Genomic DNA, 115343 nt, shown 5'->3' on the forward strand with positions numbered 1-115343 from the left:
CTTCACCATGACATTTCTTACAAGGCGACTTGATGATATTCCCTTGGCCATGACAAGTCGGACAGGTGCGATTGACCGCAAAAAAGCCCTGCTGCATGCGCACTTGCCCGGCACCATGACAGGTTGGGCAGGTCTCCACATCCGAGCCGGGTTCGGCACCCGTACCATCACAAGCTTCACAGACATCTTTGGTCGGGATACGAATATCCACCGTGGTGCCGGCTACCGCATCTTCCAAAGAAACTTCCAACTCATACTGCAAATCGTTTCCAGGCTGGGGGCCACGTTGTCCACCAAAGCCGCCACCGAACATTTCGCTGAAGATATCACCGAAGGCATCACCAAAACCGCCTCCGCCGAAGCCGCCGCCATGACCGCCCTGACCATCCAGGCCGGCGTGGCCAAACTGGTCATAGGTCGCACGTTTCTGAGAGTCGGATAAAACCTCATAAGCCTCGGAAGCTTCCTTGAAATTATCTTCGGCGCTTTTGTCGTCCGGATTTCGGTCAGGGTGATATTTCATCGCCAATTTGCGATAAGCTTTTTTGATCTCACCTTCGGATGCGGTCTTAGCGACCCCCAGAACTTCGTAATAATCTCTTTTGCTCATAGTATCTTCGTGTTTATACAACTTAAATTGAAATTAACATTCAAAAAGCGCTTCTTGAAAACCGACAGGCCTGCTGATTTTGTCGTGAGGCCACAACGTCTTTTTGAATGTTAACTTGGTTAAAAAAATCTCGCCCAGTTTCAGGCGGCGAATAGAAAAACGGGCCACTCAAGTGAGTCGCCCGCCTATTAATCACGACGCATTATAACGAGATACGTCGTTTAATGATTACTTTTTAGAATCATCCACTTCTTCAAACTCGGCATCAACGATGTCGTCATCAGTGTCCTTTGCAGACCCCTGCTGTTCCGCTTCGGCACCACCGGCTTGTTGCTGAGCTTGCGCTTTCTGAGCGATGGATTGACTCGCTTCCATCAATTTCTGAGTTTTCTCTTCGATAACCGCTTTGTCATCGCCTTTGATCGCTTCTTCAAGCTCGGTAATGGCCGCTTCAACCGCTTCTTTTTCAGCCGCGTCCACAGAATCACCTGCATCCGTTACCATCTTGCGAGTGGCATGAACCATCGCATCCGCCTGGTTGCGTGCTTCAACCAACTCTTTCATTTTGGCATCTTCCGCCGCATGCGCTTCGGCATCCTTGATCATCGCTTCCACTTCATCTTCTGAAAGACCAGAAGAGGCTTGAATAGTGATGTGCTGTTCTTTACCAGAGTTCTTGTCTTTTGCAGACACATTCAAGATACCGTTGGCATCGATGTCGAAGGTCACTTCGATCTGAGGCATGCCGCGAGGAGCCGGTGGAATCTCATCCAGGTTGAACTGACCTAGAGACTTGTTGCCAGAAGACATTTCTCGCTCACCTTGAAGCACGTGAATGGTCACCGCAGACTGGTTGTCTTCAGCCGTTGAGAACACCTGAGACTTACGAGTCGGAATCGTGGTGTTTTTCTCAATCAACTTGGTCATCACGCCACCCATGGTCTCGATCCCTAGAGACAGAGGAGTCACGTCAAGAAGCAATACATCGTTTACATCACCAGACAAGACACCACCTTGAATCGCCGCACCCATCGCAACCGCTTCATCCGGGTTGACGTCTTTACGAGGTTCTTTACCGAAAAACTCTTTAACCGCAGCCTGAACCATCGGCACACGCGTTGAACCACCGACCAAAATCACATCGTCGATTTCAGAAGCGGAAAGACCCGCATCTTTAAGCGCTGTTTTACATGGATCGATTGAACGCTTAACCAAGGCTTCGATCAATGATTCAAACTTGGCGCGGGTAATTTTCATATTCAAGTGCTTAGGACCGGTTGCATCTGCCGTGACATATGGCAAATTGATATCGGTCTGTTCACGAGAAGACAGTTCAATTTTGGCTTTTTCAGCCGCTTCACGCACACGCTGTAAAGCCAACTTGTCCAATTTAAGATCCACGTTCTGATCTTTTTTGAACTCTTCCGCGATATAGTCGACGATGACGTTATCGAAGTCTTCACCACCCAGGAAGGTGTCACCATTGGTTGAAAGCACTTCAACCTGCTTCTCACCGTCCAGGTCGGCCACTTCGATGATCGAGATATCAAATGTACCCCCACCCAAGTCATAGACCGCGATTTTGCTGTCTGCAGTAACTTTATCCATGCCGTAAGCCAAGGCGGCCGCAGTCGGTTCATTGATGATACGCTTCACTTCAAGCCCGGCGATCTTACCGGCATCTTTGGTCGCCTGACGCTGTGCATCATTGAAGTAAGCCGGAACGGTGATGACCGCTTCCGTCACTTCATGACCCAGATAATCTTCCGCCGTCTTTTTCATTTTCATCAAAGTGCGTGCCGATACTTCCTGAGGGGACAATTTCTTATCACCTACCTGAACCCAAGCGTCACCGTTATCCGCTGCGACGATTTCATAAGGCACCATACCTTTGTCTTTGGCCACAACCGCATCATCGGCACGACGACCGATCAAACGTTTGATTGCGAACAAGGTGTTGGTCGGATTGGTCACCGCCTGGCGTTTGGCCGAATCCCCAACCAAAACTTCTCCATCAGCCGTGTAAGCTACGATTGAAGGGGTCGTACGTGCACCTTCCGCATTAGGAATGACCTTGACTTCTTTGCCTTCCATGACCGCCACACAAGAGTTGGTGGTTCCTAAATCAATACCGATAATTTTTGCCATTTGCATTTTCTCCAGAATATTTCTTTAAAACTTTTTAACCGTTGTTTCGTTTATGGGGCTGGGGTTTTGCTTTTCAAGCCTAATCGTAATTTTTTTAGACGAACTTGAGTTTATGAGCAATAACCCGTTTCCATTGAATACTTACTGAGCGACAATCACGCGCGCCGGACGCACCAAACGTTCATTCAAGGTGTAACCCTTCTGAATCACGTCCATCACCGTATTCGACTCATGATCCGGTGACGGCACCATGGTCATTGCCTCGTGCAGCTGTGGATCGAATTTTTCATTGATGGGATCGACACGCTCCACATTGAACGACTGCAAAATATCCAGCATCTGCTTGAAGGTCACTTCCACGCCCTCACGGATACTTTCAACCGTCGCTTCCTCTTTCATCGACGCATCCATTCCCAGCTCCATGGAATCAATCGCCGGAATCAAGGCATTGACGAATTTTTCCAACGCATACTTGTGCGCACTCTCAACATCCAAACGCGTACGTCGACGCAAGTTTTCCATATCCGCCTGCAGACGCAGCGCCAGCTCCTTATGCGTAGCCGCTTCTTGACGCGCTTCTTCCAACAAGGCCTCAATATCGTCTTGCACCGCCTCTTGAACGTCCTCAAGGGTTTCTTCGGCATTGTTCTCGTCTACAGTAGGGATTTGCTCTTCTTGCTGATTTTCCGTTGCTTTATTTTCTGCCACGTCACTTTTCCTATTAGATGAATCTTTAAATGAATTTTTAGTAAAACCGCAACTGGTGCGTCACTGATTAATTAGGTTGAATTCCCATTACCTAAGAACGCCAAGCTACTTTTTCAAGAGCGAGCTCAAAATTTTTGCGGTTACATCGACTTTCGGCACTACTTTTTCATAATGCATACGACTGGGACCGACCACGCCCAGCACGCCCAATACCTCGCCTTCCACTTCATAAGGTGTGGTGACGATGCTGCAATCCTGATAGATCTGACTGCCACACTCGTTTCCGATGAACACCTGAACCCCTTTCGCTTTCAGACTTTTGTCCAACAGACTGAGCATGTCCGAATGTTTCTCAAACGAGTCGAACAAGGCGCGCAACTTGTCGGAATTGGCCAGCTCCTGATAATTCAACAAATTGGTCTTACCCGACACCAAATACGGCAGCTTCTGATCGAGCTGCTGAGTCAACACTGAATCGGTCGCCTCGACCACCGACATCATCAAGTTGTTCATATTCTGACGGATCGACTGCATGCGTTCGACCAATAACGACTTGGCTTCCGCCAAATTCCTGCCGACAAACTGCTCGTTGAGAAAATTAGCGGTCTGTTGCAATTCCGAGGCCGTTACCGGCTCTTCCAGCTCGATAATACGGTTCTGCACGTCTTGGTCGTTGAACAGCAACACCACCAGCACACGCTTATTGCTCAGGCTCACAAAGTCTATATGCTTGAGAATTTCGCGTTCTTTGTTCGGCATCAGCACCATGCTGGTCATTCCGGTAATGCCCGACAGCACCTTCGAGGCATGCGTCAACAACTCATCCTGACTAAAAGCCGGCGACAGCTGCTGCTGAATGGTGGCGATATTCTTTTTTGAAATGGGCTGATAGGTTACCATCGAATCGACAAAAAACCGGTAGCCCATTTCCGTCGGCACCCTTCCGGCCGAGGTATGTGGCGCCTGGATCAGGCCCATGCCTTCAAGCTCTGCTAGCACATGTCTGACCGTGGCCGAACTTAATCCGATCTCGGGCAGCTTCGCGAGCGTGGTAGAACCTACCGGTTTACCTTCATTCAGGTATAATCCCATTAAGTTTTTAAACAAAAGTTGTGAACGGTCGTTTAACATTCCAGCACTCTCATGGTTAGAGTGCTAAATTATAGGATGCCAAACAGGTTATTCAAGGCCTGCTTGGTTTTTTATAAGTTTTTTATAGGTTTTTAGCGGCTTTTTTCAGCTCTTTCTGCAAAGGACAATCGAAACAATGTTCCAGAAAATCGGTATTTTTGGCAAATACGCGGGGGAGCAATGCTGGGAGAATATTGAAACCCTGCTTCAATACCTGCAATCCAAATCCAAATCCGTATATTTAGACGACACCTCGTGCCACTGCTTTCCCGCCGAACGCTACCAAATCGAAATCGTCGCTCGTGACCAGCTATCCAAGAGAATCGATTTGGCAATCGTAGTGGGCGGCGACGGAACGTTTTTAGATGTGGCACGCGCCATCGTCGATGACGATGTCCCCATTCTGGGTATCAACCTCGGACGTCTCGGCTTTTTGACCGACATTTCTCCGGACGACATGATCACCACGCTCGAGGAGGTGTTTTCCGGCGTCTACGAAGAAGAACAGCGAAACCTGCTTAAAGTCAGCATTTACGAAGGCGAAAACAAAGTCTTTGAGCAGCGTGCCTTCAACGACGTAGTCATCCACAAAACCGATTCGCCGCGCATGATCGAATTTGAAACCTTTGTGGACGGCCGCTTTCTCAACAGCCAGCGTTCCGACGGAATGATCATTGCAACCCCGACCGGCTCAACCGCTTATGCCCTGTCCGCCGGCGGCCCGATTCTGGACCCTAACCTGGATGCAATTTCACTGGTTTCGATCAACCCACATACCATGAGCACCCGTCCGTACGTAATCTCCGGCGAAAGTGAGGTGGAATTGCGCCCGCACGAAAACTGTGACGGTGTGGCGCAAATCATTTGTGACGGCCAATTGACCCACAACATTGCAGCCCAGCACCGGACTTTTGTAACCCGAAATCCAAAATTCATTAAAATGCTGCATCCCAAGGGACATGATCATTTTGAGTTGCTCCGCGCCAAGCTGCGCTGGGGCGACAAATTATAGGAAGCGACACTCGACTATGCTGCAAGAACTCTCTATTCAGAATTTAGCCCTGATTGAAAACCTGACCCTGAACTTCAAAAACGGCTTCAGCACCCTGACGGGCGAAACCGGAGCGGGGAAATCCATTTTGCTGGACGCTTTGGGACTGGCTTTAGGTGAACGCGCCGACAGTGCCTTGGTACGTCACAACACCGCAAGAGCGGATGTCAGCGCCCTGTTCGACTTGGAACAACTGCCTCACGTGCAGGACTGGCTGATAGAGCAGGAACTTGACGACGACCGGCAGTGCTATCTGCGCCGCACCGTCACCTCCGAAGGTCGCTCCAAAGCTTATATCAACGGCCGACCGATTCCGGCCAGCCAGTTGAAAAGCATCGGTAACCTGTTGATTGACATTCACGGCCAACATGAACATCAATCACTGCTTAGCGGTCATCAACAGCTCACCCTGCTGGACGCCTACGCCAACCACCCGAAATTGCTCGATTCGAGCAAAAACTATTTTAAGCACTGGCAAGGTCTAAAACACAAGCTGGATCACTTACTGAGCGATCAGGCCGACTTTCATAGTAAATTGGAACTTCTGCAGTTCCAGCACAATGAATTTGAAGAGACCGCCCCGCTGCCAGGGGAGTTTGCAGAACTCTCGGAAGAACAGAGCAAACTGTCCCACGCCAGCGAAATCAAGCAGGCCTGTCAGAATGCCTATGAGGCTATTGAAGGCGAACGAGGCGCATCCGACCAACTTAATCAGGCGATTCACGAACTGGAAAGTATCATCGACTTTAGTCCTGCACTGGAAAGCAGCCTGAAACAACTCAACAGCGCCCTGATCGAAGCGCAGGAAGCCGCCAGCGAAATCCAAAGCCAGGCCGAATCGGTCGAGATCGATCCGCTTTATCTGCAAACCATCGATGAGCGCCTTACCCAACTGTTCGGACTGGCCAAAAAATACCACATCGATCCGGAAGAGCTGATCGAAAAACAGCAACAAATCGAACAGTCGTTACAAGAACTGGAGGCCTCAGATCAATCGGTGGATGAACTCAAAACGGAAATCGAGCAGGCCTGGTCGGATTACCAGACAGCCGCCAAGGCGTTGAGCCAATCGCGTCACAAAGCAGCCAAAAAACTCGCCAAAATCGTCACCGACGGCATGCAGCAATTGGGCATGCCCAACGGCCAATTTGAAGTGCGATTGGACGAGAGTGCTACAGCCAGTGCAACAGGCCTAGACAAGGTCGAATTCCGGGTCACCGCCAACAAAGGTCAGCCTTTACAAGCGCTCGCCAAGGTCGCCTCCGGCGGAGAACTGTCGCGCATCAGCCTGGCGATTCAGGTCGCAACCGCCGAGGTGGCCAGCTTGCCGACGCTGATTTTCGACGAGGTCGATGTCGGCATCGGCGGCGGCATTGCCGAAGTGGTCGGACAGAAAATGCGCCAGCTGGGTCAGCACAAACAGATTCTATCCATCACCCACTTGGCTCAGGTGGCCTCCCACGGGCATTGTCATCTGCATATCAGCAAACAGACCGAAGCAGATCAAACCTTTACTCATGTCATGGAACTGGATGAAAACGGACGCATTGAAGAATTGGCGCGCATGATGGGCGGGTTGAAAATCACCGAGCAAACCCGCAACCATGCCCAGGAGATGCTCAAGGTCGCGCAACAGAAAACGACTTGAGACTTATTTAAATTTACATAACGGCTAAAGGCGACTCAAAACCGTTGAATGAAACTGAACAGGCCTGTTCAGTTTCAAAAGCCGATAACCGGTTTAGCAATCTGTTTAGAACAAACCGGTAATCACGCCCTCATCGGAAATGTCGATTTTCTCGGCCGTCGGTACTTTGGGCAGGCCTGGCATGGTCATCATATTGCCGGCAATTGCCACGATAAAGCCCGCTCCATTTTCCAATTTAATGTCGCTGATTTCAACCGTATGACCGCTCGGCGCGCCTTTGGCGTTCGGATCGGTGGAGAATGACATCTGTGTTTTGGCCATGCAGACCGGCAGATCACCATACTTCTGCTGCAAACGCTCAATTTCATTGCGTACCTTCACGCTGGCGACGATCTCTCTGGCGCCATAGAGTTTGGTGGCAATGGTCTCGATCTTCTCCCAGATCGGCAGCGCATCTTCATACAGATATTCAAAACCAGGCTCGCGATTGTCGACGATCTGAATCACTTCACGAGCCAACTCTTCGGCTCCGGCGCCACCTTGCGCCCAATGCTTGGAGACCACACACTTCACCCCAAGCGCTTCACATTTCTGAATCAACAGATCGGTCTCGGCGTCGGAATCGTAAGTGAAATGGTTGATGCACACCACTGCGGGCAAGCCATAATTAACGGTCACATTATGCAAGTGGCGTTCCAAATTGGCAAAACCGACCTCCAAAGCCGGCAGATTCTCCTGGTTCAGATGATCTTTTTCCACCCCGCCGTGATATTTTAGGGCACGAACGGTCGCCACCAACACCACGGCGGAAGGCTTCAACTTGGCAGAACGACACTTGATGTTAAGGAACTTCTCCGCTCCCAAATCGGCGCCAAATCCAGCTTCAGTCACCGCATAATCGGCCAATTTCAAGGCCGTCTGGGTAGCAGTAACGGAGTTGCATCCGTGCGCGATATTGGCAAAGGGGCCGCCGTGCACAATTGCCAGATTGTTTTCCAAAGTCTGCACCAAGTTGGGTTTAATGGCATCTTTCAAGAGCGCGGCCATGGCCCCGTCGGCCTTCAAATCGCTGGCGTAAACTGGCGTGCTGCCATCACTTTTATAGGCCACTACAATGCGCCCCAAGCGTTCTTTAAGATCGGCACGATTGGTAGCCAGGCACAGAATCGCCATGACCTCGGAAGCCACCACAATATCAAAGCCATCTTCGCGCAGGTAGCCGTTGGCCGGGCCGCCCTGACCAACGGTAATGTCACGCAAGGCGCGGTCGTTCATGTCCACCACACGTTTCCATTTGACGCGTCGCGCGTCGATGCCCAGCGCATTGCCGTGATGGATATGATTGTCGATCATCGCCGCCAACAGGTTATGCGCCACGCCGATTGCGTGGAAATCACCGGTAAAGTGAAGGTTGATGTCCTCCATCGGCACCACCTGCGCATAACCGCCGCCGGCCGCGCCCCCTTTCATACCAAAGCATGGCCCTAAAGAGGGTTCGCGCAGGCACATAATGGTCTTTTTGCCGATGCGATTCAAAGCGTCACCCAGCCCCACCGTCGTGGTCGTTTTACCTTCACCGGCCGGTGTGGGGCTGATGGCGGTCACCAAAATCAGCTTGCCCTCTTCTTTGCGGTGTGACAAATTGTCCACATAATCCAAAGAAAGTTTGGCTTTGTAATGCCCATAAGGATCCAAATGCTCGGCAGGAATTCCAAACGCCTCTTCGGCCAACTCGATAATGGGTTTCATTTTGGCATTTTGTGCAATTTCAATATCCGACATTACGTTTTCCTTTGTAGTCTATGCGTTGTGCCTCAGCCCCCCGATGACCGAGTTGTGTTTTAATTTCTGTCACAGGTTGAAAAATCAGAGCTTACCAAACTCCGAACAGATTTTTCAGCTGCCAACGGAAATCCCTTATAAAAGTTCTATCCAGTGTTTGACCGGTGTCTTAGTGCCGTTTTGCAGATGCATCAGACAACCGATATTGGCGGTGACAATCACCTCCGGTTCATCCTTTAGCAGGTTCTTCAATTTGTTGTCACGCAATTGATGGGACAATGTTTTCTGAAAAATCGAATAGGTTCCGGCCGATCCGCAACACAGGTGCGCGTCGGCCACTGGGTTCAGTCTAAACCCGAGATCGACCAAGGTTTTTTCAACCAGGCCTGCCAGTTTCTGGCCATGCTGCAAGGTGCAAGGAGACTGGAATACCACATTCTGATTGGTCTCACGCTTGAAGGCGCTAAGGTCTTGCTGTAGCAGATATTCGGAAATATCCATGGTGTGTTCGACGATGCGTTGCGCTTTTGGAGCATATTCACGATCTTCTTTGAGCAGGTGGGCGTAATCCTTAATCATCACCCCGCAGCCGCTGGCATTGGAAATGATCGCTTCGGCTCCATGATCCAATTCGGACAACCAGGCATCGATATTGCGTTTGACCTTAACCAAGGCATCCTCGGATCCTGACAGATGGTGATCCACCGCTCCGCAGCATTGCTGTTGCGGGGTTTCAATCACCCCAACTCCCAACTTGTGCAGGACATTGCGTGTCGCCAGATTGATATTGGGGGCCAATGACGGCTGCACACAACCTGAAATCAACAGTACCTGTTTCGGGAAAGGTTGAGTCTGCGCGGCCTCAACCAGTTTTTTGAGTTTGGAGTCGGCCCTGGAATGACGCGCAAACGGCCACAAGGTGGTTAATAAATTAAACAAACCGGGAGAGGTCAAGGTTTTACGCACACTCCAGCGCATCACTCTCTGAGGCAAGGGCCTTGGACTTTTTTGTTCGATAAACTCGCGTCCGATGTCCAGCAAGTGTCCATATTCTACCCCCGAAGGACAGGTGGTTTCACAGGAACGGCAAGTAAGACAGCGATCCAAATGCACCAAAGAGCCGTCACTTACCTCTTTACCCTCCAGAGCATTTTTGATCAGATAGATGCGCCCACGTGGAGAATCCAGCTCGTCGCCCAGCAGTCCGTAAGTCGGACAGGCCGACAGACAGAAGCCGCAATGCACGCACGAGCGCAGAATCTTATCGGCTGTTTTGCCGGTTTCGGTTTTTAATAGGTCAACGGGGATTTGAGTTTGCATAAAATGGACGGATTATAGATTCTTAAACACATTATGAGGATCAAACACCTGCTTCAATCCCGTTTTGATGTTAGAGATTGGATCGGTGTCATTATGACGCGGGGCAAAGTAGCTCTGCCACAAAGTCGAATAGGGAGCCGGCGCTTCGTCACTGAGCACCCAACGGCGCTGCCCGCACATTCCGACGGCCAGGGTATTGGGAATCGACGGAGCCGGGCCTTCGGTATCGACACGCCACAATTTCTGATTTGGCTGCAGCTTGGGTTGAAACGGATTCAAGGTCAGCCAAACGTCATTACTGCAAGGAGTAGCATCCTGTTTGGGATGCTCGCCAAACACACGATAATAAAAACGCCCTTCATAATAAGCACAACCGGATAAAGGCAAAGTCGTGCCGGCCATCTGGTTCATCAGCACAATCGCTTCGGCTTCCGGCATGGCTCGGCAATAGGTCACCTCCTCCACCAATGGCATGACTTTAAGACTCAATTCGGTAATCACCGCCATCGACCCTTTGGAACCGGCCATCATTCTGGAGACATCGTAACCGGCGACGTTCTTGATCATCTGCCCACCAAAAGTCAGCGACTGGCCTCGGCCATCCATCATTTTGGTACCCAGTACAAAATCGCGCAATACCCCACGAAAAGGTCGAGACGGCCCGGTCAACGCGCAGGCATAGGTACCACCAATGGTGGAATCGCCATAATCCGGCGGCTCAAATGCCAGCATCTGTTTGCGTTCCGCCAACGCCGCACTCAAGTCGGTCAACTTGGTGCCGGATTTGACCGTCACCACTAATTCAGAGGGCTCATAAGAGACAATCCCGCTGTTTTTAGACAACTCGACCGTTTCGACACCCTCGGAAAGCGGCACCTTACTGTTATTGCCGACCACCTGCAAGGTGCGTTTTTCGGACACCGCCTGCTGGATTTGTTCAGACAACTGTTGGGTAAACACATCGGCCATTAAAAACGCTCCAATTCTGGAAAAGGCAACTGATTGTTGTGCACATGCATCTGCCCGACCTCGGCACAGCGGTGCAAGGTCGGCACCGCTTTCCCGGGATTGAGCAGGCCTGTGTCGTCAAACACCTGTTTGATTGCATGGAAAATCTCCAACTCGGCCGTATCGAACTGATGACACATCGAATCCAATTTTTCCACGCCAACACCGTGTTCGCCGGTAATGGTGCCGCCCACGTCCAAGCACAACTTCAAGATTTCGGCGCCAAATTTTTCGGTCTGTTCCAGCTGACCGGGTTGGTTTGCATCATACAGAATCAACGGGTGCAAGTTGCCGTCTCCGGCGTGAAACACATTGGCGACTTCCAGCTGATATTTCTGCGAGAGTTTCTCGATCTCCTGCAAAACATAAGCCAAGCGTTTGCGCGGAATGGTGCCGTCCATACAGTAATAGTCCGGCGAGAAACGCCCCACCGCCGGAAAGGCGTTTTTACGGCCTTGCCACAAGGCGATGCGTTCGGCTTCGTTTTGCGAAACGGTAATGGTGGTAGCACCACTTTGAGTAAGGATGTCGGCAATGCGTCGGGTATCGACCTTGACCTGGTCGAAACTGCCGTCCACTTCACACAACAGCAAAGCCTCGGCTTCCAAAGGATAACCGACCTTGGCGTACTCCTCGGCCGCCATAATCGAGAATTTATCCATCATCTCCAGCCCTGCCGGAATAATCCCCTGTTCCAGCACCGTAGTGACGGCATCGGCGCAGGCGCCGACCGAATCGAATCCGGCCATCACCAATTGCGCCGTATCCGGCTTGGGAAGCAATTTGACCTTAACCTCGACAATCACGCCCAGCAAGCCTTCGGAACCGTTCAAAAGCGCCAGCAGATCGACACCGTCGTCCTTTTCGTCCAACACCAAAATGTCGCCATTCATATTGATGACGGTGATCGACAACACATTATGCACGGTCAAACCGTATTTCAGACAGTGAACTCCGCCGGAATTCTCGGCGACGTTGCCGCCAATCGAACAGGCAACTTGCGAGGAAGGATCGGGCGCATAGTACAGCCCATAAGGTTCCACAGCCTGGGTCACGGAGATATTGCGAACGCCCGGCTGGAGCACGGCGGTGCGAGCCAGCGGATCGACATGCAGAATCTGGTTCATTTTCGACAACCCAAGCACGATGCCGTCCGCCAACGGCAAAGCGCCTCCTGCCAAACCGGTTCCGGAGCCACGGGTAATCACCGGAACCTGATGTTCCTTGCAGATCCTCAATGCGGTCTTCACCTCTTCCACATTGGCGGGCAGTACTACCGCCATCGGCTTTTCCCGATAAGCGGAAAGGCCATCACATTCATAAGGAGAACACTGCTCTGTGTCGAAGATCACCCGGTCCTGCGGCAGGGCTTTGATCAATTGTTGTATAACGCTCATGATTACGATTATAATTGATTTAAATCAAGTTTCATCCAGTTTTTTTATAACCCTACTGAAAAAGTAGGAACCTTAAGTAAGGGAAGTTGAACGCTATGCAATCATTCAATCCACCAATCCGTACTTTGATGGGCCCCGGCCCTTCAGATGTTCATCCACGAATCCTGTCGGCGATGGCACGTCCGACCATCGGCCACTTGGACCCTGAGTTTGTCCGCATGATGGATGAATTGAAGCAGCTTTTAAAATACGCGTTCCAGACCGAAAATGAAATGACCATGCCGGTATCCGCTCCTGGATCGGCGGGCATGGAAACCTGTTTCGCCAACTTGGTCGAGCCGGGCGACAAAGTCATTGTCTGCATCAACGGCGTGTTTGGCATGCGCATGAAAGAGAATGTTGAACGCACCGGCGGAATCTGTGTGGAAGTGCATGACGACTGGGGAAGCGCCGTTTCTCCTGCAAAAGTTGAGTCTGCATTGAAAGAACACAGCGACGCGAAAATCGTCGCTTTCGTGCATGCCGAAACTTCGACCGGTGCCTGTTCCGATGTGAAAGCCATCTGTGACATTGCCCACCAACATGACTGCTTGACCATTGTCGATGCGGTGACCTCGCTGGGCGGCGTGGAACTTAAGGTTGACGAATGGGGCGTGGACGCCATCTACTCCGGAACCCAGAAGTGTCTGTCGTGTACTCCTGGGCTTTCTCCGGTCAGCTTCAATGAAGCGGCTTTGCAAAAAGTTCGTAACCGCAAGACTAAAGTTCAGAGCTGGTTCCTGGACTTGAACCTGGTCATGGGTTATTGGGGACAAGGGGCCAAACGCGCCTACCATCATACCGCACCGGTGAACGCACTCTATGCCCTGCATGAATCCTTGGTGATGCTTAAAAATGAAGGCCTGGAAAACTCTTGGGCTCGCCACGCTGCCATGCACGAAAAATTAAAGGCCGGACTGGAAGAGATGGGCATCACATTCGTAGTGGAAGAATCGGTACGTCTGCCTCAGCTGAACTCGGTATGGATTCCGGAAGGTTTTGATGATGCGACTGTGCGTTCGGAACTGCTGAACACCTACAACCTGGAAATCGGTGCCGGACTGGGTGACTTTGCCGGCAAGGTATGGCGTATCGGCCTAATGGGCTTCTCCGCCAAAGAAGAGAACGTTTTGTTCTGTCTGGCCGCACTTAAAAAGGTTTTAGGCAAGTAATTCGCCCAGCCTAAAACGAATCGGCATGACACCAATAAACCAGGCCTGCTTAAAATGAGCAGGCCTGGTTTTTTTATGCTCATACTTTACGGGCATCTATCTTTTTGACTTGATTTTAAAGGCGGGTCAGGAAAACCAGACAAAATTAGAATAAAAAAGCCACCTAACGGACGTTCCGTTAGGTGGCTTTCAATCAGTTCTTATGTGGTGCGTTTCAATCCCGACTAACTTACGTTAGACAGGTTATGAAACGCTCAAGGGCTTATTCACTGGTCTTTCAAGGTGCCGTAAATCACCAGATTATGACCGGAAAGCTCATAACCGTTTTCTTTGGCGATTTCCTGAATGCGCTCTTCGATAACCGGGTCAACAAACTCGCGTACTTTACTGCTTTTCAAACACACCAAATGGTCATGGTTATCGCCCGTGTCCAGCTCGAAAATAGAGATATTATTCTCAAAGTTCAAACGGCGTACAATGCCGGCCTGCTCAAACTGGGTCAACACTCGATAAACGGTCGCCAGCCCGACTTCTTCGCCCTGCTCTAATAAAATTTTATAAACGTCTTCCGCTGTTAAATGGTGATCTTCCCCTGCGCTTTCAAGAATCTCCAAAATCTTCAATCTTGGCAAGGTAACTTTCAAGCCTTTCTTCTTCAGTTCTGCACCGCTCATTTGAACCTCAATTTTTTATGTAGATCTTTGCAGCCATTAAGCAAACTTAATCAGCCGACTCCCGTCGACACGTGTCATAGCCGAATGGATGCAAAGGTCTCTTTTATACGTTATTATTGTAGTTGTGACGCATAGACATCGTTGAATACGGTGTATAATAAACCATTTTCAGCCCAACTAGAATATTAATAGAAATGATTCCAATCTTTAACTCGGTTTTTAATGCAATTTCCAACCCTCTCCGCAAATGCGTCAAGCCACTGCTTGTGGCTGGCTTAACAACCAGCTTGCTGAGTGGCTGTTCCTTTTTGGAACCTTATAAACCGACTTTGACCCAGGGCACGGTGATCTCTCATGAAGCGGTCAGTTTGCTACAGGAAGGTTTGACCAAAGACCAGACCCGTCAATTATGCGGCCCGCCTTTAGGGGAAAGCCCGTTCAATCCAAACCATTGGGAATATGCTTTCTACACCACCGATGACAGCTTTCATCCCGACGCCATCAAGCGTTTGACGGTCGAGTTTGACGCCGATGGCATGATCAAGACTTGGAAAACGTCTGAAGAACCGATTGAGCTCAAACTGGACTAATACACCCCGCGGAAGACCGTTTCTGACCTGAAACACGCACGAAATCAAGCTTTGGGCTGGCGGCGTTCATCCTCGACTTGCTGGCGTCTGCGCTCACGAGGATCAACCTTCAATGGGCGATAAACTTCGATACGATCGCCTTCACGCAATGGCGTATCCACCGGCATCAAACGCCCGAAGATTCCAACCTTGTCGATATTCAGATCCGGAAACTCTTCTAACAGTTTCGACGTCTTCAAAGCCTGCTCAATAGTGCAGCCCTCTTCTACTTCTTGCTCAAACAAAAACTGCTCATCCGGCAATGCATAAGCGACTTCAATGCGCATAATGTCTCCCCATCCCTGACATATTCATACCCCTGTATTTTTAATCACTTGTAGACCTGTTTGGCGCGTTCGCAAAAGGCGTCCACCAAGGTATTGGATATCTGCTCAAAAATGGGGCCAATCGCGGCATTCAACAAACCGCTGCTGACCTCGAATTCGACCTCAAACTGGATTTTACAGGCATTCACATCCAGCACCTTAAACTCCCACTCACCGCGCAAGGCTTTAAAAGGCCCGTCAATCAAATGCATCTCGATACGCTCGCCGGGCACCAAATGATTGCGCGTCTCAAACGTCTGGCGAATCCCAGCTTTAGAGATGGTAACCTGGGCCTGCATCTCCAGCGGAGTTTGTGACAAGACTTGCGCCCCACCACACCAGGGTAAAAAATCCGGGTAAGAAGCCACGTCATTGACTAAATCATACACTTGCCGTGCAGAGTAAGGCAGCAAGGCGGTTCGGGTAATTTTCTTCATAAACTCTCTGAGTATTCAATATTTGTGAAAAGGTACATCCATTTACACGTCACCAATCTGGCATTAACGCTTTTCAAAGCCGCCAAAAAAACAGGCAGAGGCGATCATTCGAAACGTTTGACAAACGGACCGATACTATTCGTTGGCGAATTATACCAAAGCTCAAGCCCGGGCTTCAGCGGAGTCCGAGAAATCTCTTGAAAATGCGTTATAATCGAACTCCTGGTGTCATAAAAACGGAGTCCAAACCGATGAAAAATCTGGCTAAAATCGGCTTAATGAGCCTGAGTTTTGCGGCAACCGCCGGCGACTATCAAGTGATCGAAAACCCACCTGCCAACGGGCTGGTCAAAGACAGTTTTGTGGTGACCTACAGCGCCAATGACTTCACTGATAAGATTGATGAGGCCAAGATATTATTCATTCCGGAGAACTTCCGTACCCAGCCGGCTTTCCTGCTTCGCTGCCGCCCTTACTACACCAATTTTAGTGTGCAATTTCTGGAGACCGAAAAAAACCTCCAGGATTCGGACGGCACTCTCACCAACGAAGCCGCCTCCTTTGCCAAACACGGCTATATCTACAATGCCGATCATGACCTGACAATTAGTGTCGGTGATCAAGACGAAAGCATGGATATTCTGGTGGGCGGCCAGAACAAGCATCTGACCCAGCTGTTTAAAACCGACCTCCCTAAACCAGCAGGCCTGTTAGGCATGAGTTTCTACTTTACCTTTAACTATAAAGAGATGCCCAGCTTTCGTAACGCTAAAAACAATTCCGACACCCGCGATGCCTACCGCCTGCTGAAAACCGCCGTACAAAATCAACAACCGCTTATTCTGGAACTGGATGGCCGCAATGCACCGGACCGCCGTTTTACACTGGATAGCAAACGCCTGAATCAAGCCGTGCCACCGGAAGTGATTGAATTCTGCCTGACCGGCCGCGAGTTGATCGACTGAAGAAATGATTCCACTTGAAAACCACGCATTCATCCTTATGATTCCAGCATTAATCGCCGACCACACACATTGGTGAAGTCCGGCGAGGCTGGTATAATGGCTCACTTATTTACGATCAGACCACGGTATTGCATTTCCAATGGCGAAAAAAACAGCAAAGAAAAAGGACGCCTCGCGTCAGATTGCGCAGAACAAAAAAGCGCGCCATGACTATTTCATTGAAGAGACCTTCGAAGCCGGGCTCTCTTTGGAAGGCTGGGAGATCAAAAGCATTCGCGCCGGAAAGGTCAACATCAAGGAAAGCTATGTGTTACTTAAAAACAACGAAGCTTACCTGTTTGGCGCTCAGATCACGCCACTGATTACCGCCTCCAGTCACAGCGTGCACGACCCGCTTCGCCTACGCAAGTTATTGATGCACCGTCGTGAACTCGACCGTCTGATGGGACAGGTTGACCGCGGTGGTTATACGGTCGTGCCGCTGGACATGCACTGGAGCAAAAACGGCAAGGTCAAATGTGAAATCGGATTGGCTAAAGGTAAGAAACTGCACGATAAACGCGCCACGGAAAAAGAGCGCGAATGGAACCGCGACAAGCAAAGAATCATGAAAATGACACGCTGAAACTTGAAAACCGCACCATCAAACCCTATATAATACCCGAACCGGCAAAAAGGCCTTTAACAAAGCCCTTAGCCGATTCACGTTCTTTTACAATTAGGAAACCTAAAACAGGTTTCTCTTTTTCAGAACCGCCTGGCGAAAATTGGCTGATCAAAACATCAACCCATCTGCTGACAAATCAGCAGGCCTGCCGATTCTGAATAACGTCAACTTTGACGATTCCCAATTAAGGGGATGTACTGGTTTCGACGGGGAGACTGAAGTTTAAGATGCATGTCGTGCCTGAGCAATGCACGTAAATCTTAGTTCAAACAGTTATAGTTGCAAACGACGATAACTACGCTCTAGCGGCTTAATTCCCGCTGGTGCAGCGCGGGCCCGTTGCCTATGGCCCCTGCCGCTGTATCGACTTACATAGGATCGTGTCAAGTACGTGTTTGGGTGCTTGATGCTAAACTTAACAAACTCGCTTTGTGTGATCCCTGCTGGTCGGGCAGCATTGAAGTTAAATCAATAGACCAAATAAACATGTAGAGTTTTAAATGGATGCTTTCCGGACGGCGGTTCGATTCCGCCCATCTCCACCAAATTTCAGGCCAGACGCCACATAAACCATGTGGCGTCTGATCATTCCAAACACCTTTCCATACAATCAGTTACAAACGCTGAAGACTCAGCCACACAAGCCCCACTCTCATTTCACCCCCACTCTTCTGACAGAGACATTTTTAACGTTTAATCAAAACCCAACGATTGACCTTACAGCCACCTCACGTGCACTTTGCTCTCTTCGCCCGCTTTATAAACACCCAACCACCCCAGCTCACTCAATTTATTTATGGTGAATGATAAATAAATTCACTATCTCGGCTCATTACGTTTGACCCTTAATATGTAATTGTGTATTATTCTCATTCGTAATTAGATTAACGCTTTAAATTTCTTTAGCTAACCGCATGAGGTTTTATGAAAACAACAAAGCCAGATTCCACGCCCGAGACGGTTAAAGTGATCGACAGCCGCGAATTGCTTGGTGAGCACAACCAAATACAAATACAGCACGGCCAATCACTCTACCAATTGCGCATCACACGTGAAAATAAACTGATTTTGACTAAATAAATCTAAAAGCGAAAACTGAAAAGCGAAAAGCACTTTTACTCTCCTAAAGTCACTGATAGTCGCTTTTAACTTCTAACTCAGCCAGCCATCCCAATCAAAGGGCCAGCCAGCCAAGTGTGTATTCAATTAAAAAAAGGAAAACACCATGGCACATCCGAACTTTGCCCTTAAAACACTAGTGATCAGTCTCAGCGCAGTCATCAGCGGACAGGCGATGGCTCAAAACCAAGACACGCCACAAAAAACCAAAATACCGCGCATTGATGTGGTTGGCAGCGATTCCAGCAGCATTTCCAAACAACCCGGTTCCGTCTCAATCGTCACAGAAGAACAGTTGCAACTCCTGCAACCCTTATCAACCGAAGATGCGTTGCGAAAAGTGCCCGGAATCAATATTAAAGGCGAAGAGGAAACTGCCGTGGTTGCCAATATTGGGTTGCGGGGTTTGAGTTCGGCCGAACAAAAAACTTTGATTCTGGAAGACGGTGTCCCGGTGGCTCCCGGCCTATTCATTGGTAACGGCCGTTATTACAACCCGCGCATTCAGCACATTGGAAGCATTGAGGTGCTTAAAGGTGCCGCCTCCCTTCGTTATGGGCCTTCGACCATCGGCGGCGTCATCAATTACCAGTCCAAAACCCCACAAGACGGTGTGACCATTTCAGGACGCGCAGGATCATTCGGTCTCAGGGAGGCGACGCTTGAAGCAGGAGGCAGCTCTCCTTCCGGGGACGCTCAGGCAGGCTTAATCTATACCAAAGCAGAAAGCGACGGATTTCAGAATAAAGACTATAAAATGGACGATTTGATGGTCAAGGCCGGGATGGAAATTGGCAACAACCAGTGGGTTGGCATCAAATTCAGCCACTATGAGAATCAGGCCAATATTTCCTACCGCGGGCTTTTCCTGGAAGATTATCAGGATCGAAAAACCTACAATCCGGCCCCGGATGATTACTTTTTGACCGAACGCGATGCGTTTGATATCAACCACGAATGGGACATCAATGACAGCACCACTTTGAAAACCGTGCTTTATTGGAGCGAAGTCAGCCGAGACTACTGGCGTTACAGTGTGGACAGTGCCGCATCCGCACAAGCCGGTCGCTGGGTATACACCGACGACCTGACCGGAAACAACCGATCCTTTGAACGCATCGGACTGGATTCGCGCCTGAGCTTTGTCCATAACACCTTCGACATTCAAAACGAAGCTGAAATCGGTTTACGGCTGTTACACGAACAATCCAATGACACCCGTATTCGCGCCACGCGGGACCAAGACCGCACGGGCATCAACGATCGTCACCGACAAGACTCGGCCGATAGTCTGGCCGTGTTTGCCGAAAACCGTTTTATTGTCAACGAACGCTTAACGGTCACGCCCGGATTGCGAATCGAAACCTACGAGCAGACCCGTAAGGTGCTTACCGACAATAATGCCGAAGAATCCACTTCCAATACTGAAGTGCTTCCCGGCATTGGCGCAACCTATCAAATTTCACCCGAGGCGCAGATGTTTGCCGGTATTTACAAAGCCTTTTCTCCCGCTGAAAACGGCGTCGCACTGGATGGCCTGACCAATCAGGACTTGGAGGCGGAGCGTTCCGTCAATATGGAGATTGGTGTTCGAGGCCGCAACAAACGCCTAAGCTATGAAGCCGCCGCCTTTCAAATGGATTTTTCCAACCAAGTCGTAGATGGCAATAGCGATCCGAACCTTTCCAAATCCAACGGTGGCAAAACTCTTCATCAGGGAATGGAAGCCGCTGTCGGTTACGATTTGGGCGGAGGATTTACCTTGGATACCAACCTAACCTACATTCCAACTTCTGAGTTTGTAGGCGGTGAATACGACGGCAACCGCATCAGTTACTCTCCCGAGTGGCTCGCGAATATGGAATTGGGCTATCGCCACGGTGATTTGAAAACCGCCCTCTCGATACATCACACTGGTTCACAGTTTGGCGACAGCGCCAACACCGAAGCGATCCCCGCCGATGCCTCCGGCGGAATCTGGGGCGGGAAACTGGACGCTTACACCACTTTTGATGTGCATGCACACTATCAATTTAACAAACAACTTGCGGTGTTCGGTTCGGTCAAGAATCTAACGGATGAACGCTACATCGCCGGCCTAAGGCAGGGTATTTATGCCGGACCATCACGCAGCTTTGAACTGGGCGCAAGCTATCAATTTTAACAACGTCTAAACTTCACCCGGGATAACCAACTCATTTTGAGGCTTACCACCTTATCCCGGGGCACCTTGCCTTTCCTGACAGGCCTGCTCATTTTCAGGTCCGCTCACTCAATCCAATCAACTGTCTAAAAAAACTGCTCCAAACCGATGCATTTACGCTTATTTTTTTATTTGACACAAGCTATACAATAAATATACAATTTACCTGAACAAAACGCTCAGGATGTTCAAAGTGCATAAGGTCAAGCCTTACACTCTTGACTGGAATTTGGTTTACAGCCAACATTCACACTCCTTCAAACTCTCTTTACTCCCCCTGAAGAGAGTTTGCTTTTTATCCCAAGGTTCCACTCATGCATGCTGAATCTAACTCATTTAGAACTCATGATTTAAGCCCAGCCCGGCTGTCTATTTTTGTGCGTCACTTAGACCTTTTGGATATTCTCAAACAGCCATTCTGCCCGCTTACGAATTGCGGCCTGTTGCTGCTCCGGTTTATTACGCCAATTGACCGCTTGCATTCCTAAACGCGGATGCCCTTGCAACCTCTCAAAATGACGGTCCACAAAATGCCAATAAAAAGTGGTAAATGGGCAGGCCTGCTCGGTTTCGGCCTGCTTGGGGTGATAGACACACCCTTGGCAGTAATTGGACATTCGATCGATATAAGCACCACTGGCAATATAGGGTTTTGACCCCACTATCCCACCGTCGGCAAATTGGCTCATCCCCAGGGTATTGGGCACCTCCACCCAAGATACCGCATCCACATACATGGCCAAGTACCAAGCCTCAACCTCTGAAGGGCGCACCCCATATAACAAACTGAACAGGCCTGTCACCATCAACCGTTGGATGTGATGTCCATAGCCGTATTCAAGTACCTGGCCTATGGACTCCTTCATACAACGCATCCGCGTTTTGCCGGTCCAATAGAAATCCGGCAAGTTGCGGTCGGCTTGCAAGGCATTCATCTCGGACCATTGGTCGCGATACCGCCAATAAAGTCCGCGAACATATTCACGCCAGCCTAGTATTTGACGCACAAACCCTTCAATGCTATTCAATGCAACCTCACCCTGATCATAAACCTCAATGGCAGACTCAATCACCTCACGGGGGTTTAATAGTTTAAGGTTCAATGCCGTCGAAAGGCGCGAATGAAACAACCATGGCTCGCCAATCCACATGGCATCCTGATAGTCTCCGAAGGACTTTAAACGGTGACGAATAAAATCCTGAAAAACGGCTTTGGCCTGCTCAGATGTGACCGGCCATACCAAAGTTTCAGTTTCGGCGGCCAAACCGGGAAGGTGCTCTGCCAAGTCCTGGCGAACCTGGCGAGTGACAGCATCCATCGGCAAATCAATAGGCGTCTGGAGATCAACCGGCCCCTGCTTCGAAAAACTCTGACGATTGGCCTGATCGTAATTCCATTTTCCGCCAATAGGCCGCCCCTCTGAATCCATCAACCAGCCGGTGCGTTTACGCAAAAAACGATACCAATACTCCATTCTTGGCTGCTTCTTGTTTTTGATCCAAGTCGAAAATTCACCCGGCAAACTGATGAAATGCCGATCTTCCATCCACTCTAACGGCAACTGACGTGTTTCGCAGAACTTGGAGATTGCCTGATGAACCCGCCAATCTCCCGGCAAAACCGCTTTGATTCCCCGAAACGAATAGGTTTTAAGATCCTCATCCAGAGCCGATTCAAATGAAGCGTGTTTTTCCTGAATTGAGTGGTACAGCACGCTCCTGCCAAGCTGAATACAGTCCTCTGCGAAATGCCGCATCGCTGAGAAAAACAGCCAAGTGCGTTGCATCGAAGACACAACGTCTATTGACTCATGCCTGACTTCAGCCATCCACACACAATCCTGCTGCACATCGAAATTTTGCCACAAGGCGCTGTCTTGATTGAGCTGGTCGCCGAACACCAAACACAGATAACGCCACTTTTTCTGATCACACTTTTTAGACACTTGTTCCACTTTCATCAGCTCTGCGAATAAAACCCAAAACTGCGGACGCAGACCTGAGCTTCAAATTCCCGGCCAATCGCCACAACGCCGATTCGCTTCAACTTGGAGACATTTAAACGCACAAAGGTGCGATAGGACTGAAAGTCAGAGAAGGAAAACAACAGGCGCTGCCAGCCTGGTTCAGCCCGAAAACCCGAACGAAAAGATTGCCAGGGCAGCCATAACTGACTGGTTCGCAAGTGCAGATTGTAACCCTCACCATTGCCGAACACATCCAAATAAAGACCGTCAAACTGCGAACCGTAAGCGGCCTGTTCCTCAGAAAAGTCCCAAGCCATCTGAATGAACCCGCCATTATTCGCCAGGCTCACATTGCCGCTAAGACACACACATTCGACCCCATCAACCGTGATTGGACCAATCAGACCGGATGACAAACCGCCCATCACCTGATCACCCACAAACCTCCACGGATGATCAGAGGCGGAGTCTCCGACTTTCGCTTGATCAAACAACTCATAAAAAACCTGGCTCATGACCACCCTCCAATAAACAGACTCAACGCGGCCACCCAGCTTAAATCACGGCGCAGGCGCACGAAAAAAAACGGAAAGGTCTTCGCCATTGCACGTGTCTCGTAGAACCACAACAACAAGAAAGAGACACTGGCCAACCACAAGAAATTGAAATCCGGCCATTCGAAGGCCCCTAAGAGCCAACCCCAAGCCCATAACATGCTAACGACAGAGATCCATAACACCCCTATACGGGGCTCTTCATCGCGTGCCGAAACCACAGAAGCACCCCATAAAACACCTCCCAGGAAACTGAAGATCATCGCCGCATAACTCAACAAAACCAACTGGGCATCCCATTCAAACAAAGCAACATGACTCAATCCGGCCAAACCCAAAAATGGAATCAGTCCCGCATATCCTAAAATTTTATATAGCACTCACCTCTCCCCTTTCCTTGGAAATTCAAAAATAGAATTAAAAATCTAAACCTGTGCCTTACAGGCTTACAAACATAGACGGAAAAAAGGGAAAGTCTTAACGTCAAATGAACAGATAATGTGAAATCCATTACATCCAACGTCTTTCTTTCTAAGCTCCTGTCTACACAACATATACATCTATTATACATTGTACAATTTTAAGTAAAGGGATGGCATTAGATTTAAGCGATAACAGGCTTTTAAACAGGCCTGCCCTCTTTAGGCAGTCACCCCCCACCTTCAAAATGGGATTTCCTTATCTAAAAACGCTTTAAATCTCGCTGATTGCAATTAAAATCAAGGCCGTAGAATGTTAAAATAAGCATTAAATCAAACAATTAGGAAACAATATGGCCGTTTTAGTGGAAGGGTATTCTGTCATTATCAATAAAGCGCGTGCGCTTGAAAATCAGGAGGCGTTGAATGCCTTGGCAGCGGTGGAGGAAACGTTGCACCCAATGGCGGTCTGTTCAGATGAACATCTGCTTAGAGTCGGCTTCATGACACTGGTACAAGCCAATGAGTTTTTGGACGCACTTGAAAAAGCTGGCTTACAATACAAGGCGATTGAAAGCGGCACTGAAACCGCTCAAGATGTGGTGAAGCTCACCCAGTTTGGTGAATTGGAAGTGCCTTGCCCATGGCTGACCGTCAAGTTTACAAAATTAAAAGACGACACTTTGATCTGCCTGGCTTCACTAAAATCAGAACAGCAGACCAAATCGGTGGCGCTTCCTAAACACTGGTCTCTGGACATTTCAATACTCAAGCGTTTTCATGATGAACGCACGCATTATATGCAGGAAACTTACGAGCACTTGCGCAGCGAACCCATGCAAGACATCTACTGGGATAAACAAAACCAGAAAGAAATTCGACTGTTGAAATTGAAAATGAGCAGCACTCCTAAAGAACAACTGCAATAGAGCGTTTTCATTTTTCAAAACCAACTTATAAAAACGCAAAAGCCACCTTATGGTGGCTTTTGCGTTTTGCTTTGAATAAAAATAAACGCGATGTAGATCAAGCGCTATTTCATCATTCCATGGCACTGAAACGGCATACGTTCACACTGATATAGTCATCATAAGCACTACCGGATTGAACCCAATTCTTTACCTTATTGCTCACCGCTTGCGGCAACATCTTCTCCGCTAAGGTTAGATGAAACCCATACTTAAACCTTGGGCTGTCACTGCCTTCAACCACCACCTTGCCATTATCCACAAAGACTTTAAGTTCTGCTTGTTTTCCAGGCATGGAAATGAACTTCTCTTCGCCGTGTTCACGAATTAAATCGTTCACGGAGCGATTGAAAAATTCTTTACTCATGGGATTGAATTGATAATACTCTTGAAGCATTCCTTGCGCACTGGCTATCAAATGAGCCTTCAAATCGGCGGCATTTTCAAACTGTTCTTCGCCCAATTCATAAATCACGTACGCATCTTCAGCCCGGCCTACAGTCAGGCCCTTATCCTGAAATACCACCAATCCGGCACCTTCGAGAATGGCTTGAAGCGTATCGTCTGATAAAGCGTTTAAGGCTTCAATAAATTGTTCTGTGTTCATTGTTTTTCCTGTTAAATTCAAACGGCCAATCTAAAACGGCACTAAGAATCGATGTTTTGAAATGCATTATAAAAAATCCCCGGACAGATATCATAACCTGACCGGGGATTATTGAGTGAAACGGCTTGTAACGTAAAGTCGTTATGTCGTCAGGTTTGCGAACAATGTCGGCAACTTTTCAGGCAAACGCATGACATCGTCAACGATCGCATAACGGTTCTGACCGAAAATCTGCTGCACATATTTATCGGCATACTGGTCGATTGTCAGACAGTAGGAGTAAACCCCTTTAGTCTGCAACTCTTCCACCGCTTTTTTCGCATCCTGCTTAAGATACTGACCATCTTTCTCGTCAATATCAGCCGGTTCGCCATCGGTAATCACCAACAACAGTTTCTGTTTACTGGATTGTTTCTCCAAATAAGAACCCGCATGACGCATGGCCGCTCCCATTCGGGTCGACAAGCCACCTTGCATTCCGGCCAACTTGGCATGCACATCGGCATCAAACGGTTCTTCAAACTGTTTGAAACGCACATACTGCACATCATGTCGCCCATCGGAAGAGAAGCCGTGAACCGCAAATTGGTCACCAATTCCGTTAATGGCATGTGAAACCAAAATGGCCGCTTCCTGGGTGACTTCCAAGATCGTCTTATCGGCACCGGTCACCATTTCATTGGTCGATTCCGACAAATCCAGAAGAATAACCACCGACACTTCACGCGAACGAATGACATTTTTCATGGTGATACGTGGATCCGGCTCTTGCCCCATGCGAATCGAGGTAATGGCTTCGACACAGGCGTTCAAATCCAATTCATCCCCGTCTTCAATGCGGCGAATACGCTGCAAGCCCACGGCTTGAAGTTTATCAACGATTTGCTTGATACGGTGTGCAATGCCTTTATTGGCATCCAAAATCCGATCATACAGTTCCGGATCGCCCTTCTTGGCACGATGCTCGTATAAAGTCACCCAGTTCGGGCGGTTCAACTGTACACGGTAATCCCACTCGTGATAATGGTGTGGATCGGAAATTGGTTCCACCCCTTCCATTTCGTTATAGGAAATACCGTTATCTTCATATGGGAAAAACTCGGAACCCAGAACCCACACTTCATCATGATCGACATCCAACAGTTCGGAATCGATCTCATTGATCATCTCCATGACCGAGACGTGCTTGCGTACGGTTTCTTTATAACCGCTTCCGCCGCCTTCCATCTCCGACCACTCTTCGCTGGCCCAAACCAGACGGTTGTCATCGCGATAGGCAAAACGTAAACGACTGATGTCCGTCAACGACTCCCACTTGGTGGTCGCCTGGTTCAGTACATTGTAAAGCAAGATACCCACATCCCAAGACCACTTTTCATTGTCCAGGTTGTCTTCAATCTGCTCGTGGAAACGCTCGGCCACCACCTGCATCTGAGTGTCTTCAAGCGTATAATCCTTATCCATCAGCGCTAACGCCAACTGCTCCAGACGGGCGGCCGTAGAACGCGGATCCAATTCGCTCTCTTCCATACTGGCGCGAATCACCTTCATCCACAGGTTTTTCAACCCAGGGAAGTGTTTGATGGCGTTGTATTCAACGCGCGCATCTTCAATCAACTCGATGAAAAACATCTGCTGCGGATTGAGCTGCTCCATTGAAATAGCCTCTTTAGTATAAGCGATATGCGAGGCCAAATGAGCCGCCATGGCACGATACAGATCCACACCTTTGATGTCGCCCAAATCGTTCAAGGCATCCGGCAGGTGCAAAGCCATTTTCTCAAAATAAGGCTTAAAATCTTCAAAGTCGGCGGCTGCTGGACGAATGAAGAAATCGCGCGCCCAAAAAGCACGCAAATAGAAATTGATGGAACGGTGATGATCAATGAACAACGAGCCTTTACGCTGCTGCTGGAAAACCGCTTTGGAATCTTCCGAAATCAGGCCGAAATAGTCCATCTGAGCTTTGAAGTTACGGGCATGAGCCTGCGCACCCCACTGAGCCCAGCGACGCAAACCGGAGACGGTCAATTTGGACATCAAGTCATCGATCAGATTCAACATCGGTCTCAAGCCACGCGGGGTTTTAGATCCGATTTGATAAATCAACGCCAAATATTGTCTGAGAAGGTCGATGTCACCGGTTCTTTCCGCCACTAACGGCAGTGAATCCAAAACCAGGGAAACCACTTCACCGGAGGTCACCGATGATAGTTTCATGACGGTTTCCAGAATATCATCCAGAATCTCGTCTTCGACCTTAGCGATGACCTGCGGAACCGCTTCAAGGTAACTGACCACCACTTGCTGGCCTTTACCTAAATACGCAATCCCCTGAGCATTCTGCAACCAGGTCTCACGAGAAGCCTCATTCATGTAATGTGAGGCTTCCTGAATCAGAGAATCGAGCATTTCCTCAAGCTGGGGAACACTTTCGATTAACGATTCTTTGACTTCTACAATATCAAAACTCATAGTTCTTTCTCACATTGATTAGCAATAATTCACGCGACCAACGCCAACCGGAATCGCAACAGGATACCGACTTGGCGGGCTGGAGGATTATTACTCGAAGAAAGTATCCACAGTCGTCAACAGAGTATCCAAGATATCGTCATCATCCGTAAGCGGAGTGATCAACGCCATCGTACAAGCTTTCTTAGGATCAACCCCTTTGTTGATCAACTGCGCTGCGTAAACCAATAGACGGGTTGAAATCCCTTCATCCAGACCGTGACCTTTCAAGTTACGCGAACGCTGTGCGATCTGCACCAATTTCTCGGCCGTAGCCAAATCGATTCCCGCTTCTTTGGCGACGATATCGGCTTCGATTGACTCTTCAGGATAATCGAACTTGAATCCACCAAAGCGCTGTTTGGTCGATTGCTTCAAGTCTTTCATCATGGACTGGTAGCCTGGGTTGTATGAAATCACCAACTGGAAATCAGGGTGCGCTTCAACCAATTCACCTTTCTTATCCAAAGGCAATACACGACGGTGATCCGTTAGCGGGTGGATAACAACCGTTGTATCTTGACGTGCTTCAACCACCTCATCCAAATAACAGATGGCACCGATACGTGCGGCCACAGTCAAAGGCCCATCCTGCCAGCGGGTTCCGTTGATATCGATCAGGTAGCGCCCCACCAAATCCGATGCTGTCATATCTTCGTTACAGGCAACGGTGATCAGCGGTTTACCAAGCTTCCATGCCATGTACTCTACAAAACGCGATTTACCACATCCTGTCGGCCCTTTAAGCATGATTGGCATACGTGAATCATAACCCGATTCAAATAGTTCAATCTCATCCGCTACAGGACGGTAAAAAGGTTCATCTTTAATAACATATTGTTGTGGATCAATAGCGTTGATTTCAGACATCAGACTTCTCCATTTATCAAATCACTTAGATTTACCGACTCCGACACTCAGGTCAAATCAGCAAGTCTAAATAGTTGAGTAGAAAAAAGGCCAATCGGTTTCGGGGCCGATTGACCGTTTTTATCCGAACAGGAGGTAAGAGTCTGTCCGGATAAACCGGCTTAAAACAAGGGGAAGCCCAATGGCACCCTCATTTAATAAATTCTGTGGGTTGCATGGCCGGTTATCAAACCGCCACACAACCAGATAGTAAACTTTCTTAGAAAGCCCAGGCCTTATTCAGGCCTGAAGCTTGCAAGAAATCTCTTACATATCACCACGCTTGATCAGCATGTTTGCACCTTGAGACTGTGCATAGTTATCATAACCAATCAAACGAACGTGGTTGTTTGGGTTGGCTTTGATACAAGCGTTTACTTCGTCAATAACCGCATCTGCAGAAGTTTCACCAAACATTGGCAGCTTCCACATATACCAGAAGTAATCGAATGCACGCTCTGGCTCAGAGTGTTCAATCGCCGGGTTCCAACCCTGGTCAATGATGTACTGAACTTGCGCCTTGATTTGATCTTCAGTCATTTTTGGAAGGTAAGAGAACGTCTCTGCCTTACGTGACTTAGGATCTGAAATACGTGATGGGTAATCTTGTACTTGACTCATTATTTATCTCCTTAATTCATCAATTACTTATGCTTAACGTCAAGCTTATCTACAGTATCGAATTCGAACTTGATTTCTTTCCAAGTTTCCATAGCGATCTTAAGCTCTGGGCTGTGTTTAGCCGCTTCTGTCAGCACTTCTTTACCAACTTTCTCTACTTCTTTACCTTCGTTACGTGCTTGTACACACGCTTCCAAAGCAACACGGTTAGCCGCGGCACCCGCTGCGTTACCCCATGGGTGACCTAGCGTACCACCACCGAACTGAAGAACAGAATCATCACCAAAGATAGAGACAAGAGCAGGCATGTGCCATACGTGGATACCACCAGAAGCAACTGGGATAACACCAGGCATTGCGCCGAAGTCTTGGTCGAACATGATGCCGCGTCCACGATCTTCTGCGATGAAGCTGTCACGCATAAGGTCGATCCAACCTAGCGTTGCATCACGGTCACCTTCCAGCTTACCAACAACGGTACCAGAGTGTAGGTGATCACCACCAGATAGACGTAGAGCCTTAGCCAGTACGCGGAAGTGGATACCGTGATGAGGGTTACGGTCAATTACACCGTGCATTGCGCGGTGGATGTGCAACAACAGACCGTTCTTACGACAGTAGTTAGCCAAACCAGTGTTAGCGGTGAAACCACCTGTTAGGAAGTCGTGCATGATGATCGGAGTACCGATCTCTTTAGCGAATTCCGCACGCTCGTACATTTCTTCTGGAGTACCAGCAGTCACGTTTAGGTAGTGACCTTTACGCTCACCGGTTTCAGCTTGTGCTTTTTCGATTGCATCCTGACAGAATAGGAAACGGTCTCTCCAGCGCATGAACGGCTGAGAAGTAACGTTTTCATCATCCTTAGTGAAGTCAAGACCACCACGAAGACATTCATATACTGCACGACCGTAGTTCTTAGCAGATAGACCTAGCTTAGGCTTGATAGTACAACCTAGCATTGGACGACCGTACTTATCCATTTTGTCACGCTCAACCTGAATACCGTGTGGAGGCCCACCACAAGTCATAACGTAAGCAAGTGGGAAACGGATATCTTCAAGACGACAAGAACGTAATGCCTTGAACCCGAATACGTTACCAACCAATGAAGTCATAACCGATACAACCGAACCTTCTTCGAATAGGTCGATTGGGTATGCGATGAACGCGTAGAATGCGTTGTCGTCACCAGGAACGTCTTCAATTCTGTACGCACGACCTTTATAATAATCAAGGTCTGTCAACAAGTCAGTCCATACAGTTGTCCAAGTACCTGTTGAAGATTCAGCTGCTACCGCCGCTGCGATCTCTTCACGAGGAACACCTTCCTGTGGAACTACTTTAAAACATGCCAAAAAGTCTGAATCTTTAGGCTCGTATTCTGGCATCCAATAAGTTTCGCGGTATTCTTTAACACCGGCATTATAAGTCTTAGCCATCTTTTACCTCTTTGTATTTTGATAGTAAAAATGAGTCTGAACGTGCAAGTGTTTTTTCACACTCTGCTTGTTTCAGTGGTGAGTATCTTAGTTAAAAAAAAACATTTGCATACTGAGTGTTTGTTATAAAATTCATAAACAAATGTATATGCATCCTGTTTTTTTGGGATACAAACATCACACAATTACCAACCAAAATAAGTGGACAACCATGACACCAAACCTCCACATCACATCACAACAAATTCGTATTTTTGAAGCTGTTGCGCGCAATCTAAGTTATACAAAAGCGGCTGAAGAACTAGGACTTTCCCAACCGGCGGTTTCTATTCAAATGAAACGCCTAGAAGAAAATAACGACGTAAAATTTATTGAAGTTATTGGAAAAAAGCTCTATTTGACGCGTCCAGGCGAACGCATGCTAAAAAGTTGTCAACGTATTTTGGACGAACTTCATGACCTCAACGGCCACATCAAATCGGCACAACAGAAAATTGAAGGTGAATTAAAAATCGCTGTGGTCACGCCGGCCAAATACTTTATGCCTTATATATTAAAAGCGTTCCTGAATCGCTACCCGGACGTTCGCCCCGCCATTACCGTCATCAATCGACGCCGAATTCTGGATGAGTTGAAACAAAACCAGTACGACTTATCCATCATGGGGCGCGTACCCGAAGAACTCAAACTCGACTCCTTCCCTTTCTTTCAGAACGAACTGGTGGTCGCGGCCCCCGCCAAACATCGCCTCTCTAAAGAGAAACGCATTCCCATTTCCGAAATTGCGACCGAACGTTTCCTGATGCGCGAAAAAGGCTCGGGAATTCGCATGTCGGTGGAAGACCGTTTTGCTGAAAACGGGATTATCATTGAGCCCTACATGGAACTCGGCAGCACCGAATCGATCAAACAGGCGGTGATGGCAGGGCTGGGCATATCGGTTTTGCCTAAACAGGCGATTCGAATTGAGGCCAAACACGGCCATCTAGATATTCTGGATGTGGAAGGCTTTCCGGTCATTCGTGATTGGTATGTGGCCAAAATGAAAGATAAGAACCTGCACCCTGCGGCGCAAGCGTTTGTCGATTTTCTCAACAGCATCGACATTGAACGTTTATTGGCGATGTCCGATACCCGTTAAAAACAGCTAAACTGGTTTTTTATCTATATAAAAGCCAATAAAGTCGCCTTAAAGCATTCGCTGATAAGCATTGATTAACACGGTTTCAAGAATGAGCAGGCCTGTCAGAAACCAACAGGCCTGCTTAAAATGACTACTTGGATGAATTGAACAGTTTACTGTTGCCGCGTTGGTCAATCGCCCCCGCCAGACGCTCCACGCCGTGAATATAGGCGGCCGTCCTTAAAGAACATTGATAACGCTGAGCAAGATCAAAAATCAGGTTAGCCTCACGGCGCATGATCTTCTGGAGTTTTTCCACCACTTCTTTCTCTTCCCAATAAAAGCCCGCTTTATTCTGCACCCATTCGAAATAACTGACCGTCACCCCTCCCGAGTTCGCCAATACATCGGGAATCACCGCAATACCATTGGATTCCAAAACTTCATCCGCTTGTGGCGTCACCGGTCCATTGGCGATCTCCAGCACCGTACCAGCCTGAATCTTATCGGCATTCAACTGGGTAATCTGGTTTTCCATCGCGGCCAATACCAACACATCCACATCCAATGTCAGCAGCTCTTCATTGGTGATGGTTTGATAATCCAATGGATTGCAAACCGACCCTTCACAATACACCGAAGCCAGTTCACTGTTTTCGGTTTTATAACGAAACACGTCTTTGACATTTAACCCCTTGGGGTCATAGATCGCGCCTTGGGAATCCGAGACGGCCACAACACGATAACCCAAAGTCTGTGCCAGACGAGCAAAATGATAACCTGCATTACCGAACCCCTGAATCGCAACGGTCTTTTGACTGACTTCCCAGCCTCTGTGACGTGCGTATTCATTCAATACAAACAACGCCCCCTGGCCGGTTGCGCACTCGCGCCCCTGAGACCCGTTGAGATGAAGGGGCTTACCGGTAATGATGCTGGGCTCCTGCCTGCGGGCAATCACCGAATACTCATCCGCCATCCACCCCATAATGGTCGAATTGGTGTAAACATCCGGTGCCGGCACGTCGCGATTCTCCCCCAAAACATCCGCAAACGCACGGATATAACCACGGGAAAGGCGTTCGACTTCAAGCAAAGAAAGTTCTTTCGGGTTTACCGTCACCCCACCTTTAGCTCCACCAAACGGCAAACCGGCCACCGCACATTTCACCGTCATCCAAAAACTTAGGGAGGTCACCTCATCGAGGTTCACTTTAGGGTGATAACGAATCCCGCCTTTGGTCGGCCCGCGGGTATCGTCATATTGCACTCGATAACCGGTAAACACCCGCAAACTTCCATCGTCCATACGCACCGGAATATTCGCTATAATCGACCGCTTGGGAACCGATAAACGGGAAATCACTTCTTCATTGATATCAATGTGGTTAAACACCGGCTCAAGGCGCTGCTTCGCTATCTCAAACATAAAACCAACCTAAGTAAAAAAACCAACTTGATTGTAACATGGATGAGAATATTGAAAATATCCCCCCCTCAACTATGGATAAACTCCCCTTTGGCTAAGAAGTGTCGAGTAAACTGGTAGCGATTCAAATCATATTTTTCACACAACCCCTGAATTTCTTCAAACATATTATGATTAGTCCAATAGGCTAAAGACATACTTAAACGACTTCCAGCTGGCAAAGCATCGTTAGAACAACAGATGGTAGATAATAGGTTTGCAACATTCCCGTCACTTTAACATTTTGATAAAACAGGTAAAATCAAAATCACGGACTCTACCGGATAAATTCATATCCACATAATTCTTGCTGAGCTTTATTCAACGAGCCTAAAAACAACTCTTATAGAACTATTCCAGCAGAAACTCTATAATGGCCGGAACTTATTTTATTGGAGTGCAGTCATGCATACGCAAGCCAAGCAAACAAAAACCCACCTGATTTTTGGCCTTATATTTGCAAGTCTTATTGCACTCGTTCCTACTTATGTTTTTTCTGATACGCTCCGAATCGCTACTGATGAATGGTGCCCTTACGATTGCATCGCAAGTCAAAACCAAGGCAAGGTCGGATATTTGGGTGATTTACTGGTGGAAACCATGAAAGAAAGAGGACATAAGGTCGAGTTCGTTGAAGTCTCTTACTCTCGTGGATTGCAACTGGTCAGAGAAGGCAAACTTGACGGTACCATGGCCTGCTTTCGCGAAGAAGCTCCAGATTTCGTTTTTCCTGATTTTGCCTTAGGCAAAAGCAACAGTACCTTTTTCAGCCGTAAAGATTCAGACTGGCGCTACACAGGAAAAGACTCGCTTGAACAGGCTAAAATGATTGGCATTATTAAAGGCTATGACTATGTTGATCCGACCGTGATGGATTATATTAATCAAAATCCTAAAAACGTCCTTGCCATTACCGGAGAAAAACCTTTGGAAAGGTTGCTTGAAATGCTTATCAATGGTCGCCTAACTGCGGTCATCGAAGACAAAATCGTATTGGAATACAAGGCCAAACAAATGGGCCAATCTGACCAAGTGAAAGTCTCGGGCATCACCAGTGTGGTCATTGATGTTTACAGCAGTTTTTCGCCTAAAAACCCCAAATCCGCAGAATATGCCAAAATCCTGTCTGAAGAAACTCTAAAAATGCGTAAAGATGGTCGTTTAAACAAATTGCTAGAACGCTATGGCATTCAAGATTGGCAAACCCAATAAACTATGACTTGTTAAATGCGTACTTTATTAAACCGTTATCGCCAATCTATCGCGCTGCATCTATTGCTCGTTATCTTCGGCTTTTATTTTTTGGTGGCGATTCTGGTCACGGTGGTTCAGCTATACAAAGAATACGAAAACACCAAAAAAGAATTTTATGAAGAAATTCAAACCTTGCCTGCCACCTTTGGCAAGGGAATTTCAGATTCGGTTTGGACCTATAATCAAGAGTTGCTGCAATCGATTCTACAAGGCATGTACAACCTTCCCATCGTGGTGGGGGTCAAAATCGAATCGCTTGACCACAAAATGGATATGCAAATCGGTGCGGTGCTTAATGAGCAAAATCAGGTCGATTATTATGACTCGAAAGGCCAACCCTCAGAACAAAAACTCTTCGGCTTGGGCGCTAAATCACTTTTCGATCACGAATTCCCTATTCATTATCAAGGGCCAGCGTTTAAAGATGATATTCCCTTGGGGAAGGTAACCCTTTATTCAAATGACCGACTGGTCTTTGAGCGAGTCAAATACGGCTTCTTTCTCATATTGATAAACTCCTTAATCAAAACTTTCGCGCTTTGGTTTATCATTTATTTCTTTATCAAAAAATACTTAGGGCGACCTCTAGAAGAATTTACCCACAAAATTCGCCAGCAAAACACACAATCCCCACAACCGATCGACTTGGCTATTCACTGGACAGATAAAAATGAACTGCTCATTTTAAAAGACAGTTACAACCAAATGATTCAGCGATTAAACGAGCACCAGCACGAATTGTTAGAACTTAACCAAGCGCTGGATGAAAAGGTTAAAGCTCGGACACATGACTTGGAGCTTGCCAAAGAAAGCGCTGAGAAATTAGCTTATAGCGATCCACTCACTCAACTCAATAACCGCCGTGCTTTTTTTGATTATGGCCAACGGTTACTGAATCTCGCTTTCCGACAACAAAATCCGCTGAGTTTGATTATGCTCGATATAGATAATTTTAAAAAACTCAATGACACTTATGGCCATGCTTTGGGAGACCAGGCTCTGAAAGCTTTTGCAGATACACTTAAAAACAACCTTCGCGCAACTGACATCATTGGTCGGTTAGGAGGAGAAGAATTTGCTGTACTTTTGCCCAATACTGAAGAAGCCAATGCAATTAACATTGCCCAAACCCTTCGCCAAAAAATTAGCCAAATCGAGCTAAAACACGAACATTCATCAATTCAGTTTACCGCCAGCTTAGGAGTAGTTGAAAGTAAACCGGAAGACTCGAATATAGACTCGTTGCTTGCGCAAGCCGACAAAGCTCTTTATGTTTCAAAAGATCAAGGGCGTAATCAAGTCACTCCGTATTCAGAAATCTCAGCCAGCACCGCAATGAATGAAATTGGCTAATCTGCCTAAAAAATCCAATCTTATAGAAAGCAAAAATTCTAAGAATTATTTAGATACTTAAACTAATCAGAAATGAGTTAATGTTTTTTAACAGAAGAACAAAAGGAAATAGTCTTTTAAAAGACAGGAAAGTAGAAAAATGGGGCGAATGACGGGGATCGAACCCGCGACAACAGGAATCACAATCCGAAATTCTCATATTTAACGCATCTTAATAAAGTTTAATAAAATATAATTAACCTTTACTTATCATAAACTTATAAAAACAAAACCATTGACACAGCTTAATCAAAATTTGTAATATTTAACCTATCCGGGGGCACAGTGGGGGCACGGAAATTAATAAGGGTTAAATTATGCAAAAGAAAATCACAAAAACAGAACTTAAAAAGTTTGACCAAAACTCAAATATAGGGGATAGATTTAACGACACTGAACAAAAAGGGTTTCACGCTAGAAAAGGGAAAACAGGTACCCACCTTTACTATCGTTACCGATTAGATGGAATACGAAAAACCATATCTTTAGGTCGATTCCCTGAACTCCCCCTTGAAAAAGCCAGAACTATCATATCAGACTATATTGGTCGTATCGCTTCTGGAGAAGATATTTCTGAAGCTGCCGCTCAAAAAAAACAACTTACTCAAAACACTGGACTTTCTTATATTCAAGAAATTTATGACTCTGAGTTAGCTAAGAAAGGCGATGGTACAAATATTCGAGCAGACCTTTTTAATCACTTTGGTGAGCTTTTAAAAAAGCCGATGCACTCATTAACAAAACGACAGTTAAAAAACTGGCAGGCTAAAAAAGAAGCCGGTGGTTTAAAACCTAAAACAATCAAAAAGTTGTTTGCATACTTTAACGCCATGCTAAATCACGCTGTTAAAATTGGTGGAGCATTAGAATCTAATCCATTAGATGGTTACTCTCTTAATTTAAGAAAGACCACCCCAGAAGAAGAAAGGCTGCTTAGACAAAAAAGAACATATCTCACAGAAGAACAAACACGACAATTCTTCCTGGGGCTAGATTTATATCAAGACGAAAAGCGTAGACAAAACCAGAATAGCCGAGCTCACGGTAAGGGATACTTACCTGACTTATCTAAAGTTGAATATGTCGATTATGTAAAGCCTATAATGCTATTTCTGTACTACACTGGCTTAAGACCTGGAGATGCCAGAACTATGCAGTGGGATGAGATTAACTTCAACTTTAAAGTATTAAACAAAGTCATTAATAAAACTAAGAATAAAATAGAGCACTCTACCCAAATCCCGCTTTCAGACCAGTGCATACAAGTATTACAAATCTGGCATAAACAACACGGTTCTCCTAAACATGGTTATGTATTTCCAAGCCCAAGAACAGGAAAACCCTTTCATGGACTATTTAAACCATGGGAAAAAATAAAAGAACTTGGAGACCTACCACCAGAACTGGGAAATTACACTTTAAGGCATAACTTCATAAGCCAACTTGTTATGAACGGTGTTAACCTTTTAAGCATTGCTAAACTCGCAACTACTAGTGTAGAAATGATAGAAAAACACTACGGTCATCTACAGCCTGATTTACAAAATCGATTTATTAACGAATTTGCACAGCAATCTCAAAGAATAATTAAAAAGGCTTCAAGCAAGAAAAAAACATTTCAGATATGAATTGAAAAAGCTTAAATAATCATCTTAGTGTCCATATAATTTTTAGCCATTTACTTAAGCTTTTTTTTGAAACGGAATACCAACTACTCTCAGCTAAATCTGATTCTATAAAAGCAAAGCTTTCTCAGCTTAAAACTGAAAAAACTGAAATATTAGAAAAAGTAGCAGAAACTAATTCCCTTATTCTTAACGAAGAAAAGTGGTTCTTAGAAAACTCTATTGAAGACTTTGAACGCATAGAGTCTGAAGCTAAAGAAAAAGTTTATTTATCTTGGACCCATATCGAAGAAATTAGAACAAAGTTACAGCATAACAAAAAAGAAGGCGATAGAATCAAAAGCAATATCGGCTCATTACTTAATCCTTTAAATTGGTTCAGTCAAGAAAGAAAGTCTTGGCTTATCAAAGCCGAAAACAACCGGCAAGAACTCGAATGTATTCGTTCTAAATTAAAGCTAGCAGAGCGCCAACATAAGGTAGCTGAACAATATCTATCATCAACAACAGCTCAAATTAAACGATATAAGAACTACCAGACAAAACTTCAAAGCCTTATATCCAAACTATCTACTCTAAACTCTAAAACTGATGTACTTAATTCATAAACATCAGAACTAGAGTCGGAAAAAAACACCTTAGTTCAGAGCTTTTCGAAGTAAAAAGGACAAAAATAGCTGTCGATGCGGCTATAGAACCTCTGGTAGATAAGCTTCGTAAACGGTATAAAGAAATCGAAGAAGCTAACCGCAATGCGAGAACGGCTCAAGATTTTGCAAACCTTCTCAATCAGGCTCAATCAAAAAATGAAAGACGACGAATACATACTGAATGTGAACGGCTATTTGAGAATGGGAAACCTCAACAAATCATAGATAGGTCAATTAAGGATTGAATCGTTCAATCATAAAGCTAAATGACAGGATAACAAGGTTAGCTCAAGTTGCTTCCATTGATATTCAAAAAATCATTTTAGATGGAAGCAATTTATTAAATAGCCAAGATGACTTCATCGCTCTAAAAGCACTAATCCCTGTAACAAATCATCTGATTAAAGACTACTCTGTTAAAGTGATTTTCGATCCAGGAGCCTCTACTATCCTCAAAATAAACCCCGCTAAACTCAAAAACGCTTTCGATGAAAGAGTTGAAGTTATTATTGCGACATCTGAAGCTGATGAATTAATACTAGATTTGGCTGAAGATGAAAAATCTATTGTACTATCAAAAGATGGCTTTGCTGAATTTCCTGATAAAGATGCCGTTATATGTAAAAGTTCGTATCTTAAACTTAACCTGACAGGACACGGATTCAAAATGAGGAACTGTCAGATTAAGTCTGAACTTCTACAATTAATACCCCAAAGAGTGAAAAACCACCCAAAAGGTAAATTTTGGCGAGACCATTGATTCAATAGCCTCACCGTTGTTTTAATCAATTAAATCTGAAAATCACTGTTCTCTTTTAGGGACTGCTGGATTTTTTCCATCGCTTGTTTCTCGTCCTTGTCATAAGACGCATATCCAGTATAGTAACTAAGTACCCTACCACTCAAAAATCTAAATAAATTCGCATCGTCTTCATCACCGAAGAACTGTTTCCAAACCAACATTTCTTCAATACCATTTTCCAAAGTAAAGTGGCGCTGTTTTAAAGCCGCTATATCAGCATCAACATTGCTTGAGTTCATCAACGCTCTCTGGTCAAATAGTTCGCCAAAATATAACTCGATAGTATCCTTCTCCTTACTCCTATCTGATGAGTAATCTGCCGCCCAATCCTTGATATAACTGAAAGGATCAATACCGCTAAAATCATTAGGTACCATATAAACTTTAGCGAAATCAGACCCTGAGATATCAATCGGTTCATTCACCTGCTCAGTAACGATATCAATATCACCCTCAAACTCATCCATTAAGTGCTTAAGCATATTGACCTTGTTTCTAAGCTGGATTCGAGTTGAAAGATATAAGTTATCAGCTTTGTTAAACTCGTAATAAGCTTCCCTGTAATAGCTATCTCTATTTCTGACATTCTCGTCTTTAATGGATAAAGCCTGGTTGATTCTTTTAATCTCAGTTTGCAGATTGCTAATTTGTCGTAAATAGCTGCCCTTATAACCACGAGCATCATATAAGAATTTAACCACGTCGTTATATTCTTTGTTGGTCGGCTGCACTTCGTTAATATCTTTAAGGATATAATCCTTGTAAGCAGGCATTAATTCAGTAAGCACTTTCTCTTTAACACCTTCAGATTCAAAACCATCCGGATTATTGGCATAAAACGACGTTAAAACAATCTCGAGCAAATTGGCATCCAACACTCGGTAACACTTATCATTTAGCCATACTGGTGCACCAGTTTGCTCCCAATATCTGCTATAACCTTCGGTACCGTAATCGTTAAGAGTAAAAGCACAAGCAATCTGATCCTGGTTAACTTCCTTATACTTCATGTCAGTTTTACTTCTTGACATAAGATCGGCGGGGCGTACATTATTGTCAGCAAGTAATTTCTGAGCCTGTTTATTCAGGTTTTTATAGACTGTGTAGCCACTTTGAAAACTGTTTTTCTTTTCAATCAACTCAGCTTTTTTTGCAGTCAGCTCAACCACTTTTTTGTCGTGATTGGCAATCTTTTGTTTCAATGCTTCAATCTCTTTCTGCTTCAGATTCACGCTCTGATTAAAAGAGGTTTCCCAGCGTTGTGGCTTTGATTCAAAGTATGCAATATATCTTTCTTTATCATCATCCGCTAATGCAGGAAAGCCATCCAACTGTCTTTTAAACTCATCAAGATTACGATCCGCAGAAACCTCTCGATCACTTCTATTCTTGGAAATATAGTCACCAATTGCATCAACAGTTTCTTTACTCATCAACAGAGCGACATTTTGCCCCTTATCAGAAACATCCCCTGTAGGAATATCTTTAAATACCAATTCATCAGGGCCTGACGAACACCCTGTTAGGGCTAATGAAGCTGCTATAACAGCTGCTACCAAGTTCAATTTAAATTTCATATTGCTTATCTATCCTCAATTAATTCATCTGTTTTTCTACAATTTTTCAGTTATGTTTAACTTTTCATTTTCCAATCGCCATCTACCTTTAGCATCTTTTGTATAATTGTGCTTCCGTCTTTAGTAGTCATCTCAATTTTGGCTTCATTCTCACTTTCTGATAATAATTTCAACTCAGCCCCATCAAACTTGCTGCAAACTTCCAACATCGCATCAGCCATCTTCTTTCTCTCTGATTCAGGGAGTTCAAGATACATTTTTGAAATCTTTGACATATCTTCTGGCACTCCAGCATCAAACATAACTTGAATGTCACCTTTACTACAAAGTTCCGACATAGTGTTCTCTAACACATCTACTGGCCCATCACTACAACCACCTAAAATTAATGAAGAGCCCAAAAGAGCTGACAACAACAAAGATTTTTTCATTTTCTTACACCTTGTTTTTACTTAGCAACCAAGTTAATTCACCAAAATAATGCTGTTTCAAACAGCATGCGTGAAATTAAGTACAAGTAAACTAATACCTTTTCCATACTTTAAAAAGGGCATTTCTGAAAAACACTTTCATCAAAAATGCCTAGTTAGAAAACTCTAATATTAAAACCACAACTAAACTAAAGTTTATTTACCTAATATACTTACACACCCCCAAACCAATGTCAATAGTTTATTTTTTATATAGACTTATAAATCATGATGAATTGAATAAAACACTTCAGCCGACTGAAGGAAAAGAGCAATGTCTATCAAACAAGCAATAAAACAAGAATTCTGGTGGGCATAAATCTTAAAAAAAAAATTTTTTTTTGCCGTTCCAATAAAAAACGTTTTGAAGAATAATCCTATCTCATTACTGCAATTACCTAAATCGTTCTTGCGCTAAACACTCACAAAACAACCTTACAAATTCATATAGTTAACAACCTTAAAAGCATCTTTTTAAATGTGGAAATCTCATTCGCCGAATACTTAATTTAAAGCACTCTACATTCCTAACCCCAAATAAAATATAAAGTATTTATTTAAAATAGACTGTTTAACTTATCTAGATATTTGTATAAGATAGCAATATAAAAGTATATAACCTCAATAAACTATATTAAATCAACATGAAAGATAGAAGAATTTTAATGGTTTCAAACAATCATATAGAGCTTACAAAGAATATGGCGAGAGAACAGTTTCTGCTTTTAGGGATTTGTTGATGATAAGTTTTAATGAATACATCAAATGCTGTAGACAGAAGCTGGGGCTCACCCAAACCAGGATAGTTGAAGAACTTATAAAGCATAATGCATCTTTTACAGGCTTAGATATCACGACCTATAGCCGCTGGGAAAGAGGGGTTACCACGCCAAAATATCAACGAAAGAAATCAATTTTAAGTTACTTTTTTTCTAGAACGCTGACATTTTATCCATACATAGATTTTGAAAATAATAGCAATTTGCATCAATCTGCTCAAAGGTTGCCTTTGCCAAATTCATTGCATAATCACCTCTTAGTGATGAATTTACCAATGTGCCACTTCCCCGATAAACAAATAGAAAGCATCCCAATCCAGGAAAGCAATCAATCTTCTCTAGCTACGAGCTTCAATCATTTGATCATCAAAGCTCTATACGACTTTAATATAAACACAATACGTCATAAACACTTAATCTCTAACCCAGGCAACTTCAGTATGGTTTGCCTATTCAATGACAACTATATGGGTCATTTATTTTGTTTAAAAATCAAAACAAGTGTTTATCACAAATTAATTCGATTTAAGATGAGCGTCTCAGAACTAAACACAGAACATCTTGCCGATGACTCAGAAGATGGCGGGTTACTTTTTTTCGGACTTTTCAGCCTAAGTAATGAAGTACTAAAAAATCTATGGGCACAGCTTTATAACTGGCTGGCAATAAATCAAAAGAAAATCCAGTTTATTGGCGCTATCACCTCTGACAAGGAAAGCTTTCACACCCTACTGGAATTAGAAATAGAACACATTGGAACTACAAAAAGAAAAACCAAAATCTATCACAGTCTTAGCTCACCTTTAAAAAAAGTAATGCTTTCCGAACCGGTGATAAACACCATGTTTTACCCTGTAAAGAATTAAATACAGATTACTCTTAATTCCGAGAAAGTTTCCAACGCCCACCACATGACTAGAAATACTACTGAATGGCTAGATTCAAATATTCATTTATTTGAGGGTTTCTATAGAATGTAGCAAAGCGTTTTTCTTCTCAATAAGAATTTTAATATCTTGAAAGTTATTAAGGGATTCATAGCTCAAAATCAGTCTATCTAAACGCTCTAAATACACATTTTCCCAGCGCTTAGGATTTTGTTCATACAACTTCTCCGTTACTAGCACCGCTTCCTGATAATATTCAGATGCCTGCTCATTTTCCATCAATCCTTCCTGATATGACACCTTATAGATAGCTGCAAGATAATCTAACCAACCAGCATACTCCCCACCCCAACGCTGAGGATCACTTTCAAACAACTCATTCATAATTGCAATTGCTTGACCAAAAGTTTCTACTCCCTTCTCAAATCGACCTGGAGTCGTCAAATAAGCCAGAGCCAAGTTAGCAAGACGATCAGAATAATGCTCTTTCCAACGAGCAGGGTCTTGTTCATACCCCCTTTTTACAATCTCCAGTGCATACTCTAACATCATAACACTTTGATTTTCTTCTAAATTATTCCTTTGATAAGCATCAGATAACTTACCTAATAGCAAAGAATATTCCTCCGTCCAACGTATAGGTTCCTGTTCATACACACCTTTTATAATTCTTAGCGCTTGTTCAAGAAACTGGATCTCCTTATCCTGTTGAACCGAAGCACTAATTGTTAAACAGCCAACATACTCTTTAGTCCAACGAACAGAGTCGTTCTGATACAATTTCTCCGTAATTTTTAACGCTTTCTTGATGTACTGAACAACCTGTTCTGACAAATGATTCTGAAGCATGTGATGAATAGCTAAACGCATTAATCTATCAGCATACATCGATTCCCAGCCTTTCTGATCCTTCGTATACAATAGCTCAACGACTTGTAAGGATTTATCAGCAAGGCTTATCGCTTGCTTACCCAAATTATGATGTGAATAGATCGCAGCGAGATTCGCTAGCCCATCAGAATATCCTCGTCCCCAGTACTTCGGATCTTCTTGATACAAGAATTCAGAAACTTTCAAAGCTTGCTCTGCATACTTCATCTGCTGATCTTTTAGCTTCTTATATCCATAAAATACGGACATTTGAATTAACAGCGTGATATAAACCTTTCCCCAAAGCATTTGGTTCGATTCATACAACTCCTGTACAACTGTTTGTACTTGCTTAAAAATCTTATATGCTTGTTCTGACTGGTTTAGATTAAGATAAGCCGCACCAAGTTCAATTGATATTTCGACATAGTGCTCGGTATAACACACCGAATCAGAATCAGATTCATATAACACAAGTGCAATCGCCTGCGCTTGCTCTTCAAAATCCACCAACTGTTCTAAGCGGTTTTGATCTCCACAAAGGATAGCAAGCTGATACAACAGTTTGCTATAAACATAAGGAGCTTCATTACATATTTGTTTATTTGCCTTTGATTCAACTTCACATTTAACCACTTCGAGTAACTCAAGGGCCTTCAAAGCATAGTTTTCATTTCGTAACGCTTTCGCAACGTGAAGAGCGTTATTAATATAGTCAACAGCCCAGATTTCTGGCTCTTTACCGAATCCCCATTCAGCAATATTAAATAGGGCTTGAGCCTTGCTAAAATCATCAAATAAGGGACAAAGTTCTTCATCTTTCAATGCCTGCTCAACCGTATCATATACTTGCTCAGCCAATTTACTAATAGCTTTTTGATTCCCCTCTAACAAACGATAAAGCGTATTTTCAAGCTGCTGCTTTAGAAATACATCGAACAAGTTATGACGGTATTCAAAACCATCTACACGTTTTTGTAAACGTCTTAATATCTCGTAAGATTCCTCTAGCACCTCATAATCTTGCTCACGCAGACAGATCCCCGGCTGCGCTTTCAACAAAGTAATCAAAGCAGTCAATTCAGGAATCTCTTCTAGCTTTAACTCAGTTAGTTTGGTCACAAGATGGTTAATAAGTTTCGAGCTGAATGGGCTGCCTAACAAGCTTGAAAATAGCAAGCTAAACAGAGCGGCATCACCATACTCATTGAAATACTGTTTAATGAGCTCTAAACGCTCTTCCATAATCGCATAGGACGCTAAGTTAAAATGCTGTTTTCCATCCTTGATAACATCTATTTGATAAGAGCTTTGGTATGCTTCTTTTAATGCAAAAAACGTCATGTCGATTACATTGAGCAATTGCGTGCTTGATAAATCAATTCGTGCTTGAATTGGATTCTCACTGACACGCATGAAAACTGGCTGAAGCCCTTGAATTTGAGCATTACCTCTTTTGAAAAATTTTGGATCTCCCAAAACGTTAAGCGTTTCTATGGCAAATAGGGTTACGACCTCTTTCTCATCGGCTTTGCCTTCTTGAAGATGCTGGATAACACTTTGAGCAATTGATTCAACCTTTTTCTGTATTTGACCTTGCTCTGTTTCATTTGAATGAGGAACTATACTGGTGTGAATCAATTCGGCCAGTGTCGACTTATTCATCCCCTTTAAACCTTTCTCAGGGATTAGCTCTGTAGCAATATTATATCGGTTAACTAGATATGTCTGATATCCTGATAAAGTATCCACACCAAGCGGCAAGTGCTTTTTTTTCAATTTCTGATTAAGATTGCAACCCTGACATGAAATACCAAGCAAAGATAAAAGGCTTATGGTGTAAAAATGCTCAATTGAACTTTGAGCTTCTCGAGCCAACAATTTTAACTTTGTCACACTGTCTGAACCTCGCGCCGTGACTAGGAACTCAATCGAATATTTTGGCATGAGATGATTCAGGATAAATTCTGCCACTGATTCATCAATCCATTGCAGGTCATCGATATACAACAGCAACGGTAGTTTTTTACCTGCGATTTTTTCCGACAACATTGAAAGCGCATCAATACTACTCATCAAACGTGAGAATAGCAGCGTGGATTTATATCCAGTTGTAGAGCCTCTTTGGCTTACTTTCTCAGCATTCAGACTTTCACTAATATATCGAGCCATTTCTGGAAGCTGAATCTTATCATTGTCTAGTTCAACAATATTTTTGAGTGTTCTATAACCCGTTAAGGCAATTAAAACATTCTTTGATCGCTTACCAATCCCCTCGTATTGCTGTTTTTTGAGTGCATCAGAAATATCTTTCCAAGTTGCATCAATACCTGTTTTGATATCATCAAAAATTCGCCCTGAAAATCCCTGATGAACGGCCGCATAAGACTCTAGACGATGCGTTTCACTGACAATGGATTCAATCAATGAATCCAATCCCGTGGTAGCTGAACTCAATGTAGGGCTATTGAAAACCTGTAAACTCACCTGAGATTCGTTCAGGTGAAGCAAAGCCTCAAGCTTTTCTTGTTCTTTTTCACTAAGCTGTTTTAATTGATTTGTTTGGGTTCTTGCCTGCAAAAATCGACGAGCTAAAGCACTTTTTCCTGTTCCCGGCTCGCCTTTTATAAGGCTAATATGTAATGTATTACACGCTACGTTATTACCATATTGTTTAACATCTTTCTTATCATCATTAAGCACGCCAACGTTTTGCAAAATCTTTTCATGCTTTGAACGTAAACATAAAAGCTCCTCCTTTCTACCTACAAAGGCGTGTCGATTGATAAATGGCTTGGGTATATCTGAATCTAAACGTTCTAGTAACTCATAACGCTGACAAAAGCGACGAAATCCGATTAACGATTTCTGCCTGCTCTGATTGATGGGATCTTCAAATTTTGAATTCAGTTGATATTGAGGATTGCTATAAAGCAATACAAAGCTAATACCTGAATGAATACTTTCCGCTCCATTCTCCCATTTTTGGTATTTTAATTCTTTACTCAGGGCTGCAATTAGCATAAGCATCCGGAAAGAAATTTCATCTAATGAATATGGGTCATCAATAACAATGATTTTAGGCACCCTCAACCCTATAGCCATCATCATAGCTAACAATGCATTGGTCGCTTCGTTCGCATTGTTAGCATTTTTAATTTTTTCAAGTATCTGATTCAATGATTGTCTGGCAAGGTCTGCTAAATAAAGCTCAGCGCTTGAACGCCAAGTATCATTAATATAAGAACCTGATGTGTCAACAATATCTTCAATACTATTTTCAATTTGGTTTGTCACCGCGTTGTGTATCTCTTCAACACCGCGTTCTTTGAGCCAATGACTGACTCCAAACATTACCTGATTTAGATTTAGGCTAGCTCCAATTTCTTCAATCAACTCCCCAGCACTACCAATTAAGTCATTAGCCTGTTCATAAACTGATTCAAGTCCACTCGCAACATAATCTGCAGCAGCTCCAGCACCAAATTTTGAAATGGTAAATGCAGCTGCCTTAAAAAACTGTGAACGAGTCAAACGTTGTTTGATACTAGCTTCTAGGTGATCATAAAGTAAATCGAATAAAGTTTTTCCTTTGGATAATAACAAGACATTGGTGAAATCACCATCTAAGCGTTTACTATCTTGATCAAAGCCATAAACTGAGCTGGCAACCCCTGCAATTGCCACTGAAATTTCTGTCTTTTTGAAATGTGTCTCATCTTCATTCTGAAGCTTTGTAACATCCGAAGAGTTTATTTCAATAAACAGTGGAGTTTTAAGTGAATCAACCAGATCAGACTTGAAATTATCAACTAATAATTTTGATTTCATGATTGAATTTTATCCTTTAGTTAAGCCTTTATTTAATCGGTAACCTTTAATGCTGGGGAAAACCCTTTTCTGAGGAACGCGGTGTTCTTCACGAAAGTCGTTAAATGTTGATGAGATAAATAAACGGAAGGTTTTATTTTTAAGCACTAGTTAATTCCTAAATTGATTAGCCTTGGTTGAAAGCATTAAACACCCAAAAGATCATCTGTAATAAAAAGCTTTTTAAAAATCACAAAACGCTCTAACGCTAATGGAGATCCACCTTTAATTATTGAATTCCACCTGATCTCTGCGGGTTCAGAACGCAATTTATTGATTTGCTCGACGTAATTCTCTTCTCCCAAACGGGATTTAAAATGCTTGATATAGGGTTTAACCTGAGCACTTAGGGCTTGTTCAATATCCACCACTTCTGACTTAACACCACTTTGATAAAAGCTGATAAATGCCTCAGTAAATTCAGACAGTTCTTTGAATTGCTTTGGTTTAAGAGCTGTAAAATATTTTTGATACTGGCTAAACGCGCGATTAAATAGCCCCGCTTCCATATAAAGACAGGCAAAATGGGTCAGCGCATTAAAATAGATCCTGGACTGTTCTGCAGGCACCTGATCTTTGAAAACCTCGGCCTTATCCATATGCCGCTCATACAGCTCAATGATTCGGCATGGCTTTTTATCTGAGCCATTCAAGTCAATAAGATGCTCTAAAACTTTATAAAAACTTTCTGGATTACCTAAATCAGAAGCCAAAATTTCTAAACATGTGTCAAGACGATCATATTTTTCAAAATCATCTAAATTGTTATCAGGATCTAATGAGGTTTCCAACAAAGAAAGACAGTATTTGATTGCCCACTTTTCAGGTAACTGCTGATAAAGCAACTCCAAAACAATTAATTTGTTCTCGACCAAATCGTTAACAGCTTCGCTATCTTCTATTTTTTTTAGCTCAGCAATTTTCTTCGACAATATCAGGTAACTGTCTTCATTACGCTCATAATCAGTTTGATTTACTACATCTTCTGCCACTTAATTACCCTAACTGAAACGCCAACCCGCTCTTTCAACTTCGCCTATGCAAATAATGTTGAAAAGCACTACATCTTTCCTAACCGCGTAAAAAATAAACTCTTTGGGATGACGACCAAAAAACCTTTATTTTTAAAATAAACTAGATTAAACTCCATGTTAAGCATAATCTCAAGCAGTTTTTACTTATTAACCAATTAATAATAACTAGGAAGTACCGAATGAAGACTTACATCTTATTTATTCTATTGCAGTCCGGGAATATGCACTCCATGGAGTTTGCCACCTATAATGACTGCGCCACGGCTCAATCCCAATTGCAAACAGTGATTGAAAAACAACAGGGTCACGCCCAATGTTTATTGAAAGGCTCAGTTGTCTCAGACAGTTTAGACAAAACCAAACAGGCATTGGCTGACTGGCTAACCCAACAATCCGACAAATAATCACCATCGTACATCTACGTTAAAAACTGGCAGATAAAAATGAAAACACTGTTATTAACCGCTAAATTCATGGCTTTACAAGAACAATCCGATAAAGTTTACTTGGTTCACCTTAAAGCCGCGTTTTATTGCTTAGAACCAATAAAATCAATCAGCGCCAAAACTAAAAAGCAGGTTCAAATAATAACGGAAGCCATGCAAAAACTGGATGTACACCATGATAAGCTTTACCAAAACTATGCCAAAAAACTCAGTAACAAGACGCTCAGTCAAATGGCTACTAAAGACATTGTTTTATTTGCCGAAGAAACCAAAAACTTTATTAAGGATGAGCTTCTGAGCCAGAACATAGAGTTGGATTCTGATAAAGCCGAAAAATTATTCCAACTCAAAACATTCTCACAAAGCTATACCTCTTTATTTCAAGAGTTTGAAATTATTAAAGAGAAATTATCTAATGATGTATTTGGCCAAGACCAAGCCATTGAAGATTTAACCGACCTTCTCGTTAAAAGTAGTTGGAATGAGAACGAGAGCCAACCTAAAGGTATCTTTCTATTTTTAGGCCCTCCAGCCACAGGCAAAACATTCCTTGCCGAACGTTTCGCTTATTACAATAAACCTGATTACGAATATAAATATTTTGATATGACCCAGTTCACTAATGCAAACGAAGCATTTGGCTTATTTGGTGGTCGAGAAGGCTATTCGGATGCGACCTCTGGTGAACTTACCCAATTTGTCAAAAAACACCCTAAATCAATTATTCTGTTTGATGAGTTTGAAAAAGCCCATACTCAAGTTTTGTTAGGTTTGCTTAAATTGCTTTCTTCTGGCTTTGTAAAAGATGAACACACTCACGAAGAAATAGACTGTAGAGATTGTATTATCATATTTACCTCTAATCTTGGTAAGTCCATCTATAGCAATGCAAGCTACCTCAATTTATTAAAAAACTCCCCGCAACAGGCTCGTGCCAGCATTATTGCTAATATCGCGAAAGAGACCAAAATTGAACGCGATGCAGTCGTATCCGCCATTCCAGCCCCACTACTTTCTCGCCTTTCACAAGGTGGCGTTCTACTGTTTAATAAACTGGAATTTAACCACTTAATAAAGATTACAAAAAAACAATTAACGAAAGATCAAAAACTATTTAGTAAGAAAACAGGTCTTGATATCACTCTGCCTAAAAAGCACATCAATGAGTTACTGACACTTAGCTTTGCGCCAATGTTTGACATTCGAGAAATTAAATCTCATGTCGGCTCGTTAATTATTGACCCTATTACCGATTTGCTAAGAACGCAAACAGAAGCCTCTGTTCAAAAAATAGAATGCAAACTTAGCTCTGCAGCGTCTAAAAAACTAGCGCAATTTGATTTTGACCAGCTACATAGAACATTGGCAATAAAAAACCAAACGCTCAACTTTACTATCGACCTAAAAATTATTGATGACACTTTGGTTTTAACTCTAGACAATCTAGAAGAAAAACAGATTGTCTTAAGTGATGATATTGGTTCTAGCGGTGGCATTACCGTTGATATTCCAAACATCAAATTTAGTGATATTGCCGGTCATGAATTTATTAAAGAGCGATTGCAAGAGACGTTATCTTTACTCAAGAATCGCACTCAAATTAAAGCTCTTGGCGTTACCCCTCCTAATGGTATGTTGTTGTACGGACCACCAGGCACAGGAAAAACCATGTTGGCTAAAGCCTTTTCCAATGAGGCTGGCTTGCCGTTTATTGCTTGTTCAGGCCATGACTTATTGTCAGAAAAATTCATTAACGACCTGTTTCAGCGTGCCAGGGACTATGCGCCTAGCATAATCTTTATTGATGAAATTGATGCCTTGCCAAAACGCGGCAGCGCCGGTGCTCTGGCCGATGCCCTGTTAAATAAGCTTCTGACTGAAATTGATGGCTTTCATAACAGCGAACAAGAGATTTTTATTATCGGTGCCACCAACCTTAAAGAAAAACTCGATTCAGCTCTAATTCGCTCTGGTCGTATCGACTTGCACTTTAAGGTACCGCACCTCGATAAAGCCGCTCGCCAGTGGTTTATCGAAAAACAACTCAAACACGAACTTTATTCTCATGATATGGATATTGACCAGTTACTTCTTGTCACGGCTGGTTTAAGTGGTGCTGATTTGCTAAAGGTTCACCGAGAATCTGTCTTACGTGCAATGCGCAACAACCTATCGGAAATCAACCAAGAACTCTTGATTGAAGAAATCAATATTTTAAAATACGGCGCGAAGCGTAGCCGAAAAAGCTGTGAAGAATTATTACAAGAAACCGCTTACCATGAAGCTGCGCATGCGGTTATTTCAAAAGCCCTTCTTCCCGAAAGAGGTATTGAACAAATTACAGTAGTCGCTCATGAAAACACCTTGGGAATGGTTGCTTACAACAGAGAGCAAGAACTTGATCACACCAAAGATTTTTTATTTTCTTTAACCTGTATTGCGTTGGCAGGCCGTGCCGCCCAAGTCAAACAATTTGGCGCTAAAGGACTTGATACCGGAGCCAGTAGCGATCTCAAACAAGCCATGCACTATGCCTGGTTAGCAACCGTTAATTACGGCATGGATGAGAACAGCTACAACATGGATTTGGCGAGTTTACAAGAAATCTCACAATTACAGCTATTTCAACCGCGCATAGAACAACTAATCCAAAATTGGATTGAAGCAGCAAACAATGCCATAGACGAGCTTATCGAGAAACACTGGCAACAGATTGAAGCGGTCGCCAATGAGCTGCTTAATAAAGAGATATTAAGTGAAAAAGACTTATGCCATATAATGGAGTCTCAAACACAACAAACAGCCAAACAGACTAAGTGAGGTTGAACATGTCTACCAATAGAGAACGATTCTTACGCTTATCCGAAGCTCGATTAGAAAAGACCATCAAACAAATTGAGCTTATAGGCAATCTGTCCGATAAAACCAATTACAGCTATCATCCAGATGAAGTTGATGATCTTTTTGCGCAAATTGATGATGCTTTAAAACAGGCTAAACAAAAGTTTAAAGACAAGCAAAAAGCCAAAAAACTTAGTATGCCACGAGGCATTTAATTAAATCGCAACAATTACACTGGATTCAGGCATTCTAGATATTAAGCCTTAGAATCATTTTTTGGATTAAATGTTAAATAACAGACTTATTAATATGTCGAAAAAATCAATTATCAAACTCATCACTTTTGCCGTACTTTTCATTCTTCTTTTATGGTCCGTTGCCTGGGTTTTGGGCTTATTTGGGCTAATGCCAACAGGAGATGCCGACAAACCACTCTCCATTGCATTCAGTAGCTTTGATGTGCTTTTTGCCGGTCTCGCCTTTGGCGGTATTATCATCACGACCTATATGCAGATCTCTGAACTCGAAGAAAGTAGAGAAGATCACAAAAAAACGATTGAATCCACTGTGCAAATCGCAAAAACAAATGAAAAGCTCGCACAACGAGCCGATGAAAAGTATGTATTAGATCTTTTTCAAACCTACTGCAGTGACTACTTTCAAAAGGTCAAAAACGATTCGCAAAAAGTGCTTTTCAGCTGCATTGGCTCTCGCCCATATTGCAATTTTGTCGTAAGCCGTCTTTTTGCGGCTTACCCATTAGACTTTCCTGATCAAAGCCTCCCTAAATTAAGACAAATACAAGGACTCAACGAACAACAAGCTAATGATGAAAAAATTAAACAGATTGACCAGCGTTGTCGTTACAAATTTGATGAACTTATCAACTTTTTCACCCTGCTCACCAGTGCGGGCAATACCAAAGAAATAATCAGTCGCTGTGATTTTTCCTATGCTTTTTGGCGCCCTTATTTTTGGATGATTGCCATCGAACAGCATAACCGCTATGAAAACACACCTGAAATGAAACCCTATGTTACAAAACCTTATTTTAAAGAAGTGGTTATCAAGCTCGATGAAATCTATGGTTTCACGCCATTAACAAACGATGAAGATGTATGGGACTTTATTAAAAACCACCCGAAAATTTCACCGTTTATAGATGAAAACTTTTAAAAGCAGCATCAATGAACAACCAATTTTTTCAGCTCATTAAAGCACAGGCAAAGTTTTACACCAGCCCTATTCACGGTATTGCCCATTGGCAGCGCGTCGAGAACTATGGTCTCTATCTCGCCGACTTTTCCAATGCCGACAAAGTGGTAGTATCATATTTTGCTTATTTACATGACTTACAAAGAGAAAATGAAAACAAAGATCCCGAACACGGATTAAGAGCGGCTCAATTTATTGATAAACATGCAGATCAAATTGATTTGTCAGAAAGCCAATTATCGACCTTAATTTATGCCTGCCAACACCATACCAAAGGCAGAGAAACCAACTGCGCTACCGTTGCTACATGCTGGGATGCGGACCGGTTGGATTTAACTAGACTGGGAATCGAGCCCAATGAAAATTATCTGCTTACTACAGAGGCGAAACGTATAGCGATCGAAAAGGATTTTAAGCTACTAAGGTCATTGTTTTAAAAAAATTGAACACCACCATTATCACTTTTCCAATTCGGTGAATATTTTAGGTACTCTGTCTTAATTAAGTTGGATAGCCATTTTACGGCTGTGTGAATCTTATTGTTCAATATATGGATGGAGTTCAGCTTTCAAAGCCCTCTTAGGTGAGTTGTTTGATTAATAGAGTGGGCATATAATCTTTGATAGTTAAGCCTTGACCAGATTGCAGCTGTTAAGAGCTTTATTGAAATCGAAATCAGCGTCATTTCTTTTATGGTTATCGTAAAAAATGACGCTGATTTCTTAACACTATTGATTTGCTAAGAAAAAACCAACAACCAATAAACCCGTAAGCACTAATGGCAATAGGCCCCAGAAAAGCTTAGTCAAAAATTCACGAATCATGACACCTAAAAAAGATATAAAATCTACAGGCAAAAAAAAGGCAAGTATCATTGCAATAAACCTATCTTCGGGAGCTTCTCTTTTTACCCATGTTTGATAAACATTTGCTTGTCGATCTCTATAATCAGAAATATAGCTATCCAACTTTGGTTGATATGACTCATCACTTTCATATACATTATGTGTGGTTTCAATAATTTCATCAGGCCCAATCATGTTCCTTTTCTTTTCTGTCGTAGTGTAAGTATCCAATTGCTGTCGACTAGGTGCTGCATATATTTCTCGTCCACATGTTAACAAAGACACAAAAGCAATAATTGCCATTCCACCAGCATAAAAGACCCACTCATCATCACTGAGATGATCCTGAAAAATCGCATAAACACCGAAAGGAATGCTAAAAAAGAATCCTCCCCATATGAGAATTCTCCCCCAGAAACGTAAACTAAAATCTTGGTAATAGTTAAAAAGTGCCCTATTTATCATCTCAAAAACCTAACTTAATATATTTCGAAACAGGCCTAATAGTAATAGTAGGCGCAATAACGACTTTAGACAAAATTTCTTGTGCATATTTTAAATATACTGAAATATTAAATAACAAAATTCAATCAGATACAATTAATATACGTATTTTTATCAAATAAATGAACACGCAGATCTTCTCTAAAGGTTTGACAGTAAACATCCATAAACCTCATTTTAATTTGCTGTCCTTTAGCAAGGTTGATATAAATTATCGGATTATTTTTTTTGGAGAATATCAACGCCTTTAACTACCATTCTTCTAAAATTTGTATCCTTCATCTTATCGTTGATAGATTTTCTTAGAATTGCATTATTAGGCATACTCGAACTCCAATTGAATCGACACTATAATTGATTGTTGATTTTTCAAAATTAAATTGAGATAACATTAATAACCGTAGCAGCATTGGAAAACAAAACCCCGTTACGCTTATGCATTCCATGCGCCTGATGAATATGGCCTGCCAAATGCATCTTAAGGTTATCTAGCTCATCAATACGCTCTTTAAGTGTTTTACAGCCTAGAGAATCATCACAGATGCCGTAAACAGGCGTATGCGTTATTAGAATCTCTGTGTTATCAGGAATATGACTCCAGTTCGCTTCATTAGGAAGATATGTGAACGGCATATTAAATTCAGAGGGCGAAGCGCCCGAACCATAAAACTTAATACCTTCTAGCTCTACGCTTGAGTTATTTAAGTAGTTAATGCCTGTGAAGTCGAATTGCTTTGGATTATTAGCTAAGTCTTCATCGTGATTACCGCCAATAAAGATGCGGTGCTTGAAAGGCTGTACTCTAAACCAGTTCAGAAAAGCATGAGTTTCAACATCAATTCCGTATTCACTAAAGTCACCGCTATGCACAAGAAACTCTCCGCCAGGTAACGATAACTCTCTGTGTTTGCCATGTGTATCACTAATATGCACTAATCTCATTTTCTTTCCTGATTTAGTAAAGCCCTTGTTAAACTACTTTTGCAGATCAATTAACACTTCTCTTAATGCGGTTAGAGTCAGTGTTTATAAGGCTTTCAACGTTCAATTGTTTCTCACAAGCATCATTTGACTGCTTTTCGCTAAAAACCTTTGATTCACGCCACTCTTTACCTTTATCTAATCGTTTCCCAGGTCATCTACTTTTAAGATTGTGAGTCTGTCTGATTTATCAAAAGTATCAATACAAGCACTGAAAGTTGTAAAAACAGGCTGTTCAAAGCAACTGTGTCCATGCACTGTATAGTCAATATCAATCAAGACTCTCTCAATTTTTGTGAACTCCTCGACCTCGCTAGACACTGAAAATTTTAACCTACATTCTTTGTTGTAGCTTATCCTAGAGGGTATTTAATTGATAAGTTCTGATTTACAGACTAAATTGCTCTAAAGATGTGGCCACTTTTACTTGACCACTACAATAATTGTGAAGAAGGAACATACAAGACCTCTCTGCAAAATCGACTGACTAGATAATGTGTACTAGCCCAGACTCTACTTCCATCTAGTCAGAAACCAATAAACTAAACACTTTTTCATAAAGCGTTTTTTTAACTCCGCTATGGCTACTAGAAGAGTTTACATCGGAACCTAGGGCTACAATCAATGGATAAATAGATTTTTCATTTATGTACCCATTAGAAGTTAATGGTTCTGTGCCATAAACTTGTTCATAAGACGATTGCCGAATTTTGTTATTCTTATGCCCTGGATTTGAGACCTTACGTGGGATATATAAGCAGTTACCAATGCTATAGACCTCGTAAGCTTCACTTCCTTTATCACGAAACCCAAGACGTACCTTTGATTCCATTTTTTTCTTAGAAAAAGTCCCTTTCATCAACCCTTTTCTAATTTCATCTCGGATATTTCTTGAAATATCTAGTTCAAGGTCACAGTATTCATAAGCTTCATTTGCAGCATTTCCAATAAAAATTTGGGTTATTTGACCGCCCCTTTCAATAAAGATAAACGAAATACCATTGTTTTTATAAAGAGCATCGAGGCTTTGTTGTGTTTTCTCTTCAGCTTGTGCAAGAATATCAAGGAAATCATCAACGTTATCAGAAAGTTCGAAGTCTTCAATAAAGTCAATAAACCTATCTCCAAAACGATTAACACCTATTTGCCCAAAGGTGTTGATTTCTACTAGGCTAATATTCTCACCTTTAACCAGGAATGAAGCTAAGGCTCCAAAAAAATTGAACCTTTTAGCGTTTTCACTCTGCTTAACTCTGCGACAAGAATAATAATGAACATTGAAGTCATTATCTAAGCTCACATTTTGAATACTTGAAGAAATGGGGGCTTTCTTGCCAAGAAGCTCTCGCTTTTGAATTACCTCAAATAGAGTCCGCTTGAATACCTCTTTGCTAGGGTTATTGATATCCCCCTTCAAAAAAAGGGTTTCATAAAAAACTGACTGCATAGGGCTAAACGAGTTATTGATAATACTGTTTAAACGAATCTGTCCATAAGTGTCCAAGTTCTCATTTCTTGAACTTGATATCCAAGGTTCTTCTGATGTGAACTGCGTTATATAAATATCCGCAAGTTCTGGAGACTTACTAACTGTTAAAACAACATCTACATCGTCAGACAACCTCTCCACGGATAACTTTTGAAGTGCTTCAAGTGCTACTTGTTCATCAAATGACTCAAGTTCGTAAAGGCTATCATCAAAATAGATAGCAAAATTTTGCGTATTAGAAAGTGATAACCCACCAAAATTTTTCGAGATGTATCCAAATGAGTCATTTTCAGGGTTTGTATATACGGAATACGAATTCTGTATTTCTGGTCTTATGAATTCTATATTGCACTCTTCTAAAAGATTCTCTAGATGTTTTGACCAATAATATTCATGCAGAACCCTAGTGTTAGCCTGTTCATCAATGTATTTTTCAGCCTCGCCTTCATCAGTTTGCTTGGTCCTATGCTGAATGTATGGGAAGTTTGGCTTTTTTAATGTACTTTTTCTTAAACAATCATAATCAAAAATGTATATACCTTGTTTATAGGCAATAACTCCTTGGCTATCCTTTGGGAGATATCTCTTTGGACTAACTACACTTAAGTTAACCTCATTGGGTCGCAGAGTGCTTCGTTGAACACTCACAGAGAAAATATGGTCTTGGTCGGAAAAAGAATATGCAAATGACTGACGACCCAGAGTCAGTTCAATATCATTTTCAAGTTCAAGCTTTTCAGTTAAAACAGGTTCAAAACCTTTAAATGCTAAACATAATCGAATAAGTGATAGCGTAAACCATGAAATCTCTTCCGTAGAACTGAAAGCCTTTTGATAAAGGTCTCTTAACTCAATATCAAATGAAAGCTTATTTTCATTCCCAAAAACTAGGCAAACTCCAAAGTATGTATCCTTGTTTTTAAAAGATGCTATACCTTTAATGTTCTTTTTTTTCTCATATGATGGATTATTTGAAGATAAACGAGAATTCACATCTTCTACTAGAGCCTTATATGCTATTTCAGGCTTATCAGCTTTAGTCATGCATGGAATAAGGGTCATATTTTCATACTGTTTGGTTTTATCAATCAACCATTCAATTAACTGCTCATTTACACGACTACAGTCTTTTATTGCCAGAGAATTAAGCTTCATAATTAGCCTCCTTTTCTTCATGTTCAAGAACCCTTAGCAGGTCCAATGACAATGCCTTTACAGATGAGTTAAGAGACAAAGTAAAGACTCCATTTTCATGACGTTTCATTTGAGGAACCGCATTCTCATTCACTCTTGTGTTCAGAATGACATACTTAACTGTATAGCCCGGTAAGCTCTCTTTAATCGTTTCAAACTTCGACTCTGATGACTCGAATAGCCTCTGGTTTAAACCGATTGAAGGATTGATACCAAAATACTCAGAATTAGATAAGCTTTTAGCATCAATAGCGAGTACAACATTTTCTTTAACGATATAAAAATCAGCTAATTCATAAATACTATTTAATGTTTTTGACTGAATAGAAGATAATTCACGGACATCTATAGAAGCCAAAACCAAAGTTCTAATAACTCTACTTACAACTAATTCACCTAAGTTCCCAATCAAATCAAATAGAGCCCATGGCTGAACAAATGTATAAAGGCCATTTTCATTAGAAGAGAGAGCGTTGGTAACACTTTGACCATTTTCACTTAAAGCGTTCACAAGCTCTGAATGGTTTTCAAGGTAATTAACAACATCCACTTCAAAGCCATTGTTATCAAAGAAAAAACTTGTCTGATTATTGTTAATGTGAGTCTCTCTAATACGATACGAATCTATCGGGATATTTTTTTGAACCACAATCAAATCAATAAAAGCTTTAAAACGAAGCTGCTGCCTTTTAGGAAGTTTATGCAAGGCCACATTCAAACCTTCCAAATAAGCTTTTATTCCATGGGTCCAGCAAACTGGGCTGCGGTAAGCCTTGTAGAACTCAACAAACGCTAAAACTGTTTGCGTTTCAGTACCAGAACGATAACTCGCCAACTTGCTAAGAAGCGTTGATTTACAGTCTTCGAAAACTTCTAGCTCTGGAGATAACTGTTTTTTAGACGTGAGAGGTTCATTATTCTTAAGACTTAAATAACCATTAGACAACCTTGAATTGACTAAAGACATACAGTTGATTTGTTGATGAATTTTCTCATCATTCTGATGTTGAAAAATAGCCTCAAATCCTTTGTTAAAAATCTCATCGACTTCATTACATAGATATATTTCTTGCTCTTGCCTTGCATTAGTCCTTTCTACCCTTCCTATGCCCTGCATCAGCATAGAAATCAGTGAAATTCTATGTTGTTGTTCAAAGAACTTCTGCATTACAGGGTCAGTTTCAGCAGTATTCAAGTCAATTTCAGTATTATAAGTTGCATGTTCATTTTGAAGTACATTTTGCCTAGAGTATTCCTCTAACATATATATGTATTTCTGAGCACTCAAAAAAAACCTTTTCTCTGCTGACTGCTTATTGAGAGAGTTCGTTATCGGAGGCTTTATAGAACTATAAAATGGAGGGGCACAAACATATAACGCATCTAAATCCCTTTTCTTAGCTTGTAAAACTCTACTTTCTTTTATATTTGAATCGTTAAAAAAGTCTGCTTGCTTTTTCTCTTCACTATTTCTTGAAGACTTGAGTTGTGGATGCTTAAAACCATCAACAATCAAGTTTAGCCCCCTAGCAGCAGATTGGTAGGCACTAACAATACAAACTGAGTTTCCATGGCCAGAAGATAGAATTAGCTCCATAGGGTTGAAGCCCGGATCTTGTGCTTGCTGATACACCCTAGAAGGGTAAGGCAATTTCAAAAGCTCTTTTAATTTATAGCTAACTGAGTTTGGATTAGAGTTCGCCTCCTTTAAAAGTTTGACTAATTTCTTTTCCAATGACGCCGAGTAAAAAACAATAAGAAGTGGTAATGCCTTAGATGAATTACTGTAACGATTTGCAGACTTTTCTTTCAAAATTACAAGCCCATAACCTGCACTAATTTCTTCTGCATCCCCTGCCGAACCAAATAATATTTCGAACGAATAAACCTTATCGCCAATAAAAATAGCTTTATCTCTTAAAGCACCTGAAATAGCTGACAATGCAAAGTTATGCGTTTGTGCTAATGCTAGAGAAAACCTTGGTTTATTTTCATTTAAAGAGCTTCTTTGAGTATTTTCAATTGCCGAAAATACATTTCTGAATTCAGTTTTTTTATGACGGTTAAAGCGCCCTTTTATAAACTTTCCAACCAGTACTGTATCGCTACCAAGCTTCTCTTCTTCTTTAGCTTTTATATACGTCATACTTAAGACTTTATCTGCTAGTTCAAAAGAGCCATCAAAGGATTTGTTCTTAATAATTTTCTTCTGGGCTCGCTCATCTTGCTTCAACTTTGTAAGAGCAAAATCATCATCAGTCATATCCTGATAAACAACCTTTGCTTCTTTACACAGGATAGAAAGCGACCCAGTTGAAAAGGCTGAGATATGTGCATTGTGAAAACCACCAGTAGCACTCATTAAAAATACTTTATTGCGTTTTAAAGGAGCATTAACCAAAGATACAATGAATCTCTCTGGCGACATCCTTCTCATATAGACGGGAAATGAGACACTATTTACACCACCACAAGGAGACAACTGATATCGTTCATGCTTGCTTTGCACAATGCCGTAAATGGTGTGTCCTCGCCTAAAGGCATAATCGCTATCAATTAATGTCTTTTGATGACATTGATTGGAATGAATCCCATCTTCAAGGATTTCATCAAACTCTCGGCCATCAGAAAAAGCCTTAATAAACTTCTCCCTACTGACATTACGAACCATCCTTAGCAAGTCTTTAGAAGTAGCAGTATGCAGTTCATCTTCTAAAGAATTCCTTTTATCAATATTGAACGGAACACTGACACCTGACAAACTTTTTACACTTTTTTCTAAAGCCTCCCAGTCATTACCAAGAATAGATTCCTCTACAAGATTAATCTCCTTCTCTAACCCCTCAAGACTACCCTGCTCTTTACTAAAATGGCGCAGATGTAAATATGTTTCAGTAATTAATAGAAAGAAGTAATAAAGAGGTACTGTTTTGAAGTTTGCATACTTCTGGAGACTATCACTCCTCACAATCCGGAAAGAGCTAGGCATTATTACAATGTAATAATCATCTAAATGTCGGCTGGGAGTGAACCCAAAAAATTCTCCCCCAAAAGCACTTGTAGTATTAAAGACTTCACTATCAACTTTACTTTCTACAGTACAGTATGGAGCATTTAAAGACCCTGCCCCTAAGTCAGATAGCTTTTCAAAAGTCTCTTCTGAATCCAAGTCATTAGCTTCAGACACAGCTTTAAAGAGACTATTTCTAATTTTTAGGCAACGTTCTTTTGCGATAATTCTAGGAATAGAGTCATCTGTTACATGATTATCTAAAAAAGGAAGAAGCCGTTGTCCGGAGTCATCATAAAGTGACTTTAAGTTTTTATATGACTTGTCACACAAGACATCCCCCATTTCTTTGAACAAAGAACCGATAGACTGAAGCAAATTAAAATCACGAAAGTTTTCATCTAGACTATCTTTTATAACTTCTTTAGCTGCATCCGACTCATCTAAGAAAAAGGTAAAATCAGCCATGAAAATTGAAGATTTAATGTCGTCTTCAGCCTCTTCATGCTCCAATGACATTTGTGCTAGTTCATCAATACTTCTAATGTCCTTGGTCCAGTTTAATCGCCCATTCTTTAGTAGTCGTGGCTTGAAAAAATAGTGTTTTGTCATCAATTTTGCCGTTGTCATCCCCAATAGGAAAAACTTGGAACTTGATACTTGAACATGAAAAAAAGGAAAGAAAGAGGCCGTAATCGCTCGAAACTGCTCATAGGATTTTGGATGTTTTGACCTAAACACCACCTCTAGCAAATCTGAAAATGTCTTATTTTTGTACGAGTCTTCACATAATTTTGTTAAAGTGCCAGATAGAGTTTTTGCCAGGTTACGAATACGTTCTTTTTTACTCGCCTCTTCCTGTTCTCGATAAATATTAATAACTTCTTCATCACCATTAATCTCGCCCTGCTTCTCATCAATTAAATAACTTAAAGCTCTGGCTTGTGATTCAATTATTTCTAAACGTTTAAACTGTTCATCAAGACCATAACTGTTGTCTAATTTTTTAATTATCTCTGTGATACTGCTTTTTAATGTTTTAAATAAAGTGTTTGTCGAATTTCCAGCTACAAAGAAGAGGTCCTTGACGATGTCTAAAACATTACCTTCTACTTCCATATTGGATAAGGCAATAGCAGAAACTGGCCTAACCTTTATTACTTCACATCCGTAATCACCTAATTCCTTAACAATTTTGGCATCAAATTGAATTTGGTTATGTTGCGGTGCAGTAAAAATATAAATTTCATTCGCACTCTGACTATTAATTTTCGATTTGACATCATCGAGAACAGCCACTTGAGCAGAGTAACTTTTTCCTAACCCTGTTCCTGATGTAATTGATTTAACAAAGCCATTTACTGTATCTGCATATGCAAACGGATAGAGTGGTGCAAGGCTTATTTGAGCCATAACTAAATCTCCTATGCTGCCCAAACGATAGGTACAAACTCCCCTTACCCTTAGGGCAAAATAACAAAAAGCGCTAATTGACCTTAAACCGTCAAAAAGTTACTTTTACTAAATCTAACTTTCTATTCATTTGCAGAAAGTCGCACAGGAGCAGACTACAAATCTTTCGTAAATTACATTTAAACATTACTTCAAGTACTTGTAAACAAATAAGTACAAAGACTTATAAATATAATTCTAAAAATTAAAATTCAAATTGTTATTACCTTATTTTAGAAATTCTTAATTAGAAATTAAACACGTCATCTCGTTTAGACTCTATAAAGATTACGAAATCATACCCATACGGAAACCTTGCAACACATCGTCTTGTTCTAAGATGAAATTCCATTTGGTCCGGCATGCAATAACCGACTTCCAATGGAAAATTGGAACAAACTCCGTCGACAACATCGCTTGCTTCAGTCCTATCACCCTCCGCATCGTAGCCAACCGCGGAAAAACTCTCAATAAATGGTTTTTTGAACTCTATAAACCCATCTTCCCCCTGATTCCCACCCCAAAAATCAGCATCAAGAATGTCATACAGGTTCCGTTTCTGATATTGTTTAACCATATCTTTTAGTATGTCTTGATTTGCGTCAATCTGTTTATCAGGATACGGATTTTCTCTAACTTGTAAAAATCGGTAAATCAAATTCCCACTTAGAACGTTTTGCCAAGCCATTGCTGTCAGCACTAAATCTTCAAATGCTATAAGGTGTTCTCTATAGGCTTGACAGTAAACATCCATAAACCTCATTTCTATTTGTTGTCTATCATCAAGGTTGATATAAATTATCGGATTATTTTTTTGGAAAATATCAACAGCTTTAACTGCCATCGTTCTAAACTTAAAATCCCTCATCTTTTTGTTGATGGATTTTCTTAGAATTTGTTTATTAGGCATACTTGTACTCCAAAAAATCGCTACTAAAAAGAATTGTCTATTTTTCTGAAATTAAATAAAGATGACATTAATAACCGTAGCAGCGTTAGAAAACCAAACTCCATCTCGCTTACGCATACCATGTGCTTGGTGAATGTGACCACAAAGATGCATTTTAAGATGCTCTAGCCTGACTATTTCATTCTTTAATGCCTTACATCCTGATTTGTCATCACAAATACCGTAAACAGGTGTATGAGTGATTAAAACCTCTGTGTCGCTAGGTATATGACTCCAATCCGCTTCGCTCGGCAAAGTATGTGAACGGCATAGTAAACTCTGAGGGTGAAGCGCCTAAGCCGTAGAACTTGATGCCATCAAGCTCAACAGCAGAGTTATTTAGATAGTGAACCCCTGTAAAGTCGAACAATTCGGGGGTTCTTGGAAGGTCCTCATCGTGATTTCCACCAATCAATATGCGATGCTTGAACGGCTGGACACGAAACCAATTAAGAAATGCGTAATTTTCAATATCAATGCCATATTTTGAAAAATCGCCACTACATATAAGAAAATCACCGTTGGGTAGCGTTCTATCTCGATGATTACCGTGCGTATCACTTTCATTTTTATTATTGAAGCCCTTTATAAGTCCTTCTAAAGGGCTTGCTTATCACCATTCTCACGTTTTAACCTTCTAGCCTCACGCCACTCTTTATTAGCATCCAATCTCTTAACTAAGTCATCGACGCTTAATAAAGTTAAATTGCCGGCCTTGTCAAAAGTATCAATAAACGCACTAAAAGTAGTAAAAACAGGTTTCTCAAAACAGCTATGACCATGGACTGTGTAATCGACATCAGATAGCACTCGCTCAACCCCCTCTTGATGCATCTCAGCATGTCTTCGAGTACGCAAACACAACTCACGAGTATCACGTTGCTCCAAATCATTTACAAACTCATTCCATGAGCTACCGTATCTAGTCGGAACGCCTGCGTGACTAATACCAATCTTGTAACCATGCGTTTCCAGTTCAATGACGTATGGCAGTGCCATCAATAGCTTTGCTAAATAAGCTCTGCATTGCTCATCAAGCTTGAAAAACCATCTACCCTCAATCTTTCTGTGAAGTTCCGCAGGTTCATAATACTTGTATCGGTTATAAAGTTGGATTCGCTCTGGTTCATACTGGTCTAGAATAAACTGGTCGTGATTTCCACGGACTGAGTAAAACCAAGGTTCTTCTAGCAATTTAATCACCTTCTCACTTTCATCCCCTCTGTCGCCTAAATCCCCGACCGCTATCAAACGGTCTTTTTTAAAGTCAAAACCAATCTTTTTAAGCTCGCTCATCAACTCAAAATAACGACCATGTAAATCGCCAACTATATAGTCTTTACCGAGCTTATTTTCTCCAAGTGTATGCTTGTAAAGTTCGATATTCTCTAGCGTTTTGCGACCACAGTAGTAATCCAGCGATGCTTTTGCATCATCGCTTAGCGACTCATAACTAGAACCTAATTTTTCCAGCATAAGCTTTCGGTAATATTTAATTTTCATTTACATAATCCAAACTTCTTAGTTAACAAACTTGTTAATCAAATCGCATAATTTCTGAGGTTTAAAGTCGATACGTTCAACAGACACGTTTATCTCTTTAGATTTATCCGTTTTTGCATCATTAGTGTGAACATGACCGTGAATATTTAAGTCACAGTCTTCATGTTTAAACACTTCGGCCATAGAATCTCTAGTTTCTTTTGCTTTGCCACGCATATAAGGGTTATCACTCACTAATGGATAGTGAGAAAACATGATTTTTAAACCGCACACTTCCCTGATTAAACCACTTACCCACTGTGGTTTTAACAGCCAAGGCTGACAGTCCTTGATGCCGTAAACGACTTCTAGCTTCCCTGGAAAATCTTCTACAAACCTTTTAAACTTATTAATCATCGAAATATCGTGATTACCCAAAACCAGGATGATTCTGCCATTAAGCATGGGTAATACATCAGTGGCTTTTTTAAATGCAAAATCACCCAGGTGAAGCACCAGGTCATCTTCGCCAACAGTCGAATTCCAGTTATGAATTAACCATTCGTCAGGGTTATCAAACCCATCAGATTTCATGCCTTCTAATCGGCTTGGCTCGTACTTATTGATGTTATTGTGATAAAAGTGTGTATCACTAACTAACCAAGTCTCTTTATTGATTTCGTTTAACCAACTCATAATTTATCCTTACTCTTAACTGACACTACTTGAGGTTGATTTTTAAGAGAGTAATCTTCATTCATCAATGAACTGTTTAATGCGACATAACCGTGAGAATCATCTCGTCCATACCCACCGTGAATGTGACCAAATAAATGTGCTTGCAACTTATTCAATTCTTTAATTCTTTCGGCTAAAAATGGACAGCCCAATGCAGACTCATAAAATTCGCTTGATTCTTTTCTTCTCTTACGCCCAATCGAGAATTCAGCATACTTATCATCTAAAATGAATTTAGCTGGGCCATGTGTAATCAACACATCAGCATCAACAGGAATCTTATTCCAATGCTCAAGCTCTTCACCTTTATCTAACTGAAAGCCCCAATTGTGGAATTCAGGTGTATAAGGGCTTCCCCAGAATTTAACACCATTGATTTCAATCGATTCATTGATTAATAAATGAACTTCATCAGGTATAACCATGTATCTGAAATCTTTATCAGTTTCAAACTGTTCGCAAAATCTGTCGTGATTACCTGGCACTAAGATTTTATGTTCAAATGGTAGCTCTTCAAACCAATCTAAAAAGTCGTTCAAATCTCTCGAACTCATTGAATGACGCATAAAATCGCCTGAATGAATAACAACTTGAGGCTGATGTTCTTTTGCAATTTCCTCTAGCCACTCTTCACACTTGCTGTCTTTATGCCAACCATGTGTATCAGATAAATGTACAATTTTCATATTGAAGCCCTTTATAAGCCCTTCATGAGTTCTTGAACCGCTTCCCAAGTCCAAATGTGTTTAAGTGTGTCTGCATCTGCTTTATGAGCAGTTAAGCCTTTTTCTCTAAATTTTTCACTCGCAACAATCTGTGCTTTGTAAGCAATTTCGTTTGGAATCTTCTGCTCATGGATTAATGTATGAATCAATTTAAATTTAGGCTCAGGATAGGTTTCACCTGTCATTTCACTAACATCATCGAGAAGCATCAAAAGCCAATTCAAATCTGCGCCATTATCAGCGTAAACCGTTTTGCCTTTTAAGTCGCTAGACAGCTCACGAGCAACTGTTTCAGCGTTGATGCCATATTGATTAATATAATTCTTGGAAAAACCATGCATATCTTGAGCGTTGTAATCCCAAAGATAATCAGCGTCATTCCAAACTGGCAAAGGCTTAATTAAAAAGCACTTCAAATCCTCTTCAGACGTACCGTAGGCTATTTCGATTGGAAATCCATTAATCGCTGAAGCTTCAAAATCAATGAAGATTGGCTTTTCCATACCTATTCTTCCATTCTTTTGGAGAAAGTAGATTCATTCTAAAGTTTCCGTGTTTTGACTGACTCTTAAAGTCTGCAATCACATCATTCATATCTCGACTTTCATCAGTTAAACCACTTTTAGCAAGAATGTACTCACGCCCCGATTCAGTAATTGCCTTATAGACGTCCTTGCCATCGTGTTTCACTTTTTCAAGCGCAACGATTGGAGTCGTTCTTCGAGCACCACCATCTGGCTTCAAACCCACAATACATGCAAAGCTTTCGTCCTCAAAGATAACTTCCATAACACGCCAAACGTGGAGATAAATAGATGGCTGCTTATCCACTGGTGTAGCAGTTCTGTATATGTAATTAAGCATTTATGTTCTCCTCAACTAACTTAAATAACTCACCAACTTCTAAAATATGGTAATTCTGAGAGCCCGCTCCAGCATCAATAAACACTGAATTACAGTGGACAGCAGGCTTTGCACCCACACCTGTATGACCATGAACGGTTACTCCTATTCCATCGAGCCACCTGTTTTCGACAGGCACTTCTGCTTCCCATTTTCTGTGGCGATGATAATCGTAAAACTCAGCAATGACATCACGAGTCCACAAAGCCTCTTCTCGCACCATTTCGTCCTGTTCTAGAGATTCGAGAAAATCTGACCAAGCTTTGAACTCAAGTGGTACACCTGCATGAACAAGACCTACATCACCCCGTTCAGTCTCAATAGTCATTGCAAGAGGAAGTTTCTTCAAAAGCGTGTAAATACGATGCTTTGCATTATCGTTCCACAATCTGTCAAACCACTTGCCTCCGTTATATCTATGCAATTCCGCAGCGTCCCATTTCGTCTTTTTAACCGCTTCGGAAGGCGTACAACATGGAATGTCACCAGGAAAGTCATAACGATTAATTAGCAACTGCTCATGGTTACCACGAATCGAGTAAAACCACTCTTTTTGATACAGCATATCAAGCACTTTTACATTGTCTTTACCACCATCTATGAGGTCCCCAACGGCAAACAATCGGTCTATTGACTCATTAAACGTGACGTTATCAAGTGCGTTTAATAATCGTTTTTTATTGGCATGAATATCACCAATGACAAAATCACGACCATTTTCATTAAGGCAGATTTCTTTGTGATAACCCTGTTTCTGTCCTCTACCATATTGCACCATATTATTTCCGCATATTTTTAAATAGACATCTAAATGATAAACAAACTAAGCAAAAAACGCCAATAAATTTTGCATCATTTTTTTTCTGTTCTTTTTCTTTATATTCCGGTTTTTTATGTCATAATCGCTTTAACTAAAATCAACTTGGTGATTTATGACCAAACAGATATCGAACAAAAAACAAATATACAAACTCAAAGATGTTGCTGAAATAAAAGCTGGCTACCCCTTTCGAGGAAAAATACAAGAAAGTCCAAACGGGCCTGCACGAGCTGTTCAGCCAAAAGACATTTCCGAATTAGGCGAACTTATTGAAGAGGATTTAATTTGCACGGAACTAACAGGAAAAAGAACTGCAGATTGGCTTAAACGCGGAGACGTAATCCTTATCAATAAAGGCTGGAGAAATACAGCTACTTACATTGAGCAAGACTATGAAGACATCACTTTGGCTCCCACCCTATTTTTGATTAGACCTAAAAAGGATTGGGCTTCTAAATTAAATATGCAATTTATTGCCTGGCAGATTAACCAAACCCCCATACAAAATTATTTCAAACGCTCAGCAGAAGGTTCTCTTCAAGTCAGCTTAAGACGACAAATCATTGAAGACGCTGTTATTGGCATCCCTCCACTTGAAGAACAAAACACTCTGGCAAATATTTACGAAAACAGCATTCAACAACAAAAAGTTTTGGCTACAATGGTACGCAATATTCATAACCAAATGACAGTGCTTGCTCAAAACCTTGTTCAGACAGAAGAAAAACAATAGGAACCACCATGGCACATACACCAATTAACCAAGATGAAATCAACAAAGCCGTTTGGGGCGCGTGCGATACTTTCCGCGGCACAGTAGACCCATCCATTTACAAAGACTTTGTTCTTACCATGCTGTTCTTAAAATATATCTCTGATGTGCATCGCGATAAACACGAAGAACTATCAAAGCAGTTCGATGGCAATGAACAGATGATTACCGCCATGATGGCAAGTCAGTCTTTCAAAATTCCAGCATGCGCTACCTTTTGGGATTTATATGAAAAACGTCATGAAGCAGGCAACGGAACCCGTATTGATACCGCACTACATGCCATCGAAGAAGCCAATGGCAGCAAACTTAAAAACGTTTTCCAAGACATTAGCTTTAACACAGACAAGCTTGGAGATGAAAAACAAAAAAATGAAATCCTGCGCCACCTATTAGAAGACTTTGGTAAAGAAAAACTCGATCTTCGTCCGAGCCGCGTAGGCACATTGGATGTCATTGGTAACGCTTACGAATTCTTAATTAAAAACTTTGCCACAGGCTCAGGAAAATCAGCCGGTGAATTCTATACACCTCCAGAGGTGTCAGACCTACTTGCAGTTCTTTTAGACCCACAAGAAAATGACCAAATCTGTGACCCCGCCTGTGGTTCCGGTTCGCTATTAATGAAGTGCGGTAAGCAAATTCAAAAGAAATTTAACGGTTCAAAGCAATACGCTCTATTTGGGCAAGAAGCGATTGGTTCAACTTGGTCACTGGCCAAAATGAATATGTTCCTGCATGGCGAAGACAACCACCGCATTGAATGGGGTGACACCATTCGCAACCCAAAACTACAAGACAGCAACGGCGGTCTATTGCACTTTGATGTAGTTACCGCCAACCCACCATTCTCGTTAGATAAGTGGGGCCATGAAAACGCAGCAGATGATACTTGGGGACGTTTTGAGCGTGGTGTACCACCGAAAACCAAAGGCGACTATGCGTTTATCTTGCATATGATTGAAACCCTTAAACCGCAAACAGGTCGCATGGGCGTGGTTGTGCCGCATGGCGTGCTATTTCGCGGCGCGGCAGAAGGCAAAATCCGCACCAAACTTATTGAAGAAAACCTACTCGATGCGGTGATAGGTTTACCTGAAAAACTATTTTTCGGCACTGGGATTCCAGCGGCAATTTTGATTTTCAAAAAACACAAAACCACCAATGATGTCCTGTTTATTGATGCCAGTCGAGAGTTCCAGTCAGGCAAAAACCAAAACAAACTCACCGAAGAGCACCTCACCAAAATCGTTGATACCTACGGTAATCGTGAAACGGTGGATAAATACGCCTACCTTGCCACCCTCGATGAAATCAAAGAAAACGACTACAACCTCAATATCCCGCGCTATGTCGATACCTTTGAAGAAGAAGCCGAAATTGACCTAATGGCGGTGCGCTCCGAGCGTCTTGCCCTGCAAAACCAATTGTCAGAGCTAGAAACCCAAATGGAAGGCTATCTAAAGGAGTTGGGTTATGACTCGTGATTCTTATTCTCAGCTTGAATTAATGCAAGCTAGGGTAAAAAGCGTACCTAGCAATTGGCTTTTCTCTTATGTTGGCAAAGTGTTTGATATAAAAAACACATTTAGAAAACCTATCAGCGATGAAATTCGTCAAAAGAATCCAGGTCAATACCCATATTACGGTCCAACTAAAATACAAGGCTTCATTGATACATATGAACAAGATGGTGAATTTGCCCTAATTGGAGAGGACGGCGACCATTTTTTAAAGTTCAGAAATCTGCCTATGACTCAACTTATAGAGGGCAAGTGTACCGTTAATAATCATGCTCATATTGTTGCTGGAACCAATAGTGCGACAAGGGAATGGTTTTATTACTACTTTATGCATAGGGACATTTTTAGCTTCTTGACACGACAAGGTGCTGGTCGCTTTAAATTAAATAAAGCAGCACTTGAACATATACCTTTACTTGTCCCACCTCTCCCCGAACAAAAGAAAATCGCGGAGATTTTATCGACTTGGGATAAGGCGATTACCACCACCGAGCAACTGCTGGCCAATAGCCAACAGCACAAAAAAGCCCTTATGCAACAACTACTCACAGGCAAAAAACGCCTCCACGACCACACAGGCCAACCGTTTACTGGGGAGTGGCATAATTGCCATATCGGAAAATTGTTGAAAGAAAGCCGAATACCGTCAAGCTTGAATAACCCTGATAATCGTTTAACTGTTCGGTTAAATTTAAAAGGAATTGAAAAACGGGAGTTTCGTGGAACTGAGTCAATTGATGCGACAGCTCATTTTATTCGAAAATCTGGTCAATTTATTTATGGCAAACAAAATATCCACAAAGGCTCATTTGGGTTAATTCCAAACGAATTTGATGGTTTTGAAACATCTCAAGATTTACCAGCTTTTGATTTCATTGGAATATGTGAACCAAGCTGGTTCTTTTACTACGTTTCTCAAAGCTGGTTCCATCAATCGCTTGAAAACCGTATGAGCGGAACAGGCTCAAAACGCTTAAGTCCTTCGGAGTTTTTTAAAGTCAGAGTTTTGCTTCCTGAACTTAAAGAACAACAAAAAATCGCAGCCGTCTTAACCGCCGCCGACCAAGAAATCGACACCCTAAAACAAAAACTCGACCATCTAAAACAAGAGAAAAAAGCCCTCATGCAACAGCTTTTAACCGGTAAGAAAAGAGTCTTAAGTTAATTAAACTCAAAAGGAACTTCATGCAAATTGTTAAGCTTGATATCAATAACTTTAGAGGAATAAAGTCAGCCTCTATTTTATTACCTAAACACGGCGTATTGATTGGAGACAACAATACTGGGAAAACGACAATTCTAGAAGCTCTTGACCTAGTACTTGGGCCAGATAGGCTAAACAGATACCCTCCTATTGACGAACATGACTTCTATTCTGGAATCTATTTAAATGAAGAGCCTAGCGAAGGAGGAGGTGATTCCCCAAAGATTGAAATCCATACCGTTATAACCGAACTCAGTACAGAGCAGAGAATCGAGTTTGGTAATTATATCGAATTCTGGGATTCAACGTCCTCACAGCTATATGACATACCTGACCCTGAAGGGGTAGATGCTACACATATTAAGCCAGCTATAAGAGTTACTTTCCATGGTTGGTATGACCCAGAAGAAGACGATTTTCAAGCTAAAACTTTCTTTTCTAGGTCTATTACAGAAGATGACCCTCCAAGACAGTTTACAAAAAAGCACAAGCAAATTTGCGGCTTCCTTTACCTTAGAACAGTGAGAACAGGAAGAAGAGCACTTAGCTTAGAAAAAGGCAGCCTTTTAGATATTATCCTGCGATTAAATGAGGTAAGGCCTCAAATGTGGGAAAAAACTCTTAAAGAGGTATCTACTATATCCATTGCTGAAGACCCTGAATTAGGTATATCTTCAATTCTCGAAAGCATCAATTCTTCTCTAAAAAAATATGTTCCTAAAGAGTGGGGAGTTGAGCCTCAACTCAAACTTTCAAACTTAACGAGAGAGAATCTTAGGCAAGTTATAACCGCTTTTATTGCTTCTGGCGACGGAACTCATATAGCCCCCTATTATCGTCAAGGAACAGGGACAATAAATATGCTGGTTTTAGCAATGCTATCGCAAATCGCCGAAGCAAAGCAAAACGTTATTTTTGCAATGGAAGAGCCCGAAACTGCAATTCCTCCTTATGCTCAAAAAAGAATTATTCATGAAGTTCAAAGCTTGTCCTCCCAAACTCTATTCACATCTCACTCCCCTTTCGTTTTAGAAGAGTTTGAAATAAAAGATACATTAGTGCTCACTAGAGGAAGTGAAGGAACCTTAGAACGAAAAAGTATTACTCTTCCATCTGGGGTTAAGCTAAAAAGCTATAGGCAGAATTTTAGAACTAGATTTTGTGAAGGCTTATTAGCTCGAAAAGTCCTTGTTGCAGAAGGGGCTACAGAGGCATCAGCATTTCCAGCTGCCTGTAGAAGGCTCTATGAATTAGAACCGGATAAATATCTACCTCTTGAGGCCTTAGGCATCAGTATTATTGATGCTGGAGGAGAAAAACATATTCCAAATATTGCATCTATTTATAAAGGGCTTGATAAGCAAACATTCTCAATTTGCGATGCTCAAACAGAAGAGAATCAACAACGAATTGAAGAACAAGTCGAATTAAACTTGATGCACGAGGAAAAGGGTTTTGAAAAACTAGTCGTAAATGGAACTACTGAAGATGCATTAAATGCATATGCAGACTCTATAGATTGGCCACCCCATTTAAGGGAGAAATTCTTCCCATTAAACAATGAAAATACCAGAACAGCCATTTTAGAGTTCTTTAAGAGTACAAAAGCAGAAGGTACAGTAGCTGATTTTTTATCAGACCTACCTATTGAAGCCATCCCAGAATGGATCAAATCTGCCGCAGAAGAATTGAAAACTAAATGTCTTAAAGAAATTGAACCAATAACTGAGGAAGATGCTTCTCCTTCTTCAGTTCTAGAAGTGAGTTTTTTGTGAACTTAACTGCTGAACAGAACCTTGTAATGTCATCTAGTAATCACCTACTTGTTACTGGAGGTCCTGGCTCCGGAAAAACGACTATATCCATTTTAAAAGCTGCTCATATCTCAGAACACGAGTTAAATAAAGGTCAAAAAGTTCTTTTTTTAAGCTTTGCCAGGGCAACCATCTCTCGTGTTATCGAAGCCATTGAGCATGAACAGAGTATTTCTCCTGAAATAAAAAAAAGAATTGACGTTGATACCTACCATGCTTTTTTCTGGAGAGTGTTGAAAACCCACGGTTATCTTTTAGGGTTACCAAGAAAACTACAAATCTTAGCTCCACATGAGGAAGCTGTAGCTTTATCGGAAATACGCTCAAGATATGCCGGGAAAAAGCTTTCTCAGCAAGATAAAATTGAAAAGCGAGACCTTGAAGAAAGAGAAAGGTACCGCTTGGCAAGAGAAGAAGGAAAAATCTGTTTTGATTTTTTTGCCAAATTTACTTTAGATATTATTCAACCTAGCTCACAAATAACTGAACTAATATCTGAAGCATTTCCAGTTATTATCGTTGATGAGTTTCAAGACACTAACCAAACACAATGGAACGTAATAAAAGCGCTTGGTTCAGCCTGTCGAATTATCTCTCTTGCAGATCAAGAGCAAAGAATCTTCGAGTGGATTGGAGCAGACCCCAAGCGTTTAGACCATTTTAAAAGCGCGTTTCAACCCGATGTAGTTGATCTAAGTGATGTCAATCACAGAAGTGCAGGAACAGACATAGCAGTTTTTGGAAATGATGTTCTAACTGGAAACTACAGAGAAGAAGCCTATAAAGGAGTTAGTATAGAGTTATTTGATGCATTGAAAGCACCCGCTTTCACTAAACTTATAACCACAGTATACACTGCTAGAAAACGGTTAATTGCTTCAGGCAAGCCAGATTGGTCTTTAGCAGTTTTAGTTCCAACCAAAAAAATGACTAGACTTGTATCTGATGCATTTCGGAGTCCTCCTAGCTCACTAACACCAATAAGCCACAATGCAGTTATTGATGTTTCTGGAGCGATACTTGCAGCTGAAACCATAGCTCATTTGCTAAATTCTTTTCAAAGCAAAAAAGAGCACTTCTTTATATTTGTTGAGTTAGTTTGTAATTTTTTTGAAGGCAAAGGCGGTGAAAAACCTAGTCTTTCAAACCTGAAAGAGGCACAAAAAATTAGAGAATCATACTCTCTGATGCAAGAGAAACTAAAATCAGGAAAAAAATTATCTAAGGGCAGTGTCATATTCAAAATTGTACAGACATATCAACAAGTATTAATGATTGAGTATACTGGTGACCCTGAAAAAGACTGGCTAACAGTTCGTCAAACCCTTGAAAATGGATCATGTACCCGCCTCAAAAAATTAGCTATTGAAGCTAAAAATGTTCGCATATTAGATAGGGGTACAGAACTTCGATCGCGGCTTGCTTTAAGCTGGAACAACAGCCATTATCTCGATGCATTGAACATAGTTAAAGACGCCTTTACACAGGAACACTTCGCAACTAAATCTAAACCGGAGTCAGGGGTTGTTGTTATGAATATGCACAAGTCAAAAGGAAAACAGTTTGATGAAGTTATTATCTTTGAAGGCTGGCCAACGATTGTAAGAAGGAAAATAGTCGCTAATAATGACCGAATTGTGCGACTTAACGATAAAGAAAATATTGACACTCAGTCAAGACAAAACTTGAGAGTTAGTATTACAAGAGGTAAACAACACACGACTCTGCTGACACCAAAAGTTGATCCATGTGTAATTTTAACCCAAAGACCTTAGAGAGAACCATGTACAAGCTAATCGCAAAATTCCACGAAGAAGTCAGTGCTAAGATTCCAGCTTTAACTTTGCTGGCAAATCTTGACTATCAATACCTATCGCCAGAACAAGCGAATGATATGCGTGATAGTTTGTCCTCAGTGGTGTTGACGGATATTTTGCGTGAAACGATGAAAGACCAATCTTTTGAGTTCCAAGGAAAGTCACACCCTTTATCCGAAGCTGCGATAGATAAAATAGTTCAAGAGTTAGCTACCCCAGCAATGAATGAGGGGTTACGTGCTGCCAATGAAAAGCTCTATAACGCTCTAACCTATGGAGTTGGTATTACCGAGTTTATTGATGGTAAAAAAGTGAGTCCAACAATTCAAATAATCGATTGGGAAAACCCTGATAATAATGAATACCATTTTACGGAAGAGTTTGAGGTTTTAAATGCTCATGGCACAGGCAAACGTATTCCTGACATTGTTTGCTTTGTTAATGGCTTACCTTGGGTAGTGATTGAAGCCAAGCGCCCAGATTCTTCTCATACTGGTAAACCTACCGTTGAAGAAGGTATTTCTCAAAACATTCGTAACCAAAAAGTGGATGAAATACCCCACTTGTTTGCCTATTCTCAATTACTTCTCTCCATTAATGGTCATCAAGGGCTTTATGGCACTTGCGGCACGCCTGCGAAGTTCTGGGCAAAGTGGAAAGAAGAAGACATTTCAGAAAACACTTTTTCTAAAATTAAAAACCTAGCATTAAAGCCTGAACAACTTGCAGCCATTTTTGAACACAGACCTCAATATACCAAACAAGACTATCTTTCTTTAATTAGCGGTGGCGATTTAATTGTCACCGACCAAGACCGATTATTAATCTCTTTACTTAAACCTGAACGTCTTTTAGAAATGACTCGCCTATTTGTGTTGTTCGATACTAAGGTGGGTAAAGTGGTTGCTCGTTATCAACAGGTATTTGGCATTAAAGCCTTGGTGGAGCGCATTACCACCTTTGATGATAAAGGAGCTCGAAACGGTGGTGTAATTTGGCATACCACAGGGTCTGGTAAATCTTTTACCATGGTGTTTTTAGCCAAAGCACTCATCTGGTTAAAAGAGTTGGCTAAATGCCGTGTGGTCGTGGTCACTGACCGTGTGGATTTGGAAGACCAGTTAGCCCGAACTTTTGCGACAGGCGGTGCGCTATCGGATAAAGATAAAAAATCCGCCATGGCCACCACAGGTAAACGTCTTGCAGAACAAATAGGTAAAGGTAACGAACGTATTATTTTTTCTATCATCAATAAGTTCGGCACCGCCATTAATCTACCAGAATGCTATAACGATAGTCCTGACATGATTGTACTTGTTGATGAGGGTCACCGCAGCCAAAATGGTGAAAACAATGTACGCATGAAACAGGCTTTACCTAAAGCCGCCTACATTGCGTTTACTGGAACGCCTTTACTAAAAGATGATAAAACCGAAAATAAGTTTGGCAAAATCATTCACTCTTACACCATGCAACAGGCCGTTGAAGACCAAACGGTCACTCCCCTACTTTATGAAGAACGAATTCCTGAACTGAGTACTAATGACAGTGCTATTGATGCCTGGTTTGAACGCATTACCTCTGACTTAAGTAGTAAACAAAAAAGTGACTTAAAGAAAAAGTTCTCACAAAAAGGCCAAATCTATCAAACCGAAGGTCGTCTTGAACTGATTGCTTATGATATTTCAGACCACTTTCAGAACTTTAAAGATTTGGGGTTAAAAGGTCAGCTAGCTTGTGACTCTAAAGCCTCTGCTATTCGCTATAAACAATTACTCGACAAGATAGGTAAAGTCTCCTCAGTGGTCGCCATGTCTCCTCCTGACACCCGTGAAGGTCATATAGACATTGATAGTGAAAGCACCGATTTAGTTCAGAACTGGTGGAAAGAAAACGTTGGCTCACAAGATGAAAAAGCCTACACCAAATATATTATCAGTGAGTTTGCTAAAGAATCTGGGCCAGATATCATGATTGTCGTAGATAAACTCCTAACTGGATTTGATGAGCCAAAAAACACGGTTCTCTACATCGACAAACCTCTTAAACAACATAACCTGATTCAAGCCATTGCACGCGTTAACCGCCTACATAGTAAAAAGCAGTTTGGTTATCTAATTGATTATCGTGGGATTCTAAAAGAACTCGACACCACGATTGAACAGTACCAAGATTTAGCAAAACGTACTCAAGGTGGATTTGATATTGATGACCTGAAAGGCCTATATCATCAAATGGAAACGGAGTATAAAAAGTTACCACGCTTGTATTCAGAGCTTTGGGCTATTTTTGATGATGTTAAAAACAAACAAGATGGTCCGGCTTTAAGAGCCTTCTTAGCACCTAAGATTGAAAATATTGAAGGTAACTTGACCGATACCAACCTGAAAAAACGTGATGATTTCTACGCCGCTTTAACACAGTATACAAACTGCTTAAAAGTAGCTCTTCAATCATCTAGTTATTTTGAAGATAAGAGTTTTGATAATAAGCGACAGCTCTATAAAGACACTTTAAAAATGATGGTTCAACTTCGTCAACAAGTTCGTCAAGATGCAGAAGAAACGGTTGCTTATGATGAGTATGCAGATGACATTAAAGCCTTGCTTGATAAGCACATTGGCGGTGTAAATATTGAAGAGCCTGAAGGCGCTTATTTAGTTGGTGAAATGGGCGTTGACTCAAAACCACATGAAATGAGTGATGAAGAGGCTCGAAATAAAAAAGATGTGATTACGGGCCGTGTTACCAAACGCATTGAACAAGACTTAGCCGATGACCCTTATGCCCAAGAGTACTTTTCTAAATTGCTAAAAGAAGCCATTGAGCAAGCTAAAGAAATGTTTGATGCTCCTGTTAAACAATATCTATTGTTTGCGGACTTTGAAGAAAAGGTTAAAAATCGAGAAGTTGAAGGATTGCCAGCTGACAAACTCAACGGGCTTGACCCAAAAAACAAACGCCATGTCCAAGCTTACTTTGGCCTATTCCTAAAACAGTTTGATGGTGCATTACCTTTTACCAATGACTCTTGTTTTGATTATGCTGTGCAAATAGACGAAATTGTTAGAAAAGCAGTGTCTGAATACTCTATTAATCCCCAAGAAATCGAGAATCAAATCACGACTGGTTTGCTTCCACTCTTGTTCCAAGATATTGGTATAGAAAAAGCACAAGCAATTATCTCGGAAGTCATTAAAATCACCCGTCTAGGTTTGTCAGGTTATAAATCTTAATGTGTACTCAGCAAGACCAATTCAGCTTTGTCTATGGAGATGAAGCCATCGCATATTATGTTATTTGGAAACCAGACTGCAAAGCTGAAAAGATACTCATAAAAGTCCACCCTACTTCTGAAGTCATTGTTACTGCACTTGAAGGCACTAATCCAGATGAAATCCATCAAGCCATTCTGAAACGAGCACGCTGGATATGGCAGTCATTACAGGAATTTAAGTCTCATCAGGAGTTAGTCCAACCTAAACATTACCAAAGTGGCGATATGATGTTTTATCTCGGACGACGTTACATGCTCAAGCTATTAGAATCTGAAGAGCAGAAACCGAGCGTAAAATTAATACGCGGACAACTTCAGGTAAACCTAAAACCTCAAGATAGACATAATACCGCTTTAATAAAAAAGCTAATTAATGCCTGGTACCGCTCGCAGTCAGACAGAATCTTTAAAGACAGATTAAAACAGTTAGTTCCTCAAACTCAATGGGTAAAAACCATACCTGAAATTCAAACTCTCGCCATGCAAAAACAGTGGGGAAGCTGTTCCATTAAAGGTAAGATTTTATTAAACCCTCACCTAATTAAAGCTTCTAAAGAATGTATTGACTATGTCATTCTGCATGAGCTATGTCACTTACAAGAACACAACCACTCAGAACGTTTTTGGCGCTTATTGTCTCGAGTTATGCCGAATTACTCAGAAGTTAAAGCCAAACTCGATAGCATGGCTGAACTTTATCTCAGCGAATAAAAAAATATTACATCCTCTTTACCTGTAGAACTTCGGTTTCATAAACTCTTATATACTCCTGCATCCGTCACCAAAGAGTTTTACAAATTGTTATATAGTTCTTGATTCGTCATTAAATAGTTTTACAAAATATATAAGAGTTCTTCATTTATCACGAAAGAGTTTTACAAATTTCCCTTCCTATCAACCAGCTTCCAACCTACATAACAAGCACAACTTTTCAAAAATTGAATTGATTGCCAAAATTTTCAAATCAAATCCCCACTTAGTTCTCAAAATCTTATAGATTGAATTAAAAGGCCGTGAGGCGAGGTTTCGAAAGGAGTTTACTCCTTCGCCGAATAGTAGTTGTCGAAGACAGCTGCTAGTAGGTTATAGACTAACCCTACGGTCATTCGATTTATTTAATTTGGAGAGCGGAATATGACTGGAACGGTAATTGTAAGGTTGGAAGCCATAAAGACTACAGGGAATCTCACACATGATTTAGATAATTCACGTAGACCAAACTATGTAGACCATTCAAGGTCACACCTAAACAAGATTGTCATGGGTCAAAAGTTTAAAGAGTCTAAGTCTTTATTTAAACATCAAAAGAAAAACGTTATTCAACATTTCAATACTGAAAAAGCACGGCTAAGAGAATTAATAACACCTGAAAATTTAGATGAGAAGGAATATTTAAAAGAACGAAGACGTATCCGTAATTGGCAATCACATATGAAAAATCACTTGGCAGGTTTTATTGGCTTTGGGCGTAATGCCCAAGCCAATGACTTAAACCATGACGAGATGGATGCGTGTGCCAAAGATTACGTAAACTCATTTTGTAAACGACGCAATGTAGAAGTCTTATACTTAGTTCGACACATGGATGAAACCACCGTTCATTATCACTTTGTCACTACCAACTATAATCCAGAGCTTAAACAGACTATTCGCTTAACCCGTGACAATTTAAGAAAAGAACAAGACATGATTGGTCACGCATTTTCTTCGATGGGATTAACCCGTGGATTAGATAAACAAGAACGTTTGAAACAAGTGGCACAAAAGCTAAATCAACCAATGCAAAATGGAAACTACAGCCCAGAGGTATGGAAAGAATCTAATGTAATTCATCGCTCAGTTAAACAATTGCATGAAGGTTTACCACTTGAAATTGAAGAAAAACAAAAAGAAGCTGAAAAAATCCAATCTGAAATAAACGCTCAGCAAAAAAAGTTAGAGAAGAATGTGCGTCTTATTACACAGAATGAAACTAAGTTAAAAGAGCTTTCAAATCAAGAAGCAAGTCATCAAGTCCAAATCGAAAAAATTGAGAAGCGTTTACAGCATTATGAAGAACGTGTTATAGACGCACAAGCCGAAATAGAACGATTATCTCTTGAACTTCAACCTATCAAAGCGACAAGGATTGACTATGTAAAAGGCTATGAAGAAAAATGGTTTGGTTCACCTAAACCCATTATAAAAAAAGCCAAGGTAGTGTCGCCTAAACTCGCCAATGAACAATTCAAAGCTTTAAAGGCAAAAGAAATAAAACTAGAGCAAGAACAACGACGTTTAAAACAACAAAGACAACAAGCTCAGGCAGAACAATTAAAAGCAGAAGCAGAACTTCAGGCGTTCTTTGCCCGACAGTCCCATAAACATATGATGGTGTTTGGCAAACCCGTAGATTCAAATGAAGAGTTTTTGGACTTTATTAAATGGTTTGACCAAAAGTCTGGTTGGGTAACCACCAATATAGGAACACGTTTTAAAGTTCAAGAACAAAACGGACAAGTTATTAGAGTAGTTGTTGAAAATACCGAAAGTAAAACAGCTTATGAAAAAGCCTATACCCTTCTATTGGCGACTCATAAATCAAAATTAGACCAAGGCTTCTTTGAAGGCTCAGATGAAGTGTTTATCGAGTTTTATAAATTAATAACTAAAAAGCCTGAGAAATATGATTTTGAACTTATGCTCACTCCTGAACAAGAAGCATTACTTATTAACAAAAAACTTTTAAGCGTTTATGAAAACGAGCCTTTAGACGAGCTGAATCGATAGAAATGTGGTTATTGATTAACAGTATCCATATTCCAGTGCCATTTTTTAAAAAGTTGTCTGAAAAAAAGAAAAAACTATATCTACAAACAAATATTAAAAATATGATTAAAGAGAATTAAAGAAAAAACAAAATAAATAAATTTTAAAAAGGAGTCTCTTACATGAGAAAACTATTATCACCATCAGAAACAGCTCAATTACTTGGAGTAACAGTTGGAACTCTAGCGGTATGGAGAACTACTGGGAGACATGACCTGCCGTTTACAAAAGTAGGAGGAAGAGTATTCTATTTAAATGAAGATGTTGACCTGTGGCTAGAATCTAGAAAAAGAACTTGCACGTAAAAATTTTAGTCAGATTCTATTGGGGGCACAGCGGGGGCACGGCAAAAAAGCAAGAAATACTTAAAAACTATTGAGTGCGTAACATACTGAAATATAAAAGAAAAATGGGGCGAATGACGGGGATCGAACCCGCGACAACAGGAATCACAATCCTGGGCTCTACCAACTGAGCTACATCCGCCATAGATGGCGTGATCGACACGCCGGAAATGGCGCGCCCATCAGGATTCGAACCTGAAACCCTCGCCTTAGAAGGGCGATGCTCTATCCAGTTGAGCTATGGGCGCTCTTTCGAACCTTGTTACTGAGACCCGAAAGAAATCAGGCCCTCAAGAATATGGTCGGAGTGGAGGGATTTGAACCCCCGACCACCTGTACCCAAAACAGGTGCGCTACCAAGCTGCGCTACACTCCGTAAGATGGGGCGTATTGTATAGACGACCCCCACTACTGTCAACCAGTAATTATGAAATTTTGGTTATTTTTTTAGGGCGTATCAGCGCGGTTTATGGGTATCTTTAGCTAAGTATTTGATTCCTTTTTTGAATCCTGTCGCTTCGCCCAATAAAAACCATGTAATCCAAGCAGAAATGCGACAAAATCGGGTATCATATTGGTTTTTAATTGATACATCATTTGGGAGATGTTATGTCTGCTAAGATCCTTGACGGTAAAGCCATTGCAGAAGAGTTACGCGAGTCCATTAAAGAAGAGGTTAACCAACAGGTTGCTCAAGGCAAAAAACCGCCGGGGTTAGCGGTCATTATGGTGGGGGAAGATCCGGCCTCTCAAGTGTATGTGCGCAACAAGAAAATCGCTTGCCAAAAAGCCGGTTTTAATGACGTCTCAGAAGTGTTGCCTGCGGAAACCTCCCAAGAAGAGGTTTTGGCGCTGATCGACAAACTCAATGCGGACGATACGGTGCACGGGATTATTGTGCAATTGCCGGTTCCGAAACATATTGACCCGGAAACCATTATCGAGCGTATTTCCCCTTGTAAAGACGTGGACGGATTTCACCCATATAATGTAGGTCGTTTGGCCACCCGCATGACTCAGCTTGCCCCCTGCACCCCGCATGGCGTCATGACCATGTTGGCCAAAACCGGAATTCCATTGCGTGGTTTGAATGCGGTTGTGGTGGGAGCCTCCAACATTGTTGGGGTTCCGATGGCTCTGGAACTACTGAATGAGCGTGCTACCGTCACCATCTGCCACAGTGCCACCAAAGATCTGCCTCAAAAAGTCTCGGAAGCAGACTTGGTAGTGGTCGGCGTGGGCATTCCCAACATGGTCAAAGGCGATTGGATTAAAGACGGGGCGATTGTCATCGATGTGGGCATCAACCGTCTTGACGACGGTACTTTGTGCGGCGACGTGGAATACGATGTCGCCAAGGAAAAAGCCAGCTGGATTACGCCGGTTCCGGGTGGTGTCGGACCCATGACCATCGCCACCCTGTTACAGAACACCCTGCAAGTGGCCTATCACCTGGATTGCAAAGCCTAGAATATTTGAAAATGGACAGGCCTGTTCATTTTCGATCTTGCCCATAAAAAAGCCCGTTGCAGAGTCATTCTGCAACGGGCTTTTTTGTTGACGCCAAACCGTGCTCAACCGGTTATCAACGATACAATTTGTGATAGGTGCCCTGCTGGGCAATCAACTCGTCATGGCTGCCGCTTTCAATGATATGGCCGTCCTCAAACACCAGAATACGGTCAGCCTGTTTGATCGAACTCAAACGGTGAGCCACAATCAAGGTGGTGCGATTTTCCAGAAACGGTGCCAAATCCTGATACAACTTACGTTCGGTTTCCATGTCCAAGGCCGAGGTCGCTTCGTCCATAATCACCACTTTAGGATCCTGAAGAATCATGCGCGCAATCGCCAGACGCTGGCGTTGACCTCCGGAGAGTTTAATGCCGTTTCGACCAACAACGGCATCCAATCCCTTTTCCAGGGACTTGACCACATCGTCGAGCTGCGCCTGTTGCAACGCCTGCCATAATTTGGATTCGTCTATTTCCTGCCCCAAAGTCAGATTGAAACGGATGCTTTGATGAAACAAAACCGGCTGCTGCAAAACCGTCGCCACATGCTCACGCACGGTCGATTGACCAATTTCATCAATAGGTTGCCCGCCGTACAGAACCTGGCCGGATAACGTTTCATAAAAGCCCAATAGAATTTGCACCAGAGTGGTTTTTCCTCCCCCGCTCGCCCCCACCAGCGCCAGTTTTTCGCCTGGCTGAATGGTGAAATTAAGATTATGCAACACCTGTTCGCTTTTCCCGGGATAGGCGAAACTGACATCCTTAACCGCCACTGAAATGGGTTTTGGATCAACAAACGGATTGACCCGGCACACATAAACCGGTTCCTGCTTCAAATCCAGCACTTCGTTGATGCGCTGTAAGGCCCCGCTGGCCGCACTGTAACCGTATTGAATCGCCAGCATCTCCTGCACTGGCCCCAACATATACCAAAGGTAACCGAACACGGCGATCATCTGCCCGATACTCAGATCCGAAAACACCACCATAAGCATGCCCACACCGCGGAACACGTCAAACCCAACCAGGAAGATCATGAAGGAAAAACGGCTGGCGGCGTCACTTTTCCAAGTAAAGGCTTCGGAATGCTGCTTGATGGAGTAGGCGCTTTGACGAACCCGGTCAAAGAAATTGCTGTCCTGATTGGCGGCGCGCACCTGTTGAAGCGCATCCAATGTTTCGGTCAGCGACTGTTGAAACACATCGACCGCACTGTTTTCCTGTTTTTTAAGGGTCTTGACCTTACGCCCGAACACCATGGTGAAATAGACCACCACCGGATTCAGAAAGATAATGAACAGCGCCAACTGCCAGTTCAGCCACAACAACACCAAGCTGACGCCCACCAAGGAGAACACTGCGATAATCAACTTGCTGACGGTGGTGCCTAAAAAGGTGTCGATGCTGTTGACGTCATTCAACAAGGTCGCAGAGACACTGCCGCTGCCAAGCGTCTCATACTGTGCCATGGAAACACCCTGCACGCGTGCCAACAAATCCTTGCGGATTTTAAAGGTCACGTCCTTGGCGATGACGGTGAACTGCTGCATCTGCCAGACGCCAAAGCCCAAGCCGAAAATTCGCAACAGTATGGTGATGATCGTGATGGCGGTAATGTAATAGACCGGGCCGTACCAATCCGGACTGACGAAGGATTGCAGAAACGCCACAATCGGCCCCGGCTTATCCAACAGCACCTCGTCCACCAGAATCGGCAGCAATAGCGGCAAAGGCACGGTGGCCAGCATCGCCAAAAAGGCGATGATGTGCGCTTTCACCAGTTGCGGCTTATGCTGTTTGACCAGCTCAAAGATACGCGTCCAGGTATAGGATCGTTCAGACAAAGCCCTGACTTTGACTTTTTGGGGTATTTCGGCAGCCATGCCTCTCATAAAAATCCTAAACCAGCTTAAACAGACGGTTGAAATTGTAGGTGGTGGCCTGCGCGACTTCATCAAACGTCAAACCTTTGAGTTTGGCGATCTCTTCAACCACATAGCGTGTATAACCCGGCTGATTGGTCTTGCCCCGGTAAGGCACCGGTGCCAGATAGGGCGAATCGGTTTCCACCAATAAACGTTCCAGCGGGATTTGCGTGGCGACTTCCTTGAGTTCAACGGCATTTTTAAAGGTGACGATGCCTGAGAAAGAGATGTAGAAACCGATTTGCATGGCGCGTTGCGCCGTGGCCATGTCTTCAACAAAACAGTGCATGATGCCGCCGATTTCATCCGCCCCTTCTTGCTCCAGAATGCTGAGGCAATCCGGTGTGGAGTTGCGGGTGTGGATGATCAAGGGTTTATCCAACTGTTTGGCAATGCGGATGTGCTGCCTGAAACGTTCGTGCTGCCATTCCATCGATTCGGCTTCGGCATCGAAATGGAAATAATCCAGCCCGACTTCACCGATGGCGATCACCTTGGGGTGGGAAGCCGCTTCAATCAGCGCCTCGTCAGACACCACCACATCGGGGTCTTCACAAGGGTGCACGCCAATCGCGGCATAGACTTCATCAAATTGTTCAGCCAATTTTAATACTTCTGGCCACTGCTGCGGGTTAATCGCCACACATAGAATACGTTTCACGCCTAATTCCGCGGCACGTTCGATGACTTCTTCCACCGAACCGACTTTGTCTTCCGGCAGGATATTCAAATGACAATGTGAATCGACTATCACGCTAAACTTCCTTTTATCAAATTTCCGGCAAACACGCTCTGTAAAGGTGTCTGCGATTGTTGAATCTGTAACCATTCCAGACACAAGGCTTCCATAACCAATTGTTTATTGGCATTGGCATGCCAGCTGTTTTTGGCCTGTAGACAGGCCTGTTGAAATCGTAGCCAGTTCTGAATCTGCTCATCGCTGTAATCCGAATCGGCTTTATACAAAGCCGCCCGTAACGCCGACACCGACCACTGGTAGAAGTAATCAAACACTTGCTGAGGTTGCTCCCACTTCAGCCATTTCTCAACCACTTTCGGCACCGTTTTTTGAACGTTTTGCATCTGTTTGAGTGCCGTTTTCCATTCATTATCCTGGTCAAACAGCCCCAACTCAATCCACTGGTGCGCCGCAATGGGTGCGCCCCAATTCAAACGTAATGCCCGTTTCAACAAGGTGATATCGGCTTGCGGGTTGGCTTCTTGCAACCAGACCAATGCATCTTCAATCGGCGGCGTAGTGAAGTTCAATTTTTGGCATCGGCTGATGATGGTGGCAGGTAAGCTTCCCACCTTGTGCGTCGTGAGAATGAACAAGGTCTGTGCAGCGGGTTCTTCCAGCGTTTTCAACAAAGCATTGAAAGCCGACTGGTTGAGATGTTCCGGCCCTTCCACCCAAGCCACTTTATCCCCCCCCTGGTGGGAGGTCTCATTGAGTTTGTAGACCAGTTCGCGAACCTGATCCACGGAAATCTCTTTTTTGTCCTCCTGAATCTTCAGATGGAAAAAGTCAGGATGTTGCTGGGTGACGAACAGATGACAGCCAGAACAGTGACCACAGGCGTTATGTTGCTCACAAAAGATAGACTGAGCCAGCTGCTGAACAAAGGTTTCAATACCGATCCCATGAGGGCCGGATAACAGATAAGCATGCCCTAACCGGCTCTGCAGCGTCTGCCAGTGTTGCCACTGTGTTTCCATCCAGGGATAAATCATGCCGTCTCCAACAATGTTTGCAACCTGGCCTCAATCTGCGCCTGCACACTCTCAAGCGGTTGACTGGCATCCAGCACCTGATAACGCTCCGGAGTCTGAGCCGCGCGTTTCAGATAAGCATTACGCACCTTCTCGAAAAAATCGTGGCGTTCCTGCTCAAAACGGTCTGTCTGTCCACCACGTGAAGCCACGCGTGCCATACCGACCTCAATCGGTAGATCAAACACAAAAGTGGTATCCGGAAAGGTTCCTTTCTGAACCCAGTTTTCAATCTCGGCAATACGTTCAAACGCAATGCCCCGCGCCGCGCCTTGGTAAGCATAGGTGGCATCGGTAAACCGATCCGACACCACCCATTTACCCTGCGCCAGTGCCGGTAGAATTTTCTCCTGCAAATGCTGGGCGCGTGCGGCGAACATCAGCAGCAGTTCGGTATCTTCGTGCATTTGCGTGTAGGCCTTGTCCAACAGTATCTCACGCACCGCTTCGCCAATCTCGGTCCCACCGGGCTCGCGTGTGGTGATGACTTCAATCCCACGCTGTTTCAGCCAGGTTTCTATAAACGCCAGATTGGTTGACTTTCCAGCGCCTTCGGTGCCTTCCAAAGTCAGAAATTTACCTTTCATACAATTGAGTGTCCTTGTTTTGTATTCAGCGCTTAAGACTCATTTAAGCAATTGATATTTACGCACCGCGCGGTTGTGTTCGTTCAGGGTTTCCGAAAAATAGTGTTCGCCATTGCCTTTGGAAACAAAATACAATGCCTTGGTTTGATCGGGATGCATCACCGCCTCAATTGCCTCGCGGCTCGGCAGGGCAATCGGCGTAGGCGGCAAACCATTGATACGATAGGTGTTGTAAGGGGTGGTTGTCAATAAATCTCGTTTGCGGATATTGCCGTCATAACTCGGACCTATGCCATAGATGACGGTGGGATCGGTTTGCAGACGCATACGCTTGTTCAAACGGTTAATGAACACGCCGGCAATCAACGTACGCTCTTGCGCAACGGCGGTCTCTTTTTCAACCAACGACGCCATAATGAGAGCCTCATAAGGACTTTTGAACGGCAACCCCTGCTGTCGATTCTGCCAGGCCTGTTGCAAAACCGCTTGCAAGTCGGTCTGGGCACGCAACAGAATATCCTTGTCGGAATCTCCGGCCTGATAAAAATAGGTTTCCGGCAGGAATTGTCCTTCCAGTCCGGCAAAAGGATAAGCGGACGAGTTCGCGTTCGACAGAGCAAACACCTCATACAACTCCGACAACCGCTCCGTCGACAATTGCTTGTCGATTTTGGGCAATGCCTGAACTTGCTGCAAAGTCTCCTTAAAAGTGTGCCCGGCAATCAACGTCACCGGATATTTGACGGTTTCACCTTTAATCAAGGCCTCGGTTAGCTCTTGAACCGTCCAGCTTGGCTCAATCATCATCTCGCCAGTTTTGATCAAGCCATGCCGGTCAAAATAACGTAAATACCAGACATACCACTTAGGGGAATTCAACAGGCCTGCCTGATGCAGCTGACTGGCGACACTCGCTGCTGAAGCACCCGGTTGAATCTCAACCACGGCTGGCTGCGTTTGGGTTGAGATGGGTTCAATCAAAAACTGGCGAACCTGATAACCCAAAACCAATGCGGCTACTATAAGCAGTAGGCCCATCCACTTGAACAATTTTAAGAAAATACGTTTCACTAAACTACCTGTTTCGCGTTATTCTGTTGCCACTCATACCAGGCCTGCTGAATTTCAAATGTACGTTCAACCGCAAAAACCTGCTCTTCAAATTTCGCAACCGGCATGATGCCGCGTAGCGCATTGCTCAAGAAAACCTCATCGGCCTGAGCCAAGTCCTCCAGACGAACGATGCGCTCACACCACGTCAAACCCAAGTTCTTTATGATCTGAGGCAGCGTATGACGGGTTGTCCCGGCGACTCCGCTCTGGCTCAAATCGGGCGTAATCACTTCCTTTCCCTGAATCAGAAACAGGTTGGATTGAGTGGCGCAAATCACCTGCTGATTGGCGTTCAGCATCAACCCTTCTGCAAATCCGGTGTCCGCCAATTCGGCTCTGGCGAGAACGTTTTCCAAACGGTTAAGATGTTTCAGCCCCGCCAACTGTGGATTGATGCCACAAACGGAATCACAGCGTTTCAATTGCAATGGCTCCGGCTGTTTGGCCATCTCTTCGCTCGTGGCATACACAGGGTGTGGCGACAACTGCACCACCAGATTGATCGAAGGGTCGCTTGGCGGTTGGTAGCCAACTCCTCCCTGCCCCCTGGAAACAATTAATTTGAGCACTTGAGGTTGAGGCAAATCCTGCTCGGATAGTACCCCTGCAAGCTGTTCAAGAGTTTGAGCCTGATCGAGCTTTGGAAAACCCAAACGCAACGCACTTTGCTCAATCCTGAACCAATGTCCAGACCAGTTGTAGATTTTGCCCTGACACACCAACATGGTCGTGAAAAAACCGTCGCCATACTGAAACGCCCGTTCCAATAAACTGATTGTTGAACAGGCCTGCCCATTTACCCAAGTTCGCGTTGTCGGCTTGCTCAATCCAAAGCCTCCTGGCTTCTGAGGGCTCGAATCAAGCCTTTAGCCTTATGGCGGGTTTCAGTCAATTCATGTTGCGGATCCGAATCCGCAACGATGCCGGCTCCGGCTCGAAACTGAACAATTGACTGTTCACCCTGCTGGCTATGCACCATGGTGCGAATCAGAATATTTAAATCCAGGGAACCATCACGATTGATGTATCCCAAAGAACCGGTGTAGGCTTCTCTGGGCATCTGTTCGAGTTCGGCGATGATCTCCATGCAACGAACTTTCGGACAACCGGTAATAGTGCCTCCCGGAAACAGGGCATGTACAATGTCCAGCGGATCATAGCCGTCTTGCAACTGGCCGCGCACATTGGAGACGATGTGATGCACATGCTCATAGGTCTCCACCACCATCAACTCATTGACTTCAACCGTACCGGGCTGACAAATTCGCCCCAAATCATTGCGTTCCAGGTCAATCAACATGATGTGTTCGGCGCGCTCTTTGGGGTGCGAAATCAATTCATCAATCAATGCCTGATCGGTCGCCAAATCATCACTGCGTTTGCGGGTTCCGGCTATCGGGCGGGTTTCTACCCAGGGGGGCTGATACTTGACCAATCGCTCGGGTGAAGAGCTGATGATGCTCCACGGTTGCTGTTCATCAAAATAAGCCAAAGCCGCAAACGGAGCCGGGTTATGAGTACGCAAGGCACGATAAACATCCACATAATTAGACTTCTCCGCCAGTTCGACCTGCCAGAGACGCGACAGATTGACCTGAAAAATGTCCCCGGAAAGAATATATTCTTTTATGGCTTTGACGCCCTCCAGATACTTCTGTTCCGGTTCTTCCTGAGCATTTTGGATTTGAATCGCGCGCTCGTTCACCGGTGTCGTCAAGGCTGATTCGATATCCGCTTGAATCTGCGGTATCAGGTGCGCAAATTCAGGTTCGGCAACAATTTGAACCTCTGCGGTTTGATGATTCACCACCACAGCAGTCGGAACTCGGGTCAGGTTGGCGAGTGGAAATTGCGAGCTTGGCAAGTCCAAACTGGGTTCAATCGCCTGAGCATAATCGTAACTGAAATACGCAAACCAGCCCCCGTAAAACGGCAAATGACAATCCGTTTCCGTCAATTTCATGTCTGAAAACGTCTGTTTGACCTCGGATTGGAAGCGCACGATATCCGCCACATCCTCTAAGCGGATCACCTCTTGTGGAAATGCAAATAGAATATCGTACTGGCCCAACACCCCCTGAGCGACGCTTTCCAGTAAAAACGGATAACGCTGAGGGTGCAACTGATGCAATGTGGCAAGATCCAAATGCTGGTTCTCAGAAACGCAAACAGGCTGTATGTGTACAGCCTGCTGGGTTTTGATAGATTGGCTTCTATCCATGCTTACGCTTCTCAATTAACTGTGTCGGGTGAAAAGTAACGATTATACTTTACCCAACACCAAACTGGCGTTGGTTCCACCAAAACCGAATGAGTTTGAAAGCGCAAAATCGACCTTGGCATCACGTGCTTCGTTGGCCACATAATCCAAATCACACCCCTCTTCGGGGTTTTCCAGATTGATGGTTGGCGGCAACTTCTGCTCTTTGATTGCCAAAGCGGTAAAGACCGCCTCCATCGCCCCGGCCGCACCTAAAGCGTGACCAGTCATGGACTTGGTCGAACTCATCGCCAAATTGTATGCATGCTCGCCAAAAGTCGATTTAACCGCCATGGTTTCGCATACATCGCCAGCCGGCGTCGAAGTGCCATGTGCGTTGATGTAATTGATTTTGGAGACATCCAGTTTGGCATTGTTCAAGGCGGTAGCCATACAACGCGCTGCACCTTCTCCGCCTTTGGCCGGTAAGGTCATGTGGTAAGCGTCACCACTCATTCCAAAGCCCAAGACTTCGGCGTAGATTTTGGCACCACGTGCCTTGGCGTGCTCATACTCTTCCAGCATCACCGCTCCGGCTCCGTCACTCAACACAAAACCGTCACGGTCTTTGTCCCAAGGACGACTCGCTGCCTGAGGATTGTCATTACGCGTGGATAAAGCTCTTGCCGCCGCAAACCCACCCAAGCCGAGTTCGGTGGTCGCATATTCGGCACCGCCGGCCACCATCATATCGACATCGCCGTATTCGATCATGCGGGCGGCATCACCAATGCTGTGCGTTCCAGTGGCACACGCAGTACCAATCGCCATATTCGGGCCTTTCAAACCAAACATGATAGACAGGTTACCTGAAATCATATTAATGATGGCACTGGGTACAAAAAAAGGTGAAATACGACGCGGGCCAGACTTCTGAGCGATTGCATGCTGATTTTCGATTGAACCGATTCCGCCGATTCCGGAACCGATGGACACACCGATTCGAGTGGCATTCTCTTCTGTGACTTCAATTCCCGAATCACGAATCGCCTGCACGCCTGCAGCAATGCCGTAATGAATAAAAGGGTCCATCTTTTTCGCTTCTTTGGCAGAGATATAATCGGTGACTTCAAAGCCTTTGATCACTCCGCCAAACTTGACTGAAAAAGGTTCAGTATCAAACTTGGTCAGGTAATCGATACCGCTTTTGCCTGCCAACAGACTTTCCCAAGTTTCTGAAACCGTTAATCCTACAGGCGTCAAAGCCCCCAAACCGGTAATCACAACACGACGCTTAGACAAAATGCATCCTCATTTTTAAAGTCCATATATAAAAAAAGCCGTAAAAATACGGCTTTCTCGTCAACAAACGCAGGTTCGAGACCCTGGAATTAATCCAAGTTTGCTTCGATGTACGCTTTAGCTTGCGCCAAAGTTGCGATTTTCTCTGCTTCTTCATCAGGAATTTCGCAATCAAATTCTTCTTCTAGAGCCATTACTAGCTCAACAGTGTCTAGAGAATCCGCACCTAAGTCATCTACAAATGATGCATCAGCCGTTACCTGATCTTCTTCTACACCTAATTGCTCAACAACAATTTTCTTTACGCGTTCTTCAATACTGCTCATGGAATTCTCCAGTCTTCTTATAGTGTTTAAAAATAGGGTTAAATAATTTTTCGTATTTTCGCTTTATCTGCTTAGATTATCAAGTTTTTAATTACGCTTTTCTTGATTTGAATCATAAATCGAACGGCAATCGATGCCACTCGGCATTAAATCATGTACATTCCGCCGTTGACGTTCAAGGTCTGTCCGGTAATGTAAGAGCCACCTTCGCCAGCCAAAAAAGTGACCGATTTGGCAATGTCTTCAGGTTCGCCCAAACGACTCAACGGAATCTGATTGGTCAAGGCGGCACGCTGTTCTTCAGGCAAAGCACGTGTCATATCGGTATCGATAAACCCAGGGGCAATGGTGTTCACAGTAATGTTTCTGGCCCCCACTTCACGTGCCAAAGATTTACTGAAACCAATGATGCCCGCTTTAGCTGCGGCATAGTTGGTCTGCCCGGCATTACCCATAACCCCAACCACGGAAGCGATATTGATAATGCGTCCACCTTTGGCTTTCATCATGCCACGCAAACAGGCTTTGCTCATACGATAAACCGAACTCAGGTTGGTCTGGATGATGTCATCCCACTCCTCATCCTTCATGCGCATCAATAGATTGTCACGGGTAATGCCGGCGTTATTCACGAGAATGGTCGGTACGCCAAACTCTTTGGTGATTTCAGCCAATACATCCGTGATCATCTGCGCATCCGTGACATTCAGACATTTACCCGCACCCTGCGCACCCGCTTCGGACAAGTAAGCACTGATTTTTTCAGCACCGCCTTCGGAAGTGGCTGTACCAATTACGGTTGCACCCTGTGCCGCTAAATCTAAAGCGATCGCTTTACCAATTCCGCGACTGGCTCCGGTCACCAATGCAACTTTACCTGTTAACATACTTTGTTCCTTACTAAAATGATTCGAATAGCGACTATTCTATAAACTTGAAATGGCTTTTTCCAGTGTGGCATTGTCATAAACTGCGACCATGCCCATTTTACGGTCAATCCTGCGATTCAAGCCCATCAAAACCTTTCCTGGTCCCAGCTCAAACAACTGATCAACACCATTGGCTTTCATTGCTTCAACCGTCTTAACCCATTGCACCGGACGGTAAAGCTGTTGAACCAAGGCCTGCTTGATCTGCTCGGCAGATTGCGACACTTCGACATTAACGTTATGCAAGACCGGCGTGCTCGCTTCGGAAAAAGTCATGCCCGCCAGTTTTTCCTGCAAGGCATCGGCGGCCGGCTTCATCAACGAACAGTGCGATGGCACACTCACCGGAAGCGGAACAACACGGCTTGCTCCGGCCTCTGTGGCAGCCTCCATAGCGGCTTCAACTGCGACTTTTTCGCCGGCAATCACGACCTGGCCGGGCGAATTGAAATTGACAGCCTCAACCACACCTGACACCTGCTCGCACACAGCCACCACCTGAGCGTCTTCCAGCCCAAGTACCGCAGCCATAGCACCTTGCCCTTCCGGCACGGCCGACTGCATCAAACGGCCACGCTCTGCAACCAACTCAATCCCTTGAGCCAAAGTCATCACGCCACTGGCCACCAAAGCGCTGTACTCACCCAAAGAATGCCCTGCCATATAAGCAGGAGACACAGCTTTCTGTTCAGCCAGTGTACGGTAAACAGCAATTCCGGCGGCCAACATCGCCGGCTGGGTCACGTCGGTTTGGTTCAGCTTACCCTCTGGATCATTTTGGACAAGATTCCACAGGTCATAACCCAATGCATCAGACGCTTCAGTAAAGACCTCTTTTACCGAAGAATGTGTTTCAGCCAGTTCGGCCAACATTCCAACAGACTGCGAACCCTGCCCAGGGAAAACAAATGCATATGACATAAACAATTCCTAACTCAATTCATTTTGATTGATGACTTCCAATCTACCAGAAACCAAAAACCACTTTCACTTCTTATTCTACTCAAATGTTCTTAATACTTGATCAGTGCGGAACCCCAAGTGAAACCACCGCCAAACGCTTCAATCAAAATCGTCTGTCCTCGCTGAATACGTCCATCCCGTACAGCCTCGTCCAGAGCAAGCGGCACTGAAGCGCTCGAAGTATTCGCGTGTTTATGCACGGTGACCACCGTCTGATCATCAGCCAACTTCAGTTTTTTGGCGGTCGCTTTAATAATTCTCAAGTTCGCTTGATGCGGCACCAACCAATCAATGTCCTCTTTGTGCATGTCATTGGCCTCTAAGGTTTCTGTGGCAATGCGGCTCAAGGTGTTAACGGCCACCTTAAAGACTTCATTGCCTTTCATTGACATGGTTCTTTCCGCAATTTCATCGGTTTTCGGCAATTTGGATGGGCCGGACGGGACGTGCAGCAACTCTTCGTACTGGCCGTCGGCATGGATATGGGTGGATAAAATTCCAGGCTCCGAAGACGCCTCTAAAATCACCGCGCCAGCTCCATCCCCAAACAAAACACAAGTATTACGATCACTCCAATTCGTGATACGCGACAGAGTTTCCGCCCCGACCACTAAGGCGCGTTTCGACATACCGGTTTTGATAAATTGATCCGCCACACTCAAGGCATAAACAAAACCTGAACAAACGGCCTGAACATCAAATGCTGGTGAGCCTTTGATATTCAGTTTCTGCTGCAACAAACAGGCGGTGCTTGGAAAAATTTTATCCGGGGTGGTGGTTGCGACGATGATCAGATCGATCGACTGGGCATCGATGCCAGCCATCTCAATCGCTTTTAGGGAAGCTTGCTCGGCTAGATCACAGGTCGTTTCACCGTCGGCGGCAATATGTCTTTGCTGAATACCGGTTCGCTCTTGAATCCATTCGTCGCTGGTTTCCACCATTTTTTCAAGATCCAGGTTCGTGAGGACCTTTTCCGGCAGATAGCCACCTGTTCCAATAATACGACTGTAGATTTTTTGATTCATGAGACTATTCTTTTTATTTTTGTAGTTTCCAACAGGCCTGTCCGAAAAACGTCGGTCTTTAACCGACCTTCTCAGAGGTTTGACGTTTAATCAGGCTGGACACTTCTGCAGAAATAAGCGCTGGAACATTTTTACTGACTTCCAGTCGCGCTTCGGCAATGGCATGCAAAAACGAAAACTGATCGGCACCGCCATGGCTTTTGATGACAATCTTCTTCAACCCCAATAAGGACGCTCCGTTATACCGACGCGGATCGACCTTATCTTTAAAGGACTTTAACACAGGGTAAGCCAAAAGCGCGACCAGCTTCGTCAACAGATTTTTCTTAAAGGCATCCTTCAGGTAGAAGGAGATCATTTTGGCCACCCCTTCACTGGACTTCAGAGCGATATTACCGTCAAAACCGTCACAAGCGACGACGTCGGTATCGCCCTTATAGATGTCATCCCCTTCAACATAACCGACATAGTTGATATTGGTTCCTTGCAGAATCTGGTGTGCATCCTTGATACGCTGATGCCCTTTGATTTCTTCCTCACCGATGTTCAACAAGCCGACTTTAGGATGCGGATTATCATCCACCGCCTTGGCCAGCACCGAACCCATGATCGCAAATTGCGCCAGGGTATCACCGTCAATTCCGACATTGGCACCCAAATCAAGTACGTGGACATGCCCTTTCATGGTCGGCATAGACGTGCAGATGGCTGGACGATCAATATCGGGCAGGGTCTTTAACACAAACTTGGCAACGGCCATCAAAGCTCCGGTATTGCCGGCACTGACGCAGGCTTGGGCCTCATCTTCCTTAACCAAATTAAGGGCGATTCGCATGGAGGATTGGCGTTTATTTCTTAGGGCTTTTGAAGGCAGGTCATCCATTTCAACCACTTGTTCGGCATGCTGAACGGTTACCCGGGAGACATCGTATTGATATTTGGACAACTCAGCGTGGATCAGGTCTTCTTTACCGACCAGAACAACGTGAATATCAGAAAACTTAGACAGTGCATCTAGTGAAGCTGGAACGGTGACCGAGATGCCGTGGTCACCGCCCATTGCGTCGATGGCAATTTTAATACTCAAGACAACTTAGCCTTTATCTTGAACGACTTTTTTACCTTTGTAGTAACCATCAGCGGTAACGTGGTGACGACGGTGAACTTCACCTGTTGTTTCGTCAACCGTCAAAGTCGGTGCAGATAACGCATCGTGAGAACGACGCATACCACGTCTTGATGGGGTTTTACGACTCTTTTGAACAGCCATGTCAATCTCCTAAAAATTAATCAATCTATTTCTTTAACCCTTGCAACACTGCAAACGGATTAGGTTTTTGAGAGTCCTGATCATCAGAACCGCTCTCTAATTCAATCTCTTCGTCCAATGCGGAATCCGATCTATTTTCATAGTCCATTGAACTTCCTTCTTTCATGGGCGCAAGGGGCACACATAAAAGCAGTTCATCCTCCACCCATTCCGGCAGAGAAACTCTCTCTTCAAGAAGTTCAAAGATTTCCACATCGTCCGGAACCTCATCAACCACGGCTGATGATTCCGCCAACACGCCCTTAACGGCCGTCTTTACTGGATAGTCAAATGCCTCTAAAGAACGTTGGCATTCTAAATTTAAAGTGGTTTCCAACTTCATGCTATAGGCTGGCATTTTCAGCGCCTTATCATAAAAGAAGTCCATTTCAACCATCACATCACGATCATGATCCAAAACCAGCTCAGCAAGGCGCTTTAAACGCCCCTGATTGACTCGTGCCACAATATGTTTATTATGGTTAGCCATGTAAAGCGGATCAATCAATTCGGGAAGCTTCTCAAACATAGCGGCGAATAATACCTGTATCAGTTAATTAAGTCAAAAAAAAGGCGGCTTTTTTACAAAAAATGTTTACGACCTAGATATTTCATAAACATTCTTTAAAACAAAGACATACTTTCAGTTTAAATCTGGAGAAACCCTCTCGATTTCAACCACATAAACGGCCCGGAACCCAAGCCTCATATTCTAACTCAAATAGTCCAATACTTTTATGCAAAAAATCACACACAAGAATCAATTGCCACCAATCATTCTCGGCTCTTCCTCCCCTTTCAGGAAGGCATTGCTGGAAAAGCTACAATTGCCCTTTGCACAAAACGCGCCGCAGGTGGATGAAACCCCACTTGAAAACGAGTCACCACTGGACATGGTACAACGCCTGTCACGACTCAAGGCCAAAACTATTGCCGAGCAGTTTCCCGACCACATCACTATTGCCTCGGATCAGTGCGCAACCTTTAACAACCAAGCAATCGGCAAACCGCACACTCACGAAAACGCTGTCAAACAATTGCAGGACTTCAGCGGCCAGTCAATCACCTTCTATACAGGCCTGGTGGTATTTGATCCACGCACTCAAAGCTACCACCAACGGCATGACGAAACCATTGTGCACTTCAGGCCCCTGAACGAGACAACCATTCAGAATTACCTACTGGCCGAAACACCCTATCAATGCGCAGGAAGTTTTAAATCGGAAGGACTTGGCATCACACTCTTCTCAAGCATACAAAGTCGCGACCCCAATGCTTTGATTGGATTGCCGCTCATTGAGCTGACCACCATCTTTCAAGAAATGGGCATCACCCTCCCACTAGCGGAATAAAAAACTCACCTCAATAAAAAACAGGCCATACAGGCCTGTTCATTTCTATTTGCCGTTACTCATTAATATAATGAGCGTGCCATTACACCCTTTGAATTATTAAATAAGATCAAATCCGCGTCATCAGCCACGCATGCAGGGCATGCAAATCTTCAAAATGTGCCAAGGGTTCGTGCACATCCAACTCATGCGATTCATGCACTCCATGCGCCAGGGCCACACGATCCATATTAATATTGCGCGCCATCTGCAGATCGAAAGTCGTATCTCCCACCATCAACGCCGACTCCAGCGGAACATCCAACTCGGCCAATATCTGTTCCAACATTAAAGGGTCCGGCTTGGAAGCCGACTCTACCGGCGTGCGTGTCATGTCAAAATAGACTCCAAACCCACACTCCTGCAGAACCTGATCCAGCCCTTTACGGCTTTTGCCTGTGGCAATCGCCAGCTTGACCCCCTGATTCTTCAAACTGAAAAGCATGGCTTCGGCACCGTCAAACGCTTCCATGGCCACTTCACTTTCGTGCAAAAAACACTGGGTATAAGCTTGCGCCATCGCTTCAATCTGGTCGACACCGACCTCGGGATACAGACCCAAAATCGCCTTCTCCAAACTCAAGCCGATAATCTGCTTAGACTCATGATCCGATAATACTGGCAAACCGCAGCGCTCGGCCGCCGCTTGAATCGACGCCACAATACGCGCTTCAGAATTCATCAAGGTGCCATCCCAATCAAAAATCACTAACTCATATTTTTTCACTTCACCCACCACCTAACTCTTACTCAACGTTTCCCGGCAACGCCAAGGTCTCAATAATCTTTTTAAAATCGGGCCACAAAGGCGCTTCAATACACATCCACTGCTTGGTGACCGGATGAGTAAACCCAAGAAACTGGGCATGCAAACCCAAGCGTTTCAGACCTAAAGGACGAAACCGTTTATTTACATCACGGTCACCGTACTTATCATCCCCAATCAACGCACAACCTTGCGACAAGGCATGCACACGAATCTGATGCGTGCGACCGGTTTCCAACTTGACCGACACCAAATCACACTCACGCAAATGCCGTTCCACCGTGAAAAAACTCACCGAAGGCTTGCCATCCGCAGCCACCACCACATGCCAGCCACCCTCTTTGGGGCGGTCCTTACGCAAAGGCAAATCCACCTTATGTTTGCGTTTTGGCCAGCGCCCCTCGACAATCGCCAAATAACGTTTATCCAATTTATTGTCGCGAATCTGTTGTTGCAGGTCTTTCAAAACCGAAGCTTTTTTGGCAATCAACAGGCAGCCCGATGTATCACGGTCAATCCGGTGCACCAATTCCAACCTTTTGGCCAAGGGGCGCAACAACCTCACCACTTCAATCAAACCCCAGTTAACTCCGCTGCCACCATGCACCGCCACCCCGGAAGGCTTGTTGACCACCATGAGGTCTTTGTCTTCGAAAAGAATATTGTCTTCAATACGCTGCATCTGGCTGCGCGGGATATCACTTTCCACAACGGTTTTGGCCTCTGGAACACTTACCGGCGGAATGCGCACCACATCCCCTGAAACCAAACGGGTTTGCGCCTTGACACGCCCCTTATTGACCCTGACCTCGCCCTTGCGAATAATCCGATAAACCAAAGTCTTAGGTGCCTTTCTTAAAAAACGCATTAAAAAATTATCGACCCTTTGTCCTTCATCTTCTTCGGTGACTGTTACAAACTGAACTTTTGGCGATTGCGCCGTCATAGCCTTACCATTCCTTGCCTAATCCTTCTCACACCCAATATACACAACCCCGCGAGAAACTGGGGGAATGGGCGACTCTCTGTTAATTTGGCGTCAGTTTACCCGGTGTTTGATAATATGTCATTGCATAGCGACAAAATGAGTGCTATATTTGCGTGGCTTAATTTGTAAGCGTATGTTAGAGATGGCACAACTCAAAACTGTGCAGGAATTTTGAAAATCGGTTCACAGCACTTTATATATAAGGCTTTGAACCTTTTAAATCACCCATCAAAAACACACTTACAGACGATACTGTGACAAACTCCGTTTAAATCGATAGCCAATTGCTCGAATTTAAACGAGTGGACCCCAAATTAACGGGCGCGACTTTCAAAACATCGAGTTATAAGACGCCTGATTAATGATACGGGACAAAGACCAATATCGTAAGAATTGCACGACTCTCAAGCAAAATTCATTTGCTTGAGCCTGGCTAGAGCTTAATGCCAAATCCCAATAAAAAAACCATTAAGCTCGATAAAAATGTTGTAACAAACGTCGGTGATTTAAATGCCGACTGGTAAACAAATAAGATTATTGTGAATCGACTCCTTAAACACCTATTTAATTTAAGATGAGTCACGGTTAAAAAACCAACCTGTTAGTCCTTGAAAAAACGACACAATCGTAATCCACTAACAATTTTCATTCACATCCAAAACGCTGTTTACCCACCATAAAGCAGACAACAATTCGCCAGAATTGAATTTTTACGACCTTAGTAGGCCTATCCGGCTACTAAGCCTTCCGAGCAATCGGCTTTGTTCCCGTCGAAGTCCCCCGTATCTCTTGTAGTTAACGTGTTTTTGAAACAACTAAAGAGAACAGCATGAAAAGAATGCTCATAAATGCGACCCAGCCCGAAGAGCTGCGCATTGCACTTGTCGATGGACAAACCCTATATGATCTAGACGTAGAAACCCCACTTCACCAAAAGAAAAAAGCCAATATCTACAAAGGCCGCATCACTCGCATCGAACCAAGCTTGGAAGCGGCATTTGTGGACTACGGTTCAGACCGACACGGCTTTTTGCCTTTCAAGGAAATCGCTGAACAATACTATCCTGACAGCAAACCGGAATCCGGACGCTACAGCATCAAAGACATTCTCAGCGAAGGCCAAGAAGTCATTGTTCAAGTTCAAAAAGAAGAACGCGGCAATAAAGGTGCGGCACTGACCACACAAATCACCTTGGCGGGCCCTTACATCGTCATGATGCCAAACAACCCGAAAGCCGGTGGAATTTCACGCCGCATCGAAGGGGATGATCGATCTGAAATCCGCGATTCACTGCGCGATCTCGACATTCCGGAAGGCATGGGTTTAATCATTCGCACCGCCGGTGTCGGAAAAAGTTCTGAAGAACTGCAATGGGGCGTCAGCTACCTAGTGCAACTCTGGGATGCCATTCTAAAAGCGGCCGACTCCAAACCGGCTCCGTTTTTGATTCACCAGGAGTCCGATATGGTCATTCTGGCGATTCGCGACTACCTGCGTCAGGATATCGGTGAAATCATCATTGATGACATGGAGACCTTCCACAAGGCACGTGACTTTATTCAGCACGTGATGCCGCAGCAGGTCTACAAGGTCAAACCCTATCAAGACACCATTCCGCTGTTTACGCGTTTTCAGATTGAATCTCAAATCGAATCCGCCTACCAGCGCGAAGTCACCCTACCCTCAGGTGGTGCCATTGTCATTGACATCACCGAGGCCTTGACCGCCATCGACATCAACTCAAGCCGCTCCACTAAAGGTGGCGACATTGAAGAGACCGCCTTCCATACCAACATGGAAGCGGCTTGCGAAATCGCACGCCAGTTACGTCTGCGCGACATTGGCGGACTGGTGGTTATCGACTTCATCGACATGCATTCCAACCGCCACCAACGTGAAGTGGAAAACAAAATCAAAGAAGCGGTCAAATCAGATCGTGCCCGTGTACAGATTGGCAAGATCTCTCGCTTTGGCCTGCTCGAAATGTCACGCCAACGTCTGCGCCCTTCGATCGATGAATCCACACAGATCGTCTGCCCACGCTGTAAAGGCGTTGGGGTGATTCGTGGTGTTGAGTCACTTGCGCTGTCCATTCTTCGTCTGCTTGAAGAAGAATCCATGAAGGAAAACACCCGTCGCGTCACCGTGCAACTGCCGGTTGATGTGGCAACGTTCCTTTTAAACGAAAAGCGTAATCAAATCACTAAAATTGAAGATCGTCACAATCTGCATGTTCTGATTGTGCCGAACGAGCATTTGGAAACCCCGCAATACAGCATGGAACGAACTCGCAACGGTGAAGATTCCTCCTCCAATGCCAGCTATGAAATCAAAGAGATGATTCTGCCGGAAGACCACCTGGTAATTGAACCGGCAAAACCAGCGGCTCCGGAAGAACCGGCGATTAAGAATGTTCAGCCAAGTGCGCCACCGCCAAGTGCCACGGCACCAAAGGCTGCATCCTCTGCCGAATCCAAGCCGGGACTATTGGCTCGAGTCTGGAAAGCTTTATTCAGCACAGCTGAAGAAGCCCCGGAAGAAACCTCTAAAAAAAGCGATGCTTCACAACAGGGTCGTCAACGCAAAGATAACCGTAGAAGCGGTGGCAACCGTCCGTCCAACCGCCGCAACAACCGTCGTCGCAATGCGGATGACCAGGATAAGGATCAAGCCAATAAACGTGGCAACGAACCTCGTGAAAAACGCGAAGAAAGTGGAGACCAGAACGCAGAACAAGGCAAGCCTCGCAGACCACAACGTGACCGTCGCCCACGCAAGGATCGCGAACCTAAAGCGACGGATCAAGGTGACCTTAAAGCCAAGCAGGAGACTTCAACCGATAATCGCTCCGAAAAGGCAGGCGACAGACCGAGAAGAGCACCTAAAGGAAATGAGGCCAAAGTCGATTCCGATCAGACTGATAGCCGCTCTACTGGGCCGGAATCTTCTCAGAAAGAGGAAGACAACAAAGGTCGTCGTACCGGTCAACGTCGCCGTAGCCGCTACAACAGTCGAAACTATAATCGCCGTCGTCGCGCACCGGCCGGAGCCGAAACTATGTCGATCGATTCTCCTCACCCTGAGCACGCGGCAGCCAAGACACTGCCGACTCCAACGCCTGAAATTGCACCACAAGCTCAGGCCGAACCAAAAGTCGAATCTAAGGGTGAACCTCAGGCCGAAAAACCAACTGAAACCGTGGTCAGCCAGCCTGAAGTAAAAAACGAGACTGCTGACAAGGTGGAAAACGTCACCGAACCGTCAAGTGAACAGCCGACAGAACAAGAGAAGAAATCAAGACCTTCTCGCAGTCGCCCAAGAAGAAGAGACCGCTCTCGTTCAAAACCGGATTCCAAAAAATCCGCTAACGAAAGTGAATCTCAAACAGAAAACCAACAACCGGAAAAGGTCAACGAGCCGACCGAGTGATTGGCTAAACATTTGACTTTTATAGTCAGTGGACAATAAAAAAGGCGCTATGAAATAGCGCCTTTTTTATTTGATATGTCCCGTCCTGAAATAGGTTGACACATTGGAGACCTATCCATGGACATTCCGCATAGAAAAAGAACCCAACGTGATTACACTCTAGGCTTTAAATTATCCGTTGTAGAACAAGTAGAAAAAGGCACGTTTACCTACAAGCAAGCTCAAAAACATTACGGCATCCAAGGCCGTAGTACTGTATTAACCTGGTTGAGAAAACATGGTAATCTGGACTGGACAAAACTCCATAAGGAACCGACCGTGTCAAAACCCCAATCCAAGACTGCCCCCGAAACCCCAGCACAAGCCATCAAACGTCTAGAGCGCCAGCTATCAGACGAACAGCTCAAAAATAGCATTCTAAATGAAATGGTCGATCTTCTGGATAGTCAGTACGGAACGCAGCTCAGAAAAAAGCACTTAGCCAAACAATTGAAAAAAGACGGCAACAAAAAAGAGTCAGTCTAACGCACCTGTGCCAATTGTTTGGCTTATCAAGACAAGCCTATTACCAAGCTAAGACTCGAGATGAAAAGCGCTATGAGCAATGGCAACGCATAGAAAGTATTGTGCTGGATATTAGAAGAAAACTACCACGACTCGGCACGAGAAAGCTTTATCATCTTATTAAAGACACACTGGAATCACTCGATATTAAAATAGGCCGAGACGGCCTATTTAGCTGCTTACGCAGCTTGGGTCTGTTAGTGAAACCCACAAAGAGTTACATCAAAACAACCTATAGTAAACACTGGATGAAAAAGCATCCCAACCTTTACGTTGAGCCAAACTTAACGCAACCTGAACAAGTGTTTGTCAGCGACATCACCTATGTAGAAAGTGAACAAGGCATTCACTACCTGTCATTAGTAACGGATGCCTACTCACGCAAGATCGTTGGACATAAGCTCAGCCACGATATGAAAGCTGGCAATATGGTTCAAGCCTTTGAACAATCCGTAAAAGGTAAAGACTATAAAAACCAGCTCATCCACCACTCAGACAGAGGCTCACAATACTGCTCAGAGCGTTATCAATCGAGCTTAAGAAAACATGGTGTCAGGCCATCGATGACCGATGGCTATGACTGCTATCAAAATGCACTTGCCGAGCGAGTGAACGGAATTTTAAAGCAAGAGTTTTTACTGTATAAATGTAAAACCTTTAACGAACTTAAAATCCTGATTGACGAATCAGTAAGGCTTTATAATGAATACAGACCGCACCTGAGTCTTGGAATGAAAACGCCAGAAGAAGTGCACAAAAAAGGCCAGTTACTTACGTAACTGACCTTATTTAAAACCGTCAACGTATTTTAGGACGGGACAATATCCCTGTAAAACGGAATCAAGTTCCCTATTGCACTCTAACCAGGCCTGCTTATTTTAAATTCAGCTTCTCCTGCTTGATATGCCTCAACAAACCTTCCGACGCATCGGTCACCATATCAAACACCAGGTCAAAACCCTGCGGGCCACCGTAATATGGATCAGGCACTTCGGTTTGAGCAAACTGTTCGGCAAATTCAAGAAACATAGTTATTTTGGAAAAATGCTCGGGCAATGCCTGCTCTTTCAACAAGCTGTAATTCGCCTCATCCATGGCCAGAATATAGTCATACTCGATAAAGTCTCCAAAATCGACTTTTCTCGCCCTCAAATCCTGCATCTCAATGCCGCGATCGCGTGCCACTTCCATAGAACGTGAATCCGGAGGATTACCAACATGGTAGGCATGGGTACCGGCCGAGTCGATTTCAATTAACGCATCCAGCGCTTCATCTCTGACCAACTTACGAAATACCGCATGAGCGGTAGGAGAACGGCAAATATTGCCCATGCAGACAAATAAGACTTTTACTTTTTCAGACATAATCCGATCAACCTTCGTTAAAATAGGCCCATTAGTTTACAGGCCAATCAATCAAAATGCACTCCTCTGCCGCAACCACAACTGCCACTCAACCTTTATTTGACTATTCAGATGACTGGATACTTTATGTGGACGACAGCATCATTGTCGCAAACAAACCTTCCGGCCTATTATCCGTTCCCGGACGCGGCCCGGATAAACAGGAGTGCCTGATTTCACACCTACAAATCCACTTTCCTGATGCACTGGTGGTGCACCGCCTGGACATGGACACCAGCGGCATCATGCTGTTTGCACGAAACCCGCAAGCCCATAAAGACTTAAGCCGTCAATTCCAGGACCGCCTTACACAGAAGTCCTACCGAGCTCTGTGCGCGGGCAAACCCACTCAAACTTCGGGCAACGTCAGACTGCCAATGCGGTGTGACTGGGAACGGCGTCCATTGCAGATGATTGACTGTATACATGGCAAATACGCGGAAACACACTGGCAATTACTGCAACAATATCCCGAGTTTTTTGAGGTCGAACTGACTCCGGTCACAGGTCGGTCCCATCAATTGCGTTTGCATATGAAAGCCCTTGGCCACCCTATTTTAGGCGACAACCTGTATGCCGACCCATACAGCTTGGAGTTGATGCCGAGACTGATGTTGCACGCCCAAGCGTTACATTTCACCCATCCAGTGAGCCTACAAGCTATGAGCATCACCTGCCCGGCCGACTTTACGGCATTCATTGAAGGTCGAACAAAAAACATGGCATAAATAATGCTTAAACTCTGCAACAACGTACCACTTTTTGCAAAGGGCCAATCAGAATGTCAGACATCGATTTACAACAGGACGATAAAGCAACCTTGGAAATGCTCGAAATGATGGGCGAACTGCCATCCGAACAGCTAGACCAAGACAACAACGAAACCGATGTGGACGAACTTCTGATGGCCGTTCAACAGGCCAACGCCGGCGAAGATGAAACCTCGATTGAAGTTGAGGATAAGCCTGCTGTTGAGCCAACGGTTGAACCCGATGCCACCGATGACGAAACCCTCGATCTGGATGACATCGACTCCATTCTGGCCGCAGCCGGTGAAGCGGAGACAGTCACAACAAGTGATACTGATGTGACGGATATTGAGACGGAACCTTCGGAGCCCGCACCACAAAACTTGGATGAGATGGAATCGATGCTCAACGAGCTTGCAAGCGAGCCCCCTAAAAACGCCGAACTCGAAGTCACGGGAACTGATTCTCAAGAAGAGATAATCAAAGACAATGCCTCAGACAAAGAGAATAGCGAAGACCTGGAAGAAGAAGCCATTGCAGAGCCATCGGAACCCCTTGCAGAATCGTTTGATGACAGCCTGACAGAAGAATCCGCTACCGAGACTTCAGAGACTGAAATAAGCGACACAGAAATAGACGACCTGATGAACCCGGCTGACGAAGTCGAAGCTTTAAACTCGGATGAGATGGTGCTTGAGGAAGCCGAATCCAGCGAATCCGAAGAATCCAATGACCCATCCCTTGAAAATGACAAGGAAAACGATGAAATCGACGAGCCAAGCGACGAAAGCATGGACGAGGTCATGATGGAAAACGAAATCTCGGAAATTACCGAAACTCCAGATATTTCGAATTCTGAAGCACTGCAGGATCAAATGGAAGAAAATGGACTGGATGAATTCGAAGAAGTCGAAGCGATTCAGACCGCCATGTCCGATTCAGATCGCAACACGGAAGAATCAACCGAAGCAGATGACGCCCACATGATCAATCAGGCCACCGACTCCATCGAAAACATGGAGCAAGCGATTTCCATCGACCAGGAAGTTCAAGCCATCGCTTCTGAGGTAAAGGATACGGCTCAGGAGGCCACTTTATTGGCCATCGCCACTACCCGCAAGGCACATGAGTCTGCCGAAAGGACTCAAAAAGCCATTGAAGCGACCTTTGCCGCGGCAGAAAGAGCATTTGAAGCCGCGAAAAACGCCGGTTATACTTTGGAACTGGAAGGTTTGGATGGCACACTTTCCATGGATGAAATCGACCAACAGCTAGCGGAAATAAAAGAGAAAAACCAGCAATTGAAATCGATTAACTTGAGCCTGAAAACTCGCATCGCAGAATTGAAACCTGAATAAGCACATAGGCCCATGCCATGAATGACAACCAAATTACCGACGATCTACTTGAAGAACTGGAACAGCTGGAAAACTCGGCTGAAGCCCTCGAAAAACAAGTGAATCACAGCCAGGAAAAACAAAAGGCTTTCGAGAAATTGGATTCGGCCTCAAACATTGATGCCACCTCCCTGGCCCTAGAGGCGGCAAAAACCTCTCAAGAAGCCGCATTTCAAAGCCAAAAAGCGGCCGAAACTTCCATCAAACACGCCAACCGCCAAAAAGCGCAAATCATTGAATTGACCGATGCCAATTTTTCTTGGCGTCAAGCGGTTAAAACGGCCAACCACGAGTTGAAAGCGGCAAGATCAAGCTTTACCATCATGTTGATCATCAGCATCGTCATGGGCGCTGTCTCCATGTCGGTTGTAGGCTGGTTGCTTTACAGCATGAACAAAAAAGAAAACCAGTTCAAAGGTGAAGTGCTTGATATTATCCAAACTGAAAATGCCTTGCACAACAAACAGATCACCATCAAAGTGGATGAGATTTCTTCACTACTGGAGCTGCTGACCGCTGAAATCAAACGCATCAGCCCGACACACAAACAGCACACCCAAGTTGAACCAACCTCCCCCACTCCTGTGGAGAATGACTCGATGCAGGCCGAAGACAGTCCTTCTGAAAACGTCATCGACTTACAGCAAGAAGCGGTTTCCGCAGCGCCACAAGAAACGCCTACGGAAGAAGTCGCCATCAAACCTGCTGTTGTTAGCGAGAACAAGCCTGCGACATTAGTCATGGATGAGACCCAGTACAAGGAGTTGAAGTCTTTGATCGAGCGCATTCTGTCCGAACAGCAAGCCCTGCAAGCCAAAGCCATGGTGACCGGTGAAGTCACTTCCAGCGCCTTGTCGGCCAGCCAGGCACAACAGCTTAAAGACATTATCTATTTGGTCAAAAGTCAGTCTAAAACACTGAAAAAAATTCAAACCGACCTCTCCAAACAACCGTTGGCAAGCCAAACAAACCAACAAGTGGAGACCTCCGTCAAACAGGCACAGCAAAATTATCAACAGATTCAAAAAAGCCTAAGCGAATTAAAAGCACAGCTGAACACCCTAAAAAACCAGCAAAACAGCTTGCAAGAGCAAGTGAAAACCTTACAGGCGGAAACCGAAAAACTGGCGGCTGAACCTAAACCTTACAGCTACCGTATTCCCAAGTAATCTTTCCTGAAAACCGGTTCAAACCATTTGGCTTTTCAAGTGCACACATTTGCCTTGAAGAGCCGTTTTACTCTTAGCCGCCGTCTGCTTTTTAATCCAACCTTTATCTTTCATCGGCATTTCTGAAAAACCGGCAGGCCTGGTTATCAAGCCAACCCGGGATGCACAGATATTTACAAAATTACCGCAATTTGACTTTTGCCAAGTCCGAAAATAGCATTAGAATGGACACCTAACTGACAAGCATTCCATCGGACCGAATCCATGCCGTTCTTAACCGTCATCACCCTACTTCTAATCTATCAACTGATTGGTGAGCTTATTGTACTCGGCTTTTCTTGGCCCATACCCGGCCCGGTGGTAGGCATGCTTTTGTTGCTCATGACATTACTCCTCCGCGCTTCGTTTGCGACCGAGATGCGCGCCTCAACCGATAAAATACTCACCCACTTGTCTTTACTGTTTGTGCCCGCCGGTGTCGGGTTGATGGTTCATTTATCCAGATTGGAGCAGGAATGGCTGGCGATTACTCTGGCGCTGTTCATCAGCACCGTGCTAGGTTTGTTGGTCACCGCCTGGAGCATGATGCTGTTCTCCAAATGGTTCCAATCGGAGCGCGGCTATGACAAATGATTCAGCCATCTGGGTCTACCTCTCGGCCAGCCCGCTGTTTGGGTTGACCTTAACCCTGGTGAGCTACTTACTGGCGGTAAAACTCTACCAAACCGGGCGCGGCAACCCACTTTTGAATCCGGTTGCGCTTTCCATTCTGCTGATTATGGGCGTACTGTACGCTTTCAACCTCACTTATGAAGCTTATTTTTCAGGCGCGCAGTTCATCCATTTCCTGCTTGGACCGGCAACGGTGGCCTTGGCCATACCGCTTTTTGACCAATTCGGTAAACTCAAGAAAGTCTGGTTGCCTTTAACGGCCGCTCTGGTATTGGGAATCACGGTCTCCGGTTTCAGCGCCTACTTCATCGCCCTGCAACTGGGTGCCAGCGAACAGACCCTGCTGTCCCTAATCCCCAAATCAGTGACAGCCCCCATCGCCATGGGGATTTCTGAAAAAACCGGAGGGCTGCCTACACTGACCGCGGTATTCGTCGTCATTACCGGAATTCTGGGTGCTATTCTGGGCAGCACCCTCTTCAAACTCTTGAAAATTCGCGATGACAGCGTCAAAGGTGTGGCCATGGGCGTCACAGCACATGGATTGGGCACGGCAAGATCGTTTCAACTCAGCCCGGAAATGGGGGCTTTTGCCGGTTTGGCCATGGCATTGTCAGCCTCAATCTCGCCGTTTCTATTACCGTTGGTACTCTCCTTTGTGCAACGTTTTCAATAAACGGCGAGCCGTGACAAGCGATATTTCACAGGACTTACAAGTGCCCGGTCTTGACCCAAATCAGGGTCTCCTCTTCTACCCAAGGATCGTGCAGGCTCAAATGTGGACTCCTAATCCAAGTACCCTTGGGATATCGACCGTGCTCATCGATAAACTCCCCTTGCAATACCAGAATCTCTTCGCCTCCCCAATGATGATGGGGCTGAAACTTTTCGCCTTCCGGCCATAAAACCAACGCCGTGTGCTCGGTTTTGAAACTGTGCAAACCCATTACCTGCAAATGACCGATGCCTGCTTGCCAGGGCGTTTGCAGAGTATTGATGACCACTTTGTTCTGATCCTCAGGATCAAACTGTTCCAGCTTCACAAACAGTTTGCAACGCTCTTTGGAGTGCGGGGAATGCATTGATCCAGGCGGGTTTCGCAGATAAGTTCCCGCAGGGTAATCTCCTTTTTCATCAGAAAACACCCCTTCTAATACGAAGATCTCCTCTCCCAAATCATGGCGGTGAGCCGGAAATGACGCCCCCGGCAAAAACTCGACAATGCTAGTGGCTCGACCTGCCTCACTGTATTCTCTCTCCAAAGGCTTTCTCAACACGTGGTCGGCACGACTGCCTTGCCACTCCATGCTTTCGGTTTCAATCACCACCTTCCGGGAAAGATCCATATTCAAAAAGTCCGCTTGGCGTGCAGTCATATAGTGTCATCCTGTTAAATTAGCCTGTCATAATCCCATATTTTACGCAGGACTGCCATGATACAATAATTGGATTGAACTTAATTTCAGGATTATCAATGGATTATCAAACCTTGCTCATCCCTGCTCTGGAAGAAGCGGAATTGGGATTTTCAGAAGGCGGGGTACCTGTTAGAGCGGCCTTGTTCGATGCTCAGGGGCATCTTCTGAGCCGAGGTCGAAACCGACGCGTTCAAGACAATGATCCATCCATTCATGGTGAAACGGATGCTTTCCGCAAAGCCGGTAGGCAAACAAACTATCGCGACAAAATCCTGGTGACCACCCTCGCCCCGTGCTGGTACTGTTCCGGATTGATTCGTCAATTCAACATCGGCACCCTGGTAGTGGGGGAATCCCAAGATTTTTCAGGGCACCTCGACTGGCTAAGTGAAGCCGGTGTCAAAATCATAGAACTTAACGATTCCAAATGCATTCATCTGATGCAGTCTTTTATCGCACAATGCCCAGATATATGGAACGAAGATATTGGCGAATGCAACTGTGACTAAAATTCAACAGCGACTCATCATTTTTCTCTTCTCGATTATCAGTCCCCTGCTGCAGGCAGAAGACTTAACACTCGACCCCATAAAGGTTCAATTCAAATGGCAACACCAATTTCAATTCGCCGGTTACTATGCGGCTAAAGAACAAGGCTTTTATCGAGAGGCCGGGTTGGACGTCCGTTTTCTGGAAGCACAGCCTGGCGAGGATCCAGTCGATTCGGTACTCAATGGAAAAGCTCAATTTGGCGTAGGTACCAGTGAGCTGCTGCTTCACCGTTATCATGGCAAACCCGTGGTGGTGCTCGGAGTCATTTTTCAGCATTCCCCTTTAAGTCTTATCACCTTGAAAAACCAAGGCTTGGACAACATTCACCAACTTGGCGGACGTAAACTGATGATCGAGCCGAGCTCTGCGGAACTATTTGCCTATCTGCAGCAGGAAGGGTTCACCCCTAAAGCCTATGACATCATCGAACACAGCGCCAATATAAACGACCTCATCAGCGGCAAGGTGGATGCGATGTCCGTCTATATGACTGACGAGCCGTTTCTGCTTCAACAAAGAGGAATTGAATTCAATAGTTTCACCCCACGCATGAGTGCGATTGACTTCTACGGGGATAATTTCTTCACGCTAGAATCCCAAATCGAACAAAACCCAGGGCGTGTCGACGCTTTTTACCAAGCCACCATAAAAGGCTGGCGATACGCCATGCAACATCCACATGAAATCATACAGCTCATCCATGAAACATACAGTCAACGCCACTCCATCGCGCACCTCCAGTTCGAAGCGCAGGTAATGCAGGAACTGATGCGCCCGATGTTGATTGAACCCGGCTACATGAATATAGGGCGCTGGCATCACATCGCCCAGACTTACCACAGCCTTGGCCTGCTGCCGGAAAAGGTCGATGTTGCAGAAATGCTGTATTTCCCCAACGATCAAAAAGCCTTGGCGAAACTGCACCGACAACTTCTTATGGCCCTGTTTGGCTTAATTCTGCTGAGCGGATTGAGTCTGTTTATATGGCGTCACCACAAGCGCACCTTGGCCAATAAAGAACGGTTCGATACCATCTTCATGAACGCGCCGCTGGGCATGATTGTAATTGACCAAGATTTTTCGGTTCGCCAATGGAACAGCCGAGCGTCGCAAATATTCAATCTAAACAGTGGGGAAGCCTTCGGTCAGAACCTGATTGAGTTGATTGTGCCTGAACATCAACAAGCCAGCGTTGAACAGAATTTGAACTCGGTATTTGAACAGAACATGATTGTCCGTGCAGAGAACAACAATCTTAAAAAAGGACACGAGGATATCCTCTGCGAATGGCTTAATGCCCCTTTTAAAGACCAATCATTGAAGTCAACACATATCATATGCATGGTTCGAGACATCACCCAACAAAAACAGATGGAAAACCAACTCCGTCATGCGGCTCATTACGACAACTTGACCGCACTTCCCAACCGCGCCTTGACCCTTGAATTGCTCAAAACCGCTTTATCGAACAGCCAGCGCCATAAAACCAAAGTGGCCGTTTTATTCATCGACCTCAATGATTTCAAACCGATCAATGACTCGCTGGGCCATCAAATGGGTGATTTACTGCTCCAGAAAATCGCCAACAGGCTGACTAAGTCATTACGCACAAACGATCATGTTGGTCGCTTGGCCGGAGATGAGTTCATTGTGATCTTGCAAGATATCCACAGTCTGTCAGAAGCGAAAAAAGTCGCCGACAACCTGAAAAGTTTGATCAAGCAGCCATGCGAAATTGATGGACAGAACCTCAGCGTGCATGCCAGCATTGGAATCAGCCTGGCTCCGGACGACAGCCTGAATCTCGACAAACTGATTCAGTTAGCCGACCAATCCATGTATGAAGACAAACAATCCATCAAACGATAGACCAGGCCTGCTGATTCTTAAAAAAATTATGTCTGCGCCGTGACCGTCTGGTTTCTACCCTGCTGCTTAGCGCGATAAAGCGCATCATCAGCGGCTTTAATCAACTTCTCGGGATCCACTTCCTGACTTGCCGATGAAACCGCCAGACCGATACTCAGAGTCACATGCTCCGCCACGGGGGATTGCGCATGCGGGAGCTGCAATCTCTGTAAATGTTGATGAATCGAGGCTGCAATTTTCAGCGCTTCCTGCTCGCAAGTGTCCGGCAACACAATCACAAACTCTTCCCCCCCATAACGTGCAACCAAATCGGTAGAACGCATCACACACGCGGTTAAAACCCCAGTTACTTGTTTCAGACAGGCATCGCCTTGAGGATGTCCATAATGATCGTTATAGGCCTTGAAGCCGTCAATATCGCATAGTATCAATGATAAGCTGCTTTGCGAGCGTGCTTGACGCACCAATTCCCGCTGAATAAATTCGTCGAAATAACGTCGGTTATACAGGCCGGTCAAGCCGTCCGTTGTCGCCAAATGATTCAACTTTTCAATCGCTTGCTGCAACTGTTTCTCAACCTTTTTGCGCTCCTCATTCTCTTTCACCACCAAAGAATTCAACTCTAAAATCGTATCATTCTGCTTTCTCAACTCGATGTTTTGTGATTTAAGCGCTTCATTCTTAATGTCGATGGCGTGGGTACGATCCACCACCTTCTGTTCAAGCTGCTCATAAATTACAGCATTGTCGATGGCAATGGCGATATGACCGCTCAAGTGTTTAAGCAGTTCGATACGCTCCAGCGTAAACACCTCCGACACCACATTATTCTCAAGGTAAATAGCTCCCTTCACCTGACCATGGAGGTTAAGCGGAGCGCAAAGCGCCGATTTCACGTGGCGTCGCCTTACTTCCTCATCACGACCGAAAAGGGGACTTTGCTGGGCATCGCCCAGTACAATCGCCTCCCCGCTTCGAAGTACATAATTGACAATGGAATGAACCATATCCTCATGTTCCAAATATGGGGTTCTTTGCATCACTTTAACGCTATCGGTCTGTACAGACGCTTCCGCCTGAACCAGCAACTTGCCATTTTCCTGCAATAACAACAGGCCGTGCTGTGCCCCGGCATTTTCAATCATGATGCCGATCAATCTCTCCAACAATTCGGGCAGCTTTTTCTCGCTTGCAATGATCTCCGTTGCTTTTTTCAATGCAGACACATCAAAAACCGACGTCTCGATCCCGGTATTGTCCTGCGCCCCCGTTTGTACTTTTGTGGCTCCCCACCGTTGAAAACAACGATTGGCCTCTTGGCGATAGAGCGTTGAAGCCTTGGCTTGATCGAGTTCCTGATACACGTCGGCGGCCAAGGTACTGGCTATCGCCTGCATATTCATCTGCCCAAAAATGCCGGCCGCCTCAATGGCCGAATCGTAACAGCGAATCGCTTGCGGATACGCCTTTGCAATCCGATAGCGCTCACCTTCCAAAATTCGCAAACGTACCAAAAAATTCTCGGGACAGGCTTCCGCCCAAAGTCGGAAGCGTTTGATCGTGCCTTGGATAACCAAACGAAAATGGTGACGTTTAATATGCCCTAAAGGTGCGAGTTTGGCTTGAATCAAGGCCGTCAAAAAATAATGTTCCGCAGAATGCAACATCCCCTTTGAATCAGCCAAATACATTTGGCTTTGCCGACTGGCCTCCAAAGCCGGTTCATATTGTCTATGTAAATAAAGCGTCAGCATTTTATTCACATAGTAATAATGAGCGAAGTGGCGGGAACCATAACCTTCAAGGGAATCCACATAGTCGGCTTCATCAAAATCCGCACTGCTGAAAGACAAGTGGCTGGGCGTTTCGCCGCGTAAATTCTGAATCGCCTGTTTAACCCCGACAATCGCCCCCAACTGTTCCTCGGCACCAATGCGTTTTAAACTGGTCTGAAAGCGTTCGATCTCCTTCAAAATGGCATCAAATGACTTACCCCGCATAAACAGGCTTTGA

96 protein-coding genes, 3 tRNA genes, 1 other RNA gene and 1 pseudogene (2 of these 101 only partly in view) are annotated in these 115343 nt (G+C 44.0%); 42 read left to right on the forward strand and 59 right to left on the reverse strand.

Features of this window, described 5'->3' with window-relative positions:
- From dnaJ to hrcA, 4 genes and pseudogenes are all read right to left on the reverse strand, one after another.
- Positions 1 to 610: the 5' portion of a molecular chaperone DnaJ gene (gene dnaJ, locus B076_RS0107645; RefSeq protein WP_028486788.1), read on the reverse strand. 566 nt of this gene lie to the left of the window's left edge; 610 of the gene's 1176 nt are visible here — the first part of the coding sequence; it begins with the start codon at positions 608 to 610; its stop codon lies off the left edge, out of view.
- Positions 611 to 838: 228 nt separating this feature from the next.
- Positions 839 to 2758, reverse strand: coding sequence for a molecular chaperone DnaK (gene dnaK / locus B076_RS0107655; RefSeq protein WP_028486789.1), 1920 nt, complete (start codon positions 2756 to 2758; stop codon positions 839 to 841).
- A gap of 141 nt (positions 2759 to 2899) precedes the next feature.
- Positions 2900 to 3469, reverse strand: a pseudogene (grpE, locus tag B076_RS0107660) (nucleotide exchange factor GrpE); the annotation flags it as partial.
- 102 nt (positions 3470 to 3571) lie between these two features.
- A complete protein-coding gene (gene hrcA, locus B076_RS0107665; protein ID WP_028486791.1) occupies positions 3572 to 4597 on the reverse strand; it encodes a heat-inducible transcriptional repressor HrcA in 1026 nt (341 codons plus the stop codon).
- 136 nt (positions 4598 to 4733) lie between these two features.
- On the opposite strand from hrcA, the gene B076_RS0107670 reads away from it, so the two are divergent.
- Both B076_RS0107670 and recN read left to right on the forward strand, forming a co-directional pair.
- Entirely contained in the window at positions 4734 to 5609 is an 876-nt protein-coding gene (locus B076_RS0107670; protein WP_028486792.1) for an NAD(+) kinase, read from the forward strand.
- A 16-nt stretch (positions 5610 to 5625) separates the two neighbouring features.
- Positions 5626 to 7296, forward strand: coding sequence for a DNA repair protein RecN (gene recN, locus B076_RS0107675; protein WP_028486793.1), 1671 nt, complete (start codon positions 5626 to 5628; stop codon positions 7294 to 7296).
- Positions 7297 to 7401: 105 nt separating this feature from the next.
- Here the strand turns inward: recN and B076_RS0107680 are convergent, their stop codons facing one another.
- From B076_RS0107680 to B076_RS0107695, 4 genes are all read right to left on the reverse strand, one after another.
- Positions 7402 to 9078: a formate--tetrahydrofolate ligase gene (locus B076_RS0107680; RefSeq protein WP_028486794.1), complete on the reverse strand. Its 1677-nt coding sequence runs from the start codon at positions 9076 to 9078 to the stop codon at positions 7402 to 7404.
- Positions 9079 to 9213: 135 nt separating this feature from the next.
- Entirely contained in the window at positions 9214 to 10398 is a 1185-nt protein-coding gene (gene glcF, locus B076_RS0107685) for a glycolate oxidase subunit GlcF (protein WP_028486795.1), read from the reverse strand.
- A 12-nt stretch (positions 10399 to 10410) separates the two neighbouring features.
- Positions 10411 to 11367 (reverse strand): FAD-binding protein, encoded by a 957-nt coding sequence (locus B076_RS12445; RefSeq protein WP_051347247.1) that lies wholly within the window; start codon positions 11365 to 11367, stop codon positions 10411 to 10413.
- The gene (locus tag B076_RS0107695; RefSeq protein WP_028486796.1) at positions 11367 to 12803 is read right to left on the reverse strand and encodes an FAD-linked oxidase C-terminal domain-containing protein; all 1437 of its coding nucleotides are present in this window, start codon (positions 12801 to 12803) and stop codon (positions 11367 to 11369) included. Before B076_RS0107695 ends, B076_RS12445 begins: the two co-directional genes overlap by 1 nt.
- A gap of 95 nt (positions 12804 to 12898) precedes the next feature.
- Between B076_RS0107695 and B076_RS12450 the strand changes: the two genes are divergently transcribed.
- A complete protein-coding gene (locus tag B076_RS12450; protein ID WP_038150484.1) occupies positions 12899 to 14014 on the forward strand; it encodes a pyridoxal-phosphate-dependent aminotransferase family protein in 1116 nt (371 codons plus the stop codon).
- A gap of 266 nt (positions 14015 to 14280) precedes the next feature.
- On the opposite strand, the gene fur is transcribed toward B076_RS12450, so the two are convergent.
- Positions 14281 to 14688, reverse strand: a complete 408-nt coding sequence (gene fur / locus B076_RS0107710) for a ferric iron uptake transcriptional regulator (RefSeq protein ID WP_028486797.1) — start codon at positions 14686 to 14688, stop codon at positions 14281 to 14283.
- Between the two features lie 266 nt (positions 14689 to 14954).
- Here fur and B076_RS0107715 point away from each other — a divergent pair, with 266 nt between their 5' ends.
- Positions 14955 to 15278, forward strand: a complete 324-nt coding sequence (locus tag B076_RS0107715; protein ID WP_245566339.1) for an outer membrane protein assembly factor BamE — start codon at positions 14955 to 14957, stop codon at positions 15276 to 15278.
- A gap of 44 nt (positions 15279 to 15322) precedes the next feature.
- Here the strand turns inward: B076_RS0107715 and B076_RS0107720 are convergent, their stop codons facing one another.
- Together B076_RS0107720 and B076_RS0107725 are read right to left on the reverse strand one after the other, a co-directional pair.
- Positions 15323 to 15604, reverse strand: coding sequence for an RnfH family protein (locus B076_RS0107720; RefSeq protein WP_028486799.1), 282 nt, complete (start codon positions 15602 to 15604; stop codon positions 15323 to 15325).
- 44 nt (positions 15605 to 15648) lie between these two features.
- Entirely contained in the window at positions 15649 to 16080 is a 432-nt protein-coding gene (locus B076_RS0107725; RefSeq protein ID WP_028486800.1) for a type II toxin-antitoxin system RatA family toxin, read from the reverse strand.
- A 251-nt stretch (positions 16081 to 16331) separates the two neighbouring features.
- Between B076_RS0107725 and B076_RS0107730 the strand changes: the two genes are divergently transcribed.
- The 6 genes from B076_RS0107730 to B076_RS0107745 all read left to right on the forward strand — a co-directional run bounded on the left by B076_RS0107730 (position 16332) and on the right by B076_RS0107745 (position 20995).
- Positions 16332 to 17045, forward strand: a complete 714-nt coding sequence (locus B076_RS0107730; RefSeq protein ID WP_028486801.1) for a hypothetical protein — start codon at positions 16332 to 16334, stop codon at positions 17043 to 17045.
- Between the two features lie 139 nt (positions 17046 to 17184).
- The gene (gene smpB / locus B076_RS0107735; RefSeq protein ID WP_028486802.1) at positions 17185 to 17670 is read left to right on the forward strand and encodes an SsrA-binding protein SmpB; all 486 of its coding nucleotides are present in this window, start codon (positions 17185 to 17187) and stop codon (positions 17668 to 17670) included.
- Entirely contained in the window at positions 17628 to 17870 is a 243-nt protein-coding gene (locus tag B076_RS13290; RefSeq protein WP_157753539.1) for a hypothetical protein, read from the forward strand. The genes smpB and B076_RS13290 overlap by 43 nt, the downstream gene beginning before the upstream one ends.
- A gap of 30 nt (positions 17871 to 17900) precedes the next feature.
- Positions 17901 to 18257: a transfer-messenger RNA gene (gene ssrA, locus B076_RS13170) on the forward strand.
- Positions 18258 to 18636: 379 nt separating this feature from the next.
- Positions 18637 to 18792 carry a hemin uptake protein HemP gene (gene hemP, locus B076_RS13175; RefSeq protein WP_084205732.1) on the forward strand — a complete coding sequence of 52 codons (156 nt, stop codon included), beginning with the start codon at positions 18637 to 18639 and terminating at the stop codon, positions 18790 to 18792.
- Positions 18793 to 18937: 145 nt separating this feature from the next.
- Positions 18938 to 20995 (forward strand): TonB-dependent receptor family protein, encoded by a 2058-nt coding sequence (locus B076_RS0107745; RefSeq protein ID WP_028486803.1) that lies wholly within the window; start codon positions 18938 to 18940, stop codon positions 20993 to 20995.
- A gap of 425 nt (positions 20996 to 21420) precedes the next feature.
- On the opposite strand, the gene B076_RS0107750 is transcribed toward B076_RS0107745, so the two are convergent.
- Genes B076_RS0107750 through B076_RS12460 form a run of 3 tightly spaced genes read right to left on the reverse strand, consistent with a single transcriptional unit; the run spans position 21421 to position 23935 of the window.
- Positions 21421 to 22980, reverse strand: a complete 1560-nt coding sequence (locus B076_RS0107750) for a cryptochrome/photolyase family protein (protein ID WP_245566340.1) — start codon at positions 22978 to 22980, stop codon at positions 21421 to 21423.
- Between the two features lie 14 nt (positions 22981 to 22994).
- The gene (locus tag B076_RS12455) at positions 22995 to 23516 is read right to left on the reverse strand and encodes a CIA30 family protein (protein WP_051347250.1); all 522 of its coding nucleotides are present in this window, start codon (positions 23514 to 23516) and stop codon (positions 22995 to 22997) included.
- Entirely contained in the window at positions 23513 to 23935 is a 423-nt protein-coding gene (locus B076_RS12460) for a DUF3429 domain-containing protein (protein WP_038150486.1), read from the reverse strand. The genes B076_RS12455 and B076_RS12460 overlap by 4 nt, the downstream gene beginning before the upstream one ends.
- A gap of 392 nt (positions 23936 to 24327) precedes the next feature.
- On the opposite strand from B076_RS12460, the gene B076_RS0107765 reads away from it, so the two are divergent.
- Positions 24328 to 24903: a hypothetical protein gene (locus tag B076_RS0107765; protein WP_028486805.1), complete on the forward strand. Its 576-nt coding sequence runs from the start codon at positions 24328 to 24330 to the stop codon at positions 24901 to 24903.
- Between the two features lie 112 nt (positions 24904 to 25015).
- Here the strand turns inward: B076_RS0107765 and B076_RS0107770 are convergent, their stop codons facing one another.
- From B076_RS0107770 to B076_RS0107790, 5 genes are all read right to left on the reverse strand, one after another.
- Entirely contained in the window at positions 25016 to 25549 is a 534-nt protein-coding gene (locus tag B076_RS0107770) for a hypothetical protein (RefSeq protein WP_028486806.1), read from the reverse strand.
- 141 nt (positions 25550 to 25690) lie between these two features.
- On the reverse strand, positions 25691 to 28024 hold the full coding sequence (locus B076_RS0107775) for a nitric oxide reductase activation protein NorD (RefSeq protein ID WP_028486807.1): 2334 nt from the start codon (positions 28022 to 28024) through the stop codon (positions 25691 to 25693).
- A gap of 90 nt (positions 28025 to 28114) precedes the next feature.
- Complete coding sequence (locus B076_RS0107780) at positions 28115 to 28933, reverse strand: CbbQ/NirQ/NorQ/GpvN family protein (RefSeq protein WP_028486808.1); 819 nt, start codon at positions 28931 to 28933, stop codon at positions 28115 to 28117.
- 306 nt (positions 28934 to 29239) lie between these two features.
- Positions 29240 to 29593: a ribulose bisphosphate carboxylase small subunit gene (locus B076_RS0107785; RefSeq protein WP_028486809.1), complete on the reverse strand. Its 354-nt coding sequence runs from the start codon at positions 29591 to 29593 to the stop codon at positions 29240 to 29242.
- Between the two features lie 23 nt (positions 29594 to 29616).
- Entirely contained in the window at positions 29617 to 31035 is a 1419-nt protein-coding gene (locus B076_RS0107790; protein WP_028486810.1) for a form I ribulose bisphosphate carboxylase large subunit, read from the reverse strand.
- Positions 31036 to 31246: 211 nt separating this feature from the next.
- On the opposite strand from B076_RS0107790, the gene B076_RS0107795 reads away from it, so the two are divergent.
- Positions 31247 to 32176, forward strand: a complete 930-nt coding sequence (locus B076_RS0107795; RefSeq protein ID WP_028486811.1) for a LysR family transcriptional regulator — start codon at positions 31247 to 31249, stop codon at positions 32174 to 32176.
- A 133-nt stretch (positions 32177 to 32309) separates the two neighbouring features.
- On the opposite strand, the gene B076_RS0107800 is transcribed toward B076_RS0107795, so the two are convergent.
- The gene (locus B076_RS0107800) at positions 32310 to 33587 is read right to left on the reverse strand and encodes a Glu/Leu/Phe/Val family dehydrogenase (protein WP_028486812.1); all 1278 of its coding nucleotides are present in this window, start codon (positions 33585 to 33587) and stop codon (positions 32310 to 32312) included.
- 444 nt (positions 33588 to 34031) lie between these two features.
- Between B076_RS0107800 and B076_RS0107805 the strand changes: the two genes are divergently transcribed.
- The 4 genes from B076_RS0107805 to B076_RS0107825 all read left to right on the forward strand — a co-directional run bounded on the left by B076_RS0107805 (position 34032) and on the right by B076_RS0107825 (position 39307).
- Complete coding sequence (locus B076_RS0107805; protein WP_028486813.1) at positions 34032 to 34838, forward strand: substrate-binding periplasmic protein; 807 nt, start codon at positions 34032 to 34034, stop codon at positions 34836 to 34838.
- Between the two features lie 15 nt (positions 34839 to 34853).
- Entirely contained in the window at positions 34854 to 36233 is a 1380-nt protein-coding gene (locus B076_RS0107810; protein ID WP_028486814.1) for a diguanylate cyclase, read from the forward strand.
- Between the two features lie 356 nt (positions 36234 to 36589).
- Positions 36590 to 37900 (forward strand): site-specific integrase, encoded by a 1311-nt coding sequence (locus B076_RS12465; protein ID WP_051347251.1) that lies wholly within the window; start codon positions 36590 to 36592, stop codon positions 37898 to 37900.
- A gap of 888 nt (positions 37901 to 38788) precedes the next feature.
- Complete coding sequence (locus tag B076_RS0107825; protein WP_028486815.1) at positions 38789 to 39307, forward strand: hypothetical protein; 519 nt, start codon at positions 38789 to 38791, stop codon at positions 39305 to 39307.
- A gap of 29 nt (positions 39308 to 39336) precedes the next feature.
- Here the strand turns inward: B076_RS0107825 and B076_RS0107830 are convergent, their stop codons facing one another.
- Both B076_RS0107830 and B076_RS0107835 read right to left on the reverse strand, forming a co-directional pair.
- Positions 39337 to 40926, reverse strand: a complete 1590-nt coding sequence (locus tag B076_RS0107830; RefSeq protein WP_028486816.1) for a hypothetical protein — start codon at positions 40924 to 40926, stop codon at positions 39337 to 39339.
- A 56-nt stretch (positions 40927 to 40982) separates the two neighbouring features.
- Entirely contained in the window at positions 40983 to 41357 is a 375-nt protein-coding gene (locus tag B076_RS0107835; RefSeq protein WP_028486817.1) for a hypothetical protein, read from the reverse strand.
- A 778-nt stretch (positions 41358 to 42135) separates the two neighbouring features.
- On the opposite strand from B076_RS0107835, the gene B076_RS0107840 reads away from it, so the two are divergent.
- The gene (locus B076_RS0107840; RefSeq protein ID WP_028486818.1) at positions 42136 to 43041 is read left to right on the forward strand and encodes a helix-turn-helix domain-containing protein; all 906 of its coding nucleotides are present in this window, start codon (positions 42136 to 42138) and stop codon (positions 43039 to 43041) included.
- A gap of 87 nt (positions 43042 to 43128) precedes the next feature.
- On the opposite strand, the gene B076_RS0107845 is transcribed toward B076_RS0107840, so the two are convergent.
- Together B076_RS0107845 and B076_RS0107850 are read right to left on the reverse strand one after the other, a co-directional pair.
- Complete coding sequence (locus B076_RS0107845) at positions 43129 to 47763, reverse strand: hypothetical protein (protein WP_028486819.1); 4635 nt, start codon at positions 47761 to 47763, stop codon at positions 43129 to 43131.
- A 185-nt stretch (positions 47764 to 47948) separates the two neighbouring features.
- Positions 47949 to 48794 (reverse strand): hypothetical protein, encoded by an 846-nt coding sequence (locus B076_RS0107850; protein WP_028486820.1) that lies wholly within the window; start codon positions 48792 to 48794, stop codon positions 47949 to 47951.
- A 221-nt stretch (positions 48795 to 49015) separates the two neighbouring features.
- On the opposite strand from B076_RS0107850, the gene B076_RS0107855 reads away from it, so the two are divergent.
- The 5 genes from B076_RS0107855 to B076_RS12475 all read left to right on the forward strand — a co-directional run bounded on the left by B076_RS0107855 (position 49016) and on the right by B076_RS12475 (position 53775).
- Complete coding sequence (locus B076_RS0107855) at positions 49016 to 49240, forward strand: hypothetical protein (RefSeq protein ID WP_028486821.1); 225 nt, start codon at positions 49016 to 49018, stop codon at positions 49238 to 49240.
- 39 nt (positions 49241 to 49279) lie between these two features.
- Entirely contained in the window at positions 49280 to 52102 is a 2823-nt protein-coding gene (locus B076_RS13035) for an AAA family ATPase (RefSeq protein WP_051347252.1), read from the forward strand.
- An 8-nt stretch (positions 52103 to 52110) separates the two neighbouring features.
- Positions 52111 to 52338: a hypothetical protein gene (locus B076_RS0107865; RefSeq protein ID WP_038150487.1), complete on the forward strand. Its 228-nt coding sequence runs from the start codon at positions 52111 to 52113 to the stop codon at positions 52336 to 52338.
- Between the two features lie 94 nt (positions 52339 to 52432).
- Positions 52433 to 53299, forward strand: coding sequence for a hypothetical protein (locus B076_RS0107870; RefSeq protein ID WP_028486823.1), 867 nt, complete (start codon positions 52433 to 52435; stop codon positions 53297 to 53299).
- Between the two features lie 11 nt (positions 53300 to 53310).
- Positions 53311 to 53775 (forward strand): HD domain-containing protein, encoded by a 465-nt coding sequence (locus B076_RS12475; protein ID WP_051347253.1) that lies wholly within the window; start codon positions 53311 to 53313, stop codon positions 53773 to 53775.
- 291 nt (positions 53776 to 54066) lie between these two features.
- On the opposite strand, the gene B076_RS0107880 is transcribed toward B076_RS12475, so the two are convergent.
- The 12 genes from B076_RS0107880 to B076_RS13045 all read right to left on the reverse strand — a co-directional run bounded on the left by B076_RS0107880 (position 54067) and on the right by B076_RS13045 (position 68388).
- The gene (locus tag B076_RS0107880; protein ID WP_028486824.1) at positions 54067 to 54648 is read right to left on the reverse strand and encodes a hypothetical protein; all 582 of its coding nucleotides are present in this window, start codon (positions 54646 to 54648) and stop codon (positions 54067 to 54069) included.
- Between the two features lie 414 nt (positions 54649 to 55062).
- Positions 55063 to 55629 (reverse strand): metallophosphoesterase family protein, encoded by a 567-nt coding sequence (locus B076_RS0107890; RefSeq protein WP_028486825.1) that lies wholly within the window; start codon positions 55627 to 55629, stop codon positions 55063 to 55065.
- Between the two features lie 562 nt (positions 55630 to 56191).
- Positions 56192 to 58312 carry a hypothetical protein gene (locus B076_RS0107895; RefSeq protein ID WP_028486826.1) on the reverse strand — a complete coding sequence of 707 codons (2121 nt, stop codon included), beginning with the start codon at positions 58310 to 58312 and terminating at the stop codon, positions 56192 to 56194.
- Complete coding sequence (locus B076_RS0107900; protein WP_028486827.1) at positions 58302 to 62774, reverse strand: hypothetical protein; 4473 nt, start codon at positions 62772 to 62774, stop codon at positions 58302 to 58304. The genes B076_RS0107895 and B076_RS0107900 overlap by 11 nt, the downstream gene beginning before the upstream one ends.
- A 286-nt stretch (positions 62775 to 63060) precedes the next feature.
- Positions 63061 to 63723, reverse strand: coding sequence for a hypothetical protein (locus B076_RS0107905; RefSeq protein ID WP_028486828.1), 663 nt, complete (start codon positions 63721 to 63723; stop codon positions 63061 to 63063).
- A gap of 259 nt (positions 63724 to 63982) precedes the next feature.
- Positions 63983 to 64351, reverse strand: coding sequence for a metallophosphoesterase (locus tag B076_RS13405; protein ID WP_157753564.1), 369 nt, complete (start codon positions 64349 to 64351; stop codon positions 63983 to 63985).
- Positions 64352 to 64359: 8 nt separating this feature from the next.
- Complete coding sequence (locus tag B076_RS0107910; RefSeq protein ID WP_028486829.1) at positions 64360 to 65265, reverse strand: metallophosphoesterase; 906 nt, start codon at positions 65263 to 65265, stop codon at positions 64360 to 64362.
- 18 nt (positions 65266 to 65283) lie between these two features.
- Positions 65284 to 65940 carry a metallophosphoesterase family protein gene (locus B076_RS13040; RefSeq protein ID WP_051347254.1) on the reverse strand — a complete coding sequence of 219 codons (657 nt, stop codon included), beginning with the start codon at positions 65938 to 65940 and terminating at the stop codon, positions 65284 to 65286.
- Positions 65937 to 66668, reverse strand: coding sequence for a metallophosphoesterase family protein (locus tag B076_RS0107920; RefSeq protein ID WP_028486830.1), 732 nt, complete (start codon positions 66666 to 66668; stop codon positions 65937 to 65939). The genes B076_RS13040 and B076_RS0107920 overlap by 4 nt, the downstream gene beginning before the upstream one ends.
- 11 nt (positions 66669 to 66679) lie before the next feature.
- Positions 66680 to 67210: a hypothetical protein gene (locus tag B076_RS0107925; RefSeq protein WP_028486831.1), complete on the reverse strand. Its 531-nt coding sequence runs from the start codon at positions 67208 to 67210 to the stop codon at positions 66680 to 66682.
- Positions 67188 to 67571, reverse strand: a complete 384-nt coding sequence (locus B076_RS0107930) for a hypothetical protein (protein WP_028486832.1) — start codon at positions 67569 to 67571, stop codon at positions 67188 to 67190. Before B076_RS0107930 ends, B076_RS0107925 begins: the two co-directional genes overlap by 23 nt.
- Positions 67564 to 68388 (reverse strand): metallophosphoesterase, encoded by an 825-nt coding sequence (locus B076_RS13045; RefSeq protein WP_051347255.1) that lies wholly within the window; start codon positions 68386 to 68388, stop codon positions 67564 to 67566. Before B076_RS13045 ends, B076_RS0107930 begins: the two co-directional genes overlap by 8 nt.
- 154 nt (positions 68389 to 68542) lie before the next feature.
- Here B076_RS13045 and B076_RS0107940 point away from each other — a divergent pair, with 154 nt between their 5' ends.
- From B076_RS0107940 to B076_RS13180, 9 genes are all read left to right on the forward strand, one after another.
- Entirely contained in the window at positions 68543 to 69163 is a 621-nt protein-coding gene (locus B076_RS0107940) for a restriction endonuclease subunit S (protein WP_028486833.1), read from the forward strand.
- A gap of 8 nt (positions 69164 to 69171) precedes the next feature.
- Positions 69172 to 70689, forward strand: coding sequence for a type I restriction-modification system subunit M (locus B076_RS0107945; RefSeq protein ID WP_028486834.1), 1518 nt, complete (start codon positions 69172 to 69174; stop codon positions 70687 to 70689).
- Complete coding sequence (locus tag B076_RS0107950) at positions 70679 to 71890, forward strand: restriction endonuclease subunit S (RefSeq protein ID WP_028486835.1); 1212 nt, start codon at positions 70679 to 70681, stop codon at positions 71888 to 71890. Before B076_RS0107945 ends, B076_RS0107950 begins: the two co-directional genes overlap by 11 nt.
- Before the next feature lie 20 nt (positions 71891 to 71910).
- The gene (locus B076_RS0107955) at positions 71911 to 73704 is read left to right on the forward strand and encodes an ATP-dependent nuclease (protein WP_028486836.1); all 1794 of its coding nucleotides are present in this window, start codon (positions 71911 to 71913) and stop codon (positions 73702 to 73704) included.
- Entirely contained in the window at positions 73701 to 75518 is a 1818-nt protein-coding gene (locus tag B076_RS0107960) for a UvrD-helicase domain-containing protein (protein ID WP_028486837.1), read from the forward strand. Before B076_RS0107955 ends, B076_RS0107960 begins: the two co-directional genes overlap by 4 nt.
- 8 nt (positions 75519 to 75526) lie before the next feature.
- A complete protein-coding gene (locus B076_RS0107965) occupies positions 75527 to 78796 on the forward strand; it encodes a type I restriction endonuclease subunit R (protein WP_028486838.1) in 3270 nt (1089 codons plus the stop codon).
- The gene (locus B076_RS0107970) at positions 78796 to 79548 is read left to right on the forward strand and encodes a M48 family metallopeptidase (protein ID WP_028486839.1); all 753 of its coding nucleotides are present in this window, start codon (positions 78796 to 78798) and stop codon (positions 79546 to 79548) included. Before B076_RS0107965 ends, B076_RS0107970 begins: the two co-directional genes overlap by 1 nt.
- A gap of 423 nt (positions 79549 to 79971) precedes the next feature.
- On the forward strand, positions 79972 to 81606 hold the full coding sequence (locus B076_RS0107975) for a hypothetical protein (protein ID WP_157753540.1): 1635 nt from the start codon (positions 79972 to 79974) through the stop codon (positions 81604 to 81606).
- A gap of 161 nt (positions 81607 to 81767) precedes the next feature.
- Complete coding sequence (locus B076_RS13180; RefSeq protein ID WP_084205733.1) at positions 81768 to 81950, forward strand: helix-turn-helix domain-containing protein; 183 nt, start codon at positions 81768 to 81770, stop codon at positions 81948 to 81950.
- Positions 81951 to 82055: 105 nt separating this feature from the next.
- On the opposite strand, the gene B076_RS0107980 is transcribed toward B076_RS13180, so the two are convergent.
- The 3 genes from B076_RS0107980 to B076_RS0107990 all read right to left on the reverse strand — a co-directional run bounded on the left by B076_RS0107980 (position 82056) and on the right by B076_RS0107990 (position 82365).
- A tRNA-His gene (locus B076_RS0107980) sits at positions 82056 to 82131 on the reverse strand.
- 29 nt (positions 82132 to 82160) lie between these two features.
- Positions 82161 to 82237: transfer RNA gene (locus B076_RS0107985), tRNA-Arg, on the reverse strand.
- A gap of 51 nt (positions 82238 to 82288) precedes the next feature.
- Positions 82289 to 82365, reverse strand: a tRNA-Pro gene (locus B076_RS0107990).
- A gap of 233 nt (positions 82366 to 82598) precedes the next feature.
- Here B076_RS0107990 and folD point away from each other — a divergent pair.
- Positions 82599 to 83459: a bifunctional methylenetetrahydrofolate dehydrogenase/methenyltetrahydrofolate cyclohydrolase FolD gene (folD, locus tag B076_RS0107995; RefSeq protein ID WP_028486841.1), complete on the forward strand. Its 861-nt coding sequence runs from the start codon at positions 82599 to 82601 to the stop codon at positions 83457 to 83459.
- 115 nt (positions 83460 to 83574) lie between these two features.
- Here the strand turns inward: folD and B076_RS0108000 are convergent, their stop codons facing one another.
- The 15 genes from B076_RS0108000 to B076_RS0108070 form a co-directional block, all read right to left on the reverse strand.
- A complete protein-coding gene (locus tag B076_RS0108000; protein ID WP_051347256.1) occupies positions 83575 to 85389 on the reverse strand; it encodes an ABC transporter ATP-binding protein in 1815 nt (604 codons plus the stop codon).
- A gap of 16 nt (positions 85390 to 85405) precedes the next feature.
- Positions 85406 to 86185, reverse strand: coding sequence for a TatD family hydrolase (locus B076_RS0108005; protein WP_028486843.1), 780 nt, complete (start codon positions 86183 to 86185; stop codon positions 85406 to 85408).
- Complete coding sequence (gene holB, locus B076_RS0108010; RefSeq protein WP_028486844.1) at positions 86182 to 87165, reverse strand: DNA polymerase III subunit delta'; 984 nt, start codon at positions 87163 to 87165, stop codon at positions 86182 to 86184. The genes B076_RS0108005 and holB overlap by 4 nt, the downstream gene beginning before the upstream one ends.
- The gene (gene tmk, locus B076_RS0108015; RefSeq protein ID WP_028486845.1) at positions 87162 to 87791 is read right to left on the reverse strand and encodes a dTMP kinase; all 630 of its coding nucleotides are present in this window, start codon (positions 87789 to 87791) and stop codon (positions 87162 to 87164) included. Before tmk ends, holB begins: the two co-directional genes overlap by 4 nt.
- A gap of 39 nt (positions 87792 to 87830) precedes the next feature.
- Positions 87831 to 88862 carry an endolytic transglycosylase MltG gene (gene mltG / locus B076_RS0108020; RefSeq protein ID WP_028486846.1) on the reverse strand — a complete coding sequence of 344 codons (1032 nt, stop codon included), beginning with the start codon at positions 88860 to 88862 and terminating at the stop codon, positions 87831 to 87833.
- On the reverse strand, positions 88862 to 89731 hold the full coding sequence (gene pabC / locus B076_RS12490; RefSeq protein ID WP_084205734.1) for an aminodeoxychorismate lyase: 870 nt from the start codon (positions 89729 to 89731) through the stop codon (positions 88862 to 88864). The genes mltG and pabC overlap by 1 nt, the downstream gene beginning before the upstream one ends.
- A complete protein-coding gene (locus tag B076_RS0108030; protein ID WP_084205735.1) occupies positions 89728 to 91125 on the reverse strand; it encodes an aminodeoxychorismate synthase component I in 1398 nt (465 codons plus the stop codon). Before B076_RS0108030 ends, pabC begins: the two co-directional genes overlap by 4 nt.
- A 42-nt stretch (positions 91126 to 91167) precedes the next feature.
- Positions 91168 to 92406 carry a beta-ketoacyl-ACP synthase II gene (fabF, locus tag B076_RS0108035; RefSeq protein WP_028486848.1) on the reverse strand — a complete coding sequence of 413 codons (1239 nt, stop codon included), beginning with the start codon at positions 92404 to 92406 and terminating at the stop codon, positions 91168 to 91170.
- Positions 92407 to 92495: 89 nt separating this feature from the next.
- Positions 92496 to 92732, reverse strand: a complete 237-nt coding sequence (gene acpP, locus B076_RS0108040) for an acyl carrier protein (RefSeq protein WP_028486849.1) — start codon at positions 92730 to 92732, stop codon at positions 92496 to 92498.
- A 146-nt stretch (positions 92733 to 92878) separates the two neighbouring features.
- Positions 92879 to 93619, reverse strand: coding sequence for a 3-oxoacyl-ACP reductase FabG (gene fabG, locus B076_RS0108045; protein ID WP_028486850.1), 741 nt, complete (start codon positions 93617 to 93619; stop codon positions 92879 to 92881).
- Between the two features lie 39 nt (positions 93620 to 93658).
- Positions 93659 to 94582, reverse strand: a complete 924-nt coding sequence (gene fabD / locus B076_RS0108050; RefSeq protein ID WP_028486851.1) for an ACP S-malonyltransferase — start codon at positions 94580 to 94582, stop codon at positions 93659 to 93661.
- 92 nt (positions 94583 to 94674) lie between these two features.
- A complete protein-coding gene (locus B076_RS0108055) occupies positions 94675 to 95652 on the reverse strand; it encodes a beta-ketoacyl-ACP synthase III (protein ID WP_028486852.1) in 978 nt (325 codons plus the stop codon).
- Positions 95653 to 95710: 58 nt separating this feature from the next.
- Positions 95711 to 96739: a phosphate acyltransferase PlsX gene (plsX, locus tag B076_RS0108060; protein WP_028486853.1), complete on the reverse strand. Its 1029-nt coding sequence runs from the start codon at positions 96737 to 96739 to the stop codon at positions 95711 to 95713.
- A gap of 6 nt (positions 96740 to 96745) precedes the next feature.
- Positions 96746 to 96922, reverse strand: coding sequence for a 50S ribosomal protein L32 (gene rpmF, locus B076_RS0108065; RefSeq protein WP_028486854.1), 177 nt, complete (start codon positions 96920 to 96922; stop codon positions 96746 to 96748).
- Between the two features lie 25 nt (positions 96923 to 96947).
- On the reverse strand, positions 96948 to 97490 hold the full coding sequence (locus tag B076_RS0108070) for a YceD family protein (RefSeq protein WP_028486855.1): 543 nt from the start codon (positions 97488 to 97490) through the stop codon (positions 96948 to 96950).
- Positions 97491 to 97698: 208 nt separating this feature from the next.
- On the opposite strand from B076_RS0108070, the gene B076_RS0108075 reads away from it, so the two are divergent.
- Positions 97699 to 98313, forward strand: a complete 615-nt coding sequence (locus tag B076_RS0108075) for a Maf family protein (RefSeq protein WP_096777344.1) — start codon at positions 97699 to 97701, stop codon at positions 98311 to 98313.
- A 109-nt stretch (positions 98314 to 98422) separates the two neighbouring features.
- On the opposite strand, the gene B076_RS0108080 is transcribed toward B076_RS0108075, so the two are convergent.
- Positions 98423 to 99088, reverse strand: a complete 666-nt coding sequence (locus B076_RS0108080; RefSeq protein ID WP_245566341.1) for an HAD-IA family hydrolase — start codon at positions 99086 to 99088, stop codon at positions 98423 to 98425.
- Between the two features lie 10 nt (positions 99089 to 99098).
- Positions 99099 to 100064: an RluA family pseudouridine synthase gene (locus B076_RS0108085; RefSeq protein WP_028486858.1), complete on the reverse strand. Its 966-nt coding sequence runs from the start codon at positions 100062 to 100064 to the stop codon at positions 99099 to 99101.
- 871 nt (positions 100065 to 100935) lie between these two features.
- Between B076_RS0108085 and rne the strand changes: the two genes are divergently transcribed.
- Together rne and B076_RS13185 are read left to right on the forward strand one after the other, a co-directional pair.
- Entirely contained in the window at positions 100936 to 103536 is a 2601-nt protein-coding gene (rne, locus tag B076_RS0108090) for a ribonuclease E (RefSeq protein WP_028486859.1), read from the forward strand.
- A gap of 117 nt (positions 103537 to 103653) precedes the next feature.
- A protein-coding gene (locus tag B076_RS13185; protein ID WP_245566342.1) for an IS3 family transposase occupies positions 103654 to 104879 on the forward strand; the annotation gives its coding sequence in 2 pieces (ribosomal slippage) (positions 103654 to 104011 and positions 104011 to 104879; 1227 coding nt in all).
- Positions 104880 to 104973: 94 nt separating this feature from the next.
- Here B076_RS13185 and B076_RS0108105 read toward each other — a convergent pair.
- Positions 104974 to 105465 carry a low molecular weight protein-tyrosine-phosphatase gene (locus B076_RS0108105; RefSeq protein WP_028486862.1) on the reverse strand — a complete coding sequence of 164 codons (492 nt, stop codon included), beginning with the start codon at positions 105463 to 105465 and terminating at the stop codon, positions 104974 to 104976.
- Between the two features lie 56 nt (positions 105466 to 105521).
- Between B076_RS0108105 and B076_RS12495 the strand changes: the two genes are divergently transcribed.
- The 5 genes from B076_RS12495 to B076_RS0108135 all read left to right on the forward strand — a co-directional run bounded on the left by B076_RS12495 (position 105522) and on the right by B076_RS0108135 (position 110167).
- Entirely contained in the window at positions 105522 to 106232 is a 711-nt protein-coding gene (locus tag B076_RS12495) for an RluA family pseudouridine synthase (protein WP_051347258.1), read from the forward strand.
- Between the two features lie 53 nt (positions 106233 to 106285).
- Positions 106286 to 107611 (forward strand): hypothetical protein, encoded by a 1326-nt coding sequence (locus tag B076_RS0108115; RefSeq protein WP_028486863.1) that lies wholly within the window; start codon positions 106286 to 106288, stop codon positions 107609 to 107611.
- A gap of 17 nt (positions 107612 to 107628) precedes the next feature.
- Positions 107629 to 108819, forward strand: a complete 1191-nt coding sequence (locus B076_RS0108120; RefSeq protein WP_028486864.1) for a hypothetical protein — start codon at positions 107629 to 107631, stop codon at positions 108817 to 108819.
- A gap of 264 nt (positions 108820 to 109083) precedes the next feature.
- Positions 109084 to 109452: a CidA/LrgA family protein gene (locus B076_RS0108130; RefSeq protein ID WP_028486865.1), complete on the forward strand. Its 369-nt coding sequence runs from the start codon at positions 109084 to 109086 to the stop codon at positions 109450 to 109452.
- Complete coding sequence (locus B076_RS0108135; protein WP_028486866.1) at positions 109442 to 110167, forward strand: LrgB family protein; 726 nt, start codon at positions 109442 to 109444, stop codon at positions 110165 to 110167. The genes B076_RS0108130 and B076_RS0108135 overlap by 11 nt, the downstream gene beginning before the upstream one ends.
- 34 nt (positions 110168 to 110201) lie before the next feature.
- Here the strand turns inward: B076_RS0108135 and B076_RS0108140 are convergent, their stop codons facing one another.
- Complete coding sequence (locus B076_RS0108140; RefSeq protein WP_028486867.1) at positions 110202 to 110867, reverse strand: cupin domain-containing protein; 666 nt, start codon at positions 110865 to 110867, stop codon at positions 110202 to 110204.
- A 98-nt stretch (positions 110868 to 110965) separates the two neighbouring features.
- Between B076_RS0108140 and B076_RS0108145 the strand changes: the two genes are divergently transcribed.
- Positions 110966 to 111418 (forward strand): nucleoside deaminase, encoded by a 453-nt coding sequence (locus tag B076_RS0108145; RefSeq protein ID WP_028486868.1) that lies wholly within the window; start codon positions 110966 to 110968, stop codon positions 111416 to 111418.
- Positions 111396 to 113330 (forward strand): ABC transporter substrate-binding protein, encoded by a 1935-nt coding sequence (locus tag B076_RS12500; protein WP_084205736.1) that lies wholly within the window; start codon positions 111396 to 111398, stop codon positions 113328 to 113330. The genes B076_RS0108145 and B076_RS12500 overlap by 23 nt, the downstream gene beginning before the upstream one ends.
- Before the next feature lie 26 nt (positions 113331 to 113356).
- Here the strand turns inward: B076_RS12500 and B076_RS0108155 are convergent, their stop codons facing one another.
- Positions 113357 to 115343, reverse strand: the end of a protein-coding gene (locus tag B076_RS0108155; protein ID WP_028486869.1) for a diguanylate cyclase domain-containing protein. Its footprint extends 3050 nt past the window's final position; the window shows 1987 of its 5037 coding nt (coding positions 3051-5037); its start codon lies beyond the right edge, outside the window; its stop codon occupies positions 113357 to 113359.

It is taken from the genome of Thiomicrorhabdus chilensis DSM 12352 (genome assembly GCF_000483485.1).
In the GTDB taxonomy this organism is placed as follows: domain Bacteria; phylum Pseudomonadota; class Gammaproteobacteria; order Thiomicrospirales; family Thiomicrospiraceae; genus Thiomicrorhabdus; species Thiomicrorhabdus chilensis.

What these genes read in the sequence shown, in the direction of transcription:
- B076_RS12455 (WP_051347250.1), bottom strand. Translation starts at nt 23,516, where the DNA reads ATGAGCCAGGTTTTTTATGAGTTGTTTGATCAAGCGAAAGTCGGAGAC.
- B076_RS13180 (WP_084205733.1), top strand. Translation starts at nt 81,768, where the DNA reads ATGAGAAAACTATTATCACCATCAGAAACAGCTCAATTACTTGGAGTA.
- B076_RS0107670 (WP_028486792.1), top strand. Translation starts at nt 4,734, where the DNA reads ATGTTCCAGAAAATCGGTATTTTTGGCAAATACGCGGGGGAGCAATGC.
- B076_RS0107795 (WP_028486811.1), top strand. Translation starts at nt 31,247, where the DNA reads ATGACACCAAACCTCCACATCACATCACAACAAATTCGTATTTTTGAA.
- B076_RS0108140 (WP_028486867.1), bottom strand. Translation starts at nt 110,867, where the DNA reads ATGACTGCACGCCAAGCGGACTTTTTGAATATGGATCTTTCCCGGAAG.
- B076_RS0107895 (WP_028486826.1), bottom strand. Translation starts at nt 58,312, where the DNA reads ATGAAGCTTAATTCTCTGGCAATAAAAGACTGTAGTCGTGTAAATGAG.
- B076_RS0107770 (WP_028486806.1), bottom strand. Translation starts at nt 25,549, where the DNA reads ATGAACACAGAACAATTTATTGAAGCCTTAAACGCTTTATCAGACGAT.
- B076_RS0108030 (WP_084205735.1), bottom strand. Translation starts at nt 91,125, where the DNA reads ATGGATAGAAGCCAATCTATCAAAACCCAGCAGGCTGTACACATACAG.
- B076_RS0107805 (WP_028486813.1), top strand. Translation starts at nt 34,032, where the DNA reads ATGCATACGCAAGCCAAGCAAACAAAAACCCACCTGATTTTTGGCCTT.
- B076_RS0107775 (WP_028486807.1), bottom strand. Translation starts at nt 28,024, where the DNA reads ATGAGTTTTGATATTGTAGAAGTCAAAGAATCGTTAATCGAAAGTGTT.
- B076_RS0107925 (WP_028486831.1), bottom strand. Translation starts at nt 67,210, where the DNA reads ATGGAAAAGCCAATCTTCATTGATTTTGAAGCTTCAGCGATTAATGGA.
- B076_RS0107830 (WP_028486816.1), bottom strand. Translation starts at nt 40,926, where the DNA reads ATGAAATTTAAATTGAACTTGGTAGCAGCTGTTATAGCAGCTTCATTA.
- rpmF (WP_028486854.1), bottom strand. Translation starts at nt 96,922, where the DNA reads ATGGCTGTTCAAAAGAGTCGTAAAACCCCATCAAGACGTGGTATGCGT.
- B076_RS0107870 (WP_028486823.1), top strand. Translation starts at nt 52,433, where the DNA reads ATGTCGAAAAAATCAATTATCAAACTCATCACTTTTGCCGTACTTTTC.
- B076_RS12450 (WP_038150484.1), top strand. Translation starts at nt 12,899, where the DNA reads ATGCAATCATTCAATCCACCAATCCGTACTTTGATGGGCCCCGGCCCT.
- folD (WP_028486841.1), top strand. Translation starts at nt 82,599, where the DNA reads ATGTCTGCTAAGATCCTTGACGGTAAAGCCATTGCAGAAGAGTTACGC.
- B076_RS12495 (WP_051347258.1), top strand. Translation starts at nt 105,522, where the DNA reads ATGCACTCCTCTGCCGCAACCACAACTGCCACTCAACCTTTATTTGAC.
- B076_RS0107730 (WP_028486801.1), top strand. Translation starts at nt 16,332, where the DNA reads ATGAAAAATCTGGCTAAAATCGGCTTAATGAGCCTGAGTTTTGCGGCA.
- B076_RS0108145 (WP_028486868.1), top strand. Translation starts at nt 110,966, where the DNA reads ATGGATTATCAAACCTTGCTCATCCCTGCTCTGGAAGAAGCGGAATTG.
- B076_RS0107745 (WP_028486803.1), top strand. Translation starts at nt 18,938, where the DNA reads ATGGCACATCCGAACTTTGCCCTTAAAACACTAGTGATCAGTCTCAGC.
- B076_RS0107965 (WP_028486838.1), top strand. Translation starts at nt 75,527, where the DNA reads ATGTACAAGCTAATCGCAAAATTCCACGAAGAAGTCAGTGCTAAGATT.
- B076_RS0107970 (WP_028486839.1), top strand. Translation starts at nt 78,796, where the DNA reads ATGTGTACTCAGCAAGACCAATTCAGCTTTGTCTATGGAGATGAAGCC.
- acpP (WP_028486849.1), bottom strand. Translation starts at nt 92,732, where the DNA reads ATGAGCAGTATTGAAGAACGCGTAAAGAAAATTGTTGTTGAGCAATTA.
- B076_RS0108105 (WP_028486862.1), bottom strand. Translation starts at nt 105,465, where the DNA reads ATGTCTGAAAAAGTAAAAGTCTTATTTGTCTGCATGGGCAATATTTGC.
- B076_RS0107720 (WP_028486799.1), bottom strand. Translation starts at nt 15,604, where the DNA reads ATGCGCATTGAAGTCGCTTATGCATTGCCGGATGAGCAGTTTTTGTTT.
- B076_RS13035 (WP_051347252.1), top strand. Translation starts at nt 49,280, where the DNA reads ATGAAAACACTGTTATTAACCGCTAAATTCATGGCTTTACAAGAACAA.
- recN (WP_028486793.1), top strand. Translation starts at nt 5,626, where the DNA reads ATGCTGCAAGAACTCTCTATTCAGAATTTAGCCCTGATTGAAAACCTG.
- B076_RS0107900 (WP_028486827.1), bottom strand. Translation starts at nt 62,774, where the DNA reads ATGGCTCAAATAAGCCTTGCACCACTCTATCCGTTTGCATATGCAGAT.
- B076_RS0107920 (WP_028486830.1), bottom strand. Translation starts at nt 66,668, where the DNA reads ATGAAAATTGTACATTTATCTGATACACATGGTTGGCATAAAGACAGC.
- B076_RS0108075 (WP_096777344.1), top strand. Translation starts at nt 97,699, where the DNA reads ATGCAAAAAATCACACACAAGAATCAATTGCCACCAATCATTCTCGGC.
- B076_RS0108070 (WP_028486855.1), bottom strand. Translation starts at nt 97,490, where the DNA reads ATGTTTGAGAAGCTTCCCGAATTGATTGATCCGCTTTACATGGCTAAC.
- B076_RS0107950 (WP_028486835.1), top strand. Translation starts at nt 70,679, where the DNA reads ATGACTCGTGATTCTTATTCTCAGCTTGAATTAATGCAAGCTAGGGTA.
- B076_RS13040 (WP_051347254.1), bottom strand. Translation starts at nt 65,940, where the DNA reads ATGAGTTGGTTAAACGAAATCAATAAAGAGACTTGGTTAGTTAGTGAT.
- B076_RS0107800 (WP_028486812.1), bottom strand. Translation starts at nt 33,587, where the DNA reads ATGTTTGAGATAGCGAAGCAGCGCCTTGAGCCGGTGTTTAACCACATT.
- B076_RS0108130 (WP_028486865.1), top strand. Translation starts at nt 109,084, where the DNA reads ATGCCGTTCTTAACCGTCATCACCCTACTTCTAATCTATCAACTGATT.
- B076_RS0107945 (WP_028486834.1), top strand. Translation starts at nt 69,172, where the DNA reads ATGGCACATACACCAATTAACCAAGATGAAATCAACAAAGCCGTTTGG.
- B076_RS0108000 (WP_051347256.1), bottom strand. Translation starts at nt 85,389, where the DNA reads ATGGCTGCCGAAATACCCCAAAAAGTCAAAGTCAGGGCTTTGTCTGAA.
- B076_RS0108120 (WP_028486864.1), top strand. Translation starts at nt 107,629, where the DNA reads ATGAATGACAACCAAATTACCGACGATCTACTTGAAGAACTGGAACAG.
- B076_RS0107790 (WP_028486810.1), bottom strand. Translation starts at nt 31,035, where the DNA reads ATGGCTAAGACTTATAATGCCGGTGTTAAAGAATACCGCGAAACTTAT.
- dnaK (WP_028486789.1), bottom strand. Translation starts at nt 2,758, where the DNA reads ATGGCAAAAATTATCGGTATTGATTTAGGAACCACCAACTCTTGTGTG.
- B076_RS0107975 (WP_157753540.1), top strand. Translation starts at nt 79,972, where the DNA reads ATGACTGGAACGGTAATTGTAAGGTTGGAAGCCATAAAGACTACAGGG.
- B076_RS0108055 (WP_028486852.1), bottom strand. Translation starts at nt 95,652, where the DNA reads ATGAATCAAAAAATCTACAGTCGTATTATTGGAACAGGTGGCTATCTG.
- B076_RS12445 (WP_051347247.1), bottom strand. Translation starts at nt 11,367, where the DNA reads ATGGCCGATGTGTTTACCCAACAGTTGTCTGAACAAATCCAGCAGGCG.
- fur (WP_028486797.1), bottom strand. Translation starts at nt 14,688, where the DNA reads ATGAGCGGTGCAGAACTGAAGAAGAAAGGCTTGAAAGTTACCTTGCCA.
- B076_RS0107955 (WP_028486836.1), top strand. Translation starts at nt 71,911, where the DNA reads ATGCAAATTGTTAAGCTTGATATCAATAACTTTAGAGGAATAAAGTCA.
- B076_RS12465 (WP_051347251.1), top strand. Translation starts at nt 36,590, where the DNA reads ATGCAAAAGAAAATCACAAAAACAGAACTTAAAAAGTTTGACCAAAAC.
- rne (WP_028486859.1), top strand. Translation starts at nt 100,936, where the DNA reads ATGAAAAGAATGCTCATAAATGCGACCCAGCCCGAAGAGCTGCGCATT.
- B076_RS0107905 (WP_028486828.1), bottom strand. Translation starts at nt 63,723, where the DNA reads ATGCCTAATAAACAAATTCTAAGAAAATCCATCAACAAAAAGATGAGG.
- B076_RS0107910 (WP_028486829.1), bottom strand. Translation starts at nt 65,265, where the DNA reads ATGAAAATTAAATATTACCGAAAGCTTATGCTGGAAAAATTAGGTTCT.
- B076_RS0107810 (WP_028486814.1), top strand. Translation starts at nt 34,854, where the DNA reads ATGCGTACTTTATTAAACCGTTATCGCCAATCTATCGCGCTGCATCTA.
- B076_RS0107695 (WP_028486796.1), bottom strand. Translation starts at nt 12,803, where the DNA reads ATGAGCGTTATACAACAATTGATCAAAGCCCTGCCGCAGGACCGGGTG.
- holB (WP_028486844.1), bottom strand. Translation starts at nt 87,165, where the DNA reads ATGATTTATCCCTGGATGGAAACACAGTGGCAACACTGGCAGACGCTG.
- B076_RS13290 (WP_157753539.1), top strand. Translation starts at nt 17,628, where the DNA reads ATGGAACCGCGACAAGCAAAGAATCATGAAAATGACACGCTGAAACTT.
- B076_RS0108115 (WP_028486863.1), top strand. Translation starts at nt 106,286, where the DNA reads ATGTCAGACATCGATTTACAACAGGACGATAAAGCAACCTTGGAAATG.
- fabG (WP_028486850.1), bottom strand. Translation starts at nt 93,619, where the DNA reads ATGTTAACAGGTAAAGTTGCATTGGTGACCGGAGCCAGTCGCGGAATT.
- B076_RS0107835 (WP_028486817.1), bottom strand. Translation starts at nt 41,357, where the DNA reads ATGAAAAAATCTTTGTTGTTGTCAGCTCTTTTGGGCTCTTCATTAATT.
- hemP (WP_084205732.1), top strand. Translation starts at nt 18,637, where the DNA reads ATGAAAACAACAAAGCCAGATTCCACGCCCGAGACGGTTAAAGTGATC.
- B076_RS0108085 (WP_028486858.1), bottom strand. Translation starts at nt 100,064, where the DNA reads ATGACGGCGCAATCGCCAAAAGTTCAGTTTGTAACAGTCACCGAAGAA.
- B076_RS0107765 (WP_028486805.1), top strand. Translation starts at nt 24,328, where the DNA reads ATGGCCGTTTTAGTGGAAGGGTATTCTGTCATTATCAATAAAGCGCGT.
- B076_RS0107840 (WP_028486818.1), top strand. Translation starts at nt 42,136, where the DNA reads ATGATAAGTTTTAATGAATACATCAAATGCTGTAGACAGAAGCTGGGG.
- B076_RS0108135 (WP_028486866.1), top strand. Translation starts at nt 109,442, where the DNA reads ATGACAAATGATTCAGCCATCTGGGTCTACCTCTCGGCCAGCCCGCTG.
- fabD (WP_028486851.1), bottom strand. Translation starts at nt 94,582, where the DNA reads ATGTCATATGCATTTGTTTTCCCTGGGCAGGGTTCGCAGTCTGTTGGA.
- B076_RS0107785 (WP_028486809.1), bottom strand. Translation starts at nt 29,593, where the DNA reads ATGAGTCAAGTACAAGATTACCCATCACGTATTTCAGATCCTAAGTCA.
- B076_RS0107845 (WP_028486819.1), bottom strand. Translation starts at nt 47,763, where the DNA reads ATGAAATCAAAATTATTAGTTGATAATTTCAAGTCTGATCTGGTTGAT.
- smpB (WP_028486802.1), top strand. Translation starts at nt 17,185, where the DNA reads ATGGCGAAAAAAACAGCAAAGAAAAAGGACGCCTCGCGTCAGATTGCG.
- B076_RS0107880 (WP_028486824.1), bottom strand. Translation starts at nt 54,648, where the DNA reads ATGATAAATAGGGCACTTTTTAACTATTACCAAGATTTTAGTTTACGT.
- B076_RS0107890 (WP_028486825.1), bottom strand. Translation starts at nt 55,629, where the DNA reads ATGAGATTAGTGCATATTAGTGATACACATGGCAAACACAGAGAGTTA.
- B076_RS0107725 (WP_028486800.1), bottom strand. Translation starts at nt 16,080, where the DNA reads ATGAAGAAAATTACCCGAACCGCCTTGCTGCCTTACTCTGCACGGCAA.
- B076_RS0107855 (WP_028486821.1), top strand. Translation starts at nt 49,016, where the DNA reads ATGAAGACTTACATCTTATTTATTCTATTGCAGTCCGGGAATATGCAC.
- B076_RS0107930 (WP_028486832.1), bottom strand. Translation starts at nt 67,571, where the DNA reads ATGCTTAATTACATATACAGAACTGCTACACCAGTGGATAAGCAGCCA.
- B076_RS0107780 (WP_028486808.1), bottom strand. Translation starts at nt 28,933, where the DNA reads ATGTCTGAAATCAACGCTATTGATCCACAACAATATGTTATTAAAGAT.
- glcF (WP_028486795.1), bottom strand. Translation starts at nt 10,398, where the DNA reads ATGCAAACTCAAATCCCCGTTGACCTATTAAAAACCGAAACCGGCAAA.
- B076_RS0107680 (WP_028486794.1), bottom strand. Translation starts at nt 9,078, where the DNA reads ATGTCGGATATTGAAATTGCACAAAATGCCAAAATGAAACCCATTATC.
- hrcA (WP_028486791.1), bottom strand. Translation starts at nt 4,597, where the DNA reads ATGTTAAACGACCGTTCACAACTTTTGTTTAAAAACTTAATGGGATTA.
- B076_RS0107865 (WP_038150487.1), top strand. Translation starts at nt 52,111, where the DNA reads ATGTCTACCAATAGAGAACGATTCTTACGCTTATCCGAAGCTCGATTA.
- B076_RS0107940 (WP_028486833.1), top strand. Translation starts at nt 68,543, where the DNA reads ATGACCAAACAGATATCGAACAAAAAACAAATATACAAACTCAAAGAT.
- B076_RS13045 (WP_051347255.1), bottom strand. Translation starts at nt 68,388, where the DNA reads ATGGTGCAATATGGTAGAGGACAGAAACAGGGTTATCACAAAGAAATC.
- tmk (WP_028486845.1), bottom strand. Translation starts at nt 87,791, where the DNA reads ATGAAAGGTAAATTTCTGACTTTGGAAGGCACCGAAGGCGCTGGAAAG.
- B076_RS12475 (WP_051347253.1), top strand. Translation starts at nt 53,311, where the DNA reads ATGAACAACCAATTTTTTCAGCTCATTAAAGCACAGGCAAAGTTTTAC.